The 115,343-nt window shown below is 35.7% G+C and carries 105 protein-coding genes, 1 pseudogene and 1 riboswitch (2 of these 107 only partly in view); of the genes and pseudogenes, 44 read left to right on the forward strand and 62 right to left on the reverse strand.

Annotated features, from left to right (window positions below):
• Window positions 1–218, reverse strand: the start of a protein-coding gene (ribD, locus tag AC1RNE_RS09385; RefSeq protein ID WP_492800733.1) for a bifunctional diaminohydroxyphosphoribosylaminopyrimidine deaminase/5-amino-6-(5-phosphoribosylamino)uracil reductase RibD. 835 nt of this gene lie to the left of the window's left edge; only the first 218 of its 1,053 coding nucleotides appear in the window; the start codon lies at window positions 216–218; its stop codon lies off the left edge, out of view.
• 19 nt (window positions 219–237) lie between these two features.
• Here ribD and prmC point away from each other — a divergent pair, with 19 nt between their 5' ends.
• Window positions 238–1,098, forward strand: a complete 861-nt coding sequence (prmC, locus tag AC1RNE_RS09390) for a peptide chain release factor N(5)-glutamine methyltransferase (protein WP_492800734.1) — start codon at window positions 238–240, stop codon at window positions 1,096–1,098.
• Window positions 1,099–1,187: 89 nt separating this feature from the next.
• Here prmC and AC1RNE_RS09395 read toward each other — a convergent pair whose 3' ends face one another.
• From AC1RNE_RS09395 to AC1RNE_RS09405, 3 genes are all read right to left on the reverse strand, one after another.
• Window positions 1,188–2,030, reverse strand: a complete 843-nt coding sequence (locus AC1RNE_RS09395; protein WP_492800735.1) for an endonuclease/exonuclease/phosphatase family protein — start codon at window positions 2,028–2,030, stop codon at window positions 1,188–1,190.
• Between the two features lie 305 nt (window positions 2,031–2,335).
• Window positions 2,336–2,539: a cysteine-rich CWC family protein gene (locus AC1RNE_RS09400; protein ID WP_309915465.1), complete on the reverse strand. Its 204-nt coding sequence runs from the start codon at window positions 2,537–2,539 to the stop codon at window positions 2,336–2,338.
• A 57-nt stretch (window positions 2,540–2,596) separates the two neighbouring features.
• Window positions 2,597–4,432, reverse strand: a complete 1,836-nt coding sequence (locus AC1RNE_RS09405; RefSeq protein WP_492800736.1) for an ABC transporter ATP-binding protein — start codon at window positions 4,430–4,432, stop codon at window positions 2,597–2,599.
• A 525-nt stretch (window positions 4,433–4,957) separates the two neighbouring features.
• On the opposite strand from AC1RNE_RS09405, the gene AC1RNE_RS09410 reads away from it, so the two are divergent.
• From AC1RNE_RS09410 to AC1RNE_RS09420, 3 genes are read left to right on the forward strand one after another with little or no spacing between them, the layout of a single operon-like run.
• Window positions 4,958–6,142 (forward strand): glycosyltransferase family 87 protein, encoded by a 1,185-nt coding sequence (locus AC1RNE_RS09410; protein WP_492800737.1) that lies wholly within the window; start codon window positions 4,958–4,960, stop codon window positions 6,140–6,142.
• Window positions 6,124–7,083, forward strand: coding sequence for a glycosyltransferase family 2 protein (locus AC1RNE_RS09415; protein WP_492800738.1), 960 nt, complete (start codon window positions 6,124–6,126; stop codon window positions 7,081–7,083). The genes AC1RNE_RS09410 and AC1RNE_RS09415 overlap by 19 nt, the downstream gene beginning before the upstream one ends.
• The gene (locus tag AC1RNE_RS09420; protein WP_492800739.1) at window positions 7,058–7,840 is read left to right on the forward strand and encodes a polysaccharide deacetylase family protein; all 783 of its coding nucleotides are present in this window, start codon (window positions 7,058–7,060) and stop codon (window positions 7,838–7,840) included. The genes AC1RNE_RS09415 and AC1RNE_RS09420 overlap by 26 nt, the downstream gene beginning before the upstream one ends.
• Here the strand turns inward: AC1RNE_RS09420 and AC1RNE_RS09425 are convergent.
• The 4 genes from AC1RNE_RS09425 to AC1RNE_RS09440 all read right to left on the reverse strand — a co-directional run bounded on the left by AC1RNE_RS09425 (window position 7,812) and on the right by AC1RNE_RS09440 (window position 12,002).
• Window positions 7,812–8,555: a glycosyltransferase family 2 protein gene (locus tag AC1RNE_RS09425; protein ID WP_492800740.1), complete on the reverse strand. Its 744-nt coding sequence runs from the start codon at window positions 8,553–8,555 to the stop codon at window positions 7,812–7,814. The genes AC1RNE_RS09420 and AC1RNE_RS09425 overlap by 29 nt on opposite strands.
• Window positions 8,556–8,571: 16 nt before the next feature.
• Complete coding sequence (locus AC1RNE_RS09430; protein ID WP_492800741.1) at window positions 8,572–9,060, reverse strand: NADH-quinone oxidoreductase subunit C; 489 nt, start codon at window positions 9,058–9,060, stop codon at window positions 8,572–8,574.
• A 5-nt stretch (window positions 9,061–9,065) separates the two neighbouring features.
• Complete coding sequence (gene nuoB, locus AC1RNE_RS09435; protein WP_309915445.1) at window positions 9,066–9,620, reverse strand: NADH-quinone oxidoreductase subunit NuoB; 555 nt, start codon at window positions 9,618–9,620, stop codon at window positions 9,066–9,068.
• Between the two features lie 87 nt (window positions 9,621–9,707).
• The gene (locus AC1RNE_RS09440; protein WP_492800742.1) at window positions 9,708–12,002 is read right to left on the reverse strand and encodes a T9SS type B sorting domain-containing protein; all 2,295 of its coding nucleotides are present in this window, start codon (window positions 12,000–12,002) and stop codon (window positions 9,708–9,710) included.
• Window positions 12,003–12,385: 383 nt separating this feature from the next.
• Here AC1RNE_RS09440 and recG point away from each other — a divergent pair, with 383 nt between their 5' ends.
• Window positions 12,386–14,482 carry an ATP-dependent DNA helicase RecG gene (recG, locus tag AC1RNE_RS09445; RefSeq protein ID WP_492800743.1) on the forward strand — a complete coding sequence of 699 codons (2,097 nt, stop codon included), beginning with the start codon at window positions 12,386–12,388 and terminating at the stop codon, window positions 14,480–14,482.
• Between the two features lie 70 nt (window positions 14,483–14,552).
• On the opposite strand, the gene AC1RNE_RS09450 is transcribed toward recG, so the two are convergent.
• Window positions 14,553–16,445, reverse strand: a complete 1,893-nt coding sequence (locus tag AC1RNE_RS09450) for an amidophosphoribosyltransferase (protein ID WP_492800745.1) — start codon at window positions 16,443–16,445, stop codon at window positions 14,553–14,555.
• A gap of 472 nt (window positions 16,446–16,917) precedes the next feature.
• Complete coding sequence (locus tag AC1RNE_RS09455; protein WP_492800746.1) at window positions 16,918–18,561, reverse strand: carboxylesterase/lipase family protein; 1,644 nt, start codon at window positions 18,559–18,561, stop codon at window positions 16,918–16,920.
• A gap of 103 nt (window positions 18,562–18,664) precedes the next feature.
• Between AC1RNE_RS09455 and AC1RNE_RS09460 the strand changes: the two genes are divergently transcribed.
• On the forward strand, window positions 18,665–19,399 hold the full coding sequence (locus tag AC1RNE_RS09460; protein ID WP_492800747.1) for an NUDIX hydrolase: 735 nt from the start codon (window positions 18,665–18,667) through the stop codon (window positions 19,397–19,399).
• Window positions 19,400–19,451: 52 nt separating this feature from the next.
• Here AC1RNE_RS09460 and AC1RNE_RS09465 read toward each other — a convergent pair whose 3' ends face one another.
• Window positions 19,452–21,800 carry a S9 family peptidase gene (locus AC1RNE_RS09465; protein ID WP_492800748.1) on the reverse strand — a complete coding sequence of 783 codons (2,349 nt, stop codon included), beginning with the start codon at window positions 21,798–21,800 and terminating at the stop codon, window positions 19,452–19,454.
• Window positions 21,801–22,581: 781 nt separating this feature from the next.
• Here AC1RNE_RS09465 and AC1RNE_RS09470 point away from each other — a divergent pair.
• Window positions 22,582–23,121: a hypothetical protein gene (locus tag AC1RNE_RS09470; RefSeq protein ID WP_492800749.1), complete on the forward strand. Its 540-nt coding sequence runs from the start codon at window positions 22,582–22,584 to the stop codon at window positions 23,119–23,121.
• Window positions 23,122–23,171: 50 nt separating this feature from the next.
• On the opposite strand, the gene AC1RNE_RS09475 is transcribed toward AC1RNE_RS09470, so the two are convergent.
• Window positions 23,172–23,414: a MoaD/ThiS family protein gene (locus tag AC1RNE_RS09475; protein WP_492800750.1), complete on the reverse strand. Its 243-nt coding sequence runs from the start codon at window positions 23,412–23,414 to the stop codon at window positions 23,172–23,174.
• Between the two features lie 139 nt (window positions 23,415–23,553).
• Here AC1RNE_RS09475 and moaA point away from each other — a divergent pair, with 139 nt between their 5' ends.
• From moaA to AC1RNE_RS09490, 3 genes are all read left to right on the forward strand, one after another.
• Complete coding sequence (moaA, locus tag AC1RNE_RS09480; RefSeq protein ID WP_492803622.1) at window positions 23,554–24,537, forward strand: GTP 3',8-cyclase MoaA; 984 nt, start codon at window positions 23,554–23,556, stop codon at window positions 24,535–24,537.
• A 106-nt stretch (window positions 24,538–24,643) separates the two neighbouring features.
• Window positions 24,644–25,627, forward strand: coding sequence for a bifunctional heptose 7-phosphate kinase/heptose 1-phosphate adenyltransferase (locus tag AC1RNE_RS09485; protein WP_492800751.1), 984 nt, complete (start codon window positions 24,644–24,646; stop codon window positions 25,625–25,627).
• Between the two features lie 18 nt (window positions 25,628–25,645).
• Window positions 25,646–26,098: a GNAT family N-acetyltransferase gene (locus tag AC1RNE_RS09490; RefSeq protein WP_492800752.1), complete on the forward strand. Its 453-nt coding sequence runs from the start codon at window positions 25,646–25,648 to the stop codon at window positions 26,096–26,098.
• Window positions 26,099–26,308: 210 nt separating this feature from the next.
• Here the strand turns inward: AC1RNE_RS09490 and AC1RNE_RS09495 are convergent, their stop codons facing one another.
• The 5 genes from AC1RNE_RS09495 to AC1RNE_RS09515 form a co-directional block, all read right to left on the reverse strand.
• Window positions 26,309–26,617 carry a hypothetical protein gene (locus AC1RNE_RS09495; RefSeq protein ID WP_492800753.1) on the reverse strand — a complete coding sequence of 103 codons (309 nt, stop codon included), beginning with the start codon at window positions 26,615–26,617 and terminating at the stop codon, window positions 26,309–26,311.
• A gap of 144 nt (window positions 26,618–26,761) precedes the next feature.
• Window positions 26,762–27,145 (reverse strand): RidA family protein, encoded by a 384-nt coding sequence (locus AC1RNE_RS09500; RefSeq protein WP_309915403.1) that lies wholly within the window; start codon window positions 27,143–27,145, stop codon window positions 26,762–26,764.
• A gap of 120 nt (window positions 27,146–27,265) precedes the next feature.
• Window positions 27,266–27,949: a Crp/Fnr family transcriptional regulator gene (locus tag AC1RNE_RS09505; RefSeq protein ID WP_492800754.1), complete on the reverse strand. Its 684-nt coding sequence runs from the start codon at window positions 27,947–27,949 to the stop codon at window positions 27,266–27,268.
• Window positions 27,950–27,958: 9 nt separating this feature from the next.
• Window positions 27,959–28,354 carry a DoxX family protein gene (locus AC1RNE_RS09510; RefSeq protein ID WP_492800755.1) on the reverse strand — a complete coding sequence of 132 codons (396 nt, stop codon included), beginning with the start codon at window positions 28,352–28,354 and terminating at the stop codon, window positions 27,959–27,961.
• 4 nt (window positions 28,355–28,358) lie between these two features.
• A complete protein-coding gene (locus AC1RNE_RS09515) occupies window positions 28,359–28,814 on the reverse strand; it encodes a YHS domain-containing (seleno)protein (protein WP_492800756.1) in 456 nt (151 codons plus the stop codon).
• A 165-nt stretch (window positions 28,815–28,979) separates the two neighbouring features.
• Here AC1RNE_RS09515 and AC1RNE_RS09520 point away from each other — a divergent pair, with 165 nt between their 5' ends.
• From AC1RNE_RS09520 to AC1RNE_RS09540, 5 genes are all read left to right on the forward strand, one after another.
• On the forward strand, window positions 28,980–29,426 hold the full coding sequence (locus AC1RNE_RS09520) for a DoxX family protein (protein ID WP_492800757.1): 447 nt from the start codon (window positions 28,980–28,982) through the stop codon (window positions 29,424–29,426).
• A 283-nt stretch (window positions 29,427–29,709) separates the two neighbouring features.
• On the forward strand, window positions 29,710–30,393 hold the full coding sequence (locus AC1RNE_RS09525; protein WP_492800758.1) for an RNA polymerase sigma-70 factor: 684 nt from the start codon (window positions 29,710–29,712) through the stop codon (window positions 30,391–30,393).
• 28 nt (window positions 30,394–30,421) lie between these two features.
• Window positions 30,422–31,414 (forward strand): FecR family protein, encoded by a 993-nt coding sequence (locus AC1RNE_RS09530; protein WP_492800759.1) that lies wholly within the window; start codon window positions 30,422–30,424, stop codon window positions 31,412–31,414.
• A 65-nt stretch (window positions 31,415–31,479) separates the two neighbouring features.
• Window positions 31,480–34,944, forward strand: a complete 3,465-nt coding sequence (locus tag AC1RNE_RS09535) for a SusC/RagA family TonB-linked outer membrane protein (RefSeq protein WP_492800760.1) — start codon at window positions 31,480–31,482, stop codon at window positions 34,942–34,944.
• Window positions 34,945–34,995: 51 nt separating this feature from the next.
• Window positions 34,996–36,525 carry a SusD/RagB family nutrient-binding outer membrane lipoprotein gene (locus tag AC1RNE_RS09540; RefSeq protein ID WP_492800761.1) on the forward strand — a complete coding sequence of 510 codons (1,530 nt, stop codon included), beginning with the start codon at window positions 34,996–34,998 and terminating at the stop codon, window positions 36,523–36,525.
• A 208-nt stretch (window positions 36,526–36,733) separates the two neighbouring features.
• Here the strand turns inward: AC1RNE_RS09540 and AC1RNE_RS09545 are convergent, their stop codons facing one another.
• Entirely contained in the window at window positions 36,734–37,519 is a 786-nt protein-coding gene (locus AC1RNE_RS09545) for a DUF3050 domain-containing protein (protein WP_492800762.1), read from the reverse strand.
• Window positions 37,520–37,751: 232 nt separating this feature from the next.
• On the opposite strand from AC1RNE_RS09545, the gene AC1RNE_RS09550 reads away from it, so the two are divergent.
• Window positions 37,752–38,264, forward strand: coding sequence for a hypothetical protein (locus AC1RNE_RS09550; RefSeq protein WP_492800763.1), 513 nt, complete (start codon window positions 37,752–37,754; stop codon window positions 38,262–38,264).
• 95 nt (window positions 38,265–38,359) lie between these two features.
• Here the strand turns inward: AC1RNE_RS09550 and AC1RNE_RS09555 are convergent, their stop codons facing one another.
• The 3 genes from AC1RNE_RS09555 to AC1RNE_RS09565 form a co-directional block, all read right to left on the reverse strand.
• Window positions 38,360–38,908: a hypothetical protein gene (locus tag AC1RNE_RS09555; RefSeq protein ID WP_492800764.1), complete on the reverse strand. Its 549-nt coding sequence runs from the start codon at window positions 38,906–38,908 to the stop codon at window positions 38,360–38,362.
• A gap of 85 nt (window positions 38,909–38,993) precedes the next feature.
• Window positions 38,994–40,712: a beta-helix domain-containing protein gene (locus AC1RNE_RS09560; protein ID WP_492800765.1), complete on the reverse strand. Its 1,719-nt coding sequence runs from the start codon at window positions 40,710–40,712 to the stop codon at window positions 38,994–38,996.
• A 75-nt stretch (window positions 40,713–40,787) separates the two neighbouring features.
• Entirely contained in the window at window positions 40,788–43,637 is a 2,850-nt protein-coding gene (locus AC1RNE_RS09565; RefSeq protein WP_492800766.1) for a TonB-dependent receptor, read from the reverse strand.
• Between the two features lie 421 nt (window positions 43,638–44,058).
• Here AC1RNE_RS09565 and AC1RNE_RS09570 point away from each other — a divergent pair, with 421 nt between their 5' ends.
• The 6 genes from AC1RNE_RS09570 (at window position 44,059) to AC1RNE_RS09595 (ending at window position 52,940) form a co-directional block, all read left to right on the forward strand.
• Window positions 44,059–47,076, forward strand: coding sequence for a PAS domain S-box protein (locus AC1RNE_RS09570; protein ID WP_492800767.1), 3,018 nt, complete (start codon window positions 44,059–44,061; stop codon window positions 47,074–47,076).
• Complete coding sequence (locus AC1RNE_RS09575; RefSeq protein ID WP_492800768.1) at window positions 47,063–47,449, forward strand: response regulator; 387 nt, start codon at window positions 47,063–47,065, stop codon at window positions 47,447–47,449. Before AC1RNE_RS09570 ends, AC1RNE_RS09575 begins: the two co-directional genes overlap by 14 nt.
• Before the next feature lie 108 nt (window positions 47,450–47,557).
• Window positions 47,558–47,863: riboswitch (cobalamin riboswitch) on the forward strand.
• Between the two features lie 110 nt (window positions 47,864–47,973).
• A complete protein-coding gene (locus AC1RNE_RS09580) occupies window positions 47,974–49,926 on the forward strand; it encodes a TonB-dependent receptor plug domain-containing protein (protein ID WP_492800769.1) in 1,953 nt (650 codons plus the stop codon).
• A gap of 144 nt (window positions 49,927–50,070) precedes the next feature.
• Entirely contained in the window at window positions 50,071–51,174 is a 1,104-nt protein-coding gene (locus tag AC1RNE_RS09585) for a YncE family protein (protein ID WP_492800770.1), read from the forward strand.
• Window positions 51,175–51,262: 88 nt separating this feature from the next.
• Window positions 51,263–51,856 carry a DUF6580 family putative transport protein gene (locus AC1RNE_RS09590; protein ID WP_492800771.1) on the forward strand — a complete coding sequence of 198 codons (594 nt, stop codon included), beginning with the start codon at window positions 51,263–51,265 and terminating at the stop codon, window positions 51,854–51,856.
• 148 nt (window positions 51,857–52,004) lie between these two features.
• The gene (locus AC1RNE_RS09595; RefSeq protein WP_492800772.1) at window positions 52,005–52,940 is read left to right on the forward strand and encodes an ABC transporter substrate-binding protein; all 936 of its coding nucleotides are present in this window, start codon (window positions 52,005–52,007) and stop codon (window positions 52,938–52,940) included.
• A 102-nt stretch (window positions 52,941–53,042) separates the two neighbouring features.
• Here AC1RNE_RS09595 and AC1RNE_RS09600 read toward each other — a convergent pair whose 3' ends face one another.
• Together AC1RNE_RS09600 and AC1RNE_RS09605 are read right to left on the reverse strand one after the other, a co-directional pair.
• Window positions 53,043–53,915 (reverse strand): glycosyltransferase family protein, encoded by an 873-nt coding sequence (locus tag AC1RNE_RS09600; RefSeq protein WP_492800773.1) that lies wholly within the window; start codon window positions 53,913–53,915, stop codon window positions 53,043–53,045.
• Between the two features lie 4 nt (window positions 53,916–53,919).
• On the reverse strand, window positions 53,920–54,900 hold the full coding sequence (locus tag AC1RNE_RS09605) for a glycosyltransferase (protein ID WP_492800774.1): 981 nt from the start codon (window positions 54,898–54,900) through the stop codon (window positions 53,920–53,922).
• 202 nt (window positions 54,901–55,102) lie between these two features.
• Between AC1RNE_RS09605 and AC1RNE_RS09610 the strand changes: the two genes are divergently transcribed.
• On the forward strand, window positions 55,103–55,891 hold the full coding sequence (locus AC1RNE_RS09610) for a glycosyltransferase (protein WP_492800775.1): 789 nt from the start codon (window positions 55,103–55,105) through the stop codon (window positions 55,889–55,891).
• A 16-nt stretch (window positions 55,892–55,907) separates the two neighbouring features.
• Here the strand turns inward: AC1RNE_RS09610 and AC1RNE_RS09615 are convergent.
• From AC1RNE_RS09615 to AC1RNE_RS09695, 17 genes and pseudogenes are all read right to left on the reverse strand, one after another.
• Window positions 55,908–56,006 (reverse strand): annotated as a pseudogene (locus tag AC1RNE_RS09615) (helix-turn-helix domain-containing protein); the annotation flags it as partial.
• A gap of 42 nt (window positions 56,007–56,048) precedes the next feature.
• Complete coding sequence (locus AC1RNE_RS09620) at window positions 56,049–56,900, reverse strand: hypothetical protein (protein WP_492800776.1); 852 nt, start codon at window positions 56,898–56,900, stop codon at window positions 56,049–56,051.
• Window positions 56,901–57,086: 186 nt separating this feature from the next.
• Window positions 57,087–60,146, reverse strand: coding sequence for an AAA family ATPase (locus tag AC1RNE_RS09625; protein WP_492800777.1), 3,060 nt, complete (start codon window positions 60,144–60,146; stop codon window positions 57,087–57,089).
• Between the two features lie 3 nt (window positions 60,147–60,149).
• Entirely contained in the window at window positions 60,150–61,352 is a 1,203-nt protein-coding gene (gene sbcD, locus AC1RNE_RS09630; protein ID WP_492800778.1) for an exonuclease subunit SbcD, read from the reverse strand.
• A 182-nt stretch (window positions 61,353–61,534) separates the two neighbouring features.
• Window positions 61,535–62,479 (reverse strand): sporulation-delaying protein SdpB family protein, encoded by a 945-nt coding sequence (locus tag AC1RNE_RS09635; RefSeq protein WP_492800779.1) that lies wholly within the window; start codon window positions 62,477–62,479, stop codon window positions 61,535–61,537.
• Window positions 62,464–63,003, reverse strand: a complete 540-nt coding sequence (locus tag AC1RNE_RS09640; protein ID WP_492800780.1) for an SdpA family antimicrobial peptide system protein — start codon at window positions 63,001–63,003, stop codon at window positions 62,464–62,466. The genes AC1RNE_RS09635 and AC1RNE_RS09640 overlap by 16 nt, the downstream gene beginning before the upstream one ends.
• Window positions 63,000–64,046, reverse strand: coding sequence for a sporulation delaying protein family toxin (locus tag AC1RNE_RS09645; protein WP_492800781.1), 1,047 nt, complete (start codon window positions 64,044–64,046; stop codon window positions 63,000–63,002). The genes AC1RNE_RS09640 and AC1RNE_RS09645 overlap by 4 nt, the downstream gene beginning before the upstream one ends.
• A 322-nt stretch (window positions 64,047–64,368) precedes the next feature.
• The gene (locus AC1RNE_RS09650; RefSeq protein WP_492800782.1) at window positions 64,369–64,977 is read right to left on the reverse strand and encodes a PepSY-like domain-containing protein; all 609 of its coding nucleotides are present in this window, start codon (window positions 64,975–64,977) and stop codon (window positions 64,369–64,371) included.
• Between the two features lie 211 nt (window positions 64,978–65,188).
• Complete coding sequence (tsf, locus tag AC1RNE_RS09655) at window positions 65,189–66,022, reverse strand: translation elongation factor Ts (RefSeq protein ID WP_492800783.1); 834 nt, start codon at window positions 66,020–66,022, stop codon at window positions 65,189–65,191.
• 222 nt (window positions 66,023–66,244) lie between these two features.
• A complete protein-coding gene (gene rpsB, locus AC1RNE_RS09660; protein ID WP_309915322.1) occupies window positions 66,245–67,048 on the reverse strand; it encodes a 30S ribosomal protein S2 in 804 nt (267 codons plus the stop codon).
• Between the two features lie 273 nt (window positions 67,049–67,321).
• Window positions 67,322–67,711: a 30S ribosomal protein S9 gene (gene rpsI / locus AC1RNE_RS09665; protein WP_184129677.1), complete on the reverse strand. Its 390-nt coding sequence runs from the start codon at window positions 67,709–67,711 to the stop codon at window positions 67,322–67,324.
• A gap of 84 nt (window positions 67,712–67,795) precedes the next feature.
• Entirely contained in the window at window positions 67,796–68,239 is a 444-nt protein-coding gene (gene rplM, locus AC1RNE_RS09670; RefSeq protein WP_184129674.1) for a 50S ribosomal protein L13, read from the reverse strand.
• Between the two features lie 353 nt (window positions 68,240–68,592).
• A complete protein-coding gene (locus tag AC1RNE_RS09675; protein ID WP_492800784.1) occupies window positions 68,593–69,075 on the reverse strand; it encodes a hypothetical protein in 483 nt (160 codons plus the stop codon).
• 68 nt (window positions 69,076–69,143) lie between these two features.
• Window positions 69,144–69,674 carry a hypothetical protein gene (locus AC1RNE_RS09680; RefSeq protein ID WP_492800785.1) on the reverse strand — a complete coding sequence of 177 codons (531 nt, stop codon included), beginning with the start codon at window positions 69,672–69,674 and terminating at the stop codon, window positions 69,144–69,146.
• 32 nt (window positions 69,675–69,706) lie between these two features.
• Window positions 69,707–72,493, reverse strand: a complete 2,787-nt coding sequence (locus AC1RNE_RS09685; protein WP_492800786.1) for a hypothetical protein — start codon at window positions 72,491–72,493, stop codon at window positions 69,707–69,709.
• Window positions 72,494–72,517: 24 nt separating this feature from the next.
• Window positions 72,518–73,219 (reverse strand): hypothetical protein, encoded by a 702-nt coding sequence (locus tag AC1RNE_RS09690; RefSeq protein ID WP_492800787.1) that lies wholly within the window; start codon window positions 73,217–73,219, stop codon window positions 72,518–72,520.
• 264 nt (window positions 73,220–73,483) lie between these two features.
• Window positions 73,484–74,035, reverse strand: coding sequence for a hypothetical protein (locus tag AC1RNE_RS09695; RefSeq protein WP_492800788.1), 552 nt, complete (start codon window positions 74,033–74,035; stop codon window positions 73,484–73,486).
• A 592-nt stretch (window positions 74,036–74,627) separates the two neighbouring features.
• Here AC1RNE_RS09695 and AC1RNE_RS09700 point away from each other — a divergent pair.
• From AC1RNE_RS09700 to AC1RNE_RS09715, 4 genes are all read left to right on the forward strand, one after another.
• Window positions 74,628–76,223: a 4Fe-4S binding protein gene (locus AC1RNE_RS09700; protein ID WP_492800789.1), complete on the forward strand. Its 1,596-nt coding sequence runs from the start codon at window positions 74,628–74,630 to the stop codon at window positions 76,221–76,223.
• On the forward strand, window positions 76,220–76,741 hold the full coding sequence (locus AC1RNE_RS09705; RefSeq protein WP_492800790.1) for an NADH-quinone oxidoreductase subunit J family protein: 522 nt from the start codon (window positions 76,220–76,222) through the stop codon (window positions 76,739–76,741). Before AC1RNE_RS09700 ends, AC1RNE_RS09705 begins: the two co-directional genes overlap by 4 nt.
• A 30-nt stretch (window positions 76,742–76,771) precedes the next feature.
• Entirely contained in the window at window positions 76,772–77,083 is a 312-nt protein-coding gene (gene nuoK, locus AC1RNE_RS09710) for an NADH-quinone oxidoreductase subunit NuoK (protein WP_492800791.1), read from the forward strand.
• Window positions 77,084–77,326: 243 nt separating this feature from the next.
• Entirely contained in the window at window positions 77,327–77,848 is a 522-nt protein-coding gene (locus AC1RNE_RS09715) for an acyl-CoA thioesterase (RefSeq protein WP_492800793.1), read from the forward strand.
• 122 nt (window positions 77,849–77,970) lie between these two features.
• Here the strand turns inward: AC1RNE_RS09715 and AC1RNE_RS09720 are convergent, their stop codons facing one another.
• On the reverse strand, window positions 77,971–78,840 hold the full coding sequence (locus AC1RNE_RS09720) for an SMP-30/gluconolactonase/LRE family protein (RefSeq protein WP_492800794.1): 870 nt from the start codon (window positions 78,838–78,840) through the stop codon (window positions 77,971–77,973).
• 39 nt (window positions 78,841–78,879) lie between these two features.
• The gene (locus AC1RNE_RS09725) at window positions 78,880–79,356 is read right to left on the reverse strand and encodes a nucleoside deaminase (RefSeq protein ID WP_492800795.1); all 477 of its coding nucleotides are present in this window, start codon (window positions 79,354–79,356) and stop codon (window positions 78,880–78,882) included.
• Between the two features lie 394 nt (window positions 79,357–79,750).
• On the opposite strand from AC1RNE_RS09725, the gene AC1RNE_RS09730 reads away from it, so the two are divergent.
• From AC1RNE_RS09730 to AC1RNE_RS09780, 11 genes are all read left to right on the forward strand, one after another.
• The gene (locus tag AC1RNE_RS09730) at window positions 79,751–80,140 is read left to right on the forward strand and encodes an NADH-quinone oxidoreductase subunit A (RefSeq protein ID WP_309915291.1); all 390 of its coding nucleotides are present in this window, start codon (window positions 79,751–79,753) and stop codon (window positions 80,138–80,140) included.
• Between the two features lie 151 nt (window positions 80,141–80,291).
• Window positions 80,292–80,840 (forward strand): NADH-quinone oxidoreductase subunit B, encoded by a 549-nt coding sequence (locus AC1RNE_RS09735; protein WP_492800796.1) that lies wholly within the window; start codon window positions 80,292–80,294, stop codon window positions 80,838–80,840.
• Window positions 80,841–80,896: 56 nt separating this feature from the next.
• Window positions 80,897–81,397 (forward strand): NADH-quinone oxidoreductase subunit C, encoded by a 501-nt coding sequence (locus AC1RNE_RS09740; RefSeq protein ID WP_492800797.1) that lies wholly within the window; start codon window positions 80,897–80,899, stop codon window positions 81,395–81,397.
• 12 nt (window positions 81,398–81,409) lie between these two features.
• Complete coding sequence (gene nuoD, locus AC1RNE_RS09745) at window positions 81,410–82,645, forward strand: NADH dehydrogenase (quinone) subunit D (protein WP_492800798.1); 1,236 nt, start codon at window positions 81,410–81,412, stop codon at window positions 82,643–82,645.
• A gap of 24 nt (window positions 82,646–82,669) precedes the next feature.
• Window positions 82,670–83,164 carry an NADH-quinone oxidoreductase subunit NuoE family protein gene (locus tag AC1RNE_RS09750; RefSeq protein ID WP_323249531.1) on the forward strand — a complete coding sequence of 165 codons (495 nt, stop codon included), beginning with the start codon at window positions 82,670–82,672 and terminating at the stop codon, window positions 83,162–83,164.
• Between the two features lie 185 nt (window positions 83,165–83,349).
• Window positions 83,350–84,690: an NADH-quinone oxidoreductase subunit NuoF gene (nuoF, locus tag AC1RNE_RS09755; protein ID WP_492800799.1), complete on the forward strand. Its 1,341-nt coding sequence runs from the start codon at window positions 83,350–83,352 to the stop codon at window positions 84,688–84,690.
• Window positions 84,691–84,700: 10 nt separating this feature from the next.
• On the forward strand, window positions 84,701–85,891 hold the full coding sequence (locus AC1RNE_RS09760; RefSeq protein ID WP_492800800.1) for a glycosyltransferase family 4 protein: 1,191 nt from the start codon (window positions 84,701–84,703) through the stop codon (window positions 85,889–85,891).
• A gap of 94 nt (window positions 85,892–85,985) precedes the next feature.
• Window positions 85,986–87,002, forward strand: a complete 1,017-nt coding sequence (locus AC1RNE_RS09765) for an NADH-quinone oxidoreductase subunit G (RefSeq protein ID WP_492800801.1) — start codon at window positions 85,986–85,988, stop codon at window positions 87,000–87,002.
• A 38-nt stretch (window positions 87,003–87,040) separates the two neighbouring features.
• Window positions 87,041–88,234: an NADH-quinone oxidoreductase subunit NuoH gene (nuoH, locus tag AC1RNE_RS09770; protein ID WP_492800802.1), complete on the forward strand. Its 1,194-nt coding sequence runs from the start codon at window positions 87,041–87,043 to the stop codon at window positions 88,232–88,234.
• 66 nt (window positions 88,235–88,300) lie between these two features.
• Window positions 88,301–88,819 (forward strand): NuoI/complex I 23 kDa subunit family protein, encoded by a 519-nt coding sequence (locus AC1RNE_RS09775; protein WP_492800803.1) that lies wholly within the window; start codon window positions 88,301–88,303, stop codon window positions 88,817–88,819.
• A 51-nt stretch (window positions 88,820–88,870) separates the two neighbouring features.
• On the forward strand, window positions 88,871–89,380 hold the full coding sequence (locus AC1RNE_RS09780) for an NADH-quinone oxidoreductase subunit J family protein (protein ID WP_492800805.1): 510 nt from the start codon (window positions 88,871–88,873) through the stop codon (window positions 89,378–89,380).
• A 139-nt stretch (window positions 89,381–89,519) separates the two neighbouring features.
• On the opposite strand, the gene pyk is transcribed toward AC1RNE_RS09780, so the two are convergent.
• Together pyk and AC1RNE_RS09790 are read right to left on the reverse strand one after the other, a co-directional pair.
• The gene (gene pyk, locus AC1RNE_RS09785) at window positions 89,520–90,995 is read right to left on the reverse strand and encodes a pyruvate kinase (RefSeq protein WP_492800806.1); all 1,476 of its coding nucleotides are present in this window, start codon (window positions 90,993–90,995) and stop codon (window positions 89,520–89,522) included.
• 286 nt (window positions 90,996–91,281) lie between these two features.
• Entirely contained in the window at window positions 91,282–91,788 is a 507-nt protein-coding gene (locus tag AC1RNE_RS09790; protein WP_492800807.1) for a PAS domain-containing protein, read from the reverse strand.
• A 112-nt stretch (window positions 91,789–91,900) separates the two neighbouring features.
• Between AC1RNE_RS09790 and murC the strand changes: the two genes are divergently transcribed.
• Both murC and AC1RNE_RS09800 read left to right on the forward strand, forming a co-directional pair.
• Window positions 91,901–93,274: a UDP-N-acetylmuramate--L-alanine ligase gene (murC, locus tag AC1RNE_RS09795; RefSeq protein WP_492800808.1), complete on the forward strand. Its 1,374-nt coding sequence runs from the start codon at window positions 91,901–91,903 to the stop codon at window positions 93,272–93,274.
• An 82-nt stretch (window positions 93,275–93,356) separates the two neighbouring features.
• Window positions 93,357–95,705 (forward strand): S9 family peptidase, encoded by a 2,349-nt coding sequence (locus AC1RNE_RS09800; protein WP_492800809.1) that lies wholly within the window; start codon window positions 93,357–93,359, stop codon window positions 95,703–95,705.
• Between the two features lie 203 nt (window positions 95,706–95,908).
• Here AC1RNE_RS09800 and AC1RNE_RS09805 read toward each other — a convergent pair whose 3' ends face one another.
• The 12 genes from AC1RNE_RS09805 to AC1RNE_RS09860 form a co-directional block, all read right to left on the reverse strand.
• Window positions 95,909–96,715, reverse strand: a complete 807-nt coding sequence (locus AC1RNE_RS09805; protein ID WP_492800810.1) for a Rossmann-fold NAD(P)-binding domain-containing protein — start codon at window positions 96,713–96,715, stop codon at window positions 95,909–95,911.
• Window positions 96,712–97,284: a nicotinate (nicotinamide) nucleotide adenylyltransferase gene (gene nadD / locus AC1RNE_RS09810; protein ID WP_492800811.1), complete on the reverse strand. Its 573-nt coding sequence runs from the start codon at window positions 97,282–97,284 to the stop codon at window positions 96,712–96,714. The genes AC1RNE_RS09805 and nadD overlap by 4 nt, the downstream gene beginning before the upstream one ends.
• A 98-nt stretch (window positions 97,285–97,382) precedes the next feature.
• On the reverse strand, window positions 97,383–97,952 hold the full coding sequence (gmk, locus tag AC1RNE_RS09815) for a guanylate kinase (protein ID WP_492800812.1): 570 nt from the start codon (window positions 97,950–97,952) through the stop codon (window positions 97,383–97,385).
• Between the two features lie 109 nt (window positions 97,953–98,061).
• The gene (locus AC1RNE_RS09820; protein WP_492800813.1) at window positions 98,062–98,268 is read right to left on the reverse strand and encodes a phosphohydrolase; all 207 of its coding nucleotides are present in this window, start codon (window positions 98,266–98,268) and stop codon (window positions 98,062–98,064) included.
• 220 nt (window positions 98,269–98,488) lie between these two features.
• The gene (locus AC1RNE_RS09825) at window positions 98,489–99,106 is read right to left on the reverse strand and encodes a sigma-70 family RNA polymerase sigma factor (RefSeq protein WP_184129601.1); all 618 of its coding nucleotides are present in this window, start codon (window positions 99,104–99,106) and stop codon (window positions 98,489–98,491) included.
• A 166-nt stretch (window positions 99,107–99,272) separates the two neighbouring features.
• Complete coding sequence (locus AC1RNE_RS09830; RefSeq protein WP_492800815.1) at window positions 99,273–99,779, reverse strand: hypothetical protein; 507 nt, start codon at window positions 99,777–99,779, stop codon at window positions 99,273–99,275.
• A 56-nt stretch (window positions 99,780–99,835) separates the two neighbouring features.
• Window positions 99,836–100,684: a rod shape-determining protein MreC gene (gene mreC, locus AC1RNE_RS09835; RefSeq protein ID WP_492800816.1), complete on the reverse strand. Its 849-nt coding sequence runs from the start codon at window positions 100,682–100,684 to the stop codon at window positions 99,836–99,838.
• A gap of 117 nt (window positions 100,685–100,801) precedes the next feature.
• The gene (locus AC1RNE_RS09840; protein WP_309915228.1) at window positions 100,802–101,827 is read right to left on the reverse strand and encodes a rod shape-determining protein; all 1,026 of its coding nucleotides are present in this window, start codon (window positions 101,825–101,827) and stop codon (window positions 100,802–100,804) included.
• A gap of 192 nt (window positions 101,828–102,019) precedes the next feature.
• Window positions 102,020–102,676: a beta/alpha barrel domain-containing protein gene (locus tag AC1RNE_RS09845; RefSeq protein ID WP_492800817.1), complete on the reverse strand. Its 657-nt coding sequence runs from the start codon at window positions 102,674–102,676 to the stop codon at window positions 102,020–102,022.
• An 8-nt stretch (window positions 102,677–102,684) separates the two neighbouring features.
• Complete coding sequence (locus tag AC1RNE_RS09850) at window positions 102,685–103,692, reverse strand: PfkB family carbohydrate kinase (protein WP_492800818.1); 1,008 nt, start codon at window positions 103,690–103,692, stop codon at window positions 102,685–102,687.
• Window positions 103,689–105,146, reverse strand: a complete 1,458-nt coding sequence (locus tag AC1RNE_RS09855; RefSeq protein WP_492800819.1) for a tagaturonate reductase — start codon at window positions 105,144–105,146, stop codon at window positions 103,689–103,691. Before AC1RNE_RS09855 ends, AC1RNE_RS09850 begins: the two co-directional genes overlap by 4 nt.
• 340 nt (window positions 105,147–105,486) lie before the next feature.
• Window positions 105,487–105,810, reverse strand: a complete 324-nt coding sequence (locus AC1RNE_RS09860; protein ID WP_323251335.1) for a DUF3467 domain-containing protein — start codon at window positions 105,808–105,810, stop codon at window positions 105,487–105,489.
• 158 nt (window positions 105,811–105,968) lie between these two features.
• On the opposite strand from AC1RNE_RS09860, the gene AC1RNE_RS09865 reads away from it, so the two are divergent.
• A complete protein-coding gene (locus AC1RNE_RS09865) occupies window positions 105,969–106,664 on the forward strand; it encodes a YjjG family noncanonical pyrimidine nucleotidase (RefSeq protein ID WP_492800820.1) in 696 nt (231 codons plus the stop codon).
• A gap of 171 nt (window positions 106,665–106,835) precedes the next feature.
• Here AC1RNE_RS09865 and AC1RNE_RS09870 read toward each other — a convergent pair whose 3' ends face one another.
• Window positions 106,836–107,453, reverse strand: a complete 618-nt coding sequence (locus AC1RNE_RS09870) for a hypothetical protein (protein ID WP_492800821.1) — start codon at window positions 107,451–107,453, stop codon at window positions 106,836–106,838.
• Window positions 107,454–107,511: 58 nt separating this feature from the next.
• Complete coding sequence (locus tag AC1RNE_RS09875; RefSeq protein WP_492800822.1) at window positions 107,512–107,814, reverse strand: (2Fe-2S) ferredoxin domain-containing protein; 303 nt, start codon at window positions 107,812–107,814, stop codon at window positions 107,512–107,514.
• A gap of 167 nt (window positions 107,815–107,981) precedes the next feature.
• Here AC1RNE_RS09875 and AC1RNE_RS09880 point away from each other — a divergent pair, with 167 nt between their 5' ends.
• Entirely contained in the window at window positions 107,982–108,863 is an 882-nt protein-coding gene (locus tag AC1RNE_RS09880; RefSeq protein ID WP_492800823.1) for a fructosamine kinase family protein, read from the forward strand.
• 136 nt (window positions 108,864–108,999) lie between these two features.
• The gene (locus tag AC1RNE_RS09885; RefSeq protein ID WP_492800824.1) at window positions 109,000–110,286 is read left to right on the forward strand and encodes an O-acetylhomoserine aminocarboxypropyltransferase/cysteine synthase family protein; all 1,287 of its coding nucleotides are present in this window, start codon (window positions 109,000–109,002) and stop codon (window positions 110,284–110,286) included.
• A gap of 140 nt (window positions 110,287–110,426) precedes the next feature.
• Here the strand turns inward: AC1RNE_RS09885 and AC1RNE_RS09890 are convergent, their stop codons facing one another.
• A complete protein-coding gene (locus AC1RNE_RS09890) occupies window positions 110,427–111,302 on the reverse strand; it encodes an SDR family oxidoreductase (protein ID WP_492800825.1) in 876 nt (291 codons plus the stop codon).
• A 159-nt stretch (window positions 111,303–111,461) separates the two neighbouring features.
• Between AC1RNE_RS09890 and AC1RNE_RS09895 the strand changes: the two genes are divergently transcribed.
• Window positions 111,462–111,827, forward strand: coding sequence for a winged helix-turn-helix transcriptional regulator (locus tag AC1RNE_RS09895; RefSeq protein WP_309915197.1), 366 nt, complete (start codon window positions 111,462–111,464; stop codon window positions 111,825–111,827).
• A gap of 150 nt (window positions 111,828–111,977) precedes the next feature.
• Here AC1RNE_RS09895 and AC1RNE_RS09900 read toward each other — a convergent pair whose 3' ends face one another.
• The 3 genes from AC1RNE_RS09900 to AC1RNE_RS09910 form a co-directional block, all read right to left on the reverse strand.
• Entirely contained in the window at window positions 111,978–112,820 is an 843-nt protein-coding gene (locus AC1RNE_RS09900) for a sialate O-acetylesterase (protein ID WP_492800826.1), read from the reverse strand.
• 295 nt (window positions 112,821–113,115) lie between these two features.
• The gene (locus AC1RNE_RS09905; RefSeq protein ID WP_492800827.1) at window positions 113,116–114,831 is read right to left on the reverse strand and encodes a GMC oxidoreductase; all 1,716 of its coding nucleotides are present in this window, start codon (window positions 114,829–114,831) and stop codon (window positions 113,116–113,118) included.
• 81 nt (window positions 114,832–114,912) lie between these two features.
• Window positions 114,913–115,343: the 3' portion of a gluconate 2-dehydrogenase subunit 3 family protein gene (locus AC1RNE_RS09910; protein WP_492800828.1), read on the reverse strand. The gene runs 91 nt beyond the window's last position; only the last 431 of its 522 coding nucleotides appear in the window; its start codon lies off the right edge, out of view; its stop codon occupies window positions 114,913–114,915.

A 115,343-nucleotide genomic window follows, 5' to 3' on the forward strand; every position in this document is an offset into this window, starting at 1 on the left:
AAAGATTTATCTATTACCGAATTTATAGCATTTACTTCTGCATGGGCTTCTCCATACTTTTTGTGCCAGCCTTCACCAATTAATTGCCCATTATGTACAATTACGCAACCTACCATTGGATTGGGTGAAACAGTGCCTGCTCCTAAACGAGCTAATTGCAAAGCACGAGCCATCCATATTTCAGGCTCATTAGCGTAATTTTCTTTGTAACTTTGCATAAATTTTATTAATCATTTTATGTCTGCAAAAACCCTTTTTCAACAATTAGTATCCGAAATTAGTGCTGTTTATGATGAAAACGAAGTAAAAAGCATCGTTTATTTGGTATTAGAACACTTTCAAGGTATTTCTAAAACAGATATTTTATTGGATAATCCACTAAAAGAGGTTTTTGATTATCAAGAGATTATCACCCGACTCAACAATCATGAACCTGTTCAGTACATTATTGGCGAAACGGAGTTTTATGGAAGAACATTCAAAGTAAGTCCTGCTACTTTAATTCCCAGACCAGAAACAGAAGAATTAGTTGAACTAACATTAAATACTTTTCAAGATTTAGCAAAGAATAATTTGATTGTATCGAATCCGAAAGTATTAGACATTGGTACGGGCACAGGTTGTATTGCTATTTCTGTGGGAGGCGGTATTGATAATGCCTCAGTTACTGCTTATGATGTATCTATTGAAGCCCTGAAAATTGCTCGTCAGAACGCAATAAATAACAAAGTAAAAGTAAATTTTGAAGAAGTAAACTTTTTAGATGAATCAAAGTATGATTCACTGCCTACATTTGATATTATTCTTTCTAACCCTCCTTATGTTACTAATTTTGAAAAGCAGGAGATGGAGAAAAACGTATTAGCCTACGAACCACATTTGGCTCTATTTGTAGAAGACAACAATCCATTGATTTTCTATAAGGCTATTGCCAAATTTGCCAAAAAACATTTATCGATAAATGGATTTTGTATCGTAGAAATTAACCAATCATTTGGTTTAGACACAGCAGCTTTATTCTGGGACGAAGGTTTTAGCAGTGTTGAGGTAGTGAAAGACTTTTTTGGAAGAGATAGAATGGTGAAAGCATTAATGTAGCTATGGGCTTTCGGTCATCGGCTTCCGGCTATCAGTTCAACATAAAATAGCTGATAGCCGAAGACTGATGACCGAAAGCCGATAGCCTACTAAAATGCAAGCTGTGCAAATACAGCATGATGGTCTGATGCAAAACGACCATTCCATGTATTACTTAGTGTTCCGTGCTTCAATACTTTTATTTTATCAGTATTCAGAAAAATATAGTCTATCAGTTTTCCTTCTATTTCTTTAGCCTGAAATCCATTAAAAGTACTTACTGGTCCAAAATGTGGTGTTAAAGTAACTTTCTCCGTATCAATTAATCCTGCATTGATGATAACGGTTGGCTCTTCTGTAGGAGTGCTGTTGAAATCTCCAGTTAAAATAACAGGAATTTTAGCATCAACTGCTTTGATTTTAGCAACCAGCATTTTAGCACTTTCACGACGAGCTACCTGACCAATATGGTCGAAGTGAGTATTGAAGAAATAGAATACTTTCTTAGTTTTATTGTCTCTGAATTTGGCATAAGTAACAATACGGTTCAACGCTGCATCCCAACTTTTGCTTGGTACATCAGGCGTTTGGCTCAGCCAAAAAGTATTGCTTTCCAATATTGTAAACTTATCTTTTCTGTAAAAGATGGGCGAAAACTCCCCTCCTTCTTTAGCATCATCACGCCCTACGCCTACATAGGAATAATTAGGAAGCAATCTGGTTAAATCTCTAATTTGTCCAACTAATACCTCTTGCATTCCACAAATATCTGCTTCGTAAAAATCTAGCATACTGCTAAGATTTTCCTTGCGCTTAGCCCATTGGTTTTCTCCATCCTGCACAGTTTCCATACGGATATTGAAAGTCATTACATTTAATTTTTGTTGTGAATAACTGCTCATAGAAGTACTTATGAAAAGTATTAATAGCAGAGAATAGAAAGAAGTTTTCATTTGCTGACTGTTTGAGATTTTTCAGCAAAGCTATTCATTTTCGATGTCAGACCTGACCTGATGTAGATGAAATTTGTGTAAAGGAATTTTTGAAGGGGACTTTAGGATTATTAGACTTTAGGACTTGAAGATGTAAGACGAAAGATATTAGATGCTAGATTTAAGACCTAAGATACTAGACACAAGACTTAAGACATAAGATACTAGACAATAGATTTAAGACACAAGGTACTAGACACAAGATTTAAGACATAAGATATGCTTGTCTAAAATCACCCGAAAGCTGAAAGCCGACTTCCGAAAGCCTAAGACACTTCCGCTTTCAGTTCCTCTAAACATTCATTACACAAGCACGCACCGTCAAATTCCCACTGACTAATGTCTGAAATGTGTTCTATTTGGGTTTTGCTCAGGTTAATTTTCATGCAGTCGCACTGTAAGATATTATTTACCTTACAGATAAAAACTTTCCCACATCTCGGGCAACCTTCTTGAGCGTGCTTTTCCATGATAAATTATTTAAGAACCCTAACCTTACGAGTTTACGAAGTGTAGCTAATAGCTATCTACGTTTCCTGCATACTGTTTAACTTCTTATAAAATCCATTTTCGTTTTCTAAAAGTTCACTATGGGTTCCTCTTTCTACAATCTTTCCATGATTAATAACCAAAATTTCATCTGCATGTTGAATCGTGCTAAGCCTGTGTGCAATTACTAGCGTAGTACGATTTTTCATTAAATGCGTTAAAGCTTCCTGCACCAATTTCTCCGATTCTGTATCTAAAGCAGAAGTAGCTTCATCAAGAATCAAAATCGGAGGATTTTTCAACACTGCTCTGGCAATGCTTAATCGCTGACGTTGTCCGCCCGAAAGCCTTCCTCCACGGTCGCCAATAAAGGTTTCATAGCCATCAGCCAACTGGGTAATATATTGATGTGCATTGGCAATCTTAGCGGCTTCTTCTATTTGTGCATGACTAGCTACAGAACCAAAAGTAATATTATTGGCTACACTATCATTGAACAAAATAGATTCTTGGGTTACAATACCGATTTGCTTGCTTAAAGATGCTAATTTAATATGCTTTAGGTCTATGCCATCCATCAAAATTTGCCCTTCCGTAGGGTCATAAAATCTTGGTAATAGGTCAGCAAGGGTTGATTTCCCTCCGCCTGACGTACCGACCAAGGCAACAGTTTTCCCTTTCTGAATTTTGAACGAAATATTATCCAATACTTTTCTTCCAGTTTGGTATTCAAAGCTTACATTTTTGAATTCAATCTCTTCTTTAAACTCAGGGATATTAATGGCATCTTTGGCATCTTGAATAGCAGGTACGGTATCAATCAATTTCAAGATTCTTTCTGCCGAAGCTATTCCCCTTTGTATTCCACTAAAGGCATCTGCAATTACTTTGGCTGGACGCATTACTTGTGAAAACAAAATGATAAAAGAAATAAACGTTGAAGCACTTAGGCTTTCGTCGTTATTAATGACTAAGGTGCCTCCGTATAATAAAATACCAGCAATAACGGTTACTCCCAAAGCTTCGGAAACGGGGGATGTCATTTCCTGACGATATACCATGCGTAATACAGCAGCTTTATAGCCGTAATTCTCTGCTTTGAAACGTTCAGCTACAACCTTTTCAGCATTAAATCCTTTTACGATTCTCATTCCTCCGAATACTTCGTCGAGTGTACCAATCATAGCACTTTGGCGTTCTTGAACATCACGAGCAGCCCTGCGTAGGCGTCTACTGATGGTCGCAATTACACCCCCTGATATAGGTAAAATCAACAAGGAGAACAAGGTTAGTTTTACCGACATATTAAACAAGAAAACAAAGTACATAATCAAGGTAAAAACCTCTTTGAAACTCGCCGTAAAAGCTCTACCGACTGAATTTTCAACCTCTTGTACATCCGTAGTAAGATGAGCCATCAAATTGCCTTTTCGTTCATTGTTAAAAAAACCGAAATGTAGGTTAAGGGTTTTCTCAAAAATGGCTTGACGCAACGAAGCAATGGTTTGTGCCTCTACTGTTTTGAGGATTCTTTGAGAAAAATATCGAAAGATATTTGAGCATACAACCGATACTACAATAGCGATACAGGCAAACTTTAATGCCCCCATTCTACCGTACAAATCAATGATTTGGTAGAAGTAATAATTAAAGATTTCTTTGAAGTAATCTGATTCAAGCGAGAACTCAGGTTTTTTGCTAAACTTCGCTAAATCAACAGTTTGCACTTTATCAAACAGAACATCAAGCAAAGGAATCAGTAGCGTGAAGTTTAAAATGCCGAATAAACTCGCCAGTAACGAAAACAAAAAATATGGAAATGCAAACACCCTTAGAGACTCTGCATATTGAAGAATACGAAAGTAAGTTTTCAATGAAAATTGTTTCAGATTTGAAAGTAAAAGCAAAAATAACCGCTACAAATTTAGTAAAATGTATTGACTATTTCTGCTTTGATAAATATCTGCAATATAGTACTTGAATGATTAGGCAAAAAACACTAAATTGTGAAAGATAAATATTAATTTTGTTTAGAAACTTCCACTAAGGTTTCGAAACCTCTTTTGAATATATACTAATTGCTTTTATGATTAAATCCTTAAAACTATCAAAGCCTTTTTCTGTCATTGGAATAAGGTTTTCTCAAGTAGAATCTGTTCTCAACATATTCTACTCTTTCTGGCAAAAGGTTTTCTTGAATCCTGTGTTTCAGCGCAATTCTTCTCAGAATTTGTCTTATCATTTTTGTTATGCCCAGTCCAACCTTATTGAACAAATTAACGTCAATAATAGCACTTTGCCGTTTCTATCTTAATAAACTTCATGTTTGTTAAATCATAGCACGATTATTGAATATAATAAGGTAAAACTAATTGCTCAAAGGAAACACATACAATAGAATGACATTTTCTGTTCTGAAAGACAAAAGAAAACTACTTCCAATTTTGTGGTTTTTACTGCCTGTTGTTGCTGGCTTTATGAAATGGCGACTTCATTCAATAAATAATTACAATATTTTTAAAGGGGTATTTACTCACCTGATACACTCTTATAATTTATACGAACTATACCCACAGGAATATTTTGATTCTAATCATTATGGACCATTATTTAGTTTGATTATTATGCCTTTTACATTCATTCCTGATGTAATCGGTATTCCGCTGTGGGTAGCATTTCATGCATTTGTACTTTACAAAGCTTTTGCTTTGTTACCTATAAAACCAGCCTATCAATGGATTTTATTAGCTATTTGTATTGTCGATTTAAACACTTCATCTCATAATTTACAAGTAAACCCAAGCGTGGTAGCTTTGATAATACTTTCATGGTATTATGTAAAGAAAGACCAAGTAATATGGGCAACTCTTTTTGTAATGATTGGCGTCTTTGTGAAGTTGTATGGTATAGTCGGACTGGCCTTCTGGGTATTTTCAGATAGCAAGCTAAAATACATTGGCTATGCTATTATGTGGGCGGTTATCCTTTTTGTTTTACCGATGGCAATAAGCTCACCTGAGTTTATCGTACAATCGTATTACGATTGGTTTAACAGCTTGGTTCATAAAAATATTGAAAATCAAGGCGTTGCAAATGGTGTTGGTACAAGTATGCAAGATGTTTCGCTGATGGGACTAGTAAGAAGAGTAGGCAGTTTTCCGAACCTCTCTAATCTGTTCTTTCTTATCCCTGGTTTTATTTTACAAGTACTTCCTCTATTAAGATTTAAACAATATAAAAACTTACTCTTTCAATTAAGATACCTTGCTTCCTTATCCATTTTTGTAGTCATTTTTTCATCATCATCCGAATCCCCAACTTTTATTATTGGGGTGGCTGGTGTGGCAATCTGGTTTATTACACAGGCACACCCTGTAGAACGATGGGTTTGGATTTTACTTTTTACAGTTGTTGCCTTCACTTCGCTTTCAGCAACGGATATTCTGCCAGCTTGGTTGCGAATGAAGTTTATCGTTTACTCAATTAAGGCCTTTCCATGTTGCTTGGTTTGGTTTGCGTGTATTTATCAACTTCTTTTAAGTGAAACCTCAGAAATTAAATCATTATGGATCAGTCAAGAATAAACATTTGTATCCTGTCGGCGGCATACAATGAGGGTGAAAACCTATTAGTTTTTTATCATGCCGTCAAAAAAGTAATCGATAAATTACCTTATACGTTCGAGTTTTGTTTTGTAAATGATGGCAGTAAAGATGATACGCTATCAGTGATTAGAGCCCTAGCAAAAAAAGACGAATCAGTAAAGTATATTTCTTTTTCAAGAAATTTCGGGCAACAGATAGCCTTAAAGGCTGGTATTGATACCATCAATGCTGATGCTATTATTATGATGGATAGCGACTTACAGCATCCCCCAGAAATGATTCCAGATTTGATTGACATTTGGCTTTCTAAAAATGTAAACATGGTCAATACGCTTCGTGAAGAAGACCAAGATTTATCATGGTTCAAAAGACAGTCTAGCAAGAATTTCTATAAAATCCTGAATAAAGTAAGTGACCTAGAGCTAGAACCTGGACAAGCTGATTTCCGTTTGATTGACAGACAGGTAACTGAAACTTTGAAAAACACCAAAGAACAAGATGTGTTTTTAAGAGGAATGATTCAGTGGATTGGCTTTGACCAAGCGACTATTAAGTACAAAGCCAACAAACGTTTTGCTGGAGAAAGTAAATATACTTTTTCAAAAATGTTGCGTTTAGCATTGGCTGGCATTACATCATTCAGTATTAAGCCATTATATACGGCTATTTACATGGGTTTCTTTATTGCCTTTTTATCATTTTTGTACTTACCTTATGTAATGTATAGCCTTGCTATTGGCAAAGCCGTTGATGGCTGGGCTTCGCTATTGGTAACAGTAGCATTTTTTGGAGGATTAAATTTAATCGTATTAGGGGTTTTAGGAATTTATATTGGCAAGATTTTAATCCAAAATAAAGAAAGACCTTTGTACATTGTTCAAGAACAGAATATTCATGAAAATAGCCTTGTTGAGTTTTGATGTAGAAGAATTTGATATGCCCTTTGAATATGGTGGGGTTCCGCCTATGGAAGAGCAAATCGCGACTTCTAATCAAGGTTTACAATCCATTGTTTCAGTATTAGATAAATATCAAGCTACGGCTACCTTTTATTGTACGGGAGTATATGCTTTGGCAAAAACAGCACAGATTAAGGAATTAAGCAAAAAGCATGAGATTGCTTCGCATAATCATTATCATTCTAGCCATAAAAAAGAAGATTTAAGTACGTCAAAAGCTATTCTGGAAAATATTATCCAACAAGCAATTGTTGGGTTTAGAATGCCTAGGATGGCACCTGTTTCGGATAAAGATTTGCTGGATGCTGGCTATTTATACAATGCGTCTATCAATCCAACGTATTTACCAGGGCGATACGATTATCGTCATATTTCTCGTACATTTTTCACGCAGAACAACCTGATTCATTTCCCTGCTTCGGTTTCGCCTGCTTGGCGAGTACCTTTGTTTTGGATAGCCTTTCATAACTTCCCGTTGTCGTACTTTTTCTCTTTATGTAAAAAAGTAGTAGAAGCCGACGGCTACTTGCATTTGTATTTTCACCCGTGGGAATTTACAGACTATACTGATTTACCAAACGGGGCTAAATATCCTTTCTATTTACATAGAAATAACGGCAAAAAAATGTTGGAGCGATTCGATAAGCTAATGGCTTTTTTACAAAAAGAAGGCTTTGAGTTTAAAACCACTAAAGATTTTTTGCTTCCTTCAGTTTAGCATATTTAATCACGGGATTCATGGCAGCAAGCAAAGCCCACATAAAACCCGCATAACCGTCTAAACAAGAGCCTTTCAGTAGGTAAATTTTTAAGAAAGTAATCGGAAAGCGAGTAACGATGGTGGCAACGGAGGCTTTTTTGCCACGTTCTGCCAGCGTTTTTGCCCCTAGTGAAGTATATTTATTGAATTTATTGAAATAGTCTGTCAAATCTCGGTAGCTATCGTGTAGGATATGATTTTTCAGTACGCCTACTTTCCCTCGAATCTCTACACTTTCGTGTACGTGTTCAGTATTCCAATTACCAAAATTTCGGTTGAAAAGTCTGAGTGTAAGCCTTTTATATTCTCCGCTAAAACGCAAGAGCTTCCCCAGAAAGATTAAAGAACGAGGAATTTTATAGGCTTGATACGGCGTCTCCTCTAGCGAAAGATTTTGTATTTCTTGTTGCAGAGCAGCACTTAGTTCTTCGTCATCATCCAGTGAAAGTATCCAATCGTTACTAGCTTGAAGCGTAGCAAAGTTCTTCTGAACACCATAGTTATCAAACTTTCTGTAGATAACTTTTGCATTAAATCGCTCGGCTATTTTAAGCGTTTTATCACCACTGCCCGAATCGACTATCACGATTTCATCTGCCCAAGCTACCGTTTCCAATACTTTAGCCAATGTTTTTTCGGAATTAAAAGTAATCAGTACAACACTTATTTTCATTGGATAGGAGGAGGAATCAATATTTTACTTGGATACCATGATAGTATTCTTGAGCCTGATAATCTTTTCGAAGGGGATGTCCATCCCAATCTTCTGGTAGTAAAATTCTTCTTAAATCTGGATGACCTGTGAATTCAATTCCCATTAAATCAAAGGCTTCTCTTTCATGCCAATCGGCCGTTTTCCAGATATTACTAACAGAAGGCACTTTTGGCAAAGCTTCTCCTTTTTCATTTCTAGCGAAAACCACTTTTAACATCAGTTTGTGTTCGTAAGGAATTGAATAAAGGTTATAGATTACCTCCATCGTTTCTTTTTCAACACCATTATCCAACCCTGTCAGGCAAGATAGCATATCAAAATAGCAATCTTCATGTTCAAGCATTAATTGACAAACTTCCGCAATGTTTTCCGTAGGCACAGTAATACATTGGTGGTCAGCTTGGAGAATGATTCCTTCTCCAAATTTCTCCATCAGAATATCTTTAAAGTTTTCTATTTTCATCTTGCTTAGGCATTAATGGCAAATGCTGGTTTTTGGTTTCTGGCTTCTTCCTCTTCCATGTCTAATAGTGCTTTGGGCGCTACTAAACTTTCGCTTCTAATTTTTTCTTGCAGTTTCAAAAAACCACCAATCAAGGCCTCGGGGCGAGGCGGACAACCCGGTACATATACATCTACAGGAATGATTCTATCCACACCTTTCACTACATGATAGCCGTGTTCCCAATAGGGGCCTCCGCAATTTGAACAACTCCCCATCGAAATTACGTAACGAGGTTCAGGCATTTGTTCATAAAGACGACGGATACGGTCGGCCATTTTGAAAGTAACTGTTCCTGCTACAATCATTACATCTGATTGACGAGGGGAAGGTCTTGGAAAAACCCCAAAGCGGTCTAAATCATAGCCAGAGGCCATTGTCTGCATCATTTCAATAGCACAGCAAGCCAAACCAAAGCCCATAGGCCAAAGCGAACTTAAGCGTGCCCAGTTGATAAGGTCATCTACTTTGGTAATAACAACGCCACCTTCATTGAACTGTTGATCGAGTAATCCTTGCATAATGATTTAGATTTGTAGGGCTAAAAATGTTGTCCCCGACTGCAAATTTAATCTCATTCCTGCATTTTACTGCTCTCACCCTTAAAATTATCTGACAATGGTTAAATATCCTGTGATGGGACGAATATCTGCATCGGCTTTTATCACGTAATAATAAGTGGCTGCTGGTAAACTAGCATTATCTATTCGCCCATTAAATGGGTTAGAGGAATAACTCAGGGTACTAAAAATTTCGTTGCCCCAGCGATTATAAATTTTCACTTCTGCATTCGGATATTCTTCGATGCCCTCTAGTTCCCAAATATCGTTTACGTTGTCTTGATTAGGTGTAAAGCCCGACGGTACAATAATCTTGGCTTTTACTTTTACCAAAATATTATCGCTGCTAGTGCAGGTACTAGCACGTGAGCTCACTTTCAACACATACTCAGTAGATACAGTAGGCGAAGCAACGGGCATGGGAACGCGACTGTTATTCAAACCACTTTCAGGCGACCACTCATAAATTAAGTTATTATCAAATCCTCCGCCCGTGATACTTTTCAAGGTAATGGTATCTCCTTTAAAAATAACGATGTCATTCCCAAGCAATACCTTGGGAGGCAAGTCAACAAAAACGATTCTGGTCAGTTTAGATACACAGCCAAATTCATTTGTGTATTGATAGGTAATAGGCGATTGTCCATAAACTAATGGCGTATATGCCGTGCCACTGACATTCATACCTATAAATTTGGCTTTGGTAGCATCATAAGGATTTACATAATTGAGTAAATTAAGCTTGGTAGTGGTTGAGCCACAAAAAGGAAGGATGGTATCAAACTTGATGGGCGTTAAGGGATTTACAGTTAGTTTTACCGCATCTGACATTTTCTTACAGCCATTTTCGTCCGTCACTAATACTTTATAAACGCCAGAGGTTAAAACATTAAATTTATTATCTGTTGCATTTTGAATAGCAACATCATTCTGATACCAAGCGTATTGTAAATTATAACCAGTATTGGCAGTAAGTGGGATAGAATCTTTCTGGCAAATTACTTGCTTTCCCGTAGCATTTGATAACATAGCATCTGGCAAAGCGAATATTGTTACACTAGCTTTAGGCTCGTATTCACAAACGCCCCCTATTTGGGTCATCCTACTAACATACTCTCCTGATAAATTAACATCAAGTATATGGCTATTATTGGTGATATTAGTGGTACTCCGCGACCATTGGTAGCTAAAATCACTCGGAGTAAAAGCACTTCCATCTTGTTTCTGAATGGTTAACTTAATTGGAATTTCATTAAAACAGGCTTTCTTGGCATCAGGATTAATTACATATTGTTCTCCAGCTACTTTGTTTACTATTGTTATTTCTGAGGTGGTAGACTCACTACAACCAGTATTATAACCAATTACTACCGTATATTTTCCAGCTTCATTGATTTTGATTCTATAATCTTTTTCATTACTAAGATTAACATTGTCTTTTTGCCACTGATAGGTATATCTTGCATCTAATGCTGTCGCAATTTCTACAAATCCATAATCACAAAAATCTATTGATGCAGTATGTGTTTTGACGGGCGATAAATCTTTGAAAATATCGGGCTTGGCAGGAGGGTCAAAACAGTCAATGACTTTAAACTGAAAATCTCTTCGGGATTGCCCAATTACAACACCATTTCTGATTTCTTCAACCAATACAGAATACACAAAAAGTCCTAGTTCGGTAGCTGTCACCGTAATTATTCCCTGATTATCTATTTTCATTCCTTGTGCATTGGCTGGAATAGCAGTATTGGCAGTATATCCGTTGTTCCAAGTAATTAAAGGGATGTTAGAAGCACCTTTAGGGTCAGGTATAGCATTGTTACCATTACTAAATCCACGATAAGGAGTTACAAAAGAGTATCTTAATTGGTCACCGTCTGCATCGGTTGCCGAGTTATCAAATTTAAAGGGTTTGCCTTTACAAATATATTCGCCATTAGGGGTTGAGAATTGTGGAGAAGAATTAACAAAATCGCTCCCATTTTTTTTCAAGGATGGAAATTCTAAATAGAATAGCATACCTGTATTTTGGGGATTGTTAATATTATTGGCCGAATTTCTACAACACCTATCATAAACGATATAATAACCTTGGTCATCGGAATAATCAACTGGGTTTAGGTACACATTGTCAATATAAGTGATGTCGGTAATGTTCAGCCCTTGATTGGTAGCACAAGCAGCATTGCTGTAAATAAACGGAATACCATTTAAATTATAAGAATACAGGATAAGTGATTGCATCAAGGCATTATCTCTTTTCCTGAAAATACCGACTTTCAATCCATTGTCTTCTTGTTGAGATGCTTTTCTGACTGCATTGTCGAAATAGAGATGCATAGTTAGGGTAAACCAACCGTGTATATTCCCTTTGACGAGGTCGAAATTACCCCCGAGAATATGATTGGCTCTGAGCTGAAAGCTATTTAAAAAGCAGAGAACGCAAAAAATTGCAACGTAAATTTTCTTCATAGTTTTTGGATTCGAGAGTGTCATTGTATTTAAAAAGTGTAGAGGGGAAGTATTAATTAGTATATTCTCTTTAGAGATTCAGAGGGCTTAAAGTTAATATTTTGATATAAAAATCAGTATTTTCACATAATTGTTTATCATCTATCTAAAATATTGTATTTCCTGTGAACAAATAGAGGCAAATATGTTCTTCCAGAAATTCAATATAAGACTACTAACTTACTAATAACGTTGCGATTAAGAGCAAAATTATGCAAAACAATTTTTTCGATACCCGCATAGAGATTCTCAAAGGTGTAGGTGCTGCAAGAGCCCTACTACTCAATACCGAATTGCAAATTTTCACCTATGCCGACTTGATTCAATACTATCCTTTCAGGTATGAAGACCGTACTAAATTCCATACAATAGCCGACTTATATGAAGGAATGGAGGTAGCACAAATAAAAGGAAGGCTACATTTTATGGAGAAAATGGGCGAAGGCCATAAGGCTCGTCTTACTGCCCAATTCTCTGATGGAACGGGTACGATGGAATTAACGTGGTTTCAAGGAGTAAGTTTTTTAGAGAAAAAGTTAAGACCTAATTCAGAATATGTTATTTATGGCAAACTAGCCTTCTTTCAAGGTCGCCCACAAATGCAACATCCCGAAATGGAATTGCTAAACCCAACCAATGAAAAAGGAGGATATTTTCAGCCAGTATATGGTTTAACCGAAAAGCTAAAGAAACGCTATATAGATTCTAAAGTAATTGCGACGATGCAACGCAATTTATTAGACATCTCTTATGCACAAATTCGAGAAACATTGCCTGAAAATATCAGACAAAAATTCCGTTTGATAGAAAAGAAAGATGCTGTTTATAATATTCATTTGCCCATGTCAGAAGCTTGGTTGCATCAAGCTAGACGCAGGTTGAAATTTGAAGAACTTTTCTATAATCAGCTCAGGCTTATCAAACAAAAGCTGAATAGAAGGACTGATTATAAAGGACAAGTTTTTAAGAGTACTGGTTTAGTAACAGAATTTTACAAACATCATCTTCCTTTTGATTTAACTAATGCCCAGAAGCGTGTAATCAAAGAGATTTTTGAAGATATGAAATCGGGCAAACAAATGAACAGGCTTTTGCAAGGTGATGTAGGTTCTGGAAAAACCATTGTTGCTTTCATTTGTATGCTTTTGGCAATAAGCAATGGATGTCAGGCATGTATTATTGCGCCTACCGAAATTTTAGCAGACCAACATTATCAAGGCTTAAAAGATTTTGCCGATTCATTAGGCATTAAAATTGATAAACTGACGGGGTCGGTTCGTAAAAAAGCACGGGGTGGTATTCATGAAGGACTTTTGGATGGCTCGTTGAGTATCCTCGTAGGAACACATGCCATTTTAGAGGATATTGTACAATTTCAAAACTTAGGTTTTGTAGTTATTGACGAACAACATCGTTTTGGTGTAGCACAAAGAGCCAAACTTTGGGAGAAAAACTCAGTTATTCACCCACATATTTTGGTCATGACGGCCACTCCTATTCCAAGAACTTTGGCCATGACGCTGTATGGAGATTTGGATGTTTCTATCATTGATGAATTGCCTAAAGGTCGAAAGCCAATCAAAACTGTTCATCGATATGATTCGCACCGCCTAAATGTGTTTGGTTTTATGCGTGATGAAATCAAGAAAGGGCGACAAGTATATGTGGTGTATCCCTTGATTGAGGAGTCTGAAAAACTAGATTACAAATACTTGGCTGATGGCTATGAAAGTATAGTAAGGGCTTTCCCTGAATACCATATTAGCATAGTTCATGGAAAAATGAAGCCAGCGGATAAAGATTTTGAGATGCAACGCTTTATCAAAAAAGAAACGCAAATTATGGTAGCAACTACCGTGATTGAGGTTGGCGTAAATGTGCCTAATGCCTCTATCATGGTGATTGAAAGTGCCGAGCGTTTCGGATTATCACAGTTACACCAATTACGCGGACGTGTAGGGCGTGGAGCTGAACAAAGTTATTGTATTTTGATGACGGATGTAAAGCTTTCTAAAGATACCCGTATTCGTTTAGAAACCATGGTAAGAACTACAGATGGCTTTGAAATTGCCGATGTAGATTTACAATTGCGTGGTCCAGGTGATTTATCAGGTACGCAACAAAGTGGTGTAATAGATTTACTCATTGCAGACCTAGCTAAAGATGGCGAAATATTAAGGGTAGCCAGAGAATGTGCTACGGCCATCTTGGAAGAAGACCATGACTTAGACCTACCACAAAATGCGATGGTTAAAGAACAGATAGAACAACAAAAAGCAAATGCTAGTAATTGGGCTAGGATTAGTTAATGATAAACAAAAACGACTTGCCGAAGATGATTCAGCAAGTCGTTTTTATTTATTTTATATCGATACTCTACTAATAAGCTCTCATCTCAACACCCTTCATAAAGTTCACAAACGCAGTATTTACTACTTTGTTACCTCCCGGTGTTGGATAATTACCTGTAAAGTACCAGTCTCCTGTATCATTCGGACAAGCCTTGTTTAAACTATCAACTGTTTGATAAACAATTGCTAATTCAGCTTTCAAGTCTTTTGGTTTTACTAACTCAGCAATTTTATCAGAAATTTCTTCCGTTGTAAACGGTTCATAAATGGCTTTTACAAAATTCTCTTTATGAGCAGTTCCTAATTCTATTGCTGTTAAACAACGTCCTAGTGTGTCTTCTAGCACATCATCCATATTTCTTTCAACCAATAATTGATAAGCCGCACGGAAAGCTACAAATTCTTTCATACGTGACATATCTATGCCATAGCAATCAGGGTAACGAATTTGTGGGGCTGAAGAAACAATAACGATTTTCTTTGGTCCTAGCTTATCCAATAACCTCACGATAGAACGTTCCAAGGTAGTTCCACGCACGATTGAGTCATCAATTAATACTACATTATCAACGCCTTTCTTGATTACCTCAAAAGTAGTATCATATACATGAGCTACCATGTCATTACGGTCGGCATCATTGGTAATAAATGTTCTTAGCTTAACATCCTTAGAAATCAATTTCTCGACTCTTGGACGGAAAGTAAGCAAATCTTCAAGGTCTTTTTCAAACAAGACACCTTCCATGATAGCTTTTTTACGCTCTTTGGCAAGATAGTCTTCCAATCCTTCAATCATTCCCAAAAAGGCCGTTTCGGCAGTATTAGGAATATACGAGAATACTGTATTCTTAAGGTCGAAGCTTACCTCTTGGAGTACCTGAGGAATCACTAAACGGCCTAATTGCTTACGTTCTGCATAAATATCTGGATCTGAAGCTCTTGAGAAATAGATGCGTTCGAAACTACAAGATTTTCTTTCGATGGGCTCGATGAATTGTTTTTCAGAATAATCTCCTTTTTTATCGATGATTAAAGCGTGTCCTGGTTGCACCTCTTTAATATCTTCATAATTACAGTTGAAGCTTGTTTTAATAGCTTGCTTTTCAGAAGCTACTACTACTACTTCGTCGTCGGCATAATAAAATGCTGGTCTGATTCCTGCGGGGTCACGGGCTACAAAAGCTGCACCGTATCCTGTCATTCCACACATCGCATATCCACCATCAAAATCACGGCAAGAACGCTGTAATACTCGTTGTAAATCTATATTATCTTGGATAACATCCGATAATTCTGGATTATTATACTCGCTTTTGAAATACTCGAATTGGCGTTGGTTTTCTTCGTCCAAAAAATGTCCGATTTTCTCCATTACCGTTACTGTATCTACCTTTTCTTTAGGGTGTTGCCCTAGTGAAACGAGTTTATCGAACAACTCTTCAACATTTGTCATATTGAAGTTTCCAGCCATTACTAAGTTTCTGCTTCGCCAGTTACTTTGTCTGAGCATCGGATGACAGTTCTCTATTTCATTCTGTCCGTGTGTTCCATAACGAAGGTGTCCTAAAAATACTTCGCCAGAAAAAGCCACATTTTCTTGAATCCAATGAGCATCTTTAGCTTTGTCTTTGTTGTCCTTCAGAGCCTTTCGGAATTTCTTGTAAATCTTTCCAAAAATATCAGGTACTGCATTTTGTTCTACTGAACGATAGCGACTGATATAACGGTGACCTGGAGGAACATCAATCTTGATGTTAGCAACCCCTGCACCGTCTTGTCCTCGGTTTACCTGCTTTTCCATCATCAAATACAATTTATTCAGACCGTACAGCGGCGTGTTGTATTTGTTGATATAATACTGATAGTCTTTCCGAAGACGGATTAGCGCTATCCCGCACTCGTGTTTAATTGCGTCAGACATGACTTTGATTATATTTTTTTTGAATTATTAGAACCTATTTTTTTGAAAATAAAGTTCCCTAAACCAATGTATTTAATGTCAAATGGTTCTGGTAAGAATTCGCAATAAATCTCAGATTAAAAAAAAATTAAAGATGGGTTATTTTTCTGTAAGCAAAATTACAGATATAACTTTGAAAAAAGCAAATTTTAAGGATTCATTAACACTATTTTTTGCAATCATTTTTAAAATTGTAACTATTCTTAGATTTAGTTAAAATATTAGTGTTTATCTGTTAAGACTATAGGATTGCAGGATTTAGGACTAAAGGATGCTAGACTAAAGATACTAGAATTTAAGACACTAGATACTAGACCTTATACTATTACTAAAAAGGACTGTCTCGATATATAATATCTTCAAATTTTCTTGGATGGATATTACTTATTAAGACAGTCCTTTAAATTTTCACTATTTATTTCTTTTGATATTCTTATTTCTTCTGATACTCTTTGTCTAAAAACAAATAACGATTGTCATTTGGCGTTTTGATGGCTTTTGATTGTACTTTAATAATCATCACATCTGGATTAGCCTCGTCTTTAGCCACTGGCCAATTTTCTAAACCTGCTCCGTTCGGATTTCCCGTTTTAATAAAGTTGGCAAAGTAATTTTGCATCGTTTGCGACACTTTATAATCGTCTTCGTTCCAATCATAAGTAGTATTGCCTGCTAAATTACCCATAGCATATTCAATCTCTGCTGAGTGAACAGCACCTTTTGGCTTTGGTGGTTTCGGTGCATTCTTATCTCTTTTCACTACTCCCCCAGCTAAGGCAGCCTCAAGGTCTTGCGCTTTCATGTCGGGTCTAGGATGTGCATAAAAATAACGATATACTGGCTGTGTGCTATTTTTGCGGTGTTCGTCAAACCATTTCCAAGTAGAATAAGCAATAAAGCGGTCGCCAGCCAATGCCGTTGCCGACTGTTCTGTTTCTTCGGCTGTACCTACAGGGTATAATTTCAACACTTCTTGTGCTTTATCTCCGTACAATTCTTTTACGGTATTGGTATACACTTCCGCAGTAGCTTCTTTTCCTTTTGTTAAAGCCTTATAATTCATTTCTTCCGAGTTCCAACCTAGTAATAATGGTACATTAGCATGTTCTTTACTAGCGTAAATCTCTGGTAATGTTTTTGGCAAAAAGTATCCATCAAGCGTTGATTTGAAATTCCATACCCCAAATTCCATCATTTTCTGATAAACCTCATAGGTTGTCATTGCACGCAATTCTTTCAAAGTACTCACTCCTGCTTTTTGAGCAAAAGCAACCCCTATTTTTTCTCCTTCTTGTAAAGTAACAGCTGCTAATGTTGGGAAAACTAATCCGCCACTTTCGCCAATAGCACCTGCAATTAAATTTTTAGATAATGGCGAAACCACTTGCGCACTTACTGAAACTGAACCAGCAGACTCGCCTGCTATCGTAATTTTGTTAGGATCTCCGCCAAAATTAGCAATATTAGCTTTTACCCATTTCAACGCCGCGTTTTGATCTAAATAGCCATAATTACCTGAAGCTTTATGAGAAGATTCTTTGGTAAGCTCAGGATGTGAGAAAAAACTAAAAATGCCCAATCTGTAATTCAAAGTAACCGTAACGATTCCTTTTTTCGACATACTTTCGCCATCATATCTTGGTTCAGAGCCATCCCCTGCGATAAAGCCTCCGCCATAGAAATATACTAACACTGGCAATTTTTCCTGACTACTTACTTTGGGTGTCCACACGTTTAAGTATAAACAATCTTCGCTCATGCCATTACTTCTAAAGCCCATGTCTCCAAAAATAGCAGGCTGAATGGCTTTAGGGCCAAATTGCTTAGTTTCCAAAACGCCCGTCCAGTTTTTGACAGGCTGAGGTTCTTTCCACCTTAAATCACCAATGGGTGGCTGGGCAAAAGGAATACCCTTGAAACTATGCGTATTCGTACGAACATCAAATTCACCTTCTACAATGCCATTCACCGTTTTGGCTTGAATAGGCAATACATATCCGTTTTTGAGCGATTGAGCAGTAATGTTTAGATTCATTAATACACAGAGTAAGCATAACAGTCTGATGCTAAATTTCATTTTATTTGTTAGTTTTACGAAAGATTGAACTTATTGTCTCATTTTGTGACAATAATAAAGTGATTTATAGAAAAATACAATTAAATCTTATTATTTTTTAAAAATGACAAAAAGGGCTATTCATAAAAAGTATGCAAACACCGCAAAAGAATCAGGCTTTTTGCCTCATATTGCCTACGATTCAGTCATTTTTGGTTTTGACGGAGAGACTTTGAAGATTCTTATTTTAGAGTATCACAATACGAAACTCTTTGCATTGCCCGGAGGATTTGTCAAAGAACATGAAAGCTTAAATGATGCTGTAAGAAGAGGTTTGCACGACAGAACGGGTTTAGAAAATATTTATCTCGAACAGTTTCATACTTTTGGTTCTTTAGAAAGATTTGTTCCAGCAACTATAGAACAGATAATGTTAAATAATGGACATTTAAACTCGGGCGAAGAGCATTGGCTTTTAGAGCGTTTCATTTCGGTGGGATATTATGCCTTAATCAATTTTAATGAAGTAAACCCACAACCAGATACATTATCTGATAGATGCGAGTGGTATCCCGTTAATGAATTGCCTCCTCTGATGTTAGACCACGATGAAATGGTACAGAAAGCCTTGGAGACGCTTCGAGACAACATCAATAAAAAATTGGTTGGGGCTAATTTATTACCCGAAAAGTTTACCATGAAACAATACCAGCAAGTTTATGAAGCGATTTTAGGAGAAAAGATTCGTAGAACTACTTTCCAACGACAAATATTGGGTTTGGATATTTTAAAAAGGCACGAAAAGCAATTTTTAGGCAAGGCTCACAAAGCTCCTTTTCTATATAGTTTTATTAAATAGCTTTCAAACACAAAGTCCATCGAAAAATCTTTCGATGGACTTTGCATTAGTACTAAACAACATTCATTTCTACCATTTTTACTTCCTTCACATAAGTAGTCAACCAAGTATTCATTTCCCAAAGCATGTGTAAAATAGATTCTTTGGCTTGGTATCCATGGCTTTCATAAGGCAATTGGACATAACGCACCGTTGCTCCTAATCCTTTCAAGGCATTATAATATCGTTCTGACTGCATAGGGAAAGTTCCCATATTGTTATCTGCTTCGCCATGTATCAATAGCAAAGGCGTTTTCATTTTATCGGCATAATTAAATGGCGACATTTTGTGATAGGTTTCAGGAGTTTGCCAAATCGAACGTTCTTCTCCTTGAAAACCAAAGGGAGTCAATGTTCTATTATATGCCCCGCTCCTAGCAATGCCAGCTTTGAACAAATCACTGTGTGATAATAAATTAGCCACCATGAAAGCCCCATAAGAATGCCCCATAACGCCCACTCTATTTGAATCTACTACGCCTAGACTAACCCCTTCATCAATGGCTGCTTTCGCCCCTGCTACTAATTGTTCCAGATAGGTATCATTGGGTTCCACATTTCCTTCACCTACAATCGGAATCGAAGCTCCCTCTAAAATAGCAAAGCCTTGGGTTACCCAAAATATCGGCGAACCCCAATAAATAGAGGTAAATTCATAAGGCGAACCTGAAATCTGCCCCGCATTACTTTTATCCTTAAATTCTAGGGGATAAGCCTCTAACAAACAAGGCAAGGCTCCTTGTTCTTTTTGATAATCGGCTGGTAAATAAAGATTAGCCGTAAGCTCTACTCCGTCTGGTCGTTTGTATTTTAATACTTGTTTGGCTATTCCTTTTAATGCTGGATAAGGATGCGGGAAAAAAGTAAGCTGTGTGATATTTTTATTAAGCAAATCTCTGACAAAATAATTGGGATTATCTTGCTTGGATTCTCGGACAGTCAGCACAATTTGTTTGTCATTATCCAGAATAGAGATTGGTCTTTCATAAAACGGTGCTTCTGAACGCCACAACCGAGTTGTTTCCTTCGTAGTTAGGTTTAAAATATCTACAAAAGGTCTATCCCCCTCCGCAGATGCTCCATCCCCTGTCATAAATACGTTATTGTCCTTTTGTACATCCATCACCAATTTACCATATTGGTTTTTTTTCGTTGATGGATTACCCGGCTCATTGTATTTATCTTCAGAAGAACGGTCGAATAAAATTTGAACTGCTTGTTGTCCGCTTGGATCAATAATTTTTGTAATTACTCTTCTGGTTTTATGCCAATATTCCTCCATCAAAGCTAATGTTTCATTAGCCCAGATGATGCCTGCATAGCGATAATTCGTTTCAGCAATTGTATTATAATTTCCCGTAAAGGGTGCTGACAAAGCAAATACTTTATCTCGAATTGTTACTTCATTTTTAGGGTCACCATCATCTTGGGCTTCAACCCAATATATGGTAGCTGGCACATCAGCTCGCCAGTTAAATCCACGAGGTTCTTTCTGAACGGCATCAAATAAAATCGGAACGTTTTCTATCAATGGGTTATCTACCAAAGTTTTCACCAATACCCCATCTATTCCAAAAATGTCTATTTTTTGAGGAAAACGATTGTGAGGAACAAGATAAGAAAAAGGTCGATGAATGGTTTTCACTAGAATATACTTCCCATTGGGTGAAGTAATGGCTGTGCGAATAATGCCTGCATCAATGATTGTTTCAGCCTCTTCTGCAAGGTTAATCTTCACAATAACAGATGTGGCATAAAACTCAAAAAGTTTTTCGTCACTTTCATTTTTAAGCAAATCCTGATACGTTCTGCTCGGATTGGTCTTCCCTAAATTTTCAACAATGGTAGGCCCTGAAGGTATTGCTTTTCTCTGAGGAGGATTTCCACGATGCGGGTCAACAGTTTTGGCTATCAAAGATTTACCATCAGATAACCAGACGTATGGATGTCCAAAGACAGCATTCATTCCTAAGTCTGTTACTTTGTTTGCCGTTGCCGTGGCAATATCAAGCACCCAAAGCTCTATTCTATCAGGTGTTGAATTACAAAAAGCTATCTTAGAATCATCTGGCGACCAGCTTGCATAGCTTAATAATGGTTTTTCAGGCAACCCTTTAATGATGACCTCGGCTGTACCTAGCACTTTCCTCAATTTGATGCTCACAAAATAAGCTGTTCTGCTTGGCCCATTGTTGGCAGGATTAATTCTCAGGCCTGCTAGTTTAAGCTCAGGTTGGGCTAATTGTTCTATTGATGGCTGAGCCGAACGTTGAAGCAGCACCATCCATTCCCCTTTTGAATCAACACTTACACTTGGTGTTACGTTTGCAGTCACTAAATCTGCAATAACTTTTGGTGGCATTTTGTAGCCCTCATTTTCACAAATATCCATATCGTCACAAAGTGTTGAAAAGTGTAAAGTTTATTAAAAATAAATCGCTTATTAGTCACTAGGTTCGTCCATGAATGTACAAATAAAATTTTGTTTTCTTTATAAAGGCACACGATGCTTTATGGAGAGTGTTTTCATCAAAATTCCATGAATAAATAATATCAGTATCATTTCAGAAAAAAAAGGACATGACTGCATCCACAATAATTTGTAGTTATACGTCGTATGTTCATATTCGTCATTTTTTTGCACACTCTAAAACTATTATATATACGTAACAATGCTAAAAATCGAATCAGTTATATTAACATAGGATAACATATAAACATAGCTATTTAGTAAATATTATACCACACTAATTGAGCATTTTATTTTTTGAAAAGTGCAGTTTTTTGATGATTAACGATTGTTTTTACCTAAAATATTTGTTGAATAAATTATATTTTCCTTAATTTGCATATATCATTTTCTTTCCATTTATTACTAGCCATTGCTTAATACTAATTTTGATTTATTCATAGTTAGGTATTTTAAGTAGTATTTAATACGACATCTATTTTAAATACAAAATAAACTTTTGTAAAGTTTATTTGTCCAAATAAGCATTTTAAGGCTAAACAAATTCGTTAAAAAAATTGAATAGCCATTTACCCTCATTCATAATATTAAAAATGGAATGAGTTTATGTACCATTGCTATTTAAACTAAAAAAATTGTTTTTAACCTAAAATCGCCATCAATTTTAAAACACATGAAAACAAATATTATTCCGGCCTCTGTAATTATGATAGCCCTTATTTTAAGTCAATCTTCTTGTGTTAGTAGCAAAAAGTACAAAGAACTTGACGGATCAAAAAGTAGACTTAATGAAAACTTTAAACGCTCACAAGTTGAAGTAAGAGATTTACGGTCTAGAACATTAACGCTGTCTGACGAGTTACTTGCCCAAGAGAAAAGATATCGCTCTTATTTTGTTGAAATAGGCAATATCAGAAACAATTATAAGCAAGATTCTTTAAAAATGGTAAATCTGTTTAAAGACGTAGATTTAAAAGTTGAAGAATTTAAGGCTTATAAAGTAGAAACTCAGAAAAAAATTGAAGGGTATGAAACTCAAGTAAGTACTTTAAATACGCACATCAAAAAGCAAGATAAAAATATTCAGTTATTATCTAGCAAAATAATGAAAGAGCGTAGACTTCACGCTAGTCAGAAACGTGAAATTATTAATCGCTACGAGAGAAGAATCAAAAATTTGAATGCTACCATAAAGTCCTCAAATGGTATCTAAGTAAGTAGCCTTTGATTTTCAATATAATTGTAAAATCAAAGGCTATTTTATTACCCTCCGCTTACGGGCGGAATCAATGCTATTTCGTCTCTGACATTTAAGGTCAAATCCTGCTCTGCATACTCGCTGTTTACTGCCACCAATAGCGATTTTATCGCCCTCAGCTTTGGATAATCGTCTTTTAGCTTTTCTAGCAGTTGCGCTACATTAACAGACTCCTGCATTTCTATTTCAATCAATGTACTACCAATTATTTCTTTAGTAATACCGAAAAGATTTATACTGTACTTCATATTATTGGCTAAATATTACCTTTTATACGATAACAATTGAATGTTTTTATATTCGCTAAGGTTATTTACTTAAATTTGTTCAACAAAGAGACGAATTTACGGAATGATCACTCAAAACAAAAAGCAACCTAACCAAACCTTGATTTACGATAATCATGGTCGACCAATTACGTATTTGCGTTTGGCTGTGACTGACCGTTGTAATTTGCGTTGCTTTTACTGTATGCCTGAATTGGGCGTAAAGTACCTTCATAAATCAAAATTGATGACTTATGAAGAAATGCATCGAACCGTTTCTGTATTGTCTGAATTAGGTGTTTCGAAAGTACGCATCACAGGGGGCGAACCTTTTGTTCGCCATAATATGATTGATTTCATGTATATGCTTTCTGAAATTGAAGGCATTACTGAGCTTAACATTACTACGAATGGTATTCTTACGGGACAGTACATTCGCCAAATGAAAGAAATAGGGGTTCGTTCTATCAATTTGAGTTTGGATACTTTAGATAAAAAACGTTTTTTTGAAATTGCCCGCAGAGATGAATTCGACAAAGTATATGAAACGCTTTTTCAATTATTAGATGCTGGTTTTGAAGTAAAAGTAAATGCTGTAGTAATGGACGGGCAAAATACCCAAGACATTATTCCACTAACAGCATTGACTAAAGATAATAATGTTTCAATCCGTTTTATTGAAGAAATGCCTTTTAATGGCGAGGGTGCCCACTATCCAAAACTTCATTGGAATGCTACTCGTATCTTACAAGAAATCAGAAGCGAATATCCTGATTTACAAAAATTGGTTGATGCTCCCAACTCAACCTCATACAATTATCAAATTCCGCATCATCAAGGTAATATCGGAATTATTGCGGCATTTTCACGTACCTTCTGTGGCACTTGCAACCGCATTCGTTTAACCGCTACGGGCGAGTTGAAAACTTGTCTTTACGATGATGGTGTACTGAATATCAGAGATTTACTAAGAAATGGTATTTCTGACACAGAACTCAAAGATACTTTTATCCATGTTTTTAGCAATCGCCCTAAAGATGGTTTTGAGGCCGAACGCAATCGCAAAAGTATCATCACAGAATCAATGACCACGATTGGTGGGTAAACCGAAAAAACCTTTTCCGTTTGATTCTACCAAAAATGCCCTAATTTTGTAGGCAAGAAACTTCTTTTCTTTTACCCGTACAACTAGAATCTATTTCCTTGTTATTATGACAATCTCTGAGATATTCAATCAATTTAATCAATTAAAAGTTCTTATTATTGGCGACGTAATGCTTGATTCTTACACATGGGGAAAAGTAGAACGTATTTCGCCAGAAGCTCCAGTACCAGTAGTAAATGTACTCAATCGTGAAGTTCGCTTAGGGGGTGCTGGCAATGTAGTAATGAATGTACAAAGCCTGGGTGCTGAAGCGATTATTTGCTCGGTGATTGGCAATGATACTTATGGAAATGATTTAATCAACCTTTTGCAAGAAAGAGGTTTATCAACAGATGGAATTATTCAATCTGATACCAGAATTACTACTGTCAAAGAAAGAATTATAGCAGGCTCGCAACAAATTGTGCGCATTGATACCGAAACGGATGCCTTGATTAATGATACGGAAAACGAATTACTCACCGAGAAAATAAAAGAATTGGCTAAAGATGCCGACGTAATCATCTTTGAAGATTACGACAAGGGTGTCTTATCTAAAGGGCTTATTGCCGACATCATTGATTTTGCCAATAGTCATAATATTCCTACCGTAGTCGACCCTAAAAAACGCAATTTTCTTCATTATCAACAAGCGACTCTTTTCAAGCCCAATCTAAAAGAATTACGCGAGGGTTTAGACATTACTTTTGATGTAAAGAAAACCGAAGAGCTAGAAAATGCGGTGAGTAAACTAAAGGATACTTTGCAGTTAAAAGGTGCGTTTATCACTCTTTCTGAAAGGGGTGTTTATATTGATTTTGAAGACGAGAAAAAACATTACCCTGCCTACTTTCGTAAAATTGCCGATGTTTCTGGAGCGGGCGATACCGTTATTTCCATTGCGGCTTGTTGTATAGCGTTGGGGTTAACGCCACAGCTAGTAGCAGGTTTGTCTAATTTAGGCGGTGGATTAGTCTGCGAATCATTAGGCGTTGTGCCGATTGACAAAGCTTTGTTACAAAAAGAGGCTAGTTTAAATTTTGAAAACTAATTTTAGCATTTTCTAATCATGTTTGAAGTACAAAAGGATAACTTTTTGATTTCTACGGATAAATCAAAATTGCAAATCAATGTCATTCATGACTACCTAAGCAACCACTCGTATTGGGCTAAAGGTATTCCTATTGAAATCGTTCAACGTTCTATCGACCATTCAATGGCTTTTGGTATTTATCATCAAACAGAAAATCAATTGGTTCAAGTAGGATTTTGTAGAATCACTAGTGATTTGGCTACTTTTGCTTACCTAGCCGATGTTTTTGTATTGGAAACATACCGTGGTAATGGACTTTCTAAGTTCTTGATTGAAACTGTGTTGAAACATCCTGATTTGCAAGGACTACGCAGATGGATATTGGCTACTTTGGATGCCCAAGGCCTTTATGCACAATATGGTTTTAAAGCACTAGACAAACCAGAAAATTTCATGCAAATAAAAGCCGAAAACCCGTATAATATTTAATTGTGAATGAGTGAGTTAGTGATTGAGTGATTTTTTTAGTTGTGAATTAGTGAGTTGTGAGTCATTTTAATGGCAAATCTTTCTCATGTAGTTATTCACAATATCACAATCGTAACTACACACCGCTTATTCAATCACAATTAGAAAATAATCACTAATTCACAACTAAAAAAAATCACTAAATCACCATTCGCTCAATCACTAAATTACCTAAGGTTTCTCTTCTATCCCCAACATCGTCAAAGATGGATTTATGGTTCTGGGCGTAATTACTATTTTAAAAACCTTATTGTTGGCTATTCTAAACTCTGTAGTGTATTTCCCTTTCTCTTTCAAGCTTCTGTATACAGCCGTATAATTTATTTTACTTTCCCAACCATTAATCACTAGTGATGATATCACTTGGTCTAAACACTTACTGAGGTTCGAGAAATAGCTTAAAACAGTCTCTTTTTCTCTGATAGCATTCAACGAACCAATCGGCATTACGGCTACTTCATAAATAGTTTGTTGTTTCATAAATTTTAATGAAAAATAATTTAACTATTTTTCAAACGTAAAACTTTTCATAAACGTTCAGCGTTTTACTATCATACGCATTAAAAAAGCAAAGAAGCCCCGATTTTCATCGAGGCTTTTTTTATGGCTAAGTCTTCTGATATTTTACTGTGCAATCGCCGTAAATTCAATTTCTACTAAGTAATCTGGCGAAACCAATTTACTGATTTCATAAATGCCTGTCGTAGGTTTAATGTCTTTGAAATAGGCTCCGTGTGCTTTCGCGATATTATCAAACTGAGTAATGTCTGTAGTAAAAATTCTTGTTCTTACTACATCACTCAAACTCGACCCTGCTTCTTCTAATACTTTAGCAATTCTTTCAATGATATTATTGGTTTGAGCATAAGCGTCGTCAGCCTTTACATTTTCGCCATCAACGATGGCCACCGTTCCTGATACTTCAATAATATTTCCGATTCTTACGGCACGGCAATAGCCCATTTTATCTTCCCAAGGTGAACCTGTAAGGATATTTTGTCTTGACATTTTTTGTATTATTTTTGGTTAAGCTACAAAGATAATTTTAGCACCTTAAAATACTAATGCTTTGTCAGTCAATTTTTATAAAACATTGTATTGCGAACGAGCCGACTTATTCATCTATCTTTAAACTAAGCGATGAACATCCTTTACAATAATTTCACTACGCGTATAGTCTATTAACCCTGCATTCTTTAATTCATTAAATAGCATTGTTACGGTTTGACGGGTACTACAAATTAAGCCTGCTATGTCGCTGTGGGTAAGATAATTCTTTACGATAATATCCTTGGTTTGTCCATTGCCTTCTTTCGTGACCCAATCTTTTAAAAATAAGACAAATCTTGTCCGCACATCTTTAAACATTAGATTCGTATAATTATTCGTAATGCGTTTGAGTTTAAAACCTACCAATTTGGTATAACGAATAGCCAATTGTGGATTGTTCCTAACAATATTTTCAAAATCATTTAGTTTAAAACTACATATTACTACTTTCTCCGAAACTGCTACGGCATATTCATCTTCGTTTTCATCTACTTCATCAAAAGTATATTGCCCAAATAAATCTCCTGACCTTAAAATCTCCTTTACCGTTTCGTTTCCTTCAGCATCCACCGAAATGATTTTAAGCGTACCGCTCTTGATAGTATAAAGTCGCTGTTCGTCATCATGTGAAAAATAGATGATTTCGTTTTTCTTAACCGTCTTAAAATTTGGAATCAAACACAAAGCACGGTTCTCTTCTCTGCTTAATACCGAGAACAACTGATGGTCGTGGAGATACCAATATTTTGCTTCCTCTTGCATGTTGATTAATTAAGTTAGTGTATAAAAAAAGGCAAAAAAGTCACCTCTACGTATATATGCTACTATCGCACAACAAAATAAGGTAACTAATGCTAAGATAAACAAATATCCTCCATCTCCGTCGCTTTCTATGCCCAATACAGTAAGATGAGCCAGAATTGCACCAAGCATTATTCCCATTCCTAACCAAGCACCTATCCATGCTTTTTTAGGAATTAATAATAGGATGACTGTTATTAATTCTGTCACGCCCGCGCCATAACGCCCGAAAGGTTCTACGCCTAATTTAGTAAAAAGCTGTACACTTTCAGGCGCGCCTGAGAATTTAAAGAAAAGTGTTTGGGCTAAAATCACTGCTGCAATGATTTGGGCTGTCCAACTGATAAAGTTTTTTTGACTAGTCATGTTTTTATTTTTTGAGTATTTTTTCCCAATTACTATCTGCTTTTGCTTTTAAGTTAGCCTCATCTTTGTTCCAATCTGGTAGGGTATTGGCAAAAAAAGTATGATAAAACAGGTATAATTTGCCGTTGACAATTTTGTAGGTTTCTGGGTCAATTGTTACTTTTTCACCCTTACTTCCCATTGCATAAGCACACCATCCGCCGTACTGGGGTTCGTATTTTGAGGAACTCTTTTTGAAGTTTTCCAAATTACTAGCACTTGCAAAATGATAGATAACTCCTTCCTGATTGTATGAAAACTCCTTTTTCCCTTCCACTGGTTTTCCTTGAAAATAACTGACTGGGTCGAAGCCATTAATGGCTACACTTTTGTCTGTTAAATAATGTTTTTTTCGAGTAGCCATGTCTTGCGAAAAAATATTTAAACTAATGATACTGAATAGAATAACTAGAAATTTCATCGTGTTTTTTGTTTAATTACACCACAAATTTGGCTTTTTTTCCCTTCACCAATTGTCAGCTAGCTTGCCAATTTGAAGTTTCTACTACTTACGCAAAATAATTCTATATAATATTGACAATATTATATTTTTATTATAAATTCAATAAACTAAACAATTATCAATATGACTACAATTGAAAGCATAGAAAATTGGGGTGATAGACATCACCCAGCATGGCTTGACATTATTCGGATTGCGTTGGGGTTGTTACTATTATTTAAAGGAATGAGCTTCATTGGCGATACTTCCTATTTATCAACGCTTGTTGAAGGACTGCATTTTAATGCTTGGACTTTCGTAGCGGTGCATTATGTGGCCTTTGCTCATCTGGCAGGAGGCTTGATGATTGCGTTAGGATGCCTTACCCGACTGGCGGCGGCTTTCCAAGTACCCATTTTGTTTGTAGCAGTGTTTTTTACCAATATCAGTAACGGCTTTACTTTCGTCAATTCTGAATTTTGGTTATCAATCGTTGTGTTATTCCTTCTATGTCTTTTTTGGTTAATTGGTTCTGGTAAATTTTCGTTTGATGAATACGTAAAAAATCATCCTGCTTATAAAATGAAGTGATTGTTTCATTAAGCATTAGCCTTAACATGTTTAATCATAAAAACCTCTAACATCTACTTGATGTTAGAGGTTTTTTTATGGTAATCTCTCTGTGAAAAAAACATTGTATTAACCCCCTAATAAAGTGATATTTACAGAAAAAATACTACGATTTTGATACCCTTTAGCACAATATTGAACTATACTTATATTTTATTTTAAAAAAACTTTAAAAACAAGGTAGGGTAAAATGAAAATTTAAAGTCTATCTAATTGAAAGTGCAACTAACTATAAAGTTTGCCCGTGAATTTACCAATAGAAGATAATTCGAAGGATTTTAATAAGAATCTGTTAGATACGACATCTGTTAACCATAATTTTATCGATTCTTCACAAAAAGTAATCGATAACGAGCTTTTCATTAAAAAAATTCTGGAAGAAGAGCCTCGTAAAGGTTATGAGATGTTGTTCAGAAAATACTATGCTCCGTTGTGTAGCCATGCCATCAGGTATGTTTATTCCAAGGAGGTGGCAGAGGATATCGTAGCTGAGGTATTTTATAATTTTTGGCACAAGGCTCTTTATAAGCAGATTGATACTTCGCTAAGGGCATATTTATATACGATGGTTCGTAACAGAAGTTTTACTTACCTCAAAAGCGAGTATAATAACAACAATACCGATGATATTGTTGACTGGAATGGTGCATCTCACCTGCCCCAACCTGACAAAGTACTTGAATATGACGAGTTATATATGCAAGTAGAACGAGTAATCGGCACACTTCCTCCGCAATGCCGAAAAGTGTTTTTATTGAGCAGATTTGAAGGTAAAAAATACAATGAAATTGCCACCGAATTAGGCGTTAGTCAGAAAGCCGTTGAAGCACACGTAAGTAAAGCATTAGCCGAGTTACGAAAGGGATTAAAAAATTATGGATTGGTTTCCCTTTTGATATTTTCAATCATCATGTATTACAGTAAGTGATAGTTTTTCTTTTAAATATATCAACAACATGAATCTATACAAAGAAATGATTTTTAATTATTTCGCTGGTAACGCCTCGCCTTTACATAAAAAATTAATTGAAGATTGGTTGCAAGAACCGAAGAATATTGAGCAGTATTTTGAATGGCTCGATGAATGGGAAAGAACCTGTCCGCAGTTCTTACCTGATGTTGAAATAGCGCTTTTAAAAAACTTAGCGCGTATAGAGAATAACGTTTTACCAGTAAATGACGCTACTATTATCAATCCTGTTCCCCAAAGTACCAAACTAAATTTATGGTGGATAGCAGCCGCTGTTTTCTTGGTTTTTGGTACTACGGCTTTCTTCTTAAAAGATGATATTATGTATCAATCTTACACCACTGACTTTGGCGAAATAAGAAATATACATTTATCAGATGGCAGTGAAGTAACGCTAAATGCCAACTCACAATTATCTGTTCCAAGATGGGGATTTGGTATAAAAACCAGAGAAGTACTATTGGCAGGAGAAGCAGAATTTTCAGTTAAGCATACCCTAGACCACATGAAGTTTATTGTCAATACCCCAGACAAACATCAGATTACGGTGTTAGGAACTGAGTTTGTAGTATATGCCAGACAACGAGGCACAAAGGTGGTGTTGAATAAAGGAAAAGTAATTTTGAGTTCTGCCAACAAAAAAGAAATTATTACGATGAAGCCTGGCGACATGGTGAATATTTCTAAAAAAGGAGAATTGCACCTACAAGTATTGAATAAAGAGAAGCTCAATACCCAGCTCTCTTGGAAAGACCACCGCTTTGTCTTTGATAATACCCCTTTGAAAGAAATCGCCAGTTTAATCAAAGAAAACTTTGGCGTTGACATTAAGATTCAAACACCAGAATTAGCCAATAGAACCATTACTGGTGCTTTCAAGGCAGAAAATGCCGAAGAATTAGTCAATGTATTAGCCGAAATGCTAGAATTCAGCGTAGTGAAAGAAGAGAATTCTTATATCATTTCTTTTACTAATTAAGTAGTACTCGAGTAAAACTAATCATAATCAACCCGTAAAAATTCACTAAACAATCCGAATTCAATATGAGAAACAAAGCTTTACTTAGAATGCTTTGTTGTGGCATCGCCCTGAGTATTTTTCCCTCATTGGTTTTTTCACAACTATTGGCATATTCCAATCAGAAAAGTAAATCTAAATTTACTGAAAAAGAAAACACTTCAAATACTATTAAATTAAGAGAGGCTTTATTGAAATTAAAAGAAATTTACAAAGCTGATATCTTGTTTGAGGAAGGGTTGGTAGCCAACCACGAAGTACAGAGAACATTGATTGATAATAAGAATACTGTTGAACAAAACATAGAATCTGTATTACAGCCAACGGGTTTGCGTTTTAAAAAAATCAAGAAAAACTCTTATGTAATTTTACCCTCCACAGCCAACAAAACGAGCGTTTCGATTGAAAGCAAAGCACAAGAATTAACCAAACCCGAAGAAGTTAGTGCTGAAGTTGTTGCCGAAAATATTATCTCAGGAACGGTGGTAGATGACAAAGGTATTTCGTTGGCGGGTGTAAGCATCTTAATCAAAGGGACTTCAAAAGGGACTTTGACAGATGAAAAAGGGATTTATAAAATTGAGGTAGAGTCATCTAATTCAGTGCTTGTTTTTAGCTTTATTGGCTTCAAGAAACAAGAAGTTACCGTGCTTCAAAAATCGTTAATCAACGTACAAATGATTCCTGAGAATCAGGCTTTAGAAGAAGTAGTGGTTACGGCACTAGGTATCAAAAAAGAGAAAAAATCTTTGGGTTATGCAGTTTCTGAAATAAAGGGAGAGGAATTAACAAAGGCACGTTCTACTAATATTGCTAATACGTTAGCTGGTAAAGTAGCAGGTTTGAATATTTCGGGAACTGCCACAGGACCAAGTGGCTCAAGCAGAATTGTAATTCGTGGAAATGGTTCTATTTCTGGGAACAACCAACCTTTGATTATTGTAGATGGTATTCCTATCAATAATGATAACTTGGGTTCAGTAAACATTGGTGCAAACCGTGATGGAAACTGGACTGGGGCTGACAGAGGCGATGGTATTTCGAGCTTAAACCCTGATGAAATCGAAAATATCAGTGTGTTGAAAGGGGCTACTGCGGCAGCTTTGTATGGTTCAAGAGCATCAAACGGAGTAATTTTGGTAACAACCAAAGGTGGAAAAGCAGAAAAAGGCATTGGGTTAGAAATAAACAGCAATTTTGTTGCGGAGGATTTATTAATCAAATCTTATGATGATTACCAATATGAATATGGTCTAGGAAGTAATGGCGTAAAACCAACTACAGTTGCCCAGACTGCTACAAGAAATAGCTGGGGAGGAAAACTGGACGGAAGCAATGCGATGTTTTATGATGGTATAGAAAGACCTTATGTGGCAGTTAAAGATAATTTAAAGAAGTTCTATCAGATAGGAACAACTTTAACAAACTCTATCGCTCTGACAGGCGCTACTGAAAAAGTTACGTATCGTTTTTCGATGAATGATTTAAATAATAAAGGAGTTTTGCCTAGTAACACATTACGTAGAAACAACTTTGCCCTGAACCTTAATGGTAACTTGGGTAAAAACATCTCATTCGTAGCCAATGCAAAATACATCATCGAAAAAAATCATAACAGACCAAGAGTAAACGATTCACCAGGAAACGCCAACTTTACGATGTATGTGTTACCTACTTCTTTGGGCGTGGATGTATTAAGAAATGCTGTGGTGGATGCTAGTGGTAACGAAAAAGTATGGTCTGATAACCAATTTACCCAAAACCCATATTTTGCGACAGAACAGTTTCAACAAGATGATGAGAAAAAGAGAATCATCACTTCTTTTGAACCTAAATATACTATTAACGAATGGCTGTATGTAAAAGGACGTTTAGGTTTTGATAATTTCAATTATTACTACAAAAACATCGAACCTTATGGTACGGGCTATGCCCTCAGAGGAAACTACAGTGTATCAACCCGTAATTTCACTGAAACTAACACAGAGTTGTTGATAGGTTTTAACAAGAAATTTGGAGAGAAATTCAGTGTGAATGGATTAGTGGGTGGCAACCAAATGAGACAAGTTACGAGAGTAACAGAATTCAGTGCCTCTAATAGCTTTAACATTCCGTTCTTTTATGATATTTCAAATATTGATCCTTCTGCAAGGACTTTATCAGAAGCTTATATCGAAAAAAGAATTAACTCAGTATATGGTTCTGCTGAATTCTCGTACAATAACTTCTTATATCTAACAGCAACGGCTAGAAACGATTGGTTCTCTACCCTTGCTCCAGGCAGAAACAGCATTTTGTATCCATCTGTTGGATTAAGTTTTGTCATATCAGAGGCTATCCAAATGCCTGAGGTGATTAATTATTTAAAATTCAGAAGCTCGTGGGCACAGGCGGGTGGCGATACTGACCCGTATAATTTAACATTATATTATGCTTTGAATGGTGCTCATTTGGGTTCTCCGATAGCACAAGTAAGTTCAAACCGTGTACCTAATTCAAACTTACAGCCCTTGACATCAACGGCATCTGAATTAGGACTTGAAGCAAAATTATTTAGAAATAAAGTCAATATTGATTTAGCCGTTTATAACAGAAAAACGACAAATGATATCGTAGCGGCTACTATCTCTGGTGCTTCGGGTTACAACAGTGCTTTATTCAACGTTGGTGCTATTCAAAATAGCGGTATTGAATTATTGCTAGGAGTGGCTATTGCTAAGTCTAAAGACTTCTCGTGGGATGCGTCTTTCAATATGGGGTACAACAAAAGCGAGGTGTTGAGCTTATACGGCAACTTAAATACATTACGTGTTGACCAGTCGAGACCGGGTGCTACTTTTGTTCAACAAACGATTGGTTTGCCTTATAGCCAAATTCAAGGATATGATTTCAAAAGAGATGCTAGCGGTAACATCGTTTACAATGCACAAGGCTATCCAATGCAAGGCGACTTGAAAAACTTTGGCACAGGGGTTTCGCCATATACGTTAGGTTTAAACAACTCTTTCTCTTTCAAAGGTATTACGCTAAGTGTTTTGTTTGACGGCAAGTTCGGTGGCTACATTTATTCTGGTACAAGTGCCTTGGCTTATCGTTTTGGTTTAGCCAAAGAAACCTTGCAAGGTCGCGAAGGTGGCTTAGTGGGTGTCGGCGTTACGCAATCGGGTGAACCCAATACGGTAAAAGCACAAGCACAGGCCTATTACAGCGGATTGTATAGTAGTATTGCTACACCATTTGTTTATCAATCTGACTTTATTAAGTTAAGACAAATTGTATTGGAATATAGTATCCCAAGCAAATACCTAAACAAGTTGCCATTCAAAGGAGCATCGATTTCTATCGTGGGTAGAAACTTAGCAATCTTGATGAAGAAAACGCCAATCATTGACCCAGAGTCTACTTATAACAACGGGAATGCCCAAGGATTAGAGTTTGCTGGAACACCTTCAACAAGGTCGTTTGGGATGAATTTAAACTTGAAGTTTTAATCAACAGTATCATTCTTTTTAGCTAAAATTCAATTAATATAATATACAATTATGTTAAAAAAAATAACAATATTCGCTTCTCTCATCTTATCAATGGGAGCTTGTACGAAAGATTTTGAAGTAATTAATGTCAACCCTAATACGCCATCAACCGTACCCATTGATTATTTATTAGGAGAATCAGAATTATTTATTGCTGGTTCTAGCGATGCCTCTAGCAAAGCTTGGCGTATCAATTTTGGTTTCGCTGCTTGCTTTGTACAACAGATGTCATCCATTGATGTAACGTTCTATGGAGGGAGTTTTTATAACTCTGGCTCTAATAACTTTACCTCATTCTTTGACTATTCTTACCCCAATGCGGTAAAAAGCTTGGTCAATGTAATTGATATTGCCAAAAAGGATGCTAAGTACGTCAACGTATTGTCGATGGCTAGAATCTTGAAAGTAATGGAAATGGCCAGATTGACCGACCTTTATGGCGATATCCCCTATTCAGAAGCAGGAAAAGCATTTTTAGATGGCAATTTTTCTCCAAAATACGATGCTCAGAAAGACATCTATTTTGATATGCTGAAAGAATTAGACGAAGCAGGCAAAGCATTTAATGCTACATCTTACATCCCTAAAACAGCAGACTACCTTTATTCGGGTGATTTGGATAAATGGAAACGTGCTGCCAATACATTGATGTTACGTTTGGCAATGAGATTGCAAAAAGTAGATGCCGCTACGGCACAGTCGTGGGTTAAAAAAGCGATAGATGGTGGCTTGATTGCTAACAACAGCGAAACTATTGCCCTTAAGTTTGACAATACGGGTGCGATGATTAACTCGAACCCTAACTCTTGGGTACTTGGGCCAAGTGGTCAGAACATTGCTAATTTGAACAATGCGGGTGTACAATGGGGTAAAACTTTTATCGACCTTATGAAGGCTCGTAAAGACCCTCGTTTAGCAGTTATTTCAAGTTTGAGAAGTGGTGACAGAACCATCGAAAACCAAAGAGGCTTACCTAATGCTACGGATGCTATTATCTTGAATACATTGGATGAGAAAAATCTTAATAATTATTCTCGTCCAAGCAGTAGTTTAATGAGCCTAGCTGCTCCTTGGATTTATATGACCTATGCGGAGGCTCAACTCTTAAAAGCAGAGGCGATTGAAAGAGGTTGGGCAACTGGTTCAGCAAAAACAGCGTTTGTAGACGGGCAAAGTGCTGGCATCAATCAGCTTTCAGTAGTAGGAAGTACGCTTACAGCAAGCGATGTAAGTGCTTATGCTGCCTTGAATACTTATCCTGAAAGTGGTAGCTTAGAAGATAAAATAAAGGCTATCCATACAGAACTTTATTTACTTCATGCTTCAACGCTTAACCATATTGAAGCTTGGTCTGACTGGAGAAGAACTGGTTATCCGCAGCTAACGCCTGTGAATTATGCAGGCAATGAAACTGGAGGAGTTATTCCACGTCGTTTGCGTTATCCTTTAAGTGAACTAGGAATCAATCCTAATTTCAAAGACGCCATTACACGCCAAGGGCCAGACTTATTTACGACTAAGGTATGGTGGGATAAGTAGTGATTGGTGAATAGTCCGCCGTCACTACATCATTACAAACCATTAATTATCAGTTATTTACAACAAAAAAAAACGTTACTTAAATTGTATTCATTACTTAAGTAAATTAGTCGCTCTCAAAATTAAGTATAACTGAATAAATACAAAAACCTCATCCAAAGTTGCAGCTGCGGATGAGGTTTTATTTTGTTATATACGATTCAAGCCTTTACAGACTATTTTCAAGCTCTTTAACCTTTACTTCTACTCCACTCCAAAGTTGGTTTCTTACTTCTAATGATTTTAGCGAATATGCTTCGGCTTCTTGCCATTTTTCAGCATCATCTCCACAAAGTTCTTCCACCATTTTCAATGCTAAATGACTGTGATGGTCGCCGTCTACTTCAATGTGTCTTTCTAAATAATAATTGAATATCGAAATCCTTTCAGGCATACTTTTATTCAAGTCTTTCACCATCGATACGAACATATCAGGGATTAAATCTTCACGCCCAAAAGTAAATACGGCTGCCATGATGTGCGGCTTTTGTGTGTTGATTACTTCAAACGTAAAGGCTACAAACTGACGAATACTTTCAGATACCTCTACCTCCGCCAATGCTTCAAGTACTGATGTTTTTTGAGTGATTAACTGAATAAACTGATTGATTTGTGCTGTGCTTGCCCCTGCCTGTGCCATTGCTTTTAAATAAAGCTCAAAATGGCTCATCGTATTACCTTCGGTATCAGTATCGCTTTCTTCACCAATCACAATTTCGTTGATTAAAAAACGAGTACTTGCATTGCCTACAGGAACCCAAGGAATATCTACGCAAGTAAGATGGCGTTGTAGGCCTTTGAGTAAAGACATAAAATCCCACACTGCAAAAACATGGTTTTGCATAAAAAGCTGTAAATCTTCTAATTCATGGATGTGTTTGTAAACTGAATGTGAAGTAATTTGTTGACGGATGGGCTCTATTGCTGATTGAATCTTAATAATATTGGGGTTCATTCGCTATTTTTTTAATGGTTTTAATATTTACGGATTTCATGGTGCTATTGGTTTTATTGCAACTCAAAATTAAAGCATAAAGTTTAGTTTATACCATCATGTTTTCTAGTGTTCATTTGATTTTTCAGAATATAAGCCACAAAACTTAATAATGATAACTTTCATTTAACATACCATTAATCATGTATTAATATCTAAATCTGATTTTTGTATAGTACAAAACTATTACAAAATGAAAAAGATATACTGTATTTTATGCTGTTTCTGCTATCTGGAAAGCACCGCACAAGATGGTATTTATCTAACTGCTCGCGACTTTGAAACCCATAAACTTAGTATAACCAACTTGGGTATTTTTAAGGAAAGATATAGCAGTGTTAAAGTACAAAATGATACTAGCAGTATTTACAATTTTAAAAATGCTTTTGGTTACCATAAAGGTGATAAAGATTGGCGTTTCGTAGGGAATAAATCCTATGAAATAATAAACAGCGACGGTATATACATTTATCGTTTAGACATCAGTAACGACATCTCTACACAACTTTATTACTTTAGTAAAGAAGCAGACGGAGAGCTAATAGCTTTGTCTAGAAGAAATTTAAGGAAGGTATATGCTGAAAACGCCTATTTCATAGAATTATTAAACAGTATCAATTGGCGATTAGGGTTAGAAGACGAAATTCCTCCTTTCCATACCGTTAGAGTGGCAGAGCTTTATAATTATACCTTGGCTAAACAATAGAAAAGCCGAAGCGATACGCTTCGGCTTTTGCATAATTACACCAATATGAAAATCCATTTCGGACTTTCTCCCCGTTTCTCAACGGAGAGAAAACCTTAGTAAGGCTTGACAGTTACCCACTCATGAGTAGCTTTGTTGTATTGCAAATGGTCGTCGGGCCATTCTATATATTGTTTCATGGGTAGGTATTTATCTACGTTCCCATCTTTAATTAATTCTCTGAATAAAAAGCCTCCTCGCTCTTTCACAATTTCTTCTGTTAAATGAGGCGTGTTAATGATTTCTTCAAAAGATTCGGGCATTAATGAACCTTCTTTCAACTTGAATTTTGCCAATACTCCTCGTCTGAATACTGGGCTAGATGATACTGGACGAATTAAGAAAACGTAATTCCAACCATCTTCTGTTTGATAATAATTTTGGATTTTAAAAAAAGGTAAGGCTTTTACGTAGAAACTTCTGAAACGTGTTTCAAATTTTGTGGTATTATCAGCACCCGGTGCAGGTAAGTAGATATAAGTAATGATGTTTGTTAAAAGTGTATCTTGTTCGGTACTAGAAAAGTATTCACTGGTTTGATATTTTTTTGAGTTACAAGAAAAAAGCAACACAAAAACAGAAAGAATGATAAGTATGTTTTTCATATTGGTAGTTGATGCAATCTTAATAAACTTCAGTCTGCTATTTTAAAAATATACAGACTGAAGTATTGAATTGTACTAAGTATTTTTATTTAACGTAAGTAATACCTTGTGGGTTAAACTCTGTCCAGCCAGCTGTCCAGTCTGTATCTTTGAATGCACCAACGTAGTCAGTTTTAACAAAGAATGCAGGTAAAGTAGTTGGTAGATTAACACCTAATAAACTAGAACCAGTAGCTAAAGTAAATGTAGGACGACCAGTTAAGAATAAAGAAGGGCTTAAACCAACAGTTGAAGAAGTAGCTAATATTTTGTTACCAGTCTGAGCAGCAAACCAAGCTGAAGGCTTCTGACCACCGATTAAGATATCAGCTAAAGCACCACCTTGTTCTTTTTCAGAAACTGCACTCGTACCGAAACCACCTGTTCCCCAAGCTTCTAATCCAGCTAATACTACGTTGTTAAGTACTAACTCTCCTCTTTCAGCATTACCTTTAGCATCACCTAATTGGCTATCGATATAAACACCGTAAGGGAAACCTGTAACAACTGTATTATAAACTTTCAATTTATTGTTACGACGTAACTGCATACCATTCTGGAATTGAGAACTGATAGTTGTAGTCAAGCTTCCTTTTGGCCCGATGATACTCATGTTAGCTAATGTAGCTGCTGTATATGGAGTGTTGCTTGAACCTTTGCTATCGTTATCAACTTCAAATCCGTTTGAGCCTGAGATATCTGCTTGAGTTGCTCCACGAACTGAAATACCGAACTGAATGTTTCCAGAGAAACCGTTATCCATATCGAAATCATCATCTAAACCTTTGTAAGCAACTAAATATTTAGCATTTACATTACCACCAAACCATTCGAATGAATCATCCAAACCAAATGAAGCTTGAAGATATTCTAATGTTGTACCTGAACCTACTGAACCAAATGTGAATGAGTTAACTTCTTGATTTGGGTTGATTGGAATACCTGCATATTCAATACGTACATATTTTAATGAACCTGAGTTATCAGCGTTATCAGTACCTCCGTGGAATGCACCATAAGCACCTTCAAGTTCACGGCTAGCTTGAACATCTGGCAAATTGTTTACTGCACGACCACAGATAACTAATCCACCCCAGTCACCTGGCTCACGCTCACCAACTGCACGCTCAGACGTCATGATGATAGGCTTAGCAGCAGTACCTTCAGCGATAATTTTACTTCCTCTTTGAATAACCAATGTACCTTTAGTAGCACGGTCACCGATAACGATAGTACCTGGTTGGATTGTTAATGTACCAGTTTTAGTAACTGTTCCGAAAACTGATTCCTGACCTACACGTACAAAGCTTTTCAATTTGTAGATTTTGTCAGCAGTCCAAGTTACGTTTCCTTCAATGATACCTTCAACGATTACAACTGTAGGAGCAGGTACTGCCGAAACTGTAACAGGGATATTAGTTAAAGCAGAAACTTGATTTGACTGGTCTGTTACTTGAACAGTAAAGTTTACAACCGTACCAGCAGACACGTTATCAATTACATAATCTTTTGTATAATCAAGTGTTTTTTCGCCTGTACCTGTTTTTGTATCAAAAGCAGCACCATTTTTCAATACTACTACAGATTTAACACCACCTGGAGCATTGATTGAAGCTTTTAATTGAACTGTTGCTCCTGGAACACCAGCCAAAGTTCCTGAAACTGAAATAGTAGGTAAAGGAACAACTTCAGCTGTATCGTCTTTACAAGCCTGAAATACCGTCGCCATTGATAGCAACAAAGCAATAATTCGAGTAGCTTTCATGTTTAAAAATTTCATTGATTTAATTTTTAGATTAAGAAAAAAATGTTTTAGAAATTGAAATGTATCTATGGGTTATTAATTTTTTCTAAGCGTGTAAACCAATCCTAAAGAGTAAGTTCTTCCCGGAGAATAAGCCTGAATAATCTGATCGACATTACTATCAAATGTATTATCCTTGTTTCCGTCCTGAATGATTAAGTTTCTTTGGTTCAGTATATCTGTAATACCGCCTTTCAGCATAAGATTTTTGGCAATTTCTTTAGAGAATGTAAAGTCAACTACATTTCTTGGCATCTCGTACCAGTCTGGATAACCTGCTGCAAATGAGTTACCTACCGCATAGATACGCTTACCGATTACGTTGAACAACAAGCTAATCTGTGTGTTCTTTTTAGCATCGTTATAATTGATACCTGCATTGATGATATAAGGAGACTGTCCTTGTAATGGGCGATTGTCTGACTGGTTTTGCGAAGCAGCACCAAGTTTCACACGGCTATAAATAAATGCTCCGTTGAATACTAGGTTTATTTTACTTAGTAATGGCGATGCCGTTAATTTATCTAACGATTTTTTCACTTCAATCTCAAAACCAGCACTATAAGCACTTTCAGCATTTCCAAAAGTTAAGTTAGCATTGTTAACACCATCAAAAATTACTTCAATTGGATTTTTAAAGTTCTTATAGAAAGCTGCAATTGAGATTACTTCAGCAGGAGTTGGGTAGAATTCATAACGGAAATCGTAGTTATCAATCTCTGCGTTGTTCAATGTAGGATTACCTGTTATTACGCGGTTGTTTACAAAATCATAGAAAGAGAATGGTGCAACTTCACGGAATTCAGGACGATTCAATGTTTTACCGTAAGCAAGACGTAATAAGGCTTTTTCAGAGAAATTATACGTTAAATTCGCTGATGGTAAGATATTTGTCAGGTCACGTTTATAATTTACTGGCGTATTTCTACTGATGTCATAGCTGTTCAATTTTTGAACGTTCTTCTCTACACGTACACCAGCAATTAAGTTCAATTTTTTCGTAAAAGAATAGTTTCCAGAAACATAACCTGCTATCTGATTATTACTTGCATCGTATGAATCTGAAGCATTCGTTTGCTCATCAATTTTCACACCGTTTGTGCTATTGATATTTTGAAGTGCAAAAATTTGTTCAATTGGTAAGCTACCAATGTCAAACAATGAACTATTAGCACGTACATAACCAAGGTTACGAGCTTTGAAAGTACGTTCTTTATCTTCATAAAAAGCACCTGCTTTCAATTCTAATTCTTTATTTCCTTCAGGCGTCGAACCTTTTACTAATGTTAATTTCTGTACTAAATTGATTCCTCCTAAAATAGCGTGTTCATCTAATACAATATTTGTTCTACCTAAGTTTACAGTTTGTGCTGCACCAAAAGGCACTAATAATACTGGCGTGTTACCACCATCAATTGAATATCTAAAACGCTTATAATCAGGGCGGTCACTATTTGATTTATTGTATCCAACTACCCAGTCTACTTTTGTTTTATCATCGTTAAAACTATGACGACCCAAAACCTGTCCTGTATAAATTCCACGATATACTTGATCTAAAGAACGAATATTCCAAGTACCACCATTTTCTAAACCATTTCTGTTTACATACTGAGCGTTACTCATTTGGTTATACAAGTTCTTGAATTCAAATGTGTGCTTCTCGTTCAATCTCAAAGCCCAGTTGTGTAAGAAACCTGCTCTGATAGAGTTATTATATTGTAAATCTTTGAATCTTGTATCTTCATTAATCGTCTCAACATTTGTCTGGTCAACTGAATAACCAAAATCACTTCTTGCCATTTCAAATATTGTACGAGTGTTGCTATAATTAACAGCCGTAATATTTGCCAATTTCAAATCTTCTTTATCAATAAATTTATAAGCACCCGTGATTGAGAAACGTAAATCAGGAATAGCATTTGAAGATTCTGGCGTCCAAGTATTTCTTAACATTTGTCCTGCCTGCGTTAATGCTGCCTGATTTGTCGTAGCTATTTGTTTTAAATCATTTGTCGTAGGGAAATACTTAGGCAAATCTGAAAAACCATTGTTAAAACCAGTATAAGAGTATTTTCCTGTTTGTGGGCGGAAAAATTCTTTTCCTGTTGTTCCATCACGGTATCCTCCGCTTACGTCGATAGTCAAATAATTTTCATCAGGGATACTTTTCGTGAAGATTTTCACAACACCCCCTGCAAATTCAGCTGGCAATTCAGCTGCTGGAGATTTATATACTAAAATACGGTCTATTTGTCCTGAAGGAATTACATCAAATGAAAACGAACGTACATCCGATTCCATACTTGGTGTAAATACGTTATTTAACATTACTGTGTTGTAACGTTCGTTCAAACCACGAATATTAATGAAACGGTCTCCGAAGATGGTTACACCTGGAACACGCTTAACTACCTCAGCAGCAGTACGGTCTAATGTTTTTCCGATTTGAGCGGCTGAAATACCACTTACAATTTGTTGAGCAGCTTTAATTTCTGAGATAACAGAAACTTCTGTGTTAGTAAGTTTTTTAGCGACTACTCTTACTTCATTTAATGTAGTAGCTTGGTCTTCTTCAATAAAAGTATTAATTTCAGTAACGCTTCCTTCTACTACTTTTACGTTCTCGATAACTTTTACTTTATATCCTACGAAAGAAATTTTAAGTTTATAGTTTCCAACTGGAATTTTATTAAAAGAAAAGAATCCGTTAATATCAGCGGCAGCTCCTCTGTTAATTCCTTCAATGAAAACAGTAGCGCCTACTAGGTCTTCTTTACTTGCTGCATCTTTGATTGTACCGCGAATAGTTCCTTCCTGAGCGAAAGTGAATGAAAGTGAAGAAAATAGAATAATTAATGTGTAAAGTAATTTGTGCCTCATCATACTGGTTTGTTTTTTTGATGGCACAAAATTAGGTCGGCTATTTAACCACAGTATTACGCTTGTATTATGCTTGGGTTATGTTTATGTTACCGCAATGTTATGTAAATTAAGAAAGCCCTTAATTTTCTTGTACATAGAGGGTAGCTTGATTTAATATATCTACAAAGATTAGTATACAAAACCTCATAGCTCTTCATACAACTATTATCCTTAGCGGTAATAGTTTATTATTTTTTTCATTTTTACGATAAAAATTTCATTATTTACCAAATGTTAATTATGTTTAGATATAGTGACTCATTTATCCGTAAAATTTATTTAAACATTCTACATAAAAAATAGGTAGTTTGATAAATGTACAACTAAAGCTAAAGACTAATCCTTACTGCTTTTTTAGCGATTTTAAAATATCATAATATAAATGAGTAATCTGAAAGAAGAGTTATACGAACTAATAAAAAGTGATATCGCAATTTTTGACTTTATCCAAGAGTTTGCCTTGGATGGCTTTTGGTATTTGAATGTAGAGTCTCCTAATAACGGATGGATAAATACTAAGTTCTGGGCTACGCTCGGATATAAGGCTACAGATATACCGCTGGATTTAACTGCTTGGAAAACCATCATTTTCCCCGATGATTTAAAAGAATTAACCGACAACTTCTTACAACTTCAACATCATCAAACTCATCATCAACCTTATGACCAAGTTATAAGATTCAAACATAAAAATGATTCTACTGTCTGGCTTCACTGTAGGGCAATAGCCATTAAGAATGATAGCCCCCAAGACATTAAAATACTTTGTACTTATACAGATATTACTGAGTTAAAAAGAAAAGAGGAATTTCTGGAACGTTGTAATACTGCGGCAATGATAGGTTATTGGGAATTGGATTTACAGACCCAGAAACTGTATTGGAGTAAGACGACTAAATCAATACATGAGGTAGATGATGATTGTGAGCCCGATTTAACTACTGCTATTGATTATTATAAGGAAGGAGAAAATAGACAAAAAATAATAGAGGCAATAAATAATGCTATTAAAAACGGAGAAAAATATGATTTAACCTTACAAATAATTACGGCTAATAATCACCTAAAATGGGTCAGGAGTATCGGTAAAGTAGAGTTCTTGGACGGAAAGTGCGTTAGGCTGTTTGGTACTTTTCAAGATATTAATGCAGAGACATTAGCCAAAGAGGAAATACTTAAAGAAAAACAAAAGCTTCAAAGTGTTATTGAAGGTACTAATGTAGGTACGTGGGAATGGAATGTACAAACAGGAGAAACAGTTTATAATGAACGCTGGGCTGAGATTATTGGCTATACACTAGAGGAGTTGGCTCCAATAAGTCATGAGACATGGGAAAACCTAGTACACCCCGAAGACCTAAAGATTTCTAATCAAAAGATACTGGACTGTTTTGAAAAGAAAATAGAATTCTTCCGTTGTGAATGCAGGATGAAACACAAGGATGGGCATTGGGTTTGGATACACGATAAAGGTAAAGTAGTTACGTGGACAAGCGACGGGCAACCCTTGATGATGTATGGAACACATTCGGACATTAGCGAACAAAAGCAAATCGTTGAAAGAAATACGGTGTTTATTGAACATACCCCTACGGCCATAGCAATGTTTGATAGTAACTTAAAATATTTGGCAGTTTCTGAAAAATGGAGGGCTGATTATCGTTTAGAAGGCATCAACTTAATTGGAAAAACACATTATGAGATTTTTCCTGAAATAGGCGAAGATTGGAAAAATATTCATCTAGAATGCCTAAAGGGGAAATCTATCAAAAGAAACGAAGATAAATTTGTCAGAGAAGATGGCACTGTTCAATGGCTCAAATGGGAAGTAAAGCCGTGGTATAATGATAATAATACCATAGGTGGATTGATTATGTATACTGATGATATTACTGAGCAAAAGAAAACTGAACAGAGCCTTCTGGAAAAACATACTTTATTAGAAACAATTCTTGAAAGTATTGATGTAGGAATTGTAGCATGCGACCAAAACGGGGCTCTTACGCTGTTCAATAGTACGACCAAACGTTGGCATGGATTACCATTAGACGATGTTCCTCCATCTGAACTTTCAAAATATTATGGACTTTATGATTTAGAAGGAAACCCGCTGCTGACTGAAGAAATACCCCTTATCAAAACTTTAAGAGGCCATAAAGTAGAAAATCAAGAAATATTGATTTCTTCTATCAATGGCACTTCACACATTGTTTCTTCTTTTGGTGCTCAGCTCAGAGGGCCCAATAATGAATTATTTGGTGCAGTTGTTGCTATGCATGATGTAACAGAGCGAAAAAAGGCATTAGAGAAGCTGTTGATTAGTGAGGAATCTTTTAGAGGAAATTTTGAAAATGCTGCTATTGGCATGGCTTTACTAGAGCCAGACGGACGATGGTTGAAGGTAAATCAAACACTTTGTAATATTGTTGGTTATACAGAGAAAGAGTTGTTTTCATTAACTTTTCAGGATATTACTCATCCTGAAGACCTAGAAGCTGATTTACACTTACTTAATGAATTAGTAAATGGTGAGCGAGCATATTATCACATGCAAAAACGATATTTCCATAAGAAGGGAAATATTGTACATGTTATTTTGGCGGCTTCTTTAGCAAGAGATCAGGCTGGTAAACCATTATATTTTATTTCTCAAATAATAGATATTACGCAGCAAAAGAAGGCTGAGGCAGAAATTCAAGCTCTTTTGGATGTCACAAAAGACCAAAACGAAAGGCTGAAAAACTTTGCTCATATAGTTTCGCATAACCTACGGTCACATTCAGGGAATATTTCAATGATGATGGATATTTTATTGGAAGAATACCCGACCTTATTGGATAACGACTACATCACTTTATTAAAAGCTGCATCGACAAACCTTAAAGAAACTATCGTTCATTTAAATGAAGTAGTTTTGATGAATACCACCATTATTGACAATTTAAAGAGTGTTAATCTGTACAATGCGATAGAAAATGCTATTCAAAATGTTTCGGCTTTTGCAAAAGATTCAAACGTAAATATTAAAAATACTATCAGTATAGATGAACGAGTTTTGGCTGTTCCTGCTTATTTAGATAGTATCATTTTAAATTTTTTGACCAATTCAATAAAGTACAGCACAGAAGAGAGAGATAGTTATGTTAAATTATCGACCTTTATTGATAATGAATACGTTGTTTTAAAAGTAGAAGACAACGGACTGGGTATTGATTTAAAACGCCATGGTGCAAAATTATTTGGTATGTATAAGACATTTCATGCGCATAAAGATGCTCGTGGTATTGGTTTATTCATCACAAAGAACCAGATAGAAGCAATGGGAGGAAAAATAGAGGTGATAAGTGAAGTAAACAAAGGAACGACATTTAGTATATATTTTAAACATGAAAAAATTTAATATTGCTTGCATCATTGATGATGACCCGATTTTTATTTTTGGTACAAAAAGAATCATGCAACTTGCAAATTTTTGTGAAGGATTTTTAGTTTTTCACAACGGGAAAGAGGCATACGAGAGCTTGAGAGCGATTATCATTGGAGGAGGAAAACTTCCAGATTTAATTTTATTAGATTTGAATATGCCTATATGGGACGGTTGGCAGTTTTTAGATGAGTTTATCCAGATTCCTAATGAAAAAGCCACTACCATTTACATAGTAACAAGTTCGATAGACCCAGAGGATGTTAAAAAAGCAGAAGCCTACGAAATCGTTAGTAATTATTTGGTTAAGCCTATTAAGATGGAGGATCTCAAAAAATTAATGGAATAAACTAATTATCAAATAATTGATTTTCAAACATTTAATAATTCTCAAAAAACAACATTATATAGTTTAAATCTGATTTTTATATCATAGAAATAAATTTTCTACTACCTTTGCAACAGTTTATGGCGCATTAGGCTCGTTTCTATATGAGTTTAAGGCTTAATAGGGAATCAGGTTTTAAGTCCTGAACTGTCCCCGCAACTGTAAGTTTCAATACAATTATTACCATTCTTCGATAACCACTGGTTTTTTTAGTGACTAGTAATTGGTGAATAGTTATTAGCGATTAATAAGCAAAAAGCTAGGTCTTTTACAGCTTCTAATCACTAATTACCAATCACTAATAATTCACAAAACTGGGAAGGTCAAGGTAATGATGAAACAAGTCAGGAGACCTGCCATTAAATCATTCTTAATCGTTTGCTTACGGAGGATAAGCATCATTGAGCGTTCGATTATTTCTTTCAAACTTTCTTGGTCATTTTTTTCGGTTCATTTCCGTAGGTCAAGGCTTAACTATTCAGGTTATGTCTGCTATTTTTACGTATTTGTTACGTTGTAAGCCTATATTTTTGCTCATTGGGATATTTGTATCCTTAAATTGCTATGCCCAAGAAATTTCTACTAGACAGATTGATGAAGTAAAAGTAACAGGCTTTTCAAACGAGCATTTTATGGCTGGCTTGAAAGTTAAAAAAATCGATTCTACTACTTTAGCACGTTTTCAATACCAAACCTTAGCAGATTTCCTCCAATATCAATCGCCCATTACGTTCAAAAGTTATGGCAATGGTCAGTTAACTAGTATTTCTTTCAGAGGCACTTCTGCCATGCATACAGCCGTGCTTTGGAACGGTCTGAATATCAATAATCCTATGGCTGGGCAAACAGATTTTTCTACTGTGCCACTCTTAGGCTTTGACCAAATGGCTATCCAATACGGTTCGGCGGCTTCTTGTGTAGGTTCTGATGCTGTGGGTGGAAGTATCTTATTAGGTTCTGTTCCACAATGGAACAAGCAAGGAATAAATATTACTGTAGGCGGTCAATACGGAAGTTTTGATAATTATAATGGACAAATAGGGTTAAGATTTGTTCATCAGTTGAAGAAAGGCATACAGTTCTCAGGGAAAACTTTGCTTTATGGAAGTAAGTACAACAACCATTTTTCGGAAGAAGAAAGAACAGATAATGCAGGAAGGACATATCAGATTGAGCCTTCTGAAACGGCTCAAAAAGGCTTGATTCAAGATTTATATCTGAAACAACAGAACGGTAACTTACTCTCTTTGAATATTTGGTTGACCGACAATAAACTAAGTATTCAACCTGATATAATTGCATTCAGAGAAATTACCCAAACCAAGGCTTCTCGCTTTTTGTCTTCTTATCAATTCGGTAATACGAATGTAAAAATGGGCTTTGTAAAAGATATTATTGATTATGGCACGGGCGATTTTTCAGCACCTAGCCATTCTGAAACAGATCGCTACATTGCTCGTATTGAACATGAAATTAGCTATAAAAAAGCTAATTCTATATGGAATACTAATATCAGAATTGGTGGTGAGTTTGTACATTATGTAGCAAACGTTGATGGTTACGACGGACAAGGAGGTATCACCGAAAACCGTCAAGACGTATTTGCATTAATCCGTAATCAATTCACTGATAAGCTAACGGCTTCATTTAATCTTCGTCAAGCATTTTCTAATCGTTATCAAGCGCCCTTTACCCCCTCACTGGGTATTGAATACCTATTGCTTTCTGCCAAGAAAAGTCAAATAATAGTAACAGGTAATGTGGCGAGAAGTTATCGTTTACCTACGCTTAATGAGCGTTACTGGAAAACACTTGGTAACCCAAATATTCAACCAGAAAGTGGTTTCAATAAAGAAGTAGGCATTAATTGGAAACAAGTAATTTCTGAAGAGCTTAATACCTCACTAGGCGTGAATGCCTATCATAATTTAATTGATAATTGGACATACTGGAACCCTGACAATGCTTATCGTGTAGAAAATCTACAACAAGTATTAACAAAAGGGCTTGAAGTAACGGGCAATATAAAATACCTAAAAGGGAAAATGCTGGCAGGTATTACCACAACTTATGCTTATACGCATGTCTCTCAACAAAAAATGTATGCTGCGTATACAGAAGATATTATTGGTAAACAAATGATTTATGTACCCCTGCATACCGTTTCGGGGACTGCCTATGTAGGCAAAGGAAACTGGACATTAAATTTTCAAGGTTTGTATAACTCCGAACGTTATATCACTTTTGATCATTCAGGTCGCCCTTTCCCTCCTTATTTTATGTTGAACGCTACCATTTCAGGGAAAATTCAAGTAGGAAAAACACAAGCTAATTTGCTTTTTCAAATGAATAACCTAACTGATACTGTATATCCAAGTGTAAAGAAAAAAGCCATGCCTGGGCGAGGCTTTTCACTGGGGTTAGTTTTTAATATTTAGCTATCGATTGGCTTTCGGTAATAGGTCATCGGATGTCAGATATCGGCTGTCAGTATTAATACTTTCGCTTGAAAGCTGAAAGCCGACGACCGAAAGCTGAAGTCCAAAAAAAATATTTTTTTCAATTTTTAATCCATTAAAACAATGCAATTTAATTCTATTATCGTTCGCTCATTAGTGGCAAGCACGTTGTTCTTGTCATTAAATGCTTGTAATTCAACCTCTGATCCTGAACCTTCTCAACCTTATGATACTGGTGTTTTTGTAGTAAATAGAGGTAATTTCTTTGATAACAATGGCTCTATTACTTTGATAAATCCAACTACTAAAGTTACTAGTTTTGATATTTTCCAGAAAGAAAATACAAATGCTGTGGCTGGGGGTGTAGCTGATTATGCTGAGGTAGATGACAAAGGATTAATCTTGGTAGATAATTCGACTGCTGGCAAAGACTATATTCAAATCGTAAATGCTCGTACGTTTAAGGCTGTAGCTAAAATAGATTCTAACATCGTTGAAAACCCACGTTATGTTGTAAAAGCGGGTACAAACAAAGCGTATGTTTCTTGTTGGGATGCTTTTAATGCAGATTACTCTTATAAAGCAGGCTATATTTTAGTAATTAACCTGACGACAAACAAAATTACCAAGAAAATTATGGTTCAGCCTGGTGCTGAAAAATTGCTAGTTGTTGGCAATGAGGTAGTAGTTGCTTCAACTGGTTACAGTGGTTCAAGTAATATCACAGTGATTAATACTCAAACAGACGCTGTTTCACAAACAGTAACAATAGGCTATGAACCAAAATTGATTGGTGCAGATGCTAATGGAAAAATATGGTTTGAAGCCGACGGTAAATTTGTGAAGTTCAACCTAAGTACTAAAGCCGTAGAAAGTCGTATTGCTTTTGCTACAGCTAGTACCCTTAATCAATCGGCTGGAAGTTTCTCTTTCAATAAAGACAAAAATGTTATTTTCTTTGTTTACTCTTACTACGACTATGCTACTAATAAAAGTAAAGGAGAAACTTATAGCTTTAATATTAACGATGCTAGTATTGCTACAACAAAGCCATTCATCAATAAATTATTCACAGGTTTAAATACAGACCCATCAACGGGTAATATTTATGCAGGGTTTGCTCCTTCGCTTAAGCAAGCTGGTTATGTATTCAGGTACCAATCAAATGGAACATTGATTGATTCTTTGAAAGCTGAAATCGGACCAGAAGGATTTATTTTCAAGTAATTCAGCTTTGATTTATCAAAGCTATATATCATTTTCAGATTGGTCAACTTTTAAAAAATTGACCAATCTATTATACAAATATCCACTTATGAAACAAACTATCAACCCTCGCTTTTTAACTTTGCTCTGCTTCATTCTAGCCATTGCCTTGTTAAGAATTGCCAATTCGGCACAGCTTACACCTGTTGCTAACTATACCCCACTGGGTGCTATGGGGCTTTTTGGTGGAGCATATTTTACTAGTCGTTGGAAGGCATTTGCATTTCCTCTTCTTACGATATTAGTAAGCGATATTGTAATCAATAAGGTGATTTTTCAAGGTAAATATGGAATGATGTACGAAGGTTGGTACTGGATTTATGGCATCTTCGCCATCATTGTATTATTTGGCAGAATAATCCTTCAGAAAATCAATGTGCAGAATATTTTATTAGCCGCTGTGATTGCTTCGATTTCGCATTGGGTTTTAGCTGATTTAACCGTTTGGATTGGTGGAGGTACAGATTTGAGAACAAATCTACCGCTAACACGTGATTGGGCAGGCTTACAACAATGTCTTATACAAGGTTTTCCATTTATGAAAAACTTTTTGGTAGGAACACTTGCCTACTCATCTTTGCTTTTTGGCAGTTTTGAATTGTTACAAGTACGTTTTCCAAGCTTGGCAAAAGCTCAAGCTTGAGGCTTTCAGTCTTCGGACTTCGGCTATCTTCTATCTTTTTGAATTTTTATTTAAGGATAAGCTTCTAAAAGCTATTACCTCTAATTTATTCTTTATCAGGTAATTGCTGACTTCTAATCACTAAATTACCAATCACAAATCACTCATTATGAAAGTCGTCTCTTTTCTTCCAGCCGCAACGCAAATGATTTACGACATGGGTTTGCAAGACTTACTCTATGGCGTAACTTTTGAATGTCCGCCAACATCCAGAACTGAAAATGAAATCATTGTGCGTTGTGTGCTAGAAGGAAAAGATTACTCAAGTACTGAAATTGATAAAATTTTTTCAGCGTCTAAAGCGCAAGGGAAAAGCTTGTATTATGTAGAGGAAGATAAATTACAAGCCATTGCTCCCGATGTAGTAATTACGCAGGATGTTTGTGAAGTATGCCAGATTGATACAAAATGTACGCAAGCGGTGATAGATAATCTTGAAAAAACACCTCAGATTGTTACGCTGACTCCACAAAGCTTAGAAGATGTTTTTCAGACCGTCATTACTATTGCTACAGCTTTAGGCAGAGAAGAAGCTGCGTATCAACACTTGGCAAATCTGCAAAAAAGAATTGATAATGTTATCGACAAACTCAGAGAACACAGGGCTTTACCCAAAAGAGTAATGCTGTTGGAATGGATAGAACCCATTTATAATTGTGGACACTGGATTCCTCATCAAATTGCTTATGCAGGTGGAGTAGATATGTTAAGTAATCCATCGGGAGATAGTATTGTAACCCAGTGGGAAAAAATATTGAAGTACGGCCCCGAAGTATTAATCATCGCTCCTTGCGGTTTTGATACGCAAAGAAGTATAGAAGAATTGCATTTATTAACGATAAAAAGCGGTTGGGAAAACCTACGGGCAGTTCAAAACAAAGCTGTTTATGTGCTTGATTATGATTTATTTACCCAGCCCAGTGCATCGACCTTAGTAAATGGTATTGAAATTTTGGCAACTTTATTTCATCCTACACTTTTTACAATTCCCCAACACCTAGTTCATAAAGTTTACCCTATTTTTAATCAAACTCTAGTTACATAATTTTTGAATTATGTTTCTTCATCTAAGAAAATTCCCTCTAATCTATCAAAAGTCTGGAACGAAAGTTTCAGGCTTTTTTTATGGTCTATTCCTTATAAATCTTCACAGCAATTTATAATTTCTATACTCTCCTATTCTATAGCCTGTCAGTTTCTCAACTGCCATCTTTAATTTATTTTTGAATGATAATTTTTTCTCATGAATATCATAATCAAACATCCAATTTACACTATCTATACGTGCTTGCATCACTTTTGGATGAGTTCCTTCAAAGAGTGTCAAAGAATCTATTTCAGAGTAGTCAAATTCCTCTAATACTTCCTTTATTTTATCCACATCTTGTCCTTCTCCCCAAAAATTAATCGAGCTTTTCATCTTTTCACGCTGTATTTCTGGTGGTTTTACCCAACCATAATGGTAGATATAGGCATCAATTAATTTTACTTTTAATTTCTGATTATCAAGCGTTCTGAAACCCTGTGCATCTTTATATGAATGTACTTTACCTGTATTTCTTATCACTCTGATTTCTCGTCGATACCAACGATGTGCATTACCAACATAACAGTATGAACCATAAAAATGTGTATAATTAAACAATAGTCCTTCTACTTGAGGTCTGTTCAAATTATCTTCCATGGCTTGTTTAATAATATGCAGGTATTTTTCATGTACTACTTCATCTCCTTGAATATAAAAGCACCAATCAGCATCAGGCGACACAGCAGCTAACGCTTTGTCTGTTTCAACGGCAAGTACTTGCCCACCTTTGCGAAGCGAATCATCCCAAACGGTTTCTATTATTTTTATTTTTGGCGAATCAATACTTTGTATCAATGCTAATGTGGCATCTTCTGAATTTCCCACGGCTACTATTACTTCATCGCAAATTGGTAAGATTGAAGTAATGGCTTCCACCACGGGATAATCAAATTTTATAGCATTCCTAACAAAAGTAAATCCAGATATTTTCATAACGTTATTCAGAAAAAGGCAAAAATTTTGGATAGTTCTCCAAAGCCTTTGGTATTTGCGAATTAAGTGGTTTTCCAGCTAAAACTGTTTCATAATAAGTAATATACTTCTCAGTCATGGCCTTAGCCGAAAATACATCTTGAGCATATTCATGACAAAGTTTAGGCGAAAAATGGTCAACATTTTTGAGTTGTTCTACCAATTCATGCTTATGATTTGACAGAAAGCCTACCTCTGGATGAATCAATTCTGGTAATGACCCATAAGTGGTACCAAACACCGCTGAACCCATATAAAGGCTCTCAACAATAGCCAAACCAAATGGCTCATGCCATAAAACTGGGAAAAGCAATGCCTTAGATTGATTCAATATTTGTAGTTTTTCTTGTCCACCTATCATTCCATGAAACCGTACATTGAGGTCGGGCGTAAAGCGAAAGCCCATTTTAAAATTTAAGCGACTGCCACCCATAACCACTAATTTATGGTGACTCCGTTTGGCAATTTCAATCGCTCCTTTTACATTTTTTATACGCCAAGCGGCTTTTGCTAAAAAATGAAGATGTTTTCGTGGAAGGTTAAAATCGGGTTTTCCATATTCATCAAAGTCGATTCCATTATATACAAATGCTTCTCCACCGTGGCGTTCTGCGTGATTTCTGGATACAAAAACTGTATTCTGATGTAAAGAATCTAATTGAGAGCTGTTTCCATGCTGCGTAACAACAAAAGGTTTTCTGATATATTCTTGTGGTTTTTGGTTGAGATGAACCACATCAATATCATCAGGAATTTGCTCATCTAATGGTTGATTTTCATTAAAGGGAATAATGTTAGCAAAAGATGATTGGGAACCTTCTTTCACTAAAAAAGTGACTTTATGCCCTAATAAACTAAGGTATTTTCCAAGCCACCAAACTACTCGTTCTGTTCCACCATATTGATTTACAGGAAGTATCGCATTATGTTGAAGAAGTATATTCATAATATATTGTTTCTACAAAAGCCGTTGTAGAAACAAAATTTAAAAAATTTCAAGATTGTTTTCTTAAGAAAAAATCATACTTAATACCACAAATTTAAGGTATTGTCTGTGTAGTTTGACTATACTCAAAGAAATAACCGTAATTTTGAGGCTTTAATTGAAAATCATTCCATTTTAAAGATAGAAGTTTATGCGTTGCTCAGTGAATATCGCTTTTTACAATAAAATTGATCATCTAAAACTCATTTTGGCAGCATTAGAACGCCAAACTGTTAAAGATTTTGAAGTGATTATTTCAGATGATGGTTCTCGTGAAGAAGTGGTTAAGCAAATCAAAGAAATTCAAAAGCATTCATCACTCCATATCAATCATCTTTGGCAAGAAGATAATGGCTGGCAAAAAAATATCATGCTAAATAAAGCAGTGATGAGTGCGAAATCTGATTACATTATTTTTATTGATGGTGATTGTATTCCTGATGATAGATTTGTGGAAGCTCACTTGGAAGCTAAAGAAAAAGGTTTTGCACTATCAGGAAGAAGAGTATATTTATCAGATAAAATTTCTAAAAAACTTACCCCTGAAAGCATCAAAAAAGGATATTTCAAAAAGAATTTTCTGTATTTATTATTATCAGGTGAAACACGTCATGGGGAAAAAATGCTTTATGCAAGAGTCCCATTTTTTGCTAGAATGATTAACAATAAGCACCGCGATATTTTAGGCTGTAATTTTTCAATCCATAAAGAAGATTTGCTAAGCATTAATGGTTTTGATGAGCGTTTCCTTTGGCCTGGTGTTGGCGAAGATTTAGATGTTTATAGAAGACTTCGTCAAATTGGCAAATCAACAAAATCTGTAGCTTCCTCGGCTTTAGTTTACCATCTGCATCATAAAGAAACTAAAATCCCACAAGAAACTTGGGATTTACAGAAAGTAACACAAGCAGAAACAGATCCATTTACTCCATTTGGAATTGTAAAAAAATAAAACTTAGGGTAGTTTTTTACCCAATAAAAAAATCAATAGGTTTCTCAAAAAAAATAGCTATTTTGATTAATTCAGCAATTGATGGTTCTATCCTATTATTCTCTATTTTAGGTAAGTATGATTGCGAAAATCAGATTTATATCAGCACAAAATCTTTTTACTTCTTGAACAACAATGAAAAGTGTCTCAAGTATCGTTTTAGATTAATTCGTTTTACAGAAACACGTTGCTGTACACTGATTGCTGTGAAGTCCCAATTTTTTACAATCTCTATGTCTTGGTCAAGTGGGCGTACACACAGCAAAGACTCTTGTAAAAAACGATTTATTACTGCATTCCACTCTATATTATTCCTATTATAATGTCCAATATTTTCACTCGCTGACTTTACATTTCCAAATTCAGCCATCGCTACTGATAAGGCAAACTGTTCAATTAGCTTTTTATTTACTTTAGCCAAAAGCATATTATCACAGATAATCAATGCTAGTTTCACTATATTCATTCCTATTTTACTAGGTAACCCTACTACACTAGCATTCCACATATAATGGTCTGGACTAATGACTATTCCTCCAAAAGATTTTTTACCTACTTGCTTCCACATTATTCTTTCGGTTTTGCTCTTGAGGCTAGACAGTTTTCCTTCATTCAAATGCATCAATGGATTATCCAAGGTCATTTTTATTTCTTTAATATCTGAATACAAAAAGGTGTCTGTATCCACATAAAGCACATCTTCATGCGGGTGAATCGAGCAGATATATTCAATGGCTTTGATTTTTACTCTTAAAAAAAATCTATATTCTCCTTCCCATTCTTCTAATAATCCTTTACTAATTTCTACAATATTTACTCGCTCGGCTACACGCTGATAGAACCTTGGTGCATCAGTCAAAATATAAATTCTATCGGAATTATCCATCTGCCCTAGAAACGAGCAAATAGAAAAGTAAGCTTGCGTATGGTTTCGCTGCTCTTCACCAAAAACCAAGTATAAAATATTCATAACTAATTAAGATTACTCAGGATGCTTTTTACAAAAGACTTCAAATGATATTTCTCTTTAATTTCTTCTGCTATGGGTTGATAAGGCATTTTGAAGAATACTCTTGGATTTTAATGAAACATTGGATAAAATCAGTCTTTATGCTATTTTTATATAAATTGAATGCGTATTTAAGTTTACAAAAAGCTAACTTTTTATTTCTATTTTACTAAACCCTCTATTGTTTCTCTCCAATTTTATTTGGGTTGAAATTCTTTCTTTGATTGATTCTACGTGCGAAATAATCCCTATATTCTTTTGTCCCTCTTGCTGTAGTTTTTCTAAAGTACTCAACGCTAAATCAAGCGTTTCAGGGTCGAGGGTACCAAAACCTTCATCAATAAAAAGGCTTTCAAGTTTTACATTCTTAGAGGCCAAATCCGACAAAGCTAATGCTAACGATAAACTTACCATAAAGGTCTCTCCACCCGAAAGTGTTTTTACTGAACGACGCTCATTTCCCATATACTGGTCAACAATCATCAACTCATCATCCTCATTTTCAGTGGGTTTGTCCAATAAGTACCTATCTGAAAGCTCTGCTAATCTTCGATTAGATAAAGCCACCAGTCTGGCTAATGTCAAGCCTTGTGCAAATGTACTAAATTTTTTCCCTTCTGCATCTCCAATATATCGGTTTAATAATTCCCACTTCAAATTAGATTTTTCTAAGAACGCAATTTCTTGTGTTAAAACAGACACTTCGTTGAGAAGTGTGTTCTGAGACTGTATTTTTACCCTTAAATCTACCACTTCATCAGCCACTGCTTTTCGCTGTTCTTGCAAAATTTTACTAAATTCAAAAAGTTCTTCCAAGCTTATTCTTGGGTTATCTTCTTGTTGTTTTAGTGCAAATTCTATTTTTTTACTCTTCAATTCATTTTCTAAAACGGTTATTTTTGTCCTAAGTTTTTCTTGCTCTTCACGCAAATTTTTGCTTTGTTCTACAGAAAGTAATTGTTTTTGAGCTTCTTCTATATTGGCAAAACCCAAGTTTTTCAATGCCTTCAACAACTCATGCTGTAATTCTTTTACCGCTTCGCTCTTTTCTTTAATTTCTATGCGAAGTTGTTGAATTACTTGCTGATTAGCACTGATTTTTGTTTGTAATTCCGAGAATTGTTGCTGGAGTATATCACAATCATTATTGATATTCTTGCCCGCATATAAACCTTTAATGGTGTCAAGAAGGGTATTTTTTTGTTCTTGAAAGCTCTTTGTTTCTTTAATAATTTTGTGTAAAGTCCTTAAATCTTCTAATACTTTAGCCGACTTTATCAATAAATTCAAGGCTTCTGTTTGTCCTTCTTTCAGCTTTATTTGGTCTTGCACCCACGCTCTATTCCCTACTTTATCTAACTGTAAGTTCTGTTTTATATCAGTTATTTCTACATGTTTTTCCGTTAGCTTATCCTGAAATCCTTGTTTTTTTTGCTGTTCTTTTATTTCTATTTGTCGTGCAGAAGCTATTTGCGTTGTCAAGACGTTCACTTCATTACTTAATTCTTTTTCTGCTATTTTCTGAGCTTTTAAGTCTTGGTCTATCTCTATATAATTATTAGCATAGTGACTCAGAAAAGGATGTTCTAAGGAGCCACAAAGCGGACAAGCTTCGTCTTTTTTCAATAACGTAGCTCTATCTTTTTCAAAATTGTAAGACTTCCCCAAACGTTCTTTTTCAGCTTCTAACTGCTCTATTTTCTTAATGAGATTAGTTAGTGAAATTTGTTTTTTTTCAAGAATAAGCGTATTCGAATTTTGACTTTCAAGCTGGTTTTTTTCTTCTTTTTCAGCTTCATTAAAAAGCGTCTTTAGATTACTATACTCACTAATCAATTGGTTAAGTTGATGGTATAATTTCACCTCAAACTCTAACCGATATCCTTTTTCTTCTATTTCTTCGGGTGATGAAATCTCAGCGATTTCATACCATTTTTCCATCTGTACTTTCTGTGATTGAGCAACAGATTGAATAAGTACTAAAGAACTATCAGTCAATTGATTGACTGATAAACTACTTAATTGCGGAATTCTCAAAAAGGATATTGACTCATTAATTTGCTGTTGTTTAGCTTTCAATGTTCCTTCTTGTTCGCTCAATTCACGCATCAATTCCGTTACTTTTCTACGATATTCTAGTAATAGTTCGCGTGCATTTTCTGCTCCTACTTCTTGTTTAGTCAGTTCTGCAATGGCTTCCAGATTTCGTTTAAATGCGTCCTGATTATTAAGTAAATCCTTCGCTTGGGTTTCTTGTCTATTTTGAAGATTTCCAAGTTCTCTTTCATCATTTTTTACTTGGGCAATCTGCTCTCTGAAAGGCTCAACCAATTCGTGTTGCTGTAATATTGGTAGTTTCTCCGTTTCAAATAGCTGCCAAATAGCTTCTGTCGTAACAAAGTCTTTTTCCTTCTGAATTATTTCTTGATTGATTATTGCTAAGGCATTTTTTACTCGAATACTTTCTGATGTTTTTTCAATATTTTCACTCGCCTGACTAATCAATAATTCTTTTTCAACTAAGTTTTTTTCCCAGTTTTCAGCAATTTCTTTGGCAACTAATTTATCTGAAACACTTTTTATTTGATTACGCTTAAGCTTTAATTCCCCACCTTTTTCATTATTAATTTCAAAAGCTTTTTTACCTAACAAGCGATAAATTTGCATGCCAGTGATATCTTCTAGCAATTTTCCCCGCTCGTCTTTCCCCGACTTTAAGAACTTTGAAAACTCACCTTGTGAAAGCAAAATTGATTTCACAAATTGATCATAATTCAATCCTATTAGGCTTTGATTTTTATCGGGTACATCTGTTTTTTTATTGGTAATAATCTGGTCTTTGGCTTTATCGATTAGCTCCATCCCATAATCATTCAGATTATTGTTTCGATTGACATTTATCCACCATTTAGACACATATACTCCCGACTTACAAACATATTCTACTTCAACAACACATTCTTTTTCCCCACGAGTAAGAATTGACCCTCCCGACCCCACTAAGTCTTTAGAAATCTTTTTATCAAATCTTGGCACTCGGTTAAATAATGCCAAAGTGATGGCATCAAGCAAGGTAGATTTCCCTGCTCCCGTTGGCCCAACAATGGCAAAAAGCCCTGCTGTTGATAGTGGACTTGCCGTAAAATCAATACTATGCTCTCCTTTAAAAGAGTTGATATTTTTTAAATATATTTTATTGATTTTCATCGCCTAATTCTCCTCCTTAACTTTTTGTAATAGTTCCGTAAAAGCCTCCATCAATAAAGCCTGATGTTCTTCTGAAAGTCCACTTTCTTTTTCCAATCTTCTTTTCAAAATCTCAGTTTCATTGATATCATCAATGTGTTCTCCTTCATAAAAAAGCTCGTGGGTACTTTGCACTTCATTTTTAAACGTAATTCTATGTTTCAGCACAATGGCATTGTCGTCTTCAAAAACGGCTATGATGTCATTCAACTCTCTTGTTAAAAGCGGGTTGTGCAATTCTTCAATTACTTCTATTTCTAAAAATGCTTTTAAAAGGCATTCATTTTGAAAACTACTCAGTTGACTTTTCACCTTTTCAAAATCACCACTTATTTTCTTTAATAACCTGTTTTTAGGAATAAGGATATCTTCTATCCGCGTGATTTTACGATTAGTTACTTCCAATTCGGTGATAATCTTCAAATCATTTTTTTCACTAAAACTTAAAGCAATCGGCGACCCTGAATAACGAATATGTTCTTTCCCTGATACTCTTTGTGGTCTATGGATATGTCCTAATGCTACATAATCAAGTAGTTCAGAAAAATCACTTCCTTCAAAAGAAGCCAGATTACCTATCTGGATTTCCCGTTCAGATTCAGAACTGATAGAACCATTGGCATATAAATGCCCCATAGCAATAACAGGCAACCCCGGAAAACGTTCCTGACATATATTTGCTAATTGGTCATAATGATTTTTAATACCATTTCGCACTGCCTCAATGCGTCCTGAAGGTGTTTCTCCCTCTACTGGCTGACGCAAATCAGCATCTCGTAAATAAGGAATAGCACAGACAATAACGTCTTTCAAATCGATTATTTGGTCTTCAATATTAGGTGTAATACCACCAATCACAATAACATCCAACATCGCCAGAATATCCTTTGGTGCATTCAGCATCGACACAGAATCATGGTTACCCCCTGTAATAATGATTTTACATTTCTGTACAATCATTTGTCGTAAAAACCAATAATATAGCATTCTGGCTTCGGCAGGAGGATTGGCAAGGTCAAAAATATCCCCAGCAATCAATAAGACATCAATCTCTCGTTCTTGGATAGTGGTTATTAGCCATTCCAAAAACAGTTTATGGTCTTCGTGAAGGTCGTATTTATGGAGTTTTTTACCCAAATGCCAATCGGCAGTATGCATAATTTTCATGGAATGTCATTCTATTTAAAAGAATGCAAAAATACGCCTCTTAATTGAATTATAGCTTAAAAATCAATAGGCTTTACAAAAGCATAAACCCCACCCTATTGAAATACTCAATATGATGGGGTTTATAAAAATCTGTTTGCCTAAAAAGTAGCTCTTCGTGCTTGGTTACTTAGCACTATTATTCACGGTAAACTTTGTGAATTGCTGAATTTAAATAATCTAAACACACTGATTTTACTAATTTTAAATGAAAAATCATGCTCAAAAGGTCGTAAAAATAAAATTAACGCACCAATCATGATTAAAGCAAAGCTTACTAAGCCATGTACAAACCCTATTAAGACATGAAATAATATTCCTAAGAATAATACCGTACCTCTATTACTTTTACTCATAAATAATCCTGCAAAAAGTAAAAACTCTAAAATAATTACCCACCAATTGATAATCGTTAATGACAACGGATTTTGTAACAATGGTAATACGATAGGTTTAAGCCAATTCGCCATTCCAAACATTGGGTCTGTGAACCAATAATATAGCGCTGTTCCGTTTTGCCATTCTAACACACTACATTTTCCGACAGCCGAATGTAAATAAATCACGGCTACTTGTATCCTTATCAAATCATAAAAAATAGAAGCTACTAAGTTCTTATATCTATATTTAGCACTCCCATCGACATTCTCAGCAGTGTCCCAATGCCACAAACGACTGTCTGTTAAAGTAATCGGAATTAATAAAAAACTAATCACGGTAGCGGCGTGTTCTCCGCCATCTACCAGTGGGGCAGATGAAATCAAGCTATAATTTATCCACCAATGTAGCACACCCATTATTCTGGGTCTCCAACCGATTGTTACTACAAACAAGATGATAATGCTAATCCATCTTGCTAATTCAAGGTTATTGGATAATAAGCAAAAAAGACTAATTTTTCCACTTAATCCATTACACATCGGTATATCATCAACGCCTAATATCGGTCTGAATAGCGTACTTACATCATTCATTAATAAGGTAAGTAAAACACTCAACGCAATAAGCGACCTGCCTAAGCCATAAACATTGCTCCAAATATTTAGGTTTAGTTTTCTTTCGATTTGATTATCTATTTCTTGCCACATATCACTTTTAGGATTACATATTTAGCTGGCATCTCTTCACTTTTTTTAAGTTCAGACCATGCCCAAGGAACGGGAGAATAACTTACTATTGCGATTGTATCTTTCAAAATAGGCATTGGAGAGATATTTCTAACCTCTATTATTTTGGTCGTATCTTTTTTGATACAATCAACAAAATTTCCCTTACAATGCTGCCAGTCGTTTTCAGATGGCTGAGGAATAATCATAGCCATTTCAACAGATTGAGCTCTTACAAGTCTATTTAATCCAAATGAGTTACCCGGTTTTGAAAGTGGGGTAAGTGGATTTTGTATCCACTTACCATTTTCTTTATAATAAATTATCACTTCATCTTCTTTAGGATTACGGGTAAAAAATGCCCATCCTTCGGGTAAAAAAGACTGGAAAGTACTTGTCACCTCGCTATTGTAAATCGACAATGGATTATGGGGCAAAGAAATTGTCATTGTCAGAATCACAAACATCACTACAAATAGTTGCCCCACGATATATAAGGCTCTCATATTCTGAATTGATATTGTTTAGTGATTGATTTCACTAACTGCTCTTGAAATAAAACCTCTTTCCCAAAAAGGTCTGATGGCATAGGGGTATTATCAATGGCAAACAACACAACATTTACCGCTACTGCTATATTAACCGCTTCGTGCACATTCACATTTTGATTGATGTTTACATTCTGGTTCACATTGACATTCTTGTTTTCATTCACATTTTCGTTCACGTTAAACCAACTGCCTGCTCCAATATCTGCTAATCTGTTAAAATTGATGTCTATGTTTCTATTAAAATTGAGATTTTGAAGACGATTGAGATTTCTGTCAAGCTGTAAGTTTAAGTTTTTATTGGTATTCAAATTGAAATTGATGTCTCTATCAAAATTCAAATCAAAGTTTCTGTTTTTATTCACAGCCAACATACTATTTGTATTCGGTCCTGGAAATAAATTCACCATTCTGTTCTGATTAATCTGGAGATTGGTAACCCTATTGGTCATAAGTCCTTTTAATAATCTACCTTCAGGGTCTGGCACATTAAGAAGTTCTTTTAACTTAGCAAAATCAGATACTTCAGCCAATTCTCTTAATTTCTTTTTATCTTCTTTCGAATAAAGACTATCTATTAGCTCGGGGTTTCTTTTTAAAATAAGCAAAGGCATCAGCGTACTTGTAGAGCCAAGTATCTTCTCGCCTGCATATTTTAATGCTGTTTGAACCAAAACGGGGTCTCCACTTTGTACCATTGCTCTGAATTCCTCGAAAAACTCGGGAGATTGCTTCTTAATATCTGCGATGACAAATTCCTTGTATTTATCATACGTTTTCTTTTGAGCAGCGTTAAACTTATCAATCCCAGCATAATCTCGAATCTTTTTCAATTCAGGAATATTCACACTCGCGTCTCCTTCGATAAACATAATATCAGAAAAGAGTTTAGCTCCATCCACTTTGGTGGCATTGGAGTTTCCTTTGTTTTCACAACCGCTAACTATGGCAAGCGATGTGACTAGCGCCCAATAAAGCACTATAGATTTGATTGTTTTCATCATTTAATTGATTTAGATAATGTTGTTTAGCAATAATTACTAGGCATAAAATTGTACATTAATGAATTGAGAACAACCTGAAAATTATTGAGCGGTATCTAAATTTATTTAACGGTACATTATTTCGAATAAATTATTACGCTTTTAATACTTTTATTCATCCTTAATAATTTTAAAATAATAATTTTAGATGTACTCTTTAAGTATAAAATCATGATTTGGTTGTTGAATGACCATAAAAAACAGAAGAGGCTTCCATTGCTGAAAGCCTCTTCTGTCGAATTATTTATTCTTCTTATAGAAATTGTATCTTACTAAAATCCTAGTGTTTTTTAAGTTTCACAATTTTATGTAGTGGCGTTTCCAACGCTTGTTTGAACGCACCAGTCGCATCAAATAAAAGTACTTTACGGTTTGTTCCATCACTAATTGCTACATAAATGTTACCATCTGCATCTTTACCAGCACGTTTTATAGTATAACCTGCGTAAGTAGTAGTAACATAACTTGTTAGCGTAGTTGGCAAAGTAGTAATATCTACTTCCGTTAATTTCGCTTTTCTAGCATAATGTTGTAACGCTTTTACAAATACACCATTGGCATCAAACAATAGCCCTGTTTCAACATTATTTAAAGAAATACCTACTACATACTGTCCTTGTGCATCCTTACCTGCAAACTTAATACTTGCTCCCGCATAATTAGTAGAAATATAAGTAGTAATAGTAGCTGGCAAAGCCGCTGGGTCAATACTAGTGATATTTCCTTTACATTTTTGTTTAGTTACCGTATCAGTCACAGCTGCCGTACGGGCAGCAGATACTTCTAAAGCTGAATAATTATCATCCGAAGCCGATAAATCATCTTGCTTTGAACAACTCGCTAACATGACACCAATAAAAGCTGTCATTAGAAACATTAATTTTTTCATTGTGTAATGGTATTTAAGTTTAAATTAATTTGATCTTAACAACTACATAGACAGCCCTATTTTCATAAGCGTTGCATAGCAGGTAAAAATACTTATTATTCTACTTAAATATAATCTTATTATGAAAAAACATAATTATATTAAAATTATAGCAACAAAAAAGGCTTCCATTACTGAAAGCCTTTTTTTAATATTATTACTCGAAAGTAAATTATGCTAAAGCAATACGTTTGAAAGTACTGATAGTTAATCCTTTTTGAGTTTGCTCTAACAATTGTTTGATATTGATAGAGTTATCTTTTACAAATTGTTGGTTCAACAAAGTGTTTTCTTTGTAGAATTTCTCCAATTTACCTGTTGCAATTTTTTCTAACATTGCTTCTGGTTTTCCTTCTTGACGAGCTTGGTCTTTACCGATTTCGATTTCACGTTCGATAGTAGCTGCATCAACTCCGTCTTTATCCAAAGCAACTGGCTTCATTGCAGTGATTTGCATAGCGATATCTTTACCAACTTCAGCAACATCAGTTCCTGTTACGTTTGTAAATGCTACTAAAACACCAATTTTGTTGTTAGAGTGTACATAAGAAACCACTTTATCAGCAGTGATGTTTTCATAACCAGCTACATTGATTTTCTCACCAATTTTACCAGTCAATTCAACCATTGCTTCTTGAGCGTTACGTCCGTCAGCTAAAGTAGAAGCTAATAAAGCATCTTTATCTGCTGCATCTGTAGCAACTGCTGCTGCCAATAAAGCCGCAGCTAATTCATTGAAATCTGCTACTTTAGAAACTGGTTCAGTTTCGCAAGCTAAAGCAACTAATTTACCATTTGTTCCGTCTGCGCTGATTGCAACTAATACTACACCTTCGTTAGTAGCGTTGTCTGCACGTTTAGCTGCCACTTTTTGGCCAGCTTTGCGAAGAATATCAATAGCGGCTTCAAAATCACCACCTGCTTCAGTAAGGGCTTTCTTACAATCCATCATGCCCGCACCGGTCATTTGTCTTAACTTATTAACGTCTGCTGCTGAAATAGCCATCGTTTTATTGATTTTAGATTTTGGATTTACGGATTGCTAAATTGAACTGGCTTTTATTACGTTAAAATCGCAATCCGCATTCGCTAATTCAATGTTAATTTTTAAAGGAACAGCCCATAGAATTCCATGGGCTGCTTCAATTTTGATAAATTATAATGATAAAGTTATGACAAAAAGATAGTTCCTATGGCTTTCTCAGATTATCATATCTTCAAATTATTATTAATCTTCTTTCTCGTATTTAGCCGCAACTTTCGCTGCTTCTTTAGCTGCCTCTTCGTCAGCTAAACGTTTCGCTTCTTCCTCCTCTGCTAAACGAGCATCATCTTTATCTTGTTTACGCTCCATTAAGCCTTCTTCGATAGCTTTACCAATTGCTAAAGTAATCAAAGCGATTGATTTGTAAGCATCATCATTAGCTGGTACTGGATAGTCAACTAAATCAGGGTTCGAGTTAGTATCGCACATTGCGAAAACTGGAATACCTAATCTTTTTGCTTCTGCTACTGCAATGTGTTCACGCTTAACGTCAACTACGAAAAGAGCTGCTGGTAAACGAGTAAGGTCAGTGATACCGCCTAATACTCTTTCCATTTTCTCTTTATCACGAGACATCATCAAACGCTCACGTTTTGCTAAAGCTTTTACTGTTACTTCGTCTTTCAATAATCTGTCGATAGTCGACATTTTTTTGATTGATTTACGTACAGTAGCGAAGTTTGTAAGCATACCACCTAACCAACGGTCAGTTACGTAAGGCATTTTCAAACGACGAGCTTCTTCAGAAACAATTTCTTGCGCTTGTTTCTTTGTAGCAACAAACATTACTTTACGACCTGAACGAACTACCGCTTTGATAGCAGTACAAGCTTCGTCTAAACAAGCTAAAGTTTTGTTCAAATCAAGAATGTGGATACCATTCTTCTCCATAAAGATGTATGGAGCCATTCTTGGATCCCACTTACGTGTCATGTGTCCAAAGTGAACACCAGCATCCAAAAGGTTTTTGTATTCTAATTGTGCCATTTTCTGACAGTCATCAGCCTTTGTGATTTGAAAATTTGGGGATTTGAAAATTTGAAGATGCTTTGCATTTCAACCTTCTAATCATTTAATTTTCTTCATTTTTAAGTACTGAATAACCAATTTTTTAAATGAAAAAATATGAAAAATATATCACTAACACATCGGTCACTGTAAGTATTAGTGAAGGAATAATTTAAAAACTTAGCAATTTGAAAATCAAGAAATATTGTTTCCCAATTTTCAAATTGCCAGATTTCCAAATTACAACGAATATTAACGTTTCGAGAACTGGAATTTACGACGAGCTTTCTTACGACCTGGTTTCTTACGTTCTACCATACGAGGGTCACGCGTTAAGAATCCTTCTTTTTTCAAAGCTGGACGACGCTCAGGATCAATTTCTTGTAAAGCACGAGAAATAGCTAAACGAAGCGCTTCTGCTTGTCCTTTGATTCCACCGCCATCAAGATTTGCTTTGATATCATAAGAACCTTCAGTCTTAGTCAATGCAAATGGTTGATTAACGATAATTTGTAAAATTTCAGATGGAAAGTACTCATTCAAAGCACGACCATTCACAAGAATAGTACCGTTACCTGGAGTCATATAAAGACGGGCAACAGCTGTTTTTCTTCTTCCTAATGTATTAGTTACTTCTGCCATTTTTTTATAGAGAAGTTATCAGTTATCTGTTAATGGTTAATTCGTAAAGACGAATAACGGATAACGAATAACAAATAACGATTATTAGAATTTAATTTCAGTTGGTTGTTGAGCTGCGTGTGGATGTTCTGTACCTGCATATACATACAAGTTAGTGAACAAACGGCTTCCCAAACGGTTTTTAGGCAACATACCTTTAACGGCAGCTTCTACAACTCCTCTTGGGTTTTTCGCTAACACTTCTCTTGGCGTTGCAAAACGCTGTCCACCTGGATACCCTGTGTGACGGATGTAAACTTTATCAGTCATTTTCTTGCCAGTAAAACGAATTTTATCAGCATTAATAACGATAACGTTATCACCACAATCAACATGCGGAGTGAAAGAAGGCTTGTGCTTTCCACGTAAAATTTTTGCAATTTCAGAAGTCAAACGACCTACAATCTGATTTTCTGCATCTACAATAACCCATCCCTTTTCTGTGGTAGCCTTGTTGGCTGAGATGGTTTTATAACTTAAAGTATCCACTTTATTAAGATTTTAAAAGTCCTAAATGTTTTCTCAAAGAAAGCACCTTTGCCAAAAGGTGTTACAAAAAATATATTCACGGTGGACTCTTATTAATTGCTGTGAAAGTATTTTCGGTAAATCAAAGTTGGAACGTCTCTGATTTTCAATGATTTTGCCTTATTTTCTTTCTGAACGGGCATCCAGTTAAAAATTGGGAACGCAAAATTACGGAGTTGTTTTGTGATATGCAAAAAAAACAGCAAAAGTTTTACCTTCTTTCTTGATAAAATCTAAGCTTTTTTATCTTATCCTTTCAGAAACTTATGCTGACTCTTATTTATCAAGATTAAAATGATGATTCTCTATCCATTTTAAAGACCTGCTACGGTGTAAATGATTGTTGTTGAGTATGTTTTAACAGGAATTAGTACTGAAACTCCTGAAATTTCATATTGAATAGGTACCCCTACACGATTGCCTAAAAGAGCCAATGAGCCTGAGAAAAAATTAACATTTGAAGTAGTTATTTGTTGGTAGCTACTCACACCCGAAGGACTTATCGTGGCTAATAAACCCGCTGAACCATCCCCAGTTTTACGAACATATAATAATAGCCTTGAATCCCATACTACATCCTGACGCTTAACGACTACTTGATACCCTAGCAAAGAGCCATTAACATTGATAAGAGACTGGTTTGAAGCACTTGTCACATTAGCGGTATAGTCTGCACCAGCTTGGGTAATAGTAGAGGCGGCTAGCGACTCAGACCAAATGGTCCCTCCAGCCTGCACGCTAATGCTTTGTCCAAAAACTGATTGGCACATCAACAAGAATATGATGGTGTATCTCATAAGTATGAGTAGTGAATGATGAATGCTAAGTTTAAAATATTGCACTTTAGTCCATATAATTAAGCATTTCAATTATCTGATAAGGTATAAATTACAGAAAAAGATGTTGTGCCTTGGCGAAGTAAAGCATAATTGGTGATTGATAAACTAAATTGAAGATTATAACCATTGGATTCTCCTACACTAGTATAAGCTCCGCCAATATTATTAATTATTGTGGTGGTACTGCCCGACAATGTTACTAATCCTGTTGAAGTGCCATAGCTTCCAAAGCTATTGGCGGCTGTTCCCGCCTGTAGTCTCAAGGTAAGTCCACTCGGTATGCTCCCACTGGATACTTGAGCCGTTATTTTTCTAGTAGTACCCGTGGCTACACTTGAAGTAAAATTTATCCATTTAGTATTATTCGTCAATGTGCTAGTAAGGCTTCCTCCTGATGTACTGGGTACGGGGAACTGAAAGCTGATAGCACCATTATTGGGCTTAATACTAAGCAAGGAAACTGAATTAAGCGTAAGATTAACACTCACAGAGGCTGTACTCTGCCCCTGCAAATGCTGAAAGGATAATAGAAAAATTAAAAACGTTAATATTTTCATTACACATGTTAATAAACATTATTCAACTCCCCTTATTTATTTGCTTTTACATGCAACTGAAACGTTTTATCTGAAAAACGTATTTTTCGCTCTTTGCTGGTTACAGAAAAAGACATACGATTTGTCTGACTAGACATTACTTGGATTATTTGTTCGGGGTTTTCAATACTATATTGTTCTTGTTGATTAGGCAACCATACAGATACCTTCCATTCGCCTGGCAAGATTTCTTTATAACAGAATTCTCCTTTTTCATTGACTTTCGTAATGAAGGATTCTGAGTCTTTTTGAAACTTCACAAATATTAAAGGTACTTGTCGAAGTGAATCCCTATCATCATTAATGTTTTGGAAATTAATTTTTCCGACTACGTCTCCCGTCTTCACCAAATTAATCTTGATTTTATGTAAGCTATCTTGTTTAACATTTATCTCAATCGGAGGTTTGGGCGTACTTACAATTCCCGCCGCCATAGAAGTATTGTCTATCTTCAATAAATATTTTGCTGGTATCAATCCATTGAAATAAAAATTCCCTTTAGCATCTGTTACTGTTTTTTTATTACCCAGCTTTATCAACACATCCGACACTCGAATATCAGCATCAAGACTTGATACTTGTCCGTGAATCGCTCCTACTCTTCTATTTCTAGCAATGGGCAAATTCAACTTTAAGGAGTACTTGACAGAAAAGTAAAACATATCTCGTGTGCCTAAGTTGATATTTTGTTGATAAGGCACAAAGGTTTTGCCGAAGTTTACCGAAACAGCATGCTTTTCTTTAATATTTACATTAATCATTCCATTGACAAAAGACTGCGTTTCAACCAATGCATCAGGGGTATAATTATTACGATACATGAATGATGCATTCAACCAATGTTTAGCATTAATTTTCAAAGTACTGCCATAAAAATAATAATTGGTGATGGCATTATTGGCTGAGTATTTACTAGTTTGTTGATGTTCCAGAATTGCCCCAAACCAGATAGAACGCCCAATCCTTATCTGCGGATTTAAGGCATTAGCAATAGAGCGTCTAAGCGTCGTGGCATCATTGGGGACTAATAAATTTTGTGCCGAGCCGAATCTTCCGCTATAATTAATGTTAAACCGCTTTGAAAAGTAACTATACATCACATTGGCAAAGTCTTCTTTATAATGGAAGTTCTGAGGCATCATTCTATCCTCTCTTTCTTGCCAATTATAACTAACTCTTACTTGGTTTCGCTCATTTATCTGATAATCACCCACTACCATCAAGCTATTAATATAAGGTGAACTGTTATAAACGAGTAAATCCAGACTAGGGTTAATTCTGGTAAAATTGTGGCTAAACCCTACGCTTAGTTTATTCGAAAAACGATAATTTAAATTATTTATCGCTAGCCAGCTATTTTTATAAAATCCCTGAAAGTCTTTACTAGCATAAATAAGGTTGCTTGATAAATAAAGTTTCCCCAAGTTCAGATTCAAATTATTGTAGAAGGCATAACTCTTTTTATTCGATGTTTCGCTCATGGCAACCTCTGTTTCTATATCCCAATTTCTTGCCCTATAGCTACTAGTTATGCTCACAAGGTTTGACATCGTATTGGGCTTCAAAAAGTTTTGATTGCTCTTCTTTACTAAATCTACCCCTAGTTGAAATTTGGTAGAAGGAGTGAATCGTACATTTGCACCATATTCATAATTAATATCTGAAAAAAACCTAGGTTTAGCATAAAACACACTAAATCCAATTTTTTTAAAGTCATAATCATACCTAAATCCCCTGCTAAAGCGTCCAAATTCAACAAGATTAGAAAGTTTTAGTTGATAATCTCCCACTTGCAATGCTCCTCTTTTTTTAAAAATATACTTCAGAGAAAGAATTTCATACGAGCCCGTAATAGGTATATTGAATTGGTCTGGGCCATGAATAACAAATTCAACAAAATGATTTTTAGAAAAATCTAAAAAACCTCTTCCTCTTACGTCATATTGCAATGCTTTTAGTTTACTCTGCTCAGAAAAAGCACCTATATACATTCCTCCAATTTCAATCGGGAACCTTAAGCTTTGGTCTTGTGGTTTGTTTTCGATGCCATATACTGTTGTACTTACTAGACTAATGATGGGATTCAATGAATCTTTTAATAAAGTCACTAGGTCTGACGTAATATACCATGTACTCTCGGCAGTTTTGGGTACTTTCTGACTAACAGTGATTTGGATAGACTCTTTCTTTTTAAGCAATAAAGAATCTCCAAGCTTTTCTATTTTAGCCTGTGTTGATTTAATAAATAGTTTCTCATCAGCATTGCCTCCATTATAAACAAGGAACTGTACTTTAAGTGAATCTCCCTCTTTTACATAGTCTGGATTATCAAAAGATGTTATCTGTATATCTCTGACTCTTTTAACTAAAACCTTTATACGCTTACTAAGTATTGTTTTATTCATCTTAAAAATCATCAACACTTCGTGTTCAGAGGCTTTGGCATCTGCTGGGCACATAATGGTATAAATATACCTTACAAGCGTATCGTTATTCAAAGTCTTCTTCCCTAATAATAAGCGCCATTTTTCTGGAACATTGATAGATGGTTCGAATAAAGTGTCTTTAGCTATATTCCTTTTAATATCAGCAAAGAGTGTAAAGTATTTTCCTGGCTCTACAACGGCTGGCACATCAACTTTTAAAATATCTTCGTTTGCTGACTGTGCGGTAGCATTAGTAACCAATATGTTAATCAATATAACAATAAAGACACGTCCTCTTTGGAGAGGATGGTTTCTCAAATACCAGCAACAATATTTAATTTGAGAAAGTATCATTTATTTTACTTTCAAGGTATAACGCTATTCTATTTCTATTTCTACATTTGATGCCAATAAGTCAGTGCCATTATCTGCAATCAAAATTCCTTCATATTTACCCTTCGCAAGCCCGCTCACTTCTATTTCAAAACTATTGCATTTCTGAGGATATATTCGCTTGAAGTAGCTTTCAAGCACTTTCAGTTTCTGCTTTTTTTCATTGTAGATTTCTAGTATTACTTTGGTTTTTGTAGAAAAATTGCCTTCATTTTTTAGTAAAACGTCAACCATTTTTTTCTCTGATGCCAGATTCTTCACCTTTACATTTTCAAAATTCAAGTTTCCGTTTTCGTAACTCCCGTGGTCGGCTATTATTTGAACTGCATATCGAACTTTAGAATTTATTTTTAAGCCAGAATTATCATTTGTTACAACGGGGTCTGCTCCTTCTATCATCAAGACCGTCCAATAACTTCCATTTGACAGATTAGCGGGCAAACTAATGGTATAATTCACATCATACTCTTCATTTGGCAACAGCTCTTTTTCATTCAGGTTGGTAATTATATAAGGGGATAATGAGCGAGGATGCGTTGTGGCATTAGAAAAATCTCCTTCGACACCACATGCTAATATTAATTCTTCTTTATAGACTAATACTTTCTCTGGCGTATTAGAATCATTCCTGAGTTTGATTTTACCAGTAATAGCACTTCCATGATTGGTTTGATGGATATGTGTCAATCCGTTTAATATCACTATACTACCGTATGATGAATTGATTATCAGCAAGATAATAAGGACGACTTGATAAGAAAAAAGTATTGATATTTTCATGTATCTGTAGATGGCTTTATAATATTTAAAAGACAATAAGGTCTTCACTATGGTATAAAATACCATAGGCATCATGACAGTGGAATAAATAAAATGTTGATAGACAGTGCTGTGATAAATTGCTGGTAAAACCATTAGACGATGTTTATCACAGCACTGCTAAAGACTTGCCTAGTCTGACAATGTATACGTAATTGTTACAGAAGTAGTGCCAGATCTTAAATTACCATAATTTGAAGCCGTTCCTGTATTAAGGTTGTAAGTTAGATTACTTCCATCGGTAGCACCTATCCCTGTTGCACAACTAGTAATACCCGTAATTAAGGTTGCATCTGTTGCTGCAATCGCCGAAACTGTTGAGCCAGTTCCACCTCCGCCCAGTAAATTAGTTGCTGATGGGTCAGCCGCAGTAACACTGATATTTACTCCGTTTATTAAAGCAGATGTTTTCACAGATACCTTTCGGGTTGTTGCAGGGGCCGTCAGGATGGAAGAATACTGCAAATAAAGTGTAGAGTTGTTAGTTGGAGCATTTATCGCATTACCCGCTGTTGTCGGTGCTGTAAAATCCATCGTCAAATTTTTGGAAGCTACCGGCGCAATTCTAATTAACGTAACTGCTGGAATCGTAATGCTAATCGTGTGATTATCTGACTGTGCAAATAATTGACTTCCGATTAAGCAGCAAAACACTGTAAGAACAAGGAAAAATTTGGTTTTCATGATAGTAGATCATTAAAAATGGATGGATGGATATAAACAAAAATAAAAAATACTATAAAAATCCATAGTCATACACTATTAAACATATCATGAGTAATTACAATTTTTCAATTATAATTGCTAATGACATTTTTAATAAAATGCATTTTATGCTAGTATAAATTAATGATTGTGTGTGTTGTGTGGCGGTATTGTGTAATATGCTAGAAGCTTTAATAACACTATATTTCAATTATTTAACTGAATATATATTTATAATTTGCTTGAGATATGGTCAAGCAAAACGCTGGAATACGTAAAAATCATAATGGATGGGAATTTATTAATTTAAACAGTTAGTCTACCTATATTTATATTTTATGTAAATATATGAATAGTTTTTATAAAAAAAAGCTGAGTAATACTTTTTTTATAAAATATTTACTCCATTTAAAAACTACCCCTATCCTGTATACTGTATAGCACAGCTAGAAAAATGAATTGTTCTTTCATTTGTAAATGCTCACAACGTACCTTTGTTGAGAAATTATCTTTCAATTTGAAAATGATAAAAGTAGATTCAGCGTCATAAACCTGAAAAATTGATTTACCTGTGCATAAAGGAGCAAACAATACATATTTCGGAAACATCAAGGAAGGTATTAAATCTTCTTTAAAAGGGCTTTCGTTATCGTGGAGACACTTAAAAGAAGCACGCCAAAGCCGAAAACCAATTTTTGTAAATAATCCTGATTACTTCAAACAAGAGACAGGCATTGTTACATTACAATACCCTCATGAGAAGCTTCCATTGCCCGACAATGGTCGCTATCAACTGCATAATGAAATGGACGATTGTATCGTCTGTGATAAATGTGCGAAGGTATGTCCTGTTGATTGTATCGAAATTGAGCCTATCAAGGCAACGGGTATTGCTGGGTATGCTTCCGATGGTTCTGCTATTCGTTTGTATGCAGCAAAGTTTGACATAGACATGGCAAAATGCTGTTTCTGTGGGTTGTGTACTACTGTTTGTCCGACTGAATGTTTGACGATGACACATGAGTACGATTTTTCTGAATTCGATATTACTAAACATAATTTTGCCTTCGGAAATCTTTCTGCTGAACAAGCCCAAGAGAAACGTGAGCTTTATGACCAATTCATGCTTGAAAAAGAAGCAATGAAAGGGTTGAAAACGAAAAGTGCTAGACTAGAAGACACTAGACTAGAGGATACTAAAGCCGAAGAGATTGTCCCTGCTACAAGACCGAAGCCAGCCTTTAAGCCTGCATTTAAGAAGCAAGACACAGGACTCGAAGACACAGGACTGGAGGTAAAGAAGGATGTAGAAGATGTAAAAATAGAAGAAATTAATCCTGCTCCAAGACCGAAGCCAGCCTTTAAGCCTGCGTTTAAGAAAAAGGAGGAAGGACTGGAAGATAATGGACTAGAGGGACTTAAGACGCTAGACACTAGACTAGAAGACACTAAAGCCGAAGAGATTGTCCCTGCCCCAAGACCGAAGCCTGTTTTTAAACCTTCATTTAAGAAAAAGGAAGAAGGATTAGAAAACACTGGACTAGACATAAAGAAAGAGGAAGTTGAAGAAGTAAAAGCAGAAGAAGTTGCTCCTGCTCCAAGACCGAAGCCTGTTTTTAAACCTTCGTTTAAGAAGCAAGACACAGGACTGGAAGACGCGGGACTGGAGGTAAAGAAAGAGGAAGTAATAGCGGAGATAAAAGTTGAAGAAGTTATTCCTGCCTCAAGACCGAAGCCTGTTTTTAAACCTTCGTTTAAGAAAAAAGAAGAAGGATTAGAAAATACTGGATTAGAGGTAAAGAAGGAAGACGTTGAAGAAATAAAAGAAGAAGAAATTACTCCTACTCCAAGACCAAAACCTGTTTTTAAACCAACGTTTAAGAAAAAAGAAGAAGGACTGGAAGACACTGGACTAGAAGTAAAGAAAGAAGATGTGGAGGAAATAAAGGCAGCAGAAGAAGCTCCTGCGCCAAGACCAAAACCTGCTTTTAAACCAACGTTTAAGAAAAAAGAAGAAGGACTGGAAGATGTTAGACTGGAGGTAAAGAAAGAAACAGAAGAGATAAAAGAAGTAGAAGACGTAAAAGCAGAAGAAGTCACTCCTGCGCCAAGACCAAAACCTGCTTTTAAACCAACGTTTAAACCTAAACCAAAAACTGACAATTGATACCTTTCATTTTTATAGCATTTATCTTATTAATAGCCGTCTCTGCAAGTGTTGTTTTGTGGAGTAAAAATGTATTATATGCTGCCTTCAGCCTTTTGCTTACTTTCTTTGGTATTGCGGCGCTATATGTATTGATTGGGGCAGACTTTCTGGCTATTACTCAACTTCTAGTATATGTAGGAGGAATTTTAGTCTTATTAATTTTTGGTGTAATGCTTACCAACCAAAAAGGAAGTAAGGAGAATGGCAAGAATGACATCATAGGTACAAATACTAACCGATTCATTGGATTTGTTGTCGCCATAGGATTATTCGGATTACTTTTTTATTCTTTTGCAAGGGCTGATTTCATCAAAATACAATCTTACTTATTCGAAACCACTGAGACCTTTTCTACTACTCAAAATATTGGTGTTTTATTAATGACTGACTTTGTTTTACCTTTTGAGGTTTCAGGTGTTTTATTAATGGCAACTTTGATTGGTGCGGCATATCTAAGTAATAAATCTAAAGTATAAATATTGATAAACGCTGTAGATATTTTCAACATGGATAATAGTTTTCTTTCATATTATTTACTCACTGGTGCTTTATTATTCAGCATAGGCTTGGCTGTTGTGGTTACGAAACGAAATGTTATCGTAGTGTTGATGGGGATAGAATTGATGCTAAATGCTGTAAACCTAAACCTTGTAGCTTTCAGTAAAAACGACCCTGATTTGCAAGGACAAATGTTTGCTCTTTTTGTAATTGTAGTAGCCGTTTGTGAAGCCGTTGTGGCATTGGCAATCGTTTTGAAAGCACATGAACATTTCAACACCATCAATCTAGACGAAATAGGTACTAATTCGGAAGAGTAGATAGCTATCAGCTTTCGGATTTTCGGCTGTCAGACATCAGCTGTCAGTCATCGGATTTCAGCTTTCGGCCATTATGCTATTTCTTGATTAGGTTGAAAGCTAAATATTCCAAAAGTATAAAAAAGCCCAAAAGTTAACTCCTGAAAACCAATAACCGAAGCCCAAAAGCTGAAATCCGAAGTCCGAAAGCCGACGACCGAAAGCCAAAAAAGCCCCAAAAATATTAACCTTCATTCAACTAAAATGACAAAGACTAAATACGTTTCAGAATCTCTTACTACTATGACGGAAATGATATTTCCGAACGATACCAATACTTTAGGAAATTTGATGGGTGGTAACCTTATGCGTATGATGGATGTTGTGGGTGCTATTTGTGCTCAGAAACATTCAAACCGTATTGTAGTTACTGCTTCTGTAGATAATGTATCTTTTAAGGAATCTATTCCACTGGGCAGTGTAGTTACGTTGCAAGCCAAAGTTACTCGTGCTTTTAGTTCTTCTATGGAAGTGGTAATAGATGTGTGGGCGGAAGATATTCCTGCTCAACAAAGAGTAAGTACTAATAAAGCCTTTTTTACTTTTGTAGCAGTTGACCAAAGTGGTCGCCCAATAGATGTACCTATTTCATTAACAGAAACGGAAGAGGAAAAATCACTTTATGATGGAGCTTTACGTAGACGTCAACTTCGTTTGGTTTTGGCAGGCAGAATGAAACCATCAGATGCTACCGAATTAAAATCGTTTTTAAACGGAGGGGAATAGATGTTGAGCTATGAGCTATGAGTTATCAGCTTTGAGCCATTAGTTTATGGTTGAGGCAATGACAGCTTATAGCTCAAGGCTCATTTCTCACAGCTCAAGGCTTAAAGCTCACAGCTCACCCCTTACTTCAAATTAAAACGCTCCATCCCTTTTCTATCCTGTAGGGTTACGTAAGCATATTTCTTATCTGGGCTGAATACGATGTTACTACTTTGTAAGCCTTTCAGTTGTACCTCTTTCTCCAATTTACCTGCTTTAGTAAATATTAGGATTTTACCTAGTCCCCAGCGACAAACATACAGATTTCCCTTTGCATCACATTTCATCCCATCCAAACCTCCATCTTCAAAAGAAGTGAAAAGTCTTTTATTGGAAATATTTCCTGCAAGGTCAACATCAAAAGCCCAAACTTTCTTCTGAACACTTTCATTGACATACAACGTTTTTTCATCTGGACTCAAACAAATGCCATTGGTAGTTCCCATTTGGTCTGTCAATAGGGTTTCTTTCCCTCCTTTATCTATGCGCCAAATTTTTCCAGTTGAGTTCTTCCAATTAGGGTCTGAAGCAAAAATCACATCTTTTTTGGTGATACAAATATCATTGGGCTGGTTAAAAGCATCATTATGGCAATACGTAGAGACTGCCTTATTCTTCATATTTACCTTCAATACGTTATGCCCAGAAAAATCGGCTAATAACATATTACCTGCTTTATCAAATTGAATGGCATTCGCCGTACTACCTTTGGGTAAAGTCAGGAACAATTCGCAAGTACCGTCAGGTTTTACTTTACCAATCGTGCCATCTTCTTTAAAATTAACTACATATAAATTTCCCGCTTTATCAAAATTAGGACCTTCTATATTATTAGTAAATAGGTTCTCTGCCGTAAAATCTTCTACTTTGGTCGGTTGCTGAGCAAAAGCCTGACAAGAGAGTAATGAAAGTGCTAGTAGCCTTAGCGAGTAGCGTGTCTTTGTGTGTTTCATTGAACGTAATTAAAAGAGTATATTAAAATTAAATTGGATTCAGTAATCAATCTTGTTATTCATATTTTGCCACAAGTCAAAAGCTTGTTGGGCTTCCTCTCTTCCCAAAGGAATCATTTGTATTTGGCGTTCTGAAATAGGCAAGGGAATTTCGTCATAAATAAAGGCATCGTCAAAACCCGCTTTAGCTGCATCGTCACGTGTATTGCCATAATATACTTTTAAAGGACGCGCCCAATAGATTGCTCCCAAACACATCGGGCAAGGCTCGCATGAAGTGTATAGCTCGCAATCTGCCAACTGAAAAGTATTCAAGTTTTTACAGGCATCTCTAATAGCCATTACCTCCGCATGAGCCGTTGGGTCGTTTGTAGAGGTCACTTGATTATAACCTTCACCTACAATTTCTCCATTCTTTACAATTACTGCTCCAAAAGGCCCTCCTTTTCCATCCGAACTTCCTTTGATAGATAGTTCGATGGCTCTCTTCATAAATTTTATGTTGTCTTGTTCCATGATGAATATTTTTAGCAAGTTAATAAACACAATCAAAACTCTAACGACTAACATCGTCTTAGCCTTGTATTTGTTTTTTTTAATAAAGTTTTTTGGCGTAAAAAATCAGAAATTAACGAGCAGATATGCTTCTGAAACGCATTCATAAAAAGCGATTAAATGTTAAAACATGAATGTCTTATTTAGTATGAATCCATATAACAGATTATAACATGGCTTTCTGTATTCTCTTTGGCATTTCCGTCTAATTTTAGCATTAAAAAAATGTCGCAAACAAAATTTTATCAGTAAATTGCAGATAAATTTTGAAAAGATACTAGTAAAATAACGTATCGGTTTGGAGACGAAGATGTAATCATCTGAAAATCAAAACCTAAAACTCAAAAAATCAACAATGAACTATCAACCGTCAGATTACCTTCCAATACTTGTTCAATTAGGGGCTGCTTTAGCATTTATTGTTGCAACAATGCTTGCAACACACTGGCTAGGTCCTAAACGTCACAGTGTACTTAAAGATGATGCGTTTGAATGTGGTATCGAATCAGTTGGTGATGCCCGCACGCCTATCTCTGTTAAATACTTCCTTGTAGCCATTCTTTTTGTGTTATTTGATGTAGAGATTATTTTTATGTATCCTTGGGCTGTAAACTTTATGGGATGGGTAAAATCATCTTCTGATGTAGCCATTACGATGTTTCTTGAAATGTTAGTATTTATGGGCTTATTATTAGTAGGCTTTATCTATGTTATCAAGAAGGGTGTTTTGACTTGGGAAAAATAGTATCGTTGAATAGAATGGTTTTTCTGTAAACAAGCCTTTCGTTATTCACAGTGTTATCACAGATGTTGAATATTTAATATATTGTGTTACTGATTATTGAATAAAATGTCTTCAATGACGTTTCTAATAATTAGCTTCACAAATAGATACAATGAGCGATAGAATAATAAAAACAGTTGATGCTCCAGAAGGAATTGAAGGACAAGGTTTCTTCGCTGGCAAATTAGATGATCTCGTGGGTCTTGCTCGTGCAAATTCACTTTGGCCACTTCCCTTCGCTACTTCATGTTGCGGTATCGAGTTCATGGCTACAATGGCTTCACACTATGACATCTCGCGTTTTGGTTCAGAGCGTATGTCATTCTCAGCACGTCAAGCAGACATCTTAATGGTAATGGGGACTATTTCTAAAAAAATGGGACCAATCCTCAAACAAGTGTATCTTCAAATGGCTGAGCCTCGTTGGGTTCTTTCAGTAGGAGCATGTGCCTGTTCGGGTGGAATTTTTGATACTTACTCTGTTTTACAAGGTATAGACCGTATTATTCCTGTGGATGTTTATGTTCCAGGTTGCCCGCCACGTCCAGAGCAAATTTTGGATGGCTTTATGCAGATTCAGGAAATTGCTAAATCAGAGCAACGCCGTCGTAGAGAATCTCCTGAATACAAAGCACTTTTAGCATCTTACGGAATAGAGTAACAGTTATCCGTTTTACTAAACATATTTAGTAACGACGATTGACAGATAAGCTAACAATGACAAACGAACAAATAGCACAAGATTTAGTCGCACAATTTGGCGAAGATAATATTTTTGGAATTGTAGAAAACTACGGATTATTAAACGTAACTACTACAACCGACACTATTGTGCCGTTGATGCATTACTTATATCAACACCCGACCTTCAAATTCCAATTTTTAACAGATTTAGGCGGTATTCATTTTCCAGACGTTCCAAGCCATGAATTTGGCGTTATTTATCACTTACATAGTTTAGAAAACAATGTAAGATTGATTATTAAATTGTACGTTACACGAGAAAACATCGTAGTACCAACCATCACAGGTTTGTATGCGTGTGCCAATTGGATGGAAAGAGAAGCCTTTGATTTCTTTGGAATTATGTTTTTGGGACATCCAAAAATGGAACGTGTTCTGAATGATGAAGAAATGGATTATCATCCGATGCGTAAAGAATATCCATTAGAAGACGCCACTCGTCAAGACAAAATTGATGCCTTATTTGGTAGATAAATTTATAAAAATATGTCTGAAATCGCATTAGTATCAAGCCCTTTCGTAGGCTTAGAGAAAGCACAACTAGATAAAAAGTATGTCAATGAGTTGACTACCCTAAACTTAGGGCCAACTCACCCTGCCACTCATGGTATTTTTCAAAACATCTTAACGATGGACGGAGAAACTATTATTGATGCAGAACAGACAGTAGGGTATATTCACCGTGCATTCGAGAAAATTGCTGAGCGTCGTCCTCTTTATCAAATCACAACGCTTACAGACCGTATGAACTACTGTTCGTCGCCAATCAATAATATGGGTTGGCACATGACGGTAGAAAAACTGTTGGGTGTTGAAGTACCTAAAAGGGCACAATATATCCGTGTAATCATGATGGAATTAGCCCGTCTTGCTGACCACATCATTTGTAATTCTATTCTTGCTGTTGATACGGGTGCTTTAACAGGTTTCTTGTATGTAATGCAGTGGAGAGAGCACATTTACGAAATCTATGAAGAAATGTGTGGTGCTCGCCTAACGACCAATATGGGGCGTTGTGGTGGAATGGAAAGAGACCTTTCTAAAGAAGCTATCCGTAAAATTCAAGTGCTCCTTGATGATTTTCCCCCTGTACTTCGTGAATTTGAAAGCCTAGTAAAACGAAACCGTATCTTTATGGATAGAACCATAGATGTAGGCGCTATTTCTGCTGAACGTGCTTTAAATTATGGATTTACAGGTCCAAATCTACGTGCTGCGGGTGTTGATTATGACGTTCGTGCTATGAATCCATATTCGTCGTATGAAGATTTTGATTTTGAAGTGCCAGTAGGAACCAAAGGAGATACCTATGACCGTTTCTTGGTTCGTGGTGAAGAAATGTGGCAGAGTTTAAAAATCATTAAACAAGCCCTAAATAATTTGCCTGAAGGACCTTTCCACGCAAATGCTCCGCATTATTATTTACCTGACAAAAACGAGGTTTATAGCAACATGGAAGCGTTGATTTATCATTTCAAAATTGTGATGGGTGAAATCGATGCTCCTGTCGGAGAAGTGTATCATTCTGTAGAAGGTGGTAACGGTGAACTTGGTTTTTATTTAGTCTCAGATGGTGGACGTGCACCATATCGTTTGAAATTCCGTCGCCCTTGCTATATTTATTATCAAGCATTCCCTGAAATGATTAAAGGTTCAACACTTTCTGATGCCATCGTTACGATGTCGTCAATGAATGTGATTGCAGGGGAATTAGACGCGTAATTTTTGCTTAATTCAGAATAAAACATGACAAATACACAAACCATACAGTTTCCAGCTGATACGTTGGAGTTAGTTCATAGAATCATTAAACGTTACCCAGAAGGTAAGCAAAAATCAGCTTTACTTCCAATTTTACATTTGGCTCAAGCAGAGTGGAGATGGTGTAGTTCAGAAGTAATGGATTATGTGGCTAATTTGTTAAAAATAAAGCCTGTTGAAGTTTATGAAGTGGCTTCATTTTATACAATGTTTCACCTTGAACCAGTAGGTGAACACGTAATAGAGTATTGTCGTACAGGGCCTTGTTGTTTGATGGGTGGCGTTGAAGTATATGACCACTTAAAGCAAAAACTAGGAATTGAAACTGGTGAAACTACGCCAGACGGCAAGTTTACCATCAAAGAAGTAGAATGCTTAGCAGCCTGTGGTTGGGGACCTGTGTTTCAAATTCGAGAAAAATATTATATGAATTTGACCAACGAGAAGGTTGATGAAATCATTGATGAGTTGTCAAAATAGTAATGATATGAAGTAAGAACTTTGAGTGATGAGCAATGAGTTTTGAGCGATTTGATATACATCATTTTAATTCATACAATCACGACTATTTACTACTAAAACATCTGAACTAGTTTTAAAAGTAATTTATTGATAAACTTTATCTGAATTCGATGCGAAGTATCGCTAATCAAATTTAATAGAAAATGAAAATATTAACTGAACATATTGACGTACAAGGTATTAACACTATTGATGTTTTTCGTAAAAATGGTGGATATAGCGCAGTAGAGAAAGCTTTGAAAACGATGACTCCTGATGAGGTTACTGAAGAAGTAAAGAAATCAGGTATTCGTGGACGTGGTGGTGCTGGTTTCCCGATGGGTATGAAATGGTCATTTTTGGCTAAACCCGAAGGTATTCCTCGTTATTTAGTTTGTAATGCGGATGAATCAGAACCTGGTACTTTCAAAGACCACTATTTGATGATGAAGTCGCCTCATACTTTAATTGAGGGAATGATTGTATCGTCGTATGCTTTAGGAGCAAATACTTCTTATATTTATGTAAGAGGAGAATTAATGTATGTTATCAATATCCTTGAAAAAGCTATTCAAGAAGCGTATGACAAAGGATTATTAGGTAAAAACATTTTGGGTTCTGGATATGACCTCGACCTTTTTGTTCAGCCTGGTGGGGGTGCTTATATCTGTGGAGAAGAAACTGCTTTGTTGGAATCTTTGGAAGGTAAACGTGGAAACCCACGGAACAAGCCTCCCTTTCCAGCGGTAAAAGGTTTGTGGCAATGCCCTACAGTTGTTAACAATGTAGAATCGATTGCTGCTACTTCTTGGATTATTAACAATGGTGGCGATGAGTACGCCAAAATTGGTATTGGTAGAAGTACAGGAACAAAATTAATATCAGCCTCTGGCCATGTTCGTAAGCCAGGTGTATACGAAATTCCATTGGGTATTACTGTTGAAGATTTTATCTATGCAGATGAATGGTGTGGAGGTATCAGAGATGGACATAAATTAAAAGCTGTCGTAGCAGGTGGGTCTTCTGTACCTATTCTTCCAGCAGAGTTGATTCTTAAAACAGTCAATGGTGAAAACCGTTTGATGACTTACGAATCGCTTTCTGATGGTGGATTTATTACAGGTACTATGTTAGGGTCTGGTGGTTTTGTTGTGATGGACGAAACTACTTGTATTGTTCATAATACGCTTACTTTTGGTCGTTTTTATCACCATGAATCATGCGGACAATGTTCGCCATGCCGTGAAGGAACAGGCTGGATGGACAAAGTGCTTTATAGAATAGAGCACGGAAAGGGCCGTCAGGAAGATGTTGATTTATTAGTTGATGTAGCTAAAAAAATTGAAGGTAATACGATTTGCCCATTAGGTGAAGCTGCCGCTTGGCCAGTTGCTGCCGCTATTCGTCACTTCCGTGATGAGTTTGAATGGCACATTAAATTCCCTGAAAAAGCCACACAAAAAGGAGCAGTATTTATGCGTGAAGGTGCAAGTTGGAGTTTATAATTTAAAGGATATGCAAAAAAAGATATTATTTATTGGTCACGACGCCAATGTTGCGGGTGCACAATATGTACTACTTGATTTACTTAAATCTTTAAAAAATCAAGGGTTAGAAATATATCTTTTATTAGCAAAAGGCGGTACTTTACTAGCTGAATTTAATAAAGTAGCTAATGTGATTCTTTGGGAATACAATGAAGAATCATCACGAAGAAACCCTTATTCAAGAATCATTTACGATAAAGTTTTTAAACTAAACAAAATTCGTAAACTGAACTTTTATCAGGAAAAACATAAAGAGCTAGCCGACCTAAAGTTCGATTTGATTTTTTCAAATACCATTGCCAACGGTGGCTTATTACGAAGTCTGGAGTTTTTGAAATGTCCCTTTGTAGTATATGTACATGAACTTGAAAATTCTATTCAAAAATATACGTTACCAGAGGATTTGGAATATCAAGTACAAAATTGTACTCATTTTTTAGCCGCCTCAAAAGAGATTAAAAGTAATCTGTTTAAAAACCATCAAATTGCTGAAGATAGAGTAACAGTTGTGAATCCATTTATATCGGTAAGTGGCATTCTCAATAAGTTGCATTATGCGAACAGAACAGGCATCAGAAAACGCCTGAATATTCCTAGTGATGCTTTAGTGATTGGAGGATGCGGAAATTTTGAATGGAGAAAAGGCGTTGATACATTTTTGTCAGTAGCCAATGCCGTTTTTAGTGAAAAGAAAGATGTTCATTTTTTGTGGATAGGTATTCAAAAAAACTCTATTGAACACCAAAACATTTTGTATGATTTGGAAAAAATGGGCATTGAAAATCACGTGCATGTAATTGCTCCTACCAGAGATAACATTGATTACATGGCTTGTTTCGATATATTCTTTCTTTCTTCAAGAGAAGACCCTCATCCATTAGTGATGATTGAGGCAAGTTTGAATAAAATTCCTGTTGTGTGTTTTGATAAAGCTGGGGGTGCGCCTGAATATGTTGATAAAGATGAAAGAGTAATCATTCCTTACGGAAGTATCATTAGTGCTAAAAGTAAATTGATTACCTTGATTGAGAATAAATTACTCAGAGAAGAAATTGGGCAAAAGATGTATCAGAAAGCCTTAAATTATGATGCTTCTGTGATAGCTCCGCAGATATTACAAATTTTAGAAGAAATAAACGAGCATGAAAGTATTGCTTAATCTTGAGATAAGGTACTATTCAAATCGTTAATAATTGGGTTGCTCTTAGGAAAAACCATGTTTTAATCGACAAAATTAAATATTAAGCTTTTATATGAAAGTTACAATAGATAACATCACCATTGACGTAGCCCCAGGTACAACCATTATGCAGGCGGCTCGTCAAATTGGGCCCCATATAGCACCTCCTGCCATGTGTTATTACGAACCACTGAAGGCTTCGGGTGGTAAATGCCGTGGTTGTTTGGTTAAAGTAACAGCTGGTTCTGAAAAAGACCCACGTCCGATGCCAAAACTAGTGCCTGCTTGTATTACGCAAATTCAAGAAGGTATGGTTGTAGAAAATACAATCAACGAGCAAGTATTAGAGGTAAGAAAAGGTATTGTAGAGTTTTTATTGTTAAATCACCCGTTGGATTGCCCAATTTGTGACCAAGCTGGGGAATGTGATTTGCAAAACTTTACTTTCGAACACGGTGTATCTAAAACACGTACGGTAGAAGAAAGAAATACATTTGACCCTGTAGATTTAGGGCCAAATATTAAACTAAACATGAATCGTTGTATTTTGTGTTATCGTTGTGTGTACACAGCTGACCAAATTACAGACGGACGTGTGCATGGTGTAATGAATCGTGGTGACCATGCCGAGATTAGTACTTACATTGAAAAAGCAATTGATAACGATTTCTCTGGAAACATCATTGATGTTTGTCCAGTGGGAGCTTTGACAGATAGAACTTATCGTTTCAAAAGCCGTGTGTGGTTCTCGAAACCAGTAGATGCAAGTTGTGATTGTGGAAAATGCTCAGGAAAAGTAACCCTTTGGTACAGAGGAGACGAAGTAATCAGAGTAACTGCCCGCAAAAACGAATGGGGTGAAGTAAAAGAATTTATCTGTAATACATGCCGTTTTGAACGCAAAAAGACATCTGATTGGACTATCGAAGGACCAACCCAAATAGCACACAATTCGGTTATTTCTGCTAACAAATATGGTGCGAAAACAATCACGCCAGCATTTCCATTAAAACAAGCAGCAGAACAGTATAAAAAGATTGACGATAACCGTGATCGTTCATTTTTAGCCCCACAAAAGCAATTAAATTAATTGATTGTAGATAGTTTACTATTTACACATTTAGATATATGGAAATTACATCAACATTATTTACGGCCAAAGCCATTTATGTAGGAATCATCTTCGCTATTACCCTTGGTGTAGCGGCCTATTCTACTTACTTTGAGCGTATCATTGCTGCTTTTATGCAAGACCGCGTAGGACCAGACAGAGCAGGTCCATTTGGTATTTTACAGCCTCTTGCTGATGCTGTAAAAATGTTCATGAAAGAAGATTTCATTCCTGCACAATCTAACAAATGGCTCTTTATTGCTGGCCCATGTATTTCAATGCTTACGGCATTGATGACTTCAGCAGTAGTACCCTTTGGAGATAAATTAGACTTAGGAGACGGCATTATCTTAGACCTACAGGGAATTGATGTTAACGTCGGTATTCTTTGGGTATTCGGTATTGTTTCTTTAGGTGTTTATGGCGTTTTAATTGGTGGATGGGCTTCAAACAATAAATATTCGTTGATTGGTGCTATCCGTGCGGCTTCACAGAACATTTCTTATGAATTGGCAATGGGGCTTTCTATCATCGCTATCTTGATGCTTTCTGGTTCTTTGTCTACAAAATCTATCGTAGAAACTCAGCAAAATGGACATTGGAACATCTTCTACCAACCACTTGGCTTTGTAATATTTATCATCTGTGCTTTTGCAGAATGTAACCGTACTCCATTCGATTTACCTGAATGTGAAACTGAATTAATTGGTGGATATCACACAGAATATTCATCGATGAAATTAGGGTTCTATTTATTCGCAGAATACATCAACATGTTTATTTCTGGTGCAGTAATGGCTACTTTATATTTTGGTGGTTATGATTATCCTGGACATGACTTCGTGGCTTCTTTTGCTTCTGAAAAATTCGGTGCTACTGTTGGATCAAACATCGCTACCTTAGTAGGTGTAGGTGCATTAATCGGGAAATCTTTATTCTTTGTTTTTGTATTTATGTGGGTTCGTTGGACTTTACCTCGTTTCCGTTATGACCAATTAATGGGCTTAGGGTGGACAGGTTTAATTCCATTATCAATGTTCAATGTTGTATTGACGGGTGCATCAATGTTGTTTACTGTAAACGAAGGTGGTTCAAACTGGATGACAGTTGCCGCATCGTGGGCAGGTGTTGTCATCATGTTGATAGTAACATTTGCTTTCAGCGAAATGAAATACAAGAAAAAGAAATCAGCAAAATTAGCAACAGCTTAGTTTGATTAACGCAAGCAGGCTTTCAAATAAAATTTAAAATCTTTCCTTTAAGGTTTGAAGACTATTATGAAATTATCAAATAAATCCAAAGTCTTAGAGCAAGAAGAAATGACTTTTGCAGAACGCATTTACCTCCCAGCTATCGTTGGAGGTATGGCAACTACGCTAAAGCACTTCTTTTCTAAAAAAGTAACCATTCGTTATCCAGAAGAAAAACGTTATTTAGGCCCTGTCTTTCGTGGACATCATATCCTAAAACGTGACGAAGCAGGTGCTGAACGCTGTACTGCTTGCGGACTATGCGCAGTAGCTTGTCCGGCAGAGGCGATTTCGATGATTGCGGGAGAACGTAAAAAAGGCGAAGAAAATTTATATCGTGAAGAAAAATATGCAAGCGTGTATGAAATCAATATGCTTCGTTGTATTTTCTGTGGTTTATGCGAAGAAGCTTGCCCTAAACAAGCTATCTATCTACAACACGACAAAATGGTTCCTGTTTTTGAAGACCGCTCTGAAGTGATTTTTGGAAAAGATAAATTGGTTGAAAAAATGGATAACCGCTATTTAAGAGAAGGTTGGAAATAACCATTTTGTAAATAAATTATTTGTAATATCTGATAACGATTCATTAAAAATATGAACTTTTGGTACTTTCTAACTGCTTTGACACTCCTAAGTGCTTCGATGGTGGTATTATCTAAAAATCCGATACATAGTGTGTTGTATTTGGTTTTCACTTTCTTCTGTATTTCTGGTCATTATGTGTTATTGAATGCTCAGTTTTTGATGGCAGTAAATATTGTAGTATATGCAGGAGCCATCATGGTTTTATTCCTTTTTGTAATTATGATGATGGATTTAAGTAAAAACTCCCCTGATTCAAAAAATACATTGACTAAACTAGCAGGAGCGATACTCGGCGGAACAATATTGGTAATCATCATTGCAGCATCCCGTAAAATGGATTTGAAGAACGCTGTAGCAGTAAAAGCATACGATGCTCAAACAGGGATGGTTGAGGGCTTAGGACAAATCTTATACCGTGATTATGTACTTCCTTTTGAATTGGTATCAATCCTATTTTTTGTAGCCATGGTAGGTGCAGTAATGTTAGGAAAGAGAGAAGCTGGAGAACGTAATTTCTAAGGATATAGCATACCATAAAAAAGCCTGATAAAATTGAATTTTATCAGGCTTTTTTATTAGCTCAATTTTAAAATCCCAAGACATGAAAAAGGGTTAAATCCGATGGATTTAACCCTTTTTCTATTATCAAAACAATTGATTACTCTACAATTCCTAATTGAACTGTATTAGTCTTCAAGTTTTTATCTGAAGGTATGCTCAATGTTGATACGAAAGTATCACCAACTGTTAATAAACCTTTTTCTTTCAAGAAGTCAGTCATTCCTTTTACAGTCGCTTCAACATCATTTCCTTTGGTTTCATAATAGAAAACATTTGCTCCCCATAATAAGCCCATTTCTTGTTGAACGGCTTTATTAGCAGTGAAGATATACAAACCTGCTTTAGGACGGTGAGCAGACAAACGGAAAGCTGTATAACCACTGTTTGTAATACACAAAATTGCTTTTGCTTCAGTATCACGTGCCAAACGACATGCTCCAGCAATCATACGGTCGTTTAACGGAAATTCAATAGCACCTTTACTTAATGAGTGGTTTTTGAAGTAAATTGAAGCCTCGTCACCTTTTACGATTTTAATCTCATTTTGTTGTTGCTCCACTACCTCTTGAATATGAGCCATCGTCTGAACAGCTTTCAAAGGATAGGCTCCTGAAGCAGATTCACCACTCAACATCGTAGCAGAAGCTCCTTGTAATACAGCATTAGCCACATCTGAAGTTTCAGCACGGGTAGGTACTGGGTTAGAAATCATTGACTCTAACATTTGAGTAGCAACGATAACTGGTTTTCCAGCCAAAGTACACTTCTCAACCATTAATTTTTGTAAGTGTGGTACTCTAGCACCATCAATCTCAACACCTAAGTCACCACGAGCAACCATGATAGCATCAGTAGCTTCGATAATTTCATCTAAATTATCAATCGCAAATGGAGTTTCGATTTTAGCAATAACCTTTGTATTCTTCTTACCATAAGCCTTGATTCTGTCTTTGATATCATGAATATCTGCAGCAGTACGAACAAATGAAAGGGCTATCCAATCTACACCATTATCTAAGCCAAAATATAAATCTTTAAGGTCTTTTTCAGTTAAACATGGTAAAGAAACCTTAGTACCTGGTAAGTTAATACCTTTTTTAGATTTCAATACGCCACCGTAAATAACTTCTGTAATTACCTCTTTCTTTACTTTATCAATCTCTAAAACTTTAACTTCTAAATTTCCATCATCCATCAAAATTCTTTCTCCAACGTTAACATCTAAATACATAGAGGTATAAGTAGTACCAACACGTTCAGATGTTCCCATTAAGTTTTCATCCATTACGAATGTTAAGGTATTTCCTGCGGTGATAGTTACGCCATTGTTTTCGACAAGTTGAGTACGAATTTTAGGACCTTGTAAATCCTGAAGCACTGCAAGATTTATATCTAATTCATCAGCTATTTCTCTGATTGTGTTTAGTCTTTGTAAATGATCTTCGTGTGAGCCGTGCGAAAAATTTAGTCGGAAAATATTTACACCTGCTTTAGCAAACTTAACCAGCATTTCCTTTGAATCAGACGCTGGACCTACTGTTGCTACGATTTTAGTTTTTCTTTGATAAGACATATTTCTGTTAATTATTCAATCTTGATGGTTCAATTAGATAATATACTGCGAAATTACATTTTACTATTTATACTTTGAATTAATTTTATGTGTTTTCTTTGAGAAGTTTAATTTTTATTTTACAAATATAATTTTATCAAGAAAATAAGTAACCAAATCTACAGTATATATTTCAAGAAATATCAATAATAATATTTTGTTATCATCTATTTTTTCAAATGATTATTCTTTCAATAAAAAATCCCACAAAACAATTGCTTCATGGGATTAGTCATCATCATTTATACTAAACTAGTTCATGTTCTAAGGCTATAAAATTGCTTAATACATTATCTTGGTTAAATACGGGTAAAATATCAACCCTACAGACATAAGACGCTCCATCTTTTCGATAATTGATTACTTGTCCCGAAAATGTAGTTCTGATATTTATACTTTCTCTTATCAATTGCCTTGTTTCTAAGGATGTTTCTTTACCTTGAAGAAAATTCGGAGATTTACCTACCGCTTCACTAAAGGCATAGCCAGTCATTCTGGTAAAACCCTTGTTTACCCATTGAATTTTTTCGTTTGGACAAGTTATGACAACAGCATTTTCACGAAGTTTCATAAAGTTAAGCACTATATTTAAATCAAACTTCCAAGCCTTATTTTTAGCATACTCTTTCAAAAACTCATATTCGCTCGCACCATTACCAGCAATACTCATAAACTCAAAGGCATGCAATAATGGACTTACCACACGAACTTCCTTAAAAGTATCGCAATGGACTTTGGTAGAAAGATTTGTCATTTTACAAAAAATTAATATTACACTTATTGATGATAGTAAGAGTTTGTAAAATCATTTTGTTTTAATTTTTTTAAAATATCTTTGTTCTAATGAAATTTAACCCTTGATAAAAGTGAATCTTAAAGTCCTAAAACACATTTATTTTCTTGGTATAGGTGGCATCGGTATGTCGGCAATTGCACGTTGGTTTATTGCCAATGGATATTCGTTAGCTGGCTATGATAAAACCGCTACCCCTTTGACCAATGCTTTACAAGCTGAAGGAATCCCTGTTCATTTCTCTGATGACATCAATTTGATTCCTGCTGAGTTTTTAGCGAATAAGGAAGAAACTTTAATCGTCTACACACCCGCTATTCCTAAAGATAACCTTGAATTTAACTATTTAAAAGATAATGGTTTCACATTGATGAAGCGTTCGCAAGTATTGGGATTATTAACCAAGAGTTTCTATACCATTGCTGTTTCAGGTACTCATGGTAAAACTACTACCTCATCGATGGTATCGCATATTCTAAAACAGGCTGGTAAAAACGTTACTGCTTTTTTAGGAGGAATCACACAGAATTATGGTACCAATTTTTTAATCAATGAATCTCCTGATGATGTAATTTGTGTGGTGGAAGCTGATGAATTCGACCGTTCGTTTCTTACACTATATCCTAATCTAACCATCGTCACCTCAACAGATGCCGACCATTTAGATATCTATGGCGACCACAGTCAGTTGCTAGAATCTTTTCAATTATTCGTTTCTCAGCTCAAAGATGGCGGTAAATTATACCAACGCAAAGGATTGAATTTAGCATCTTTTACCAAGAATGAATCGGCAGAATATTCATTGAATGAAGGTGATTTTTATGCACAAAACCTTAGGATTGAAAATGCTGAGATGATTTTTGATATTATCTATCCAAATGGTATTATTAAAGATTGTACTTTACTGACACCTGGTTTTCATAATGTAGAAAATGCTTTGGCGGCTACGGCCGTAGCTTTAGAAGCAGGATTGACGGCTGAACAAATCAAAGAGGGTATTTGTAGCTTTGGTGGTGTAAAACGTCGCTTTGAATACCATATCCGTTCAGAGAAAATTGTTTATATCGACGACTACGCCCATCATCCTACCGAAATACAGGCTTTTTTATCATCCGTGAAGGCATTATATCCAACGCGTAAATTAACGGTAGTATTTCAACCACATTTATTTACTCGTACTCGTGATTTCCAAGAAGGTTTTGCAGAAAGCCTGAGCTTAGCTGATGATTTAATTCTATTGAATATTTATCCAGCTAGAGAATTACCTATCGAAGGCGTTACGTCGCAAATTATTTTCGACAAAGTAACATCGCCTATCAAAACACTTTGTAATAAAGATGAAGTATTAGACTTACTAGAGGCCAAACAACCTGAACTAATAGTAACCGTTGGTGCTGGTGATATTGATACGTTGATTCCTAAGATTAGGGAATGGGGAATTAGTTAGATAATTAGGCTTATATTAGATACCTTATAAAAGGTGTCTAATATAAATTAATAGATGTAAATTATAGCAAAAACTCATCAACATGAAAAAAGTCTTTACCTTAATTATTACCACTTGTTTTTGTTTTACACTTTATGCTCAACAATTGAGTGTTGAACATATCATGCAAGACCCTAAATTTACCATTGGGGCTTTGCCTTCTTCTATCAATTGGTCGGAGGATAGTAGAATGGTTTATTTTAATTGGAATCCATTTAGAAATAAGGCGGATTCGTTATATGGGGCTTCTGTTACTGAAAAGAAGCCGTTTAAAATAGCTCCTCAAACACGTAGAGCTTTGCCTTCATTTTCAGGTGTTTATAGTCGAGATTTCTCAAAAAAAATCTATACAAAAAATGGAGATTTGTTTTTGCTAGACTGTAAAACAATGGCTGTTCGCCAGATTACTAATACTGTTGAAACAGAGGGTAACCCTAATTTTAATGGCAAGGAAAGCAAAATCATTTATACCAAAGCCAGCAACTTGTTTAGTTTTGATTTATCCACAGGCGAAACCGAACAACTAAGCAATTTTTTAACTGGAACTAAAAAAGCTGAGACTAAGCTAAACGAACAAGAAAAATGGCAAAAAACAGACCAGATAAGTCTTTTTAACATATTAAAAGAGCGTGCTGACAAGAAAAAGCAGGGAGATATAATTGCCAAAGCTGATTTGCCTAAACGTGCCAAAGAGATTTATATTGATGATAAAAGGGTAGATATTCAGACTTTGAGTCCTGATGAAAATTATATTACTTATCGCTTAACGAAATCGGCAACGGGTGCTAAAAATGCTGTTGTGCCAAGCTATGTAACAGAATCTGGGTTTACGGAAGATTTGCCAGCTAGAACCAAAGTAGGAGCACCGATGTCAAGCAATGAGTTTTGGGTATATGACATCAAAAAGGATACTGCTTTACAGGTTTCTACAAAGGAGATTGAGGGAATTTATGACGAACCTGACTATTTAAAAGATTATACTAAAAAAGATACTACTAAAAATAAAAAGGTAGAACCTAGAAAAGTAATCTTTAGCGAAGTAATATGGTCGACAGATGGTAAATATTGTGTCGTGGTTGTAAGAAGTCAGGATAATAAAGACCGTTGGATTTTGAAATTAGATGTTGCTACCCGAAAACTAAAGACTATCGACAGACAAAGAGATGAAGCTTGGATTGGTGGACCAGGAATTAATTTCGGGAATATTGGTTTTTTAGGCGATAATCAAACGTTATTTTATCAATCAGAAGAAGATGGTTATTCGCATATTTATACTGTGAATTTATCAACTGGGGCTAAAAAACAATTAACAAAAGGTAAATTTGAAGTACAGAGTCTGCAACTATCAAAAGACAAACTGCATTTTTATTTTACATCAAACGAGGTACATCCGGGCGAACAACATTTTTATAAAATGACTGTAACGGGTAGTGATAAAGTGCGTTTAACCAAAATGACAGGGTCAAATCAAGTAATGCTTTCACCTGATGAAACCAAATTAGCTTATTTGCATTCTTATTCAAACCGCCCTTGGGAAGTATATATTCAAGATAATGTTGTAAATGCCCCTCCTATACAAATTACAAAATCGCAAAGTCAGCAGTTCAAAGAGTATAAATGGCGTGAGCCTGAAATCATTACTTTTAGTGCCAAAGATGGTGCAGAAGTGTATGCTCGTCTATACGAAGCCAAAGGAGAGAAAGGGAAAAAGCCAGCAGTAATCTTTGTACATGGTGCGGGTTACCTACAAAACGTACATAAATGGTGGAGCCAGTATTTCCGTGAATATATGTTCCATAATATGCTAGTCGATAACGGCTATACAGTTCTTGATATTGATTATCGTGGTTCATCAGGTTATGGTAGAGATTGGCGTACAGGCATTTATCGTTTTATGGGTGGCAAGGATTTGACAGACCAAGTAGATGGTGTCAAATGGTTGGTTGAAAACCAAGGTGTTGACCCTAAAAAAATTGGCATTTATGGTGGCTCGTATGGTGGTTTTATTACTTTAATGGCCATGTTTACTACACCAGATGTATTTGCTGCGGGTGCTGCCTTAAGACCTGTAACAGACTGGGCAGCCTATAATCACCCTTATACAGCCAACATTCTGAATGAACCCCAAACAGACTCTATTGCATATCGCAAAAGCTCACCAATATATTATGCTGATGGATTGAAAGGAAATTTATTGATATGTCATGGTATGATAGATGTAAACGTGCATTATCAAGATGCCGTTCGTTTGGCTCAAAGGCTGATTGAATTGAAAAAGGATAACTGGGAACTGGCATCTTATCCGATGGAAGACCATGGCTTTGTAGAACCTACGTCGTGGATAGATGAATATAAGCGTATCTTTAAACTGTTTGAAAGAACGCTTAAATAATGGTGAATTGTGAGTTAGTGAATTAGTGATTAATTGGTCATCGGAAATCGGATTTCAGCAATCAGCTAATCATTATAATCTATTATAATCTTGTAGCGACAACCCTTGTGGTTACCGTTTCTTGTATTAGTGTTTTCGTCGAACGGTAACCGCAAGGGTTACCCCTACAAGGAATTTAAATCCCCAATTCACTAACTCACTAATTAATCAACCTTATATTTAAAATCCAATGGATTGGCATATTTAAACTGATAGCCAGTTTGCTGTATGAGTTTCTGTGGACTGATAATTTTAAAGGGAATAGATTCAGTAGCTTCTTCAAAAATAGGTTTTTCAAACCCATATTCTTCACAGTTCTTTAAAAACACTGCTTCCCGAACGGGATGTTCTGGCGAAACAGCATTAAAAGTCTCCTGCCAAATGCCCTTTTCAAGTATCATCGCAATAATGCCTATTACATCATCTTGATGGATATAATTCACAGGAATTTGTCCCGTATTAATACGTTTACCAGCAAAGTACTTCGCCCCTATTCTTTCCTGTCCCATCAATCCTCCACAACGCAAGATTGTTGTTTTTAAGTCTAGTCCTTTTAATAAATTCTCTACCTTTATCAACGCAGATGATGCTATTACTTCGTCATCTTCGGTGATTTCTCTATTCAAATCTGGATATACTGAAGTAGATGATGTATAGAGAATAGATTGAATACTGGAAGAATGAAGGGAGGCAATTAATGATTGAATTTGTTGTACATGATAGTCTTCGCCATATTTGCCAGCACGAGGAGGAATGCAAATAATCAATACATCAGATGTCAAAAATTCAGCAAGGTTATCGCTTTCAATTTCAGGGGTAAACCTCAATAAAAAAGGGCTAATACCTACGGCTTGTAATAATGGAAATTTAGCCTCGGAGGTTGTAGAACCCTTTACTTCATGTCCTTGTGCTACTAAATATTTGCCCAAGGGCAAGCCTAGCCAACCGCAACCTAAAATACTAATTTTCATAAGTAAAATTTTTTCCTCAAAATAAACTCTTCCACTGCCTCAGGTATCATGTAACTGATTGATTGTCCATTTTTCAAACAATCCCGAATAAAGGTGGCAGAAATATCCAATAAAGGTGCTTTTACTAAACGGACGTTGGGATGTTTCTCTAAATCGCTCAGTTCAGCATTAGGGCGAGGATAAACATATAAACCGAAGTATTCTAAAATTTTATCGTGATTTTTCCAGTTTGGGAATTGAGCTAAATTATCGCCTCCAATAATCAATTTGAATTCATGCTGTGGATGCTTCTCTTGCAGACGTATTAAGGTATCAATCGTATAAGAAGGCTTAGGCATCGAAAACTCTATATTGGTTACTTTGAATTTAGGATTATCAGCAATGGCTTTTTCTACCATATCCAAACGATCAAATTCGTGTAATAACGATTTATTCTTTTTAAAAGGATTTTGGGGCGATACTACAAACCAAACTTGTTCTAAGTCGGTAGTAGTAGCCATTACGTTGGCAACTATTAAATGCCCAATATGGATGGGATTGAAAGAACCAAAAAAGAGACCTATTTTCATATAGTTCTGAGCTCTTAAGATTTGAGCAACAAGCTATGAACAATTATTATTATTGGTATTAACAAATGGATAAGCTCAATGCTCACAGCTTTTAATGCTTAGTTTATAAATTCCTCAAATAGTTTTTGAGCTTTTCTGAATGCCTCTGTTAAATCATCATTCAATAATACAATATCAAATTTATCTTGGAATGACATTTCAAAATTCATTTTGAATACTCTCTTAGAAATAGAGTCCTCTGAATCTGTACCACGTTCGCGCAAGCGTTTTTCTAGCTCTTGTACGCTTGGCACTTTTACAAAGATAGACAACGCTCGTTCTTTGTAATATTCCTTCAATTTTACTCCTCCACGAACATCCACATCAAAAATTACATGTTTACCAGATGCCCATAGGCGTTCAATTTCTGATTTCAACGTACCATAATAAGCACCAGGATATACTTCTTCCCATTCTACAAATGCGTCTTCATCAATTTTATCTTTGAATTCTTCTGGCGTCATGAAGTGATAATCTTTGCCATTTTCTTCATTACGTCCACGCTTATCACGTGTGCAAGCAGAAATAGAAAATCCAAGATTAGCATTATTGGCAAGCAAGTGCTTAACAATAGTTGTTTTGCCCGAACCAGAAGGGGCAGAGAAGATAATAAGTTTTCCGTTTTCCAATTTTCAACAAGTAAAATACCCTAATTAATTAAAAGTAAAAGGCTATTAAGTATATCGTAAGCAAAACGACCAACTTAATAACCTTTATTTTTTGAGCTTAAATACTCAATTATAATGCACTTATTTTCTTTTTGATACAATCAATCAAACTAGTTGGAACACATTTTTTTTCCAATCTTAATTGCATTGTTTCTTTAATACACTTCTCCAATTCATATCCTTTCTCACACGGCAAACATTTATCCATGTTCTGTTTAAATTGGGCTATTTCCTCTTCTGATGCCTGACCGTCCACAATTAACTGGACTAATTTCATGCAATCTGACTGATGCTGACAGCTTGTCTTTTTTTGAATTTTTTCAACCTCGGAAACCATTATTCTATTGGATTAAACAAATTTTAATTTGGCGTTGTATTGGGGTTACTATTTGTGATAATCAAGTAGTTATTGAACAGGAAGGTTGTAAAAAAAATTCCCTTATGCTAAAAAATATAAAAAATTTCTTGATTATGATTATTTTTTCATCAACAGTTATCTATTCTGCCATGCTGTCAGCATTTACGTCATAGCCCAAAGATTTGGCATACGATTTCAATTTTTCTTTTAACAACATTCTAGCACGGTGTAGACGAGAACGGACTGTCCCGATAGGTATATCTAATATCTTCGCCATTTCTTCATAAGTAAATCCTTCAACATCACATAATATGATAACAGTACGAAAATCAACAGGTAAAGCATTTAGCGCATTGGCAATTTCATCTCCAATTAAATCTTGAACAGTATCTGCTCTTAAATCAACTGTTTGAGTAGTTTCTGCGTCTTCTTCTGAATTATAAGTTGTTTCAACATCCTGATAATCAACCTTCGACGGCTCTTTAGATTTTTTCCTAAAATCGTTAATAAAACTATTCTTCAGGATTCTGAACAGCCATGCTTTAGCATTAGTTCCCTCAGCAAATGAATTAATAAATCTAAATGCTTTCAGGTATGTGTCTTGAACAAGGTCGTTAGCATCATCCTCATCGTTTGTCAGACGGAAAGCAAAGTTGTACATTGAGTCAATGTACGGCATAAACTCTTTTTCGAAAACTCTATGTTTTTCTACTTCAGTATAGGTTTGAGTTATTTTAATTTCTTCTTGCTCGTCCATGATTGCTGCTGAATATCGCTTGATAAAAATAGAAAATGATACCGTAATTATCAAGTAATTTATTGAATCTACATTACATTGTTTTAGATAATTTCTATAAACAAACAACTTGCCAAGCATGATTTGAACTTTTTTCCTGACAAAAAGGCGTAAAACTTTTTTATTTTTAATCTTTTCTAAAAAGCTGGATAATTACAATTACTAATGTAGTAAAAATCGTGCTAGCTATTACTTTTGCTAAAATGGGGAGAATTAGCCCAAAGTTAGAGGCCTCTAATGAAAACAAAATAAAATGATGAATAACAGTCAATATCATTACGTAGGTCAAGAACCAAGATACGCCCATTGATTTCAGACTCAGTATTTGGCGTTCGTCATAGCCTCTTTGAGGCACTAATAAGGCCAAAATTGGTGTACGAATATAGGCTATGAATGTCATGGCTGCTGCATTGGCACCAATGGTATTATAAAAAATATCAACAAACATTCCTGCAATAAAACCTAAGAAAACCAACTGTACTCTGTTAATATCAAAAGGAAGCAAAATAACCGTAGCTACATAAACAAAACAAAATGCGTGATTGAGAAATACCAATTGTCTAACAAAGAAAATTTGCAACAAAAGATAAAATATAAAAGTAAGTATTTGAGGAAAAATATTTCTTGGAGTCATTATTAATTAGATTGCCGAGTTTATAATGGCTATGCAAATTATTGGAAAATAGTACGCTATTTTTTTACTTCACTGTCAGTACTTTCTAAGGCTCTTTGTTCTTTTTCTAGTTTGTTATTAATGACATACACATACGAAAGCGTACTAAAATCAGTGGCCAATTTTACTTTTATGTCATGAAAAGTTTGGTCTGGCTTTAAACCTACTTTGCTCACGTAACCAATCACGATGTTCGACGGGAAAACGTAATTGAAGTCTGAGGTCATTACGGTATCCTTTACTCTCACATTTTTGTACCTTGAAACATCTGTCATTTCTACGACAGAAGGATTGAGTCCATCCCATTTGATAGACCCGATTTCATTGTTACTTTTAATCTTAGCAGAAACGGTATATTCTGAATGTAGGATAGAGATTATTCTTGAATAATGTTCCGAACATGATTTTATTTTACCCACTACGCCCGTTGAAGAAATTACGCCCATCCCTGGTGCTAAACCATCAGCTGTACCTTTATCAATCGTAATATAGTTATTAAACTGAGCTACGCTAAGATTAGTAACTTTGGCGACCGTAAATTTAAAGCGAGCTGCCACAGCAGAATCTGCCTTATAATTGATGATAGAGTGAGTAATAGGGGTTTGTTGAGCTTGTAGTTTTTCTACTAACTCATAAAGTCTTTTATTTTCCGAGCTTAAATCTTCGTTTACTTTGCTCAGATTCGAATACTCTACGATACTATTGGATACATCCAAGGCTTGTGCTGCATAATAGTTCGTAGTATTGAACATGATAGCACTGGGATAATTATTGTATGAATAAAAAAACCACAGACTCAGTACCTCCAATAATGCAAACAAAATGAAGGCTCGTTTCCTAGAGATAAATTGGATTAACTGATACATTTAAAAGAAGAATCTTGGAATAATTGATTTGACAGAAAAGGCTATAATGTAAAAATGAGTAAACGAAAGAACATAAAAATATCATTCTTTCATTTACTCATTCCTTAGCCTAGTTAATTAAGAGATGAGAATAGGCTTGAAATGGTCAAGGTGTTTTAATACTTCACCTGTTCCACGCACTACAGCTCTTAATGGATCATCAGCAATATGAATAGGCAATTTAGTTTTGTTAGCTAAACGCTTATCTAAACCATGCAACAAAGCTCCCCCACCTGTTAAATGAATACCATTATGATAAATATCAGCCGAAAGTTCAGGAGGCGATACCTCTAGGGCTTTCATTACGGCTTCTTCAATTTTAGAAATTGATTTATCTAATGCATAAGCAATCTCTGAATAAGTAACCTTAATTTCTTTCGGGATACCAGTCATTAAGTCACGTCCACGGATTTCATAATCTGCTGGTGGATTTTCCAATTCTGGCAATGCTGAACCTACTTCTATTTTGATTAACTCTGCCGAACGCTCACCAATCAATAAATTGTGTTCGCGACGCATATAATCAACAATATCACGTGTAAATACATCTCCAGCAATACGTACTGAAGCCTCACAAACAATACCTGAAAGAGCAATTACTGCTATTTCAGTAGTACCTCCGCCAATATCCACAATCATTGAACCGTTTGGTTGTTCAATATCTATTCCAATACCTATAGCCGCAGCGATAGGTTCATGAATCATATACACTTCTTTAGCTCCAGCGTGTTCAGCTGAATCTTTTACCGCTCTTTTCTCAACCTCTGTGATACCTGAAGGAATACAAATCACCATGCGGTGAGATGGCGTAAAGAAACGACTTCCCGTATCAATCATTTTTATCATTCCCCGAATCATCAATTCGGCTGCCGTAAAGTCGGCAATTACTCCGTCTTTCAAAGGACGAATCGTTTTGATATTCTCGTTGGTTTTTTCGTGCATCTGCATTGCCTTGTTACCAATGGCCAAAACTTTGTTGGTGGCTTTATCAAGGGCAATAATTGATGGTTCGTCAACCACAATTCTATCTTTATGGATAATTAACGTATTGGCAGTACCAAGGTCAATCGCAATGTCTGAAGTCAGGAAATTGAATAATCCCATTTTGTGAATTTGTTCTTTATTTTTATATTTCTTTTGAACAGGTATTGTGTAAAGTTAGTCAATTTAAACTACCTGCTGTCGGATATTCTTGTAAAAGTACAAAATTAATGAGAATGTAAGAGATTACCTTAAAACCATGAGGAAAAATTAGTAGGAATTAAAGCCAAGAAGATAAAATATGATGATTAGATGCTAGTTTTTAATAATACTAAGGCATTCTTTGACAGTATTTTCAATCCAATTGAAATTATTATTGTCTAAAATTGCTTTAGGAAACAGCTGTCCGCCCATGCCAACAGCTTTAGCACCAGCACTGAACCATGTAGTTAAGCTTTGTTCGTTGGGTTCTACGCCACCAGTAATCATCATTTCTACCTGAGGCATCACTGTCTTGACTGATTTTACAAAAGAAGGGTTTAAAATATTGGCTGGAAATATTTTTACAATATCTGCTCCTAACTGATTAGCCTTATAAATTTCGTTGGGCGTAAGTACGCCCGGAAACCAAGCCATGTTATTTTGTTGACAAACGTTAGCGACACCCTCATCAAGTGTTGGCTGAACAATAAAGTCTGTATCTAAACCGACAAAATATGCTGCTTCCTCAGCATTGAAGATAGTGCCAATACCGATTGCCATATCTGGAAAGTCTGTGCGAATATATTTTACCAATGTTGCAAAAACTTTATCAGCCCCCTCACCACGATTTGTGTATTCAAAAACCCTAATACCACCATTATAACAGGCTTTCACTACGGCCTTACTCTTCTCTACATCGGGATGATTGAAAAGAGGCATAATGGGTGTTTCGCTTAGTTTTGTATAAAGTAGTGCTTTTGAAAACTTCATAATCGGTTTTATCTTCTTAGTTTTCCACTGACATCGCCATTCATTACTGCTTCTATTTCGCTGACAGAAGATAAGTTAAAATCGCCTTCTATCGTATGTTTTAATGCAGAAGCCGCTACACCAAACTCTATTGCTTTCTGCGTATTCTGATAGATGATTTCGCCAAAAATAAACCCTGCCATAAAGGCATCTCCTCCGCCAATTCTATCAACAATATCAGGAATATTTATTTGCTTGGTTTCTAACATTTCAAATCCGTTCCAGCACTTTCCTGTTAAAGTATTGTGTGAAGCCGAAATTTGACCTCGTTTAGTCGTTAATACTTTTTTTAGTTTTGGAAAACGGTCGGTAAGTTGCTGACAAACTGATTTAAAACTTTTCTTGTCATCATTCGGGACAATCCCAAACATATCTTCGGCATCACCTTTACTGCAAATAATTACATCGCAATTTTCAATCAGCGCTGGCATTATTTCATTGGGTCTTTTACCCCATTTCCATAAATTAGAACGATACCCCACATCTGCGGAGACTTTTAATCCTAAACGACTAGCTGTTTGGGCGGCCTCCAGACATGCCTGAGCGGCGCTTTCTGAAATAGCGGGTGTGATACCTGTGAAATGAAACCACTGGGCATCTTCAAAGATATGTTCCCAATCAAAATCAGTAGGTTTGAGGGTAGCAAAGGCTGAATCGGCTCTGTCATAAATTACCTTACTTGGCCTCATGGCTGCTCCTTGTTCTACATAGTAAATGCCTATACGGTCGCCCCCTTTTACAACATCATCCATACTAAGACCATACCGTCTGTATGTATTGATGGCGGCATTGCCTAAATCATTCTCAGGAAAACGGGTTACATGGCTCGCTGGAACCCCCATAATAGCCAATGAGGACGAAACATTCGCTTCGCCCCCACCAAAATTAATATCAAAACTTGTCGCCTGTTGAAAGCGAGTATGACGTGGCGTGCTGAGCCTCATCATTATCTCACCGAAAGTGACTACTTTTTTCATAAATATTTCCTCACTGCGTCTGAAAATCCTTCTAACTGTGTTAAATCTTCACCCCACAAGCTTCTGTTAGATAATACTTTGTCTAAATCAAAGTTTTCCCAAGCTTCGTAAAAGTATGGTGCGAAATTACAATTGATTGGGTAATATTCACCATTACATTCGCCGAAATAATTACCATTTACTTCTTTTTCAGCTTTCATGAACTGTAAATAGGCGGCAAAGCCCATGGCAAACAATTCGGGTGCTTTACCAAATTCACGATAATATTGCAAAAGAATAGGCACATTACGCATTTTCATTTTGGCAGTATACTGAACGGTAATGTCTAGTAATTTATGTTGTAAGAAAGGGTTACGGAAACGGTCTAACACCATTCTACCGAAACGGTCTCTAATTTTAGGGTCAATCTTATAAGGAATTGCTAAAGATACTTCTCCTAACATCATATTCGTAATAATTTTACTTAAATAACTATTACTCATTACATCTTTTACCAAACGGAACCCTAGCAAATATGCCATCCCGCAGGTTAAAGTATGTGTTCCGTTAAGCATTCTTAGTTTTAATTCACGGTAAACTTCAATGTCTTTTTCGATGATAACGCCCGGGTCAGCAGCCGCAAATGATAATATTTTACGGATTTTTTCATCCCCCTGAATTGCCCAAAGACGATATACTTCTGAAAGTATCATCAAGTCGTCCTGATAAGAAAATTTCTTTTCTAAATCATCACAAATTTCTTTGTCAGGTTTTCCCGGTACAATTCTATCTACCAATGAATTACAGAAGTAGTTATGGTTTTCAAGCCATTCGATAAATTCAGGTTCAAGACCATTGCGGTGAGCTTGTTCCAATACAATTTCTTGTAATTTATCTCCATTCCCAACGATTAATTCAGTAGGGATAATGACCATTCCACTTTTGGCAGAACCTTTGAATACTTGCCAACGCTCGTATAAAAACGCTAATAATTTTACAGGGAATGATTGCGGAGGATTACTCGTTATCTTATCGTTTTCTAATAAAGTAATACCTACCTCTGTAGTATTAGAAATGATTATTTGCATTTCAGGGTTTTTAGCACAAGCTAATATTTCCTTCCACTGCGAACGTGCCGAAATAGTACGAGAAATAGAAGCATTGATAATATACTCTTCTACTTTTTGCCCATTTTCTAATCCTTTTACGGCATGGGTAAAAAGCCCGTCTTGTTCATTAAAATCATCTGTACCTCCTTTATCTGTAGATTTAACCACTACTACACGACCATTGAAAATACCTTTTTTATTAGCCTTGTCAATAAAATAATCACAAAGTCCTCTTAATAAAACACCAGTACCAAATTGAAGTACTTTCTCAGGAAGTTCAAAAATTTTATCATTAGGTAACTCAACAAGTTTACTCAAATTTTCAGCATTAGCCGCTAAATATTCTCTGGTCAGTTTTTGATTCATTGTCTCACAATATTTATATTTATTTATTTTAAAGCCCGTAGGCACTGGTTATCTACTCATTGAAGCTGTTTAAACTTTCCCTTTCGGGTTAAACTAAGTCTTTTAGAATAGCTTGTTCCAAAATTTACTCAACGTAGCGATGCTATGCTTCCCAAATTTTGAAAAAATCAATTCTAAAATACAATACTTTCACCTAAGAAACGGAAAGTTTAAACAGCTTCATTGTTATTTCAACAATAGAGCGTAAATGAGCAATAGAATATTCTATTTACTTACATTTACGCTCTGTTGATGAAAATTCTGAAAGTATTATCTTATTTGTAAAAACCTGATGTGGATATTAGGCTTCCCCAATAGGACCACGATAATTGGTTGGGAACTGAAAGCCATTTTGGTTTTTATCGTCCGTAATTGGGCCGTAGGCCTCTTCATATTTTTGAATATTTTCTTTGAGGGCATTCAAAAGACGATAAACATGATCAGGTGTAAGAATTACTCTTGATTTTACTCTCGCTTTAGGGATTCCAGGCATCATTTTGATAAAATCAATAACAAATTCACTCTGAGAATGTGCAATCATCGCCAAATTCACGTATTCTCCTTCTGCCATTGCTTCTGTTAATTCTACGTTTATCTGGTTTTCTTCTGTGGGTTGACTAGCCATTTTTATGGTTAAATTAGATTTCTTAAAATTGTTTTTTACAAACTATGAATTTATATAAAAGAATATCTTGATGCAAATTAATTCAGGTTTTATCCTTTAAAAATAAACGCTTAGTTTTTGTTTCAAAAGTTTCACCTATGATATTTGTATAAAAAAATATGTATAAGCATCTTTTCTTCGACCTCGACCATACTCTTTGGGACCATAACACGAATTCTAAACTTGCTTTAGACGAGGTGTATCAGCACTTTGATTTACATACTTATGGCATTCCTTCTTCTGTTCAATTTTATACTATTTTCAATAAAATAAATCATCAGCTATGGGATTTGTATGAGCAAGGGAAGATTGGTCAGCCTGAATTGCGTCATCAGCGCTTCAGGATGATTTTCAGTGAATTAGGTTGTTTCGACTATTCTCTTTGTGATGAGGTTTCAGATAAATATATCAATATTTCAGTCCGCAAGCCTAATTTATTGCCTAATGCTAAGGTAGTGCTAGAATATCTATTTCCAAAATATCCTTTACACATTATCACCAATGGTTTTATGGAGGTACAGGATATAAAAATGACCTCTGGAGGAATTAAACATTATTTCAAAGAGATTGTCACTTTCCAAAACTCTGGCTACAAAAAACCTGAGGCAGGCATTTTTGAATATGCTTTGGGTTTAGTTAGAGCGAAGCCTTCTGAATGTATTATGATTGGTGATAGCTTTCAAAGCGATATTGTAGGAGCTAATCAAGCGGGTATCGACACGGTTTTCTTTAATCCTGATGGAAGAGCACAGGAGCTTACATTAAAGCCTAAACATGAGGTAAAGGATTTGATTGAGTTGAAGGGGATTTTTTAGGCTTGAAGACTTTAGGACTTGGGGATTTGTGGACTAGAAGACGCTAGATGCTAGACTTAAGACTTTTTGTTTTTTGAGACTTGAGGATTTGTAGATTTAGCCAGAATGAATAAAATCTCCCTAGGCTTACTGCTAAAGGCTCAAAGCTTACTGCTCATAGCTTAAAGCTATTTAAAATAGCGACAACTGATTGGTATCTCCTTTTTTATCAAAAATCTTTTTATCCTTAATTAGCTTGCGGTGTTGTTCTAAGAAGGCAATAAAGGCATCTATTTGTTGATACAGCGGAGTAAAATTATAGGTTTTCACATCATAACTTTCTTGATATACATCATTAAAATCTGTAATGATATAATCCAAGGTTCTGACGCCCCATTTCTGTAACCCTAACATATACAGGTTTTGATGGTTAAACTCAAAACGATTGGGTTGATATAATCTGGTAGATTTTAAATCAACAGCACGGTCTCCTCCTACTAAATCTACAAAGCCATAAATTAAACAATTTTTATACTTTGCTTCTGTATAAAACTGCGTTTTGTATTTAGCTGGTAATAATTCACGTGCCTTTTCAATGATCCCATCCCCGAATAGCTCTTCGTTTTCACCTGTAATTACGGCCTTCTCAAAATCAATCCCTCTTTGCTGAGCTTCAGTAGTTGGCCTTTTCACTCTATTGATACGGTCTATCATTTCCCACAAGTCTACAAGGATGTTTCCCTGAGCATCTAATACCTGTTGCTCATACAAAACAAATGAATTGATTAATGTGGGATAGATTCTGTACATCTGAGTGTTAATTTTTTTATTAGAAACGGACAAGTCCGTTTCTAATGGCTATCATCAATTATCCGATTACTAAACGCTCAACGGCTTTATCGCCGATTAAATGGCTCTCTACAATTTCTTCAACATCAGCTAATTGCACATTGCCATAAAATACTCCTTCTGGATATACCACCATGCCTGGTCCAAAAGCACAAACATCTAAACAGCCTGTTTTTTGTGCTCTGATTTCGCTCAATAACCCTTTTTCTTTCAGTGATGCCTTAAAAGCATCTACTAATGCTCCTCCTCTTTCTACGCCGCAGCTTTTTTTGGGTGCATCTTTTTGGTTAGTACAAATAAAAACGTGTTTCTTGTATTTCATTTTATTTTTTAATTTTTGCTGACATCTTTGGAATGGATTTTAACAATTTGTTTTTGATAAAATCGTTCAACCAATGCAATTTAATGGTTTTCTAGTAATTTTGGAATAAACCATAGTAGACAGTCAATAAAATAATCTGACTTTAGCATTTCGTAATCAATATTTGTATGACTTTTCAGACGCAGGAACAATATCAATTTATAGAAAGTATTCTTTTTGAAAACTTAGGACATAATCCAGAAGTACTTGATTTCCAGTTTTTTTATGGCGGAAACTTCAATCTTGCTGTAAAAGTAAAAGTAGCAGAAGGCGATTACTTTATTAAATGGAATCAGGGCGACCATGATGGTATGTTTGAATCTGAGGCAAAAAGTTTACAAGTTTTACAGAATACTGGCGTGCTTTCTATTCCTCAAGTAATTAATTACGGAAAGATTTTAGATAAAGAATACCTGATGATTGAATTCTTGACGGCAGGCTATAAGCAAGAAAACTATTGGCAAGATTTCGGACAAAAATTAGCGAAACTTCATACACATACACACCATAGTCATGGACTAGATTTCAATAATTATATCGGTGCATTACGCCAAAGTAATGAATGGATGGAAGATGGTGTGCAGTTTTTTATTGAAAAAAGATTGAAAGTACAGGCAGGTTTAGCGCTATACGACCGCAAAATTTCTGAGGAAGTGTATGATAAATTTCAAACGCTTTTTGAAAAAATTCCTAGTCTTATTCCTAACGAAAAACCTGCTTTGTTGCATGGCGACTTATGGTCTGGTAATGTAATGACCGACAGTAAGGGTTTTGTTGCCTTGGTAGACCCTGCTTGTTATTATGGCTTACGCGAAGCTGAATTGGCTTTTACCACCATGTTTGGTGGTTTTGAACCTACTTTTTATGAAGCATATCACGAAGTATATCCTATAGAGAACGGTTTCGGTGATAGAATTCCTCTTTATAATTTATATCCCTTAATGGTACATGTCAATCTTTTTGGTGGAGGCTATTTAGATGCTGTTGAGAAGATTTTGAAGAAGTATTAATGATAAAACCTTATTATTAATTTCATTTAATATTTCAGAAAAATTTGTTTCCCTATTCATTATACTTAAATTTTATATCATAACTTTGTCTATAGATTTTATAGAATATACTCAGACTAATTTAACAAACAATCTCATGAAATTTGAAACACTCCAACTGCACGCTGGGCAAGAAGTAGACCCTACAACCAATGCTCGTGCAGTACCTATTTATCAAACAACAGCTTATCAATTCAAAAATGCTGAACACGGTGCTAATTTATTTGCCTTAAAAGAATTTGGCAATATCTATACCCGTATCATGAACCCAACCAGTGATGTTTTCGAGAAACGTTTGGCGGCTCTTGAGGGTGGTGTGGCAGCTTTGGCAGTAGCATCTGGTCATGCGGCACAGTTTATCGCTATCAATAATATTACCACTGTTGGTGATAACTTTGTTACTACTTCATTTTTATATGGGGGTTCGTACAATCAGTTCAAGAATTCATTTAAAAACATTGGTGTTGAGGCACGTTTTGCCAATGGTGATGATGTATCTTCTTTTGAAGCCCTGATTGATGATAAAACTAAAGCCATCTATTTAGAAACTATCGGAAACCCAAGCTTTAGTATCCCAGATTTTGAAGCATTTGCTGCATTAGCTAAAAAATACGACTTACCGATTATTGTAGACAATACCTTCGGGGCAGGCGGTGCTATTTGTCAGCCTATCAAACATGGTGCGCACATCATTGTTGAGTCTGCTACGAAATGGATTGGTGGTCATGGCACAACGATGGGTGGTGTAATTGTAGATGCTGGTACGTTCAATTGGGGTAATGGCAAATATCCTCAGTTTACAGAACCTTCGCCAAGCTATCATGGTTTAGTATTGAATGATGTATTTGGTATTGGCGGTCCATTCGGAAATATTCAATTTATCATCCGTGCCAGAGTAGAAGGTCTGCGTGATTGGGGTCCTGCACAAAGTCCGTTCAACTCTTTCTTATTAATTCAAGGCTTAGAAACGTTGACGTTAAGAGTAGAAAGAATTGGAGAAAATGCCTTGGCACTTACTAATTGGCTATTAAATCATCCAGAAGTTGAGCACGTAAATTATCCTGGTTTAGAAAATAGCCCCTATCACGAATTGGGTAAGAAATACCTTACGCGTGGTTTTGGCGGAGTGTTCTCATTCAAACTGAAAGGTGATAAAGCTAAAGCTGAAAAATTTGTAAATAGCTTACAATTAATTAGTCATTTAGCGAATGTAGGCGATGCAAAAACGCTGATTATTCACCCTGCTTCAACGACACACTCACAGCTTTCAGAAGCAGAGCAAATTTCAGCAGGTGTGGAACCTACTTTACTAAGAATTTCGGTAGGTATTGAACATATTGATGATTTAAAGGCAGATATTGAACAAGCACTAGCAGCTTTATAGCTATTTAGCTTTGAGCCATGAGTTTTCAGCTATGAGTATTCGATTATCATAAAAAACCAGTTGTTGACGTTTCAACAACTGGTTTTATTTTTTGTATTAAAGCATCAATTTTCAAATTAACACATTTTCAAATCTTCAAATTACTTGCTATAAACTCCCTTCAAGAAAGTTTCAACATCTAGTGGAGTTCTGCCTAATAAATCCGCTAAATCTGAACTTGCTTCATCAAACTCACCCTCTTTGATTGCTCCACTAAAGCCAGCAAATAAACCAATGTATTGCGCTGGAACACCTGCTTCTGTAAGCGTTTTAGTAAATTCCTCCACACTTGGTGAAACATATACTATTTGCTTGCCTGTTATTTCTGAAATGATATTGGCAATATCTTGATACGAATAAGTTTTTGCACCCGTAATTTCATAGGTCTTATTCTCATATCCTTCACTAGTTAAAATATTTGCTCCTGCTTCTGCCATATCTTCACGCCAAGCAAAAGCGGTTTTTCCATCACCAGCTGGTTGATAAATTACTCCTGTTTCTAGTACTTGCTCACCCACAAACATTGGTAATAAGTCGGTATATAAACCATGTTTAAGAATGGTATAAGTAAGCCCCGATGCTTTTAACCATTCTTCCGTTTTTAGGTGTCCTTCTGCCACAAAAGCAATTGGCGAAGTAGCTGTTTCGTTTTTACGTTGGAAACTAGTGTACACAATATGTTTCACGCCTGCTTGTGTTGCTGCTTTTACTACATTTTCATGCTGAGGAAGACGGTTGAAAATATCATTTCCTGACACAAAATATAATTTATCAATCCCTGAGAAAGCAGCAACCAATGAATCATAATTGTTATAATCGCCAACGATGATATTTACACCTTTATTTTTTAAGTCTTCAACTTTAGCAGCATCTCTTACCAATACTGAAATGTTCGAAGCCTCTGTTTTTGTTAATAAAGATTTTACTACTGCACCGCCTAACCCACCTGTTACTCCTGTTACTAATATCTTGCTCATTTTTTTAATTGTTTATTTTTAAAGCCTTATTGCATACTAAAAGTAATTAAGTTACTTTTGGAGAGTAAAGGTAGTTTCTCTTTAATAACAAATCAAGAAGGCACTAAAAAGTTAGGCACTTACTTAAAAGTAAGTATTACTGATAATCAACACATTAGCATGGAAAAAATAATAGATAATTTTACAATTTCAGCCAATTGTCCTGTAAGGAATGTGCTGGACAGATTTGGCGACAAGTGGTCGATACTTATCTTGATTGTTTTAGGACAAAACGGTACAATGCGTTTTAACGAAATCAATAAAACAATCGGAGATATTTCACAAAAAATGCTGACTGTCACCTTAAGGACTTTAGAGGCCGATGGACTGATATCAAGACAGGTATTTCCTGAGATTCCGCCTAAGGTAGAATATCAATTGACTCATTTAGGCTTTAGCCTTGTTCCGCATATTAATAATTTAGCTACTTGGGCAAACGAGCATATTGTAGAAATTAAGAGTTCTAGAGAGAAGTTTAAGGTATAAGGGCGTCATAAACAAATTACTCCACACAAAATGCGTGGAGTAAATCTACACTACAACAAATTTATGAATCGTTAATTCCCTTTGTTTAGAAGAAGGGGATTAATTTCTTGTTTTATCGACCTTTCTGATAAGATACCAGTAGAAGAAAATTTAATGTTGAATCAATGTAAGCATTTTAGTAGCGTATCTTTTACCTAATTCGCGATAACCTGCCGCATTAAAATGTAGATTATCGGTAGTATCTGTACATCCTGCAGAAGAAATAACATGAGCATTTGGAATAGTTTGCGGTAACGTAGCAATGATTTTGTTCATACTAGCACAAATGCCTCCTTGGTCTGCATTAACTGTTTCTCCAGCCAGCAGTGGTACCTCCTCTACTTTTAGATGAAGGTCATTCATAAGGTTATCATACACTATCTTTACTTTTTTAGTCCAAAGAGTATCGTTTGTGTTGGATTCTCCTTGATGCAACAATATACCTTTAATAACACCATCCTTTTGTGCTAATTTGGCCATTTCTACCAAACGTCCATACGGATTTCCGTCGTATTCTTTTATCATATTTTTCATCCAAGACGGGGCAGTACTGGTATAGGTTTCAAAATGGTCTTTATCGAATAATTCGATTTTACAACCGCCTATCGCAACATTGATAATACCCACCTTTACATTTTCAGGGAGGTTTTCAATCATCGTTCTACCAAAATAATCTCCAGGAGTAATTCCTGTACGACAACGACATAAAGGAGGAATGGCAGTATACCATTGCCCTTTGCTCCTGCCCAAGTTAGGACAGTCTACAGCTTCCATTACTTGAAAGCGAGGGTCAACATTAATGGTATCTTGGGCTTCCACAGGAGCATTTCCTTCCATATTCGACTGCCCGAAACTTAAGTAAATATGAAAGTTGGTATCTTGACCTAAAGCGGTAATACACGACGATAAAAAGAAGCTTAGTAGTAATGCGTACTTAAAAGGATTTTGTTTCATGGTTATTATTAAAATGCTATCAATATTTAAGGATATAAAGTAAGTCATTTAGTTTTTGTTTCATTAGCACATTTTAACATATATGTATCGAAAATGTTCAATCCCTTCTAAACAAAAGATAATTTTATAGCATTATAGCTTGGAATTAGCTTTGAGTTATAAGCTTTCAGCCTTGAGCTTTTTATTTGCCGATATATTTTATTAACTGAAAAAGGGTAAGCATCGAATTTGATGCTTACCCTTTTTCAGTTTTATTCTTTCTTAAATCTCAAAGCTAATAGCTCATTACTCAACGCTATAAAGTTCCTTTTCTCATTTCTTTTACAGCATAATCAACAGAGCGAGCCGTCATTGCCATATACGTAAGCGATGGATTTTGTGTGGATGTTGATGTCATAGAAGCACCATCTGTTACGAATACATTTTTACAGCTATGAATCGCATTCCATTTATTCAAGATAGATGTCTTAGGGTCTTTGCCCATTCTTGCACCACCCATTTCGTGAATATCTAAGCCCGGCGTACGGTTTGAATCGTTCGTTCTGATATTAATGAATCCAGCTTTAGTGTACATTTCTGTGAATTGTTCAAAGAAATCTTTCACCATCTTGCGGTCGTTATCATCATAATCAACTGAAATTCTCAGTTGAGGAATTCCCCAAGGGTCTACTTTCGATTTATCTAAAGCTACATAATTAGTTTCCTTGGGAATAGTTTCGCCCATCATGTGCGAGCCAACACTCCATACATTATTATACTGAGGTTTTAATAAAGCTTTTTTCAAATCCTCCCCTAATCCACTTCTATCATCGTGCTGATAATGACCTGCCGAGAACCCAGCCGCATAACCACGCAAGAAGTCTGTTTCTTGTTTTTCTACGTTTCTGAAACGAGGAACATAAGCTGAATTTGGTTTACGTCCATCAGTTGTGCTATCCAAGAATCCTTCGTACTCAGCATTAATAGTTGCCGTATAATTATGGAAGGCTACATATTTTCCTAATAATCCACTATCATTTCCTAATCCGTTTGGGAAACGATGTGACGTAGAATTCAACAATACCAAGTTTGAATTTAAAGCGGCCGCATTGACAAAAATAATACGTGCATAAAACTCCATCATTTGCTTTGTAGTATCATCAATTACCCTTACGCCCGTAGCCTTGCCTTTTTTCTCATCATAAATGATTGAATGCACTACTGAATTCGGACGTAATGTTAGTTTCCCTGTCTTAGCAGCCCAAGGCAACGTAGATGAATTACTACTGAAATAGCCACCATAAGGACAACCACGTTCACAAATCGTTCTGCTCTGGCATTGTGCTCGTCCTTGGTCGTAATGCACTTGCTTAGGTGATGTAAGGTGCGCACAACGTCCAGTAATAATATGACGGTCTTTGTAGTTTTTGGCTACTTGTTCTTTAAAGTATTTTTCAACACAGTTTAATTCATGTGGCGCTAAAAATTCGCCGTCTGGCAAACTAGGCACATTATCTTTATTACCAGAAATCCCAGCAAACTTTTCTACATAACTATACCACGGAGCAATGTCTGCATAGCGTATTGGCCAATCTACAGCGAAGCCGTCGCGAGCAGGTCCTTGAAAATCGTATTCAGACCAACGCTGTGTTTGACGAGCCCATAGTAATGATTTCCCGCCAGTTTGGTAGCCACGAATCCAATCGAAGGGTTTTTCTTGTACATAAGGATGTTCGGCATCTTTTACAAAAAACTGTTCTGTACCTTCATAAAAGGCATAACATTTACTGACGATTGGATTAGCATCTCTTACATCTTTATTAATACGTCCGTGGTGTTCAAATTCCCAAGGTTGCATCAACGTTGTTGGATAGTCGATTACATGTTTTACGTCTCTACCACGTTCTAATACTAACGTACGCAATCCTTTTCCTGTAAGTTCTTTAGCAGCCCAGCCACCACTTATTCCTGAACCAATCACGATAGCATCGTAAGTTTGGTTCTTTATAGCATCTATATTTAAATTGGACATAATCTTTTTAAAATAAAATTTGAGAGTAGTAATAATTAATACGGCAACAGATTGCTTATACTTTTAAGCTAAATTTTGATACTATTTTTTAATTGGTACACATCCGTGATAACGTCCCGGAACCATTTCAAAAATTCTTAGATTAGTCATCACATATTCAGAAACCAAGTATCCATCAATCGTTAGCCCTTTTACTAATTGAATAAACCCTTTGTCATCACTATTTTGTGAGGTACTCATTTTCTTTAGAATATCTAATTTTTGTTTTGAATCACTTTCCACAAAAGTTTTACCATACTCTTTTTTTGATAATTCATCTACAGAAACAAGTCCTTTTGCAAAAATATCTTGCGACTTTTTATCATAGCAGTCTGCTACCATTTTCAAGATAAATTTATCTGCACCAAGCTCTTTTGCACCAGGTGTATCTGTTTTAGGAATAATAGTCTCTACGATTTCTGCCAATAAAGCCTCTTTGGTATAGCTAATCTTAAAGATATTATTTTGAAGTG

This window comes from Arcicella sp. GW822-FHT02H01 (assembly GCF_058802005.1).

What these genes read in the sequence shown, in the direction of transcription:
- prmC (WP_492800734.1), top strand. Translation starts at nt 238, where the DNA reads ATGTCTGCAAAAACCCTTTTTCAACAATTAGTATCCGAAATTAGTGCT.
- AC1RNE_RS09395 (WP_492800735.1), bottom strand. Translation starts at nt 2,030, where the DNA reads ATGAAAACTTCTTTCTATTCTCTGCTATTAATACTTTTCATAAGTACT.
- AC1RNE_RS09400 (WP_309915465.1), bottom strand. Translation starts at nt 2,539, where the DNA reads ATGGAAAAGCACGCTCAAGAAGGTTGCCCGAGATGTGGGAAAGTTTTT.
- AC1RNE_RS09410 (WP_492800737.1), top strand. Translation starts at nt 4,958, where the DNA reads ATGACATTTTCTGTTCTGAAAGACAAAAGAAAACTACTTCCAATTTTG.
- AC1RNE_RS09415 (WP_492800738.1), top strand. Translation starts at nt 6,124, where the DNA reads ATGGATCAGTCAAGAATAAACATTTGTATCCTGTCGGCGGCATACAAT.
- AC1RNE_RS09420 (WP_492800739.1), top strand. Translation starts at nt 7,058, where the DNA reads ATGAAAATAGCCTTGTTGAGTTTTGATGTAGAAGAATTTGATATGCCC.
- AC1RNE_RS09425 (WP_492800740.1), bottom strand. Translation starts at nt 8,555, where the DNA reads ATGAAAATAAGTGTTGTACTGATTACTTTTAATTCCGAAAAAACATTG.
- AC1RNE_RS09430 (WP_492800741.1), bottom strand. Translation starts at nt 9,060, where the DNA reads ATGAAAATAGAAAACTTTAAAGATATTCTGATGGAGAAATTTGGAGAA.
- nuoB (WP_309915445.1), bottom strand. Translation starts at nt 9,620, where the DNA reads ATGCAAGGATTACTCGATCAACAGTTCAATGAAGGTGGCGTTGTTATT.
- AC1RNE_RS09440 (WP_492800742.1), bottom strand. Translation starts at nt 12,002, where the DNA reads ATGCATCTCTATTTCGACAATGCAGTCAGAAAAGCATCTCAACAAGAA.
- recG (WP_492800743.1), top strand. Translation starts at nt 12,386, where the DNA reads ATGCAAAACAATTTTTTCGATACCCGCATAGAGATTCTCAAAGGTGTA.
- AC1RNE_RS09450 (WP_492800745.1), bottom strand. Translation starts at nt 16,445, where the DNA reads ATGTCTGACGCAATTAAACACGAGTGCGGGATAGCGCTAATCCGTCTT.
- AC1RNE_RS09455 (WP_492800746.1), bottom strand. Translation starts at nt 18,561, where the DNA reads ATGAAATTTAGCATCAGACTGTTATGCTTACTCTGTGTATTAATGAAT.
- AC1RNE_RS09460 (WP_492800747.1), top strand. Translation starts at nt 18,665, where the DNA reads ATGACAAAAAGGGCTATTCATAAAAAGTATGCAAACACCGCAAAAGAA.
- AC1RNE_RS09465 (WP_492800748.1), bottom strand. Translation starts at nt 21,800, where the DNA reads ATGCCACCAAAAGTTATTGCAGATTTAGTGACTGCAAACGTAACACCA.
- AC1RNE_RS09470 (WP_492800749.1), top strand. Translation starts at nt 22,582, where the DNA reads ATGAAAACAAATATTATTCCGGCCTCTGTAATTATGATAGCCCTTATT.
- AC1RNE_RS09475 (WP_492800750.1), bottom strand. Translation starts at nt 23,414, where the DNA reads ATGAAGTACAGTATAAATCTTTTCGGTATTACTAAAGAAATAATTGGT.
- AC1RNE_RS09485 (WP_492800751.1), top strand. Translation starts at nt 24,644, where the DNA reads ATGACAATCTCTGAGATATTCAATCAATTTAATCAATTAAAAGTTCTT.
- AC1RNE_RS09490 (WP_492800752.1), top strand. Translation starts at nt 25,646, where the DNA reads ATGTTTGAAGTACAAAAGGATAACTTTTTGATTTCTACGGATAAATCA.
- AC1RNE_RS09495 (WP_492800753.1), bottom strand. Translation starts at nt 26,617, where the DNA reads ATGAAACAACAAACTATTTATGAAGTAGCCGTAATGCCGATTGGTTCG.
- AC1RNE_RS09500 (WP_309915403.1), bottom strand. Translation starts at nt 27,145, where the DNA reads ATGTCAAGACAAAATATCCTTACAGGTTCACCTTGGGAAGATAAAATG.
- AC1RNE_RS09505 (WP_492800754.1), bottom strand. Translation starts at nt 27,949, where the DNA reads ATGCAAGAGGAAGCAAAATATTGGTATCTCCACGACCATCAGTTGTTC.
- AC1RNE_RS09510 (WP_492800755.1), bottom strand. Translation starts at nt 28,354, where the DNA reads ATGACTAGTCAAAAAAACTTTATCAGTTGGACAGCCCAAATCATTGCA.
- AC1RNE_RS09515 (WP_492800756.1), bottom strand. Translation starts at nt 28,814, where the DNA reads ATGAAATTTCTAGTTATTCTATTCAGTATCATTAGTTTAAATATTTTT.
- AC1RNE_RS09520 (WP_492800757.1), top strand. Translation starts at nt 28,980, where the DNA reads ATGACTACAATTGAAAGCATAGAAAATTGGGGTGATAGACATCACCCA.
- AC1RNE_RS09530 (WP_492800759.1), top strand. Translation starts at nt 30,422, where the DNA reads ATGAATCTATACAAAGAAATGATTTTTAATTATTTCGCTGGTAACGCC.
- AC1RNE_RS09535 (WP_492800760.1), top strand. Translation starts at nt 31,480, where the DNA reads ATGAGAAACAAAGCTTTACTTAGAATGCTTTGTTGTGGCATCGCCCTG.
- AC1RNE_RS09540 (WP_492800761.1), top strand. Translation starts at nt 34,996, where the DNA reads ATGTTAAAAAAAATAACAATATTCGCTTCTCTCATCTTATCAATGGGA.
- AC1RNE_RS09545 (WP_492800762.1), bottom strand. Translation starts at nt 37,519, where the DNA reads ATGAACCCCAATATTATTAAGATTCAATCAGCAATAGAGCCCATCCGT.
- AC1RNE_RS09550 (WP_492800763.1), top strand. Translation starts at nt 37,752, where the DNA reads ATGAAAAAGATATACTGTATTTTATGCTGTTTCTGCTATCTGGAAAGC.
- AC1RNE_RS09555 (WP_492800764.1), bottom strand. Translation starts at nt 38,908, where the DNA reads ATGAAAAACATACTTATCATTCTTTCTGTTTTTGTGTTGCTTTTTTCT.
- AC1RNE_RS09560 (WP_492800765.1), bottom strand. Translation starts at nt 40,712, where the DNA reads ATGAAAGCTACTCGAATTATTGCTTTGTTGCTATCAATGGCGACGGTA.
- AC1RNE_RS09565 (WP_492800766.1), bottom strand. Translation starts at nt 43,637, where the DNA reads ATGATGAGGCACAAATTACTTTACACATTAATTATTCTATTTTCTTCA.
- AC1RNE_RS09570 (WP_492800767.1), top strand. Translation starts at nt 44,059, where the DNA reads ATGAGTAATCTGAAAGAAGAGTTATACGAACTAATAAAAAGTGATATC.
- AC1RNE_RS09575 (WP_492800768.1), top strand. Translation starts at nt 47,063, where the DNA reads ATGAAAAAATTTAATATTGCTTGCATCATTGATGATGACCCGATTTTT.
- AC1RNE_RS09580 (WP_492800769.1), top strand. Translation starts at nt 47,974, where the DNA reads ATGTCTGCTATTTTTACGTATTTGTTACGTTGTAAGCCTATATTTTTG.
- AC1RNE_RS09585 (WP_492800770.1), top strand. Translation starts at nt 50,071, where the DNA reads ATGCAATTTAATTCTATTATCGTTCGCTCATTAGTGGCAAGCACGTTG.
- AC1RNE_RS09590 (WP_492800771.1), top strand. Translation starts at nt 51,263, where the DNA reads ATGAAACAAACTATCAACCCTCGCTTTTTAACTTTGCTCTGCTTCATT.
- AC1RNE_RS09595 (WP_492800772.1), top strand. Translation starts at nt 52,005, where the DNA reads ATGAAAGTCGTCTCTTTTCTTCCAGCCGCAACGCAAATGATTTACGAC.
- AC1RNE_RS09600 (WP_492800773.1), bottom strand. Translation starts at nt 53,915, where the DNA reads ATGAAAATATCTGGATTTACTTTTGTTAGGAATGCTATAAAATTTGAT.
- AC1RNE_RS09605 (WP_492800774.1), bottom strand. Translation starts at nt 54,900, where the DNA reads ATGAATATACTTCTTCAACATAATGCGATACTTCCTGTAAATCAATAT.
- AC1RNE_RS09620 (WP_492800776.1), bottom strand. Translation starts at nt 56,900, where the DNA reads ATGAATATTTTATACTTGGTTTTTGGTGAAGAGCAGCGAAACCATACG.
- AC1RNE_RS09625 (WP_492800777.1), bottom strand. Translation starts at nt 60,146, where the DNA reads ATGAAAATCAATAAAATATATTTAAAAAATATCAACTCTTTTAAAGGA.
- sbcD (WP_492800778.1), bottom strand. Translation starts at nt 61,352, where the DNA reads ATGAAAATTATGCATACTGCCGATTGGCATTTGGGTAAAAAACTCCAT.
- AC1RNE_RS09635 (WP_492800779.1), bottom strand. Translation starts at nt 62,479, where the DNA reads ATGTGGCAAGAAATAGATAATCAAATCGAAAGAAAACTAAACCTAAAT.
- AC1RNE_RS09640 (WP_492800780.1), bottom strand. Translation starts at nt 63,003, where the DNA reads ATGAGAGCCTTATATATCGTGGGGCAACTATTTGTAGTGATGTTTGTG.
- AC1RNE_RS09645 (WP_492800781.1), bottom strand. Translation starts at nt 64,046, where the DNA reads ATGAAAACAATCAAATCTATAGTGCTTTATTGGGCGCTAGTCACATCG.
- AC1RNE_RS09650 (WP_492800782.1), bottom strand. Translation starts at nt 64,977, where the DNA reads ATGAAAAAATTAATGTTTCTAATGACAGCTTTTATTGGTGTCATGTTA.
- tsf (WP_492800783.1), bottom strand. Translation starts at nt 66,022, where the DNA reads ATGGCTATTTCAGCAGCAGACGTTAATAAGTTAAGACAAATGACCGGT.
- rpsB (WP_309915322.1), bottom strand. Translation starts at nt 67,048, where the DNA reads ATGGCACAATTAGAATACAAAAACCTTTTGGATGCTGGTGTTCACTTT.
- rpsI (WP_184129677.1), bottom strand. Translation starts at nt 67,711, where the DNA reads ATGGCAGAAGTAACTAATACATTAGGAAGAAGAAAAACAGCTGTTGCC.
- AC1RNE_RS09675 (WP_492800784.1), bottom strand. Translation starts at nt 69,075, where the DNA reads ATGAGATACACCATCATATTCTTGTTGATGTGCCAATCAGTTTTTGGA.
- AC1RNE_RS09680 (WP_492800785.1), bottom strand. Translation starts at nt 69,674, where the DNA reads ATGAAAATATTAACGTTTTTAATTTTTCTATTATCCTTTCAGCATTTG.
- AC1RNE_RS09685 (WP_492800786.1), bottom strand. Translation starts at nt 72,493, where the DNA reads ATGATACTTTCTCAAATTAAATATTGTTGCTGGTATTTGAGAAACCAT.
- AC1RNE_RS09695 (WP_492800788.1), bottom strand. Translation starts at nt 74,035, where the DNA reads ATGAAAACCAAATTTTTCCTTGTTCTTACAGTGTTTTGCTGCTTAATC.
- nuoK (WP_492800791.1), top strand. Translation starts at nt 76,772, where the DNA reads ATGGATAATAGTTTTCTTTCATATTATTTACTCACTGGTGCTTTATTA.
- AC1RNE_RS09715 (WP_492800793.1), top strand. Translation starts at nt 77,327, where the DNA reads ATGACAAAGACTAAATACGTTTCAGAATCTCTTACTACTATGACGGAA.
- AC1RNE_RS09720 (WP_492800794.1), bottom strand. Translation starts at nt 78,840, where the DNA reads ATGAAACACACAAAGACACGCTACTCGCTAAGGCTACTAGCACTTTCA.
- AC1RNE_RS09725 (WP_492800795.1), bottom strand. Translation starts at nt 79,356, where the DNA reads ATGGAACAAGACAACATAAAATTTATGAAGAGAGCCATCGAACTATCT.
- AC1RNE_RS09730 (WP_309915291.1), top strand. Translation starts at nt 79,751, where the DNA reads ATGAACTATCAACCGTCAGATTACCTTCCAATACTTGTTCAATTAGGG.
- AC1RNE_RS09735 (WP_492800796.1), top strand. Translation starts at nt 80,292, where the DNA reads ATGAGCGATAGAATAATAAAAACAGTTGATGCTCCAGAAGGAATTGAA.
- AC1RNE_RS09740 (WP_492800797.1), top strand. Translation starts at nt 80,897, where the DNA reads ATGACAAACGAACAAATAGCACAAGATTTAGTCGCACAATTTGGCGAA.
- nuoD (WP_492800798.1), top strand. Translation starts at nt 81,410, where the DNA reads ATGTCTGAAATCGCATTAGTATCAAGCCCTTTCGTAGGCTTAGAGAAA.
- AC1RNE_RS09750 (WP_323249531.1), top strand. Translation starts at nt 82,670, where the DNA reads ATGACAAATACACAAACCATACAGTTTCCAGCTGATACGTTGGAGTTA.
- nuoF (WP_492800799.1), top strand. Translation starts at nt 83,350, where the DNA reads ATGAAAATATTAACTGAACATATTGACGTACAAGGTATTAACACTATT.
- AC1RNE_RS09760 (WP_492800800.1), top strand. Translation starts at nt 84,701, where the DNA reads ATGCAAAAAAAGATATTATTTATTGGTCACGACGCCAATGTTGCGGGT.
- AC1RNE_RS09765 (WP_492800801.1), top strand. Translation starts at nt 85,986, where the DNA reads ATGAAAGTTACAATAGATAACATCACCATTGACGTAGCCCCAGGTACA.
- nuoH (WP_492800802.1), top strand. Translation starts at nt 87,041, where the DNA reads ATGGAAATTACATCAACATTATTTACGGCCAAAGCCATTTATGTAGGA.
- AC1RNE_RS09775 (WP_492800803.1), top strand. Translation starts at nt 88,301, where the DNA reads ATGAAATTATCAAATAAATCCAAAGTCTTAGAGCAAGAAGAAATGACT.
- AC1RNE_RS09780 (WP_492800805.1), top strand. Translation starts at nt 88,871, where the DNA reads ATGAACTTTTGGTACTTTCTAACTGCTTTGACACTCCTAAGTGCTTCG.
- pyk (WP_492800806.1), bottom strand. Translation starts at nt 90,995, where the DNA reads ATGTCTTATCAAAGAAAAACTAAAATCGTAGCAACAGTAGGTCCAGCG.
- AC1RNE_RS09790 (WP_492800807.1), bottom strand. Translation starts at nt 91,788, where the DNA reads ATGACAAATCTTTCTACCAAAGTCCATTGCGATACTTTTAAGGAAGTT.
- AC1RNE_RS09800 (WP_492800809.1), top strand. Translation starts at nt 93,357, where the DNA reads ATGAAAAAAGTCTTTACCTTAATTATTACCACTTGTTTTTGTTTTACA.
- AC1RNE_RS09805 (WP_492800810.1), bottom strand. Translation starts at nt 96,715, where the DNA reads ATGAAAATTAGTATTTTAGGTTGCGGTTGGCTAGGCTTGCCCTTGGGC.
- nadD (WP_492800811.1), bottom strand. Translation starts at nt 97,284, where the DNA reads ATGAAAATAGGTCTCTTTTTTGGTTCTTTCAATCCCATCCATATTGGG.
- AC1RNE_RS09820 (WP_492800813.1), bottom strand. Translation starts at nt 98,268, where the DNA reads ATGAAATTAGTCCAGTTAATTGTGGACGGTCAGGCATCAGAAGAGGAA.
- AC1RNE_RS09825 (WP_184129601.1), bottom strand. Translation starts at nt 99,106, where the DNA reads ATGGACGAGCAAGAAGAAATTAAAATAACTCAAACCTATACTGAAGTA.
- AC1RNE_RS09830 (WP_492800815.1), bottom strand. Translation starts at nt 99,779, where the DNA reads ATGACTCCAAGAAATATTTTTCCTCAAATACTTACTTTTATATTTTAT.
- mreC (WP_492800816.1), bottom strand. Translation starts at nt 100,684, where the DNA reads ATGTATCAGTTAATCCAATTTATCTCTAGGAAACGAGCCTTCATTTTG.
- AC1RNE_RS09840 (WP_309915228.1), bottom strand. Translation starts at nt 101,827, where the DNA reads ATGGGATTATTCAATTTCCTGACTTCAGACATTGCGATTGACCTTGGT.
- AC1RNE_RS09845 (WP_492800817.1), bottom strand. Translation starts at nt 102,676, where the DNA reads ATGAAGTTTTCAAAAGCACTACTTTATACAAAACTAAGCGAAACACCC.
- AC1RNE_RS09850 (WP_492800818.1), bottom strand. Translation starts at nt 103,692, where the DNA reads ATGAAAAAAGTAGTCACTTTCGGTGAGATAATGATGAGGCTCAGCACG.
- AC1RNE_RS09855 (WP_492800819.1), bottom strand. Translation starts at nt 105,146, where the DNA reads ATGAATCAAAAACTGACCAGAGAATATTTAGCGGCTAATGCTGAAAAT.
- AC1RNE_RS09860 (WP_323251335.1), bottom strand. Translation starts at nt 105,810, where the DNA reads ATGGCTAGTCAACCCACAGAAGAAAACCAGATAAACGTAGAATTAACA.
- AC1RNE_RS09865 (WP_492800820.1), top strand. Translation starts at nt 105,969, where the DNA reads ATGTATAAGCATCTTTTCTTCGACCTCGACCATACTCTTTGGGACCAT.
- AC1RNE_RS09870 (WP_492800821.1), bottom strand. Translation starts at nt 107,453, where the DNA reads ATGTACAGAATCTATCCCACATTAATCAATTCATTTGTTTTGTATGAG.
- AC1RNE_RS09875 (WP_492800822.1), bottom strand. Translation starts at nt 107,814, where the DNA reads ATGAAATACAAGAAACACGTTTTTATTTGTACTAACCAAAAAGATGCA.
- AC1RNE_RS09880 (WP_492800823.1), top strand. Translation starts at nt 107,982, where the DNA reads ATGACTTTTCAGACGCAGGAACAATATCAATTTATAGAAAGTATTCTT.
- AC1RNE_RS09885 (WP_492800824.1), top strand. Translation starts at nt 109,000, where the DNA reads ATGAAATTTGAAACACTCCAACTGCACGCTGGGCAAGAAGTAGACCCT.
- AC1RNE_RS09890 (WP_492800825.1), bottom strand. Translation starts at nt 111,302, where the DNA reads ATGAGCAAGATATTAGTAACAGGAGTAACAGGTGGGTTAGGCGGTGCA.
- AC1RNE_RS09895 (WP_309915197.1), top strand. Translation starts at nt 111,462, where the DNA reads ATGGAAAAAATAATAGATAATTTTACAATTTCAGCCAATTGTCCTGTA.
- AC1RNE_RS09900 (WP_492800826.1), bottom strand. Translation starts at nt 112,820, where the DNA reads ATGAAACAAAATCCTTTTAAGTACGCATTACTACTAAGCTTCTTTTTA.
- AC1RNE_RS09905 (WP_492800827.1), bottom strand. Translation starts at nt 114,831, where the DNA reads ATGTCCAATTTAAATATAGATGCTATAAAGAACCAAACTTACGATGCT.